Source organism: Paracoccus rhizosphaerae, from assembly GCF_026162645.1.
GTDB lineage: Bacteria > Pseudomonadota > Alphaproteobacteria > Rhodobacterales > Rhodobacteraceae > Paracoccus > Paracoccus rhizosphaerae.
Genome location: NZ_JAOTBE010000010.1, coordinates 1 through 80946 on the forward strand (window position 1 = coordinate 1; position 80946 = coordinate 80946).

At 66.4% G+C, this 80946-nt stretch carries 75 protein-coding genes, 3 pseudogenes and 1 riboswitch; of the genes and pseudogenes, 38 read left to right on the forward strand and 40 right to left on the reverse strand.

Features of this window, described 5'->3' with window-relative positions:
* The first annotated feature begins 297 nt into the window (after window positions 1-297).
* From OC184_RS05835 to OC184_RS05875, 8 genes are all read left to right on the forward strand, one after another.
* Complete coding sequence (locus OC184_RS05835) at window positions 298-1476, forward strand: glycosyltransferase family 4 protein (RefSeq protein ID WP_322630182.1); 1179 nt, start codon at window positions 298-300, stop codon at window positions 1474-1476.
* A 121-nt stretch (window positions 1477-1597) separates the two neighbouring features.
* On the forward strand, window positions 1598-3634 hold the full coding sequence (locus tag OC184_RS05845) for a Hint domain-containing protein (RefSeq protein ID WP_322630183.1): 2037 nt from the start codon (window positions 1598-1600) through the stop codon (window positions 3632-3634).
* A 206-nt stretch (window positions 3635-3840) separates the two neighbouring features.
* Window positions 3841-4401: a dTDP-4-dehydrorhamnose 3,5-epimerase gene (rfbC, locus tag OC184_RS05850; protein ID WP_265506244.1), complete on the forward strand. Its 561-nt coding sequence runs from the start codon at window positions 3841-3843 to the stop codon at window positions 4399-4401.
* Entirely contained in the window at window positions 4398-5435 is a 1038-nt protein-coding gene (rfbB, locus tag OC184_RS05855; protein WP_265506245.1) for a dTDP-glucose 4,6-dehydratase, read from the forward strand. Before rfbC ends, rfbB begins: the two co-directional genes overlap by 4 nt.
* The gene (gene rfbD, locus OC184_RS05860) at window positions 5432-6286 is read left to right on the forward strand and encodes a dTDP-4-dehydrorhamnose reductase (protein WP_265506246.1); all 855 of its coding nucleotides are present in this window, start codon (window positions 5432-5434) and stop codon (window positions 6284-6286) included. Before rfbB ends, rfbD begins: the two co-directional genes overlap by 4 nt.
* On the forward strand, window positions 6283-7155 hold the full coding sequence (gene rfbA, locus OC184_RS05865; RefSeq protein ID WP_265506247.1) for a glucose-1-phosphate thymidylyltransferase RfbA: 873 nt from the start codon (window positions 6283-6285) through the stop codon (window positions 7153-7155). Before rfbD ends, rfbA begins: the two co-directional genes overlap by 4 nt.
* A 191-nt stretch (window positions 7156-7346) precedes the next feature.
* Window positions 7347-8975 (forward strand): glycosyltransferase, encoded by a 1629-nt coding sequence (locus OC184_RS05870; RefSeq protein WP_265506248.1) that lies wholly within the window; start codon window positions 7347-7349, stop codon window positions 8973-8975.
* A gap of 4 nt (window positions 8976-8979) precedes the next feature.
* On the forward strand, window positions 8980-9879 hold the full coding sequence (locus tag OC184_RS05875) for a glycosyltransferase family 2 protein (RefSeq protein ID WP_265506249.1): 900 nt from the start codon (window positions 8980-8982) through the stop codon (window positions 9877-9879).
* A 233-nt stretch (window positions 9880-10112) separates the two neighbouring features.
* On the opposite strand, the gene OC184_RS05880 is transcribed toward OC184_RS05875, so the two are convergent.
* From OC184_RS05880 to OC184_RS05905, 7 genes are all read right to left on the reverse strand, one after another.
* Window positions 10113-11081, reverse strand: coding sequence for a hypothetical protein (locus tag OC184_RS05880; protein WP_265506250.1), 969 nt, complete (start codon window positions 11079-11081; stop codon window positions 10113-10115).
* 19 nt (window positions 11082-11100) lie between these two features.
* On the reverse strand, window positions 11101-11907 hold the full coding sequence (locus OC184_RS05885) for a sulfotransferase family protein (protein ID WP_265506313.1): 807 nt from the start codon (window positions 11905-11907) through the stop codon (window positions 11101-11103).
* Between the two features lie 106 nt (window positions 11908-12013).
* Complete coding sequence (gene glf / locus OC184_RS05890; protein WP_322630184.1) at window positions 12014-13159, reverse strand: UDP-galactopyranose mutase; 1146 nt, start codon at window positions 13157-13159, stop codon at window positions 12014-12016.
* Between the two features lie 408 nt (window positions 13160-13567).
* Window positions 13568-13849: a M10 family metallopeptidase C-terminal domain-containing protein gene (locus OC184_RS20450; protein ID WP_407674394.1), complete on the reverse strand. Its 282-nt coding sequence runs from the start codon at window positions 13847-13849 to the stop codon at window positions 13568-13570.
* Window positions 13819-14412, reverse strand: coding sequence for a Calx-beta domain-containing protein (locus OC184_RS05895; protein WP_378979848.1), 594 nt, complete (start codon window positions 14410-14412; stop codon window positions 13819-13821). Before OC184_RS05895 ends, OC184_RS20450 begins: the two co-directional genes overlap by 31 nt.
* 238 nt (window positions 14413-14650) lie before the next feature.
* Window positions 14651-14779, reverse strand: a complete 129-nt coding sequence (locus OC184_RS05900) for a hypothetical protein (protein WP_265506251.1) — start codon at window positions 14777-14779, stop codon at window positions 14651-14653.
* A gap of 302 nt (window positions 14780-15081) precedes the next feature.
* Complete coding sequence (locus tag OC184_RS05905) at window positions 15082-15336, reverse strand: glutathione S-transferase family protein (protein WP_265506252.1); 255 nt, start codon at window positions 15334-15336, stop codon at window positions 15082-15084.
* A gap of 18 nt (window positions 15337-15354) precedes the next feature.
* Here OC184_RS05905 and OC184_RS05910 point away from each other — a divergent pair.
* Window positions 15355-16705: pseudogene (locus OC184_RS05910) on the forward strand (ISNCY family transposase).
* A gap of 70 nt (window positions 16706-16775) precedes the next feature.
* Here OC184_RS05910 and OC184_RS05915 read toward each other — a convergent pair.
* Window positions 16776-17279, reverse strand: coding sequence for a glutathione S-transferase family protein (locus OC184_RS05915; protein WP_265506253.1), 504 nt, complete (start codon window positions 17277-17279; stop codon window positions 16776-16778).
* A gap of 192 nt (window positions 17280-17471) precedes the next feature.
* On the opposite strand from OC184_RS05915, the gene OC184_RS05920 reads away from it, so the two are divergent.
* The 3 genes from OC184_RS05920 to OC184_RS05930 are packed head-to-tail and all read left to right on the forward strand — an operon-like array spanning window position 17472 to window position 20562.
* On the forward strand, window positions 17472-17900 hold the full coding sequence (locus OC184_RS05920; protein WP_265506254.1) for a MarR family winged helix-turn-helix transcriptional regulator: 429 nt from the start codon (window positions 17472-17474) through the stop codon (window positions 17898-17900).
* Window positions 17897-19501, forward strand: coding sequence for an efflux MFS transporter permease (locus OC184_RS05925; protein ID WP_265506255.1), 1605 nt, complete (start codon window positions 17897-17899; stop codon window positions 19499-19501). Before OC184_RS05920 ends, OC184_RS05925 begins: the two co-directional genes overlap by 4 nt.
* Window positions 19498-20562, forward strand: coding sequence for an HlyD family secretion protein (locus tag OC184_RS05930; protein WP_265506256.1), 1065 nt, complete (start codon window positions 19498-19500; stop codon window positions 20560-20562). Before OC184_RS05925 ends, OC184_RS05930 begins: the two co-directional genes overlap by 4 nt.
* Here the strand turns inward: OC184_RS05930 and OC184_RS05935 are convergent.
* Entirely contained in the window at window positions 20535-21266 is a 732-nt protein-coding gene (locus OC184_RS05935) for a hypothetical protein (RefSeq protein ID WP_265506257.1), read from the reverse strand. The two genes, OC184_RS05930 and OC184_RS05935, sit on opposite strands and share 28 nt — an antisense overlap.
* Window positions 21267-21285: 19 nt before the next feature.
* Complete coding sequence (locus tag OC184_RS05940; protein ID WP_265506258.1) at window positions 21286-21510, reverse strand: small membrane protein YohP; 225 nt, start codon at window positions 21508-21510, stop codon at window positions 21286-21288.
* 214 nt (window positions 21511-21724) lie between these two features.
* On the opposite strand from OC184_RS05940, the gene OC184_RS05945 reads away from it, so the two are divergent.
* Entirely contained in the window at window positions 21725-23170 is a 1446-nt protein-coding gene (locus tag OC184_RS05945) for a cytochrome ubiquinol oxidase subunit I (RefSeq protein ID WP_265506259.1), read from the forward strand.
* A 2-nt stretch (window positions 23171-23172) separates the two neighbouring features.
* The gene (gene cydB / locus OC184_RS05950; RefSeq protein ID WP_322630186.1) at window positions 23173-24204 is read left to right on the forward strand and encodes a cytochrome d ubiquinol oxidase subunit II; all 1032 of its coding nucleotides are present in this window, start codon (window positions 23173-23175) and stop codon (window positions 24202-24204) included.
* Here cydB and OC184_RS05955 read toward each other — a convergent pair.
* From OC184_RS05955 to OC184_RS05980, 6 genes are all read right to left on the reverse strand, one after another.
* On the reverse strand, window positions 24198-24674 hold the full coding sequence (locus OC184_RS05955; protein WP_265506260.1) for a DUF1850 domain-containing protein: 477 nt from the start codon (window positions 24672-24674) through the stop codon (window positions 24198-24200). The two genes, cydB and OC184_RS05955, sit on opposite strands and share 7 nt — an antisense overlap.
* Window positions 24674-26797: a TRAP transporter permease gene (locus OC184_RS05960; RefSeq protein ID WP_265506261.1), complete on the reverse strand. Its 2124-nt coding sequence runs from the start codon at window positions 26795-26797 to the stop codon at window positions 24674-24676. The genes OC184_RS05955 and OC184_RS05960 overlap by 1 nt, the downstream gene beginning before the upstream one ends.
* 52 nt (window positions 26798-26849) lie before the next feature.
* On the reverse strand, window positions 26850-27806 hold the full coding sequence (locus OC184_RS05965; RefSeq protein WP_265506262.1) for a TAXI family TRAP transporter solute-binding subunit: 957 nt from the start codon (window positions 27804-27806) through the stop codon (window positions 26850-26852).
* Between the two features lie 71 nt (window positions 27807-27877).
* Window positions 27878-28567: a thiamine ABC transporter ATP-binding protein gene (locus OC184_RS05970; RefSeq protein ID WP_265506263.1), complete on the reverse strand. Its 690-nt coding sequence runs from the start codon at window positions 28565-28567 to the stop codon at window positions 27878-27880.
* Window positions 28568-30211: an ABC transporter permease family protein gene (locus tag OC184_RS05975; protein WP_265506264.1), complete on the reverse strand. Its 1644-nt coding sequence runs from the start codon at window positions 30209-30211 to the stop codon at window positions 28568-28570.
* Window positions 30187-31164 carry a thiamine ABC transporter substrate-binding protein gene (locus OC184_RS05980; protein WP_265506265.1) on the reverse strand — a complete coding sequence of 326 codons (978 nt, stop codon included), beginning with the start codon at window positions 31162-31164 and terminating at the stop codon, window positions 30187-30189. Before OC184_RS05980 ends, OC184_RS05975 begins: the two co-directional genes overlap by 25 nt.
* A gap of 30 nt (window positions 31165-31194) precedes the next feature.
* Window positions 31195-31293: riboswitch (TPP riboswitch) on the reverse strand.
* 64 nt (window positions 31294-31357) lie between these two features.
* Between OC184_RS05980 and mutS the strand changes: the two genes are divergently transcribed.
* Both mutS and aroC read left to right on the forward strand, forming a co-directional pair.
* Entirely contained in the window at window positions 31358-33982 is a 2625-nt protein-coding gene (gene mutS, locus OC184_RS05985; protein ID WP_265506266.1) for a DNA mismatch repair protein MutS, read from the forward strand.
* Complete coding sequence (gene aroC / locus OC184_RS05990; RefSeq protein WP_265506267.1) at window positions 33979-35079, forward strand: chorismate synthase; 1101 nt, start codon at window positions 33979-33981, stop codon at window positions 35077-35079. The genes mutS and aroC overlap by 4 nt, the downstream gene beginning before the upstream one ends.
* On the opposite strand, the gene OC184_RS05995 is transcribed toward aroC, so the two are convergent.
* From OC184_RS05995 to OC184_RS06030, 8 genes and pseudogenes are all read right to left on the reverse strand, one after another.
* Window positions 35067-35945 carry a ribokinase gene (locus OC184_RS05995; protein WP_265506268.1) on the reverse strand — a complete coding sequence of 293 codons (879 nt, stop codon included), beginning with the start codon at window positions 35943-35945 and terminating at the stop codon, window positions 35067-35069. The two genes, aroC and OC184_RS05995, sit on opposite strands and share 13 nt — an antisense overlap.
* A 110-nt stretch (window positions 35946-36055) precedes the next feature.
* Window positions 36056-36778 (reverse strand): annotated as a pseudogene (locus OC184_RS06000) (cytochrome c1); the annotation flags it as partial.
* Between the two features lie 641 nt (window positions 36779-37419).
* Window positions 37420-38742: a cytochrome b gene (petB, locus tag OC184_RS06005; protein WP_265506269.1), complete on the reverse strand. Its 1323-nt coding sequence runs from the start codon at window positions 38740-38742 to the stop codon at window positions 37420-37422.
* A 10-nt stretch (window positions 38743-38752) separates the two neighbouring features.
* Window positions 38753-39316 carry a ubiquinol-cytochrome c reductase iron-sulfur subunit gene (petA, locus tag OC184_RS06010; RefSeq protein ID WP_265506270.1) on the reverse strand — a complete coding sequence of 188 codons (564 nt, stop codon included), beginning with the start codon at window positions 39314-39316 and terminating at the stop codon, window positions 38753-38755.
* 202 nt (window positions 39317-39518) lie between these two features.
* Entirely contained in the window at window positions 39519-40289 is a 771-nt protein-coding gene (gene radC, locus OC184_RS06015) for a RadC family protein (protein WP_265506271.1), read from the reverse strand.
* A gap of 43 nt (window positions 40290-40332) precedes the next feature.
* Window positions 40333-41502, reverse strand: coding sequence for a molecular chaperone DnaJ (gene dnaJ / locus OC184_RS06020; protein WP_265506272.1), 1170 nt, complete (start codon window positions 41500-41502; stop codon window positions 40333-40335).
* Between the two features lie 82 nt (window positions 41503-41584).
* Window positions 41585-43501, reverse strand: coding sequence for a molecular chaperone DnaK (dnaK, locus tag OC184_RS06025; protein ID WP_265506273.1), 1917 nt, complete (start codon window positions 43499-43501; stop codon window positions 41585-41587).
* A 207-nt stretch (window positions 43502-43708) separates the two neighbouring features.
* The gene (locus OC184_RS06030; protein ID WP_265506274.1) at window positions 43709-44530 is read right to left on the reverse strand and encodes an ABC transporter permease; all 822 of its coding nucleotides are present in this window, start codon (window positions 44528-44530) and stop codon (window positions 43709-43711) included.
* Window positions 44531-44688: 158 nt separating this feature from the next.
* On the opposite strand from OC184_RS06030, the gene cysQ reads away from it, so the two are divergent.
* The 8 genes from cysQ (at window position 44689) to OC184_RS06070 (ending at window position 53555) form a co-directional block, all read left to right on the forward strand.
* Window positions 44689-45486, forward strand: coding sequence for a 3'(2'),5'-bisphosphate nucleotidase CysQ (gene cysQ, locus OC184_RS06035; RefSeq protein WP_265506275.1), 798 nt, complete (start codon window positions 44689-44691; stop codon window positions 45484-45486).
* Window positions 45486-46286, forward strand: coding sequence for a 3-deoxy-manno-octulosonate cytidylyltransferase (locus OC184_RS06040; RefSeq protein ID WP_265506276.1), 801 nt, complete (start codon window positions 45486-45488; stop codon window positions 46284-46286). The genes cysQ and OC184_RS06040 overlap by 1 nt, the downstream gene beginning before the upstream one ends.
* Before the next feature lie 174 nt (window positions 46287-46460).
* Window positions 46461-47357 carry a UTP--glucose-1-phosphate uridylyltransferase gene (locus OC184_RS06045; protein ID WP_265506277.1) on the forward strand — a complete coding sequence of 299 codons (897 nt, stop codon included), beginning with the start codon at window positions 46461-46463 and terminating at the stop codon, window positions 47355-47357.
* A 3-nt stretch (window positions 47358-47360) separates the two neighbouring features.
* The gene (galE, locus tag OC184_RS06050; RefSeq protein ID WP_265506278.1) at window positions 47361-48347 is read left to right on the forward strand and encodes a UDP-glucose 4-epimerase GalE; all 987 of its coding nucleotides are present in this window, start codon (window positions 47361-47363) and stop codon (window positions 48345-48347) included.
* Complete coding sequence (locus OC184_RS06055; protein WP_265506279.1) at window positions 48344-49378, forward strand: glycosyltransferase family 2 protein; 1035 nt, start codon at window positions 48344-48346, stop codon at window positions 49376-49378. Before galE ends, OC184_RS06055 begins: the two co-directional genes overlap by 4 nt.
* An 84-nt stretch (window positions 49379-49462) precedes the next feature.
* On the forward strand, window positions 49463-50491 hold the full coding sequence (locus OC184_RS06060; RefSeq protein WP_378926382.1) for a glycosyltransferase family 2 protein: 1029 nt from the start codon (window positions 49463-49465) through the stop codon (window positions 50489-50491).
* Window positions 50488-52173 carry a DUF5927 domain-containing protein gene (locus tag OC184_RS06065; RefSeq protein WP_265506280.1) on the forward strand — a complete coding sequence of 562 codons (1686 nt, stop codon included), beginning with the start codon at window positions 50488-50490 and terminating at the stop codon, window positions 52171-52173. The genes OC184_RS06060 and OC184_RS06065 overlap by 4 nt, the downstream gene beginning before the upstream one ends.
* On the forward strand, window positions 52170-53555 hold the full coding sequence (locus OC184_RS06070; RefSeq protein ID WP_265506281.1) for a hypothetical protein: 1386 nt from the start codon (window positions 52170-52172) through the stop codon (window positions 53553-53555). Before OC184_RS06065 ends, OC184_RS06070 begins: the two co-directional genes overlap by 4 nt.
* 32 nt (window positions 53556-53587) lie before the next feature.
* On the opposite strand, the gene OC184_RS06075 is transcribed toward OC184_RS06070, so the two are convergent.
* Window positions 53588-54976 (reverse strand): phosphohexomutase domain-containing protein, encoded by a 1389-nt coding sequence (locus OC184_RS06075; protein ID WP_265506282.1) that lies wholly within the window; start codon window positions 54974-54976, stop codon window positions 53588-53590.
* 133 nt (window positions 54977-55109) lie between these two features.
* Between OC184_RS06075 and OC184_RS06080 the strand changes: the two genes are divergently transcribed.
* The 6 genes from OC184_RS06080 (at window position 55110) to OC184_RS06105 (ending at window position 59322) form a co-directional block, all read left to right on the forward strand.
* Complete coding sequence (locus tag OC184_RS06080) at window positions 55110-55511, forward strand: ketosteroid isomerase-related protein (RefSeq protein WP_265506283.1); 402 nt, start codon at window positions 55110-55112, stop codon at window positions 55509-55511.
* The gene (locus tag OC184_RS06085; protein ID WP_265506284.1) at window positions 55508-56092 is read left to right on the forward strand and encodes a GNAT family N-acetyltransferase; all 585 of its coding nucleotides are present in this window, start codon (window positions 55508-55510) and stop codon (window positions 56090-56092) included. The genes OC184_RS06080 and OC184_RS06085 overlap by 4 nt, the downstream gene beginning before the upstream one ends.
* Entirely contained in the window at window positions 56089-56937 is an 849-nt protein-coding gene (locus OC184_RS06090) for a carbon-nitrogen hydrolase family protein (RefSeq protein WP_265506285.1), read from the forward strand. The genes OC184_RS06085 and OC184_RS06090 overlap by 4 nt, the downstream gene beginning before the upstream one ends.
* A 78-nt stretch (window positions 56938-57015) precedes the next feature.
* Window positions 57016-57438 carry an alternative ribosome rescue aminoacyl-tRNA hydrolase ArfB gene (arfB, locus tag OC184_RS06095; RefSeq protein ID WP_265506286.1) on the forward strand — a complete coding sequence of 141 codons (423 nt, stop codon included), beginning with the start codon at window positions 57016-57018 and terminating at the stop codon, window positions 57436-57438.
* 2 nt (window positions 57439-57440) lie between these two features.
* A complete protein-coding gene (locus tag OC184_RS06100) occupies window positions 57441-57893 on the forward strand; it encodes an NUDIX hydrolase (protein WP_265506287.1) in 453 nt (150 codons plus the stop codon).
* Window positions 57877-59322 carry an inorganic phosphate transporter gene (locus OC184_RS06105; RefSeq protein ID WP_265506288.1) on the forward strand — a complete coding sequence of 482 codons (1446 nt, stop codon included), beginning with the start codon at window positions 57877-57879 and terminating at the stop codon, window positions 59320-59322. Before OC184_RS06100 ends, OC184_RS06105 begins: the two co-directional genes overlap by 17 nt.
* Window positions 59323-59325: 3 nt before the next feature.
* Here the strand turns inward: OC184_RS06105 and pncB are convergent, their stop codons facing one another.
* Both pncB and pncA read right to left on the reverse strand, forming a co-directional pair.
* Window positions 59326-60618, reverse strand: a complete 1293-nt coding sequence (gene pncB / locus OC184_RS06110; RefSeq protein ID WP_265506289.1) for a nicotinate phosphoribosyltransferase — start codon at window positions 60616-60618, stop codon at window positions 59326-59328.
* Window positions 60619-60683: 65 nt separating this feature from the next.
* Window positions 60684-61280, reverse strand: coding sequence for a bifunctional nicotinamidase/pyrazinamidase (gene pncA / locus OC184_RS06115; RefSeq protein ID WP_265506290.1), 597 nt, complete (start codon window positions 61278-61280; stop codon window positions 60684-60686).
* Between pncA and OC184_RS06120 the strand changes: the two genes are divergently transcribed.
* Together OC184_RS06120 and trhO are read left to right on the forward strand one after the other, a co-directional pair.
* Window positions 61279-61422, forward strand: a complete 144-nt coding sequence (locus OC184_RS06120; protein WP_265506291.1) for a hypothetical protein — start codon at window positions 61279-61281, stop codon at window positions 61420-61422. The two genes, pncA and OC184_RS06120, sit on opposite strands and share 2 nt — an antisense overlap.
* Window positions 61423-61460: 38 nt before the next feature.
* On the forward strand, window positions 61461-62336 hold the full coding sequence (gene trhO / locus OC184_RS06125; protein WP_265506292.1) for an oxygen-dependent tRNA uridine(34) hydroxylase TrhO: 876 nt from the start codon (window positions 61461-61463) through the stop codon (window positions 62334-62336).
* Window positions 62337-62362: 26 nt separating this feature from the next.
* Here trhO and OC184_RS06130 read toward each other — a convergent pair whose 3' ends face one another.
* From OC184_RS06130 to OC184_RS06155, 6 genes are all read right to left on the reverse strand, one after another.
* Window positions 62363-64633, reverse strand: coding sequence for an NADP-dependent malic enzyme (locus tag OC184_RS06130; RefSeq protein WP_265506293.1), 2271 nt, complete (start codon window positions 64631-64633; stop codon window positions 62363-62365).
* Between the two features lie 96 nt (window positions 64634-64729).
* Window positions 64730-65455: a proteasome-type protease gene (locus OC184_RS06135; protein WP_265506294.1), complete on the reverse strand. Its 726-nt coding sequence runs from the start codon at window positions 65453-65455 to the stop codon at window positions 64730-64732.
* A gap of 238 nt (window positions 65456-65693) precedes the next feature.
* Window positions 65694-66500 (reverse strand): transglutaminase family protein, encoded by an 807-nt coding sequence (locus tag OC184_RS06140; protein ID WP_265506295.1) that lies wholly within the window; start codon window positions 66498-66500, stop codon window positions 65694-65696.
* Between the two features lie 2 nt (window positions 66501-66502).
* Window positions 66503-67459 carry an alpha-E domain-containing protein gene (locus OC184_RS06145; protein WP_265506296.1) on the reverse strand — a complete coding sequence of 319 codons (957 nt, stop codon included), beginning with the start codon at window positions 67457-67459 and terminating at the stop codon, window positions 66503-66505.
* Window positions 67460-67473: 14 nt separating this feature from the next.
* Window positions 67474-68883: a circularly permuted type 2 ATP-grasp protein gene (locus tag OC184_RS06150; protein WP_265506297.1), complete on the reverse strand. Its 1410-nt coding sequence runs from the start codon at window positions 68881-68883 to the stop codon at window positions 67474-67476.
* Between the two features lie 173 nt (window positions 68884-69056).
* Window positions 69057-70232, reverse strand: a complete 1176-nt coding sequence (locus OC184_RS06155; protein ID WP_265506298.1) for an acetyl-CoA C-acyltransferase — start codon at window positions 70230-70232, stop codon at window positions 69057-69059.
* Window positions 70233-70322: 90 nt separating this feature from the next.
* Here OC184_RS06155 and OC184_RS06160 point away from each other — a divergent pair, with 90 nt between their 5' ends.
* Window positions 70323-70655: an STAS domain-containing protein gene (locus OC184_RS06160; RefSeq protein ID WP_265506299.1), complete on the forward strand. Its 333-nt coding sequence runs from the start codon at window positions 70323-70325 to the stop codon at window positions 70653-70655.
* A complete protein-coding gene (locus OC184_RS06165) occupies window positions 70652-71158 on the forward strand; it encodes an ATP-binding protein (protein WP_265506300.1) in 507 nt (168 codons plus the stop codon). The genes OC184_RS06160 and OC184_RS06165 overlap by 4 nt, the downstream gene beginning before the upstream one ends.
* A 7-nt stretch (window positions 71159-71165) precedes the next feature.
* Here the strand turns inward: OC184_RS06165 and hspQ are convergent, their stop codons facing one another.
* The 5 genes from hspQ to OC184_RS06190 all read right to left on the reverse strand — a co-directional run bounded on the left by hspQ (window position 71166) and on the right by OC184_RS06190 (window position 75685).
* On the reverse strand, window positions 71166-71507 hold the full coding sequence (gene hspQ, locus OC184_RS06170; protein WP_265506301.1) for a heat shock protein HspQ: 342 nt from the start codon (window positions 71505-71507) through the stop codon (window positions 71166-71168).
* Window positions 71508-71582: 75 nt separating this feature from the next.
* Window positions 71583-72038 (reverse strand): CreA family protein, encoded by a 456-nt coding sequence (locus tag OC184_RS06175; protein WP_265506302.1) that lies wholly within the window; start codon window positions 72036-72038, stop codon window positions 71583-71585.
* A 3-nt stretch (window positions 72039-72041) separates the two neighbouring features.
* A complete protein-coding gene (locus OC184_RS06180) occupies window positions 72042-72764 on the reverse strand; it encodes a metallophosphoesterase (RefSeq protein WP_265506303.1) in 723 nt (240 codons plus the stop codon).
* A 71-nt stretch (window positions 72765-72835) separates the two neighbouring features.
* A complete protein-coding gene (serA, locus tag OC184_RS06185) occupies window positions 72836-74425 on the reverse strand; it encodes a phosphoglycerate dehydrogenase (protein ID WP_265506304.1) in 1590 nt (529 codons plus the stop codon).
* A 114-nt stretch (window positions 74426-74539) separates the two neighbouring features.
* The gene (locus tag OC184_RS06190; protein WP_265506305.1) at window positions 74540-75685 is read right to left on the reverse strand and encodes a phosphoserine transaminase; all 1146 of its coding nucleotides are present in this window, start codon (window positions 75683-75685) and stop codon (window positions 74540-74542) included.
* A 131-nt stretch (window positions 75686-75816) separates the two neighbouring features.
* On the opposite strand from OC184_RS06190, the gene serB reads away from it, so the two are divergent.
* Together serB and OC184_RS06200 are read left to right on the forward strand one after the other, a co-directional pair.
* Window positions 75817-76695, forward strand: a complete 879-nt coding sequence (gene serB, locus OC184_RS06195; protein ID WP_265506306.1) for a phosphoserine phosphatase SerB — start codon at window positions 75817-75819, stop codon at window positions 76693-76695.
* Between the two features lie 116 nt (window positions 76696-76811).
* Entirely contained in the window at window positions 76812-77570 is a 759-nt protein-coding gene (locus OC184_RS06200; RefSeq protein WP_265506307.1) for a TSUP family transporter, read from the forward strand.
* 132 nt (window positions 77571-77702) lie between these two features.
* On the opposite strand, the gene OC184_RS06205 is transcribed toward OC184_RS06200, so the two are convergent.
* Entirely contained in the window at window positions 77703-78689 is a 987-nt protein-coding gene (locus tag OC184_RS06205; protein ID WP_265506308.1) for an asparaginase, read from the reverse strand.
* Window positions 78690-78842: 153 nt separating this feature from the next.
* On the opposite strand from OC184_RS06205, the gene OC184_RS06210 reads away from it, so the two are divergent.
* Together OC184_RS06210 and rlmN are read left to right on the forward strand one after the other, a co-directional pair.
* The gene (locus OC184_RS06210) at window positions 78843-79364 is read left to right on the forward strand and encodes an invasion associated locus B family protein (RefSeq protein WP_265506309.1); all 522 of its coding nucleotides are present in this window, start codon (window positions 78843-78845) and stop codon (window positions 79362-79364) included.
* Window positions 79365-79487: 123 nt separating this feature from the next.
* Entirely contained in the window at window positions 79488-80657 is a 1170-nt protein-coding gene (rlmN, locus tag OC184_RS06215) for a 23S rRNA (adenine(2503)-C(2))-methyltransferase RlmN (protein ID WP_265506310.1), read from the forward strand.
* On the opposite strand, the pseudogene OC184_RS06220 reads toward rlmN, so the two are convergent.
* Window positions 80654-80946, reverse strand: a pseudogene (locus OC184_RS06220) (hypothetical protein); the annotation flags it as partial. The gene rlmN and the pseudogene OC184_RS06220 overlap by 4 nt on opposite strands.

Consider the following 80946-nt stretch of genomic DNA (forward strand, 5'->3'; position numbering starts at 1 on the left):
AGATCTGGAGCAGACACTCTTGCGACATGTCCGCCTCTACAACGGTCAGCTCCCGCAATCAGTGCTGAAGGGGCAAACGCCCATCGACGCGCTCAGGGACTGGCAGAAACAAAGACCGGAGCTCTTCAAGAAGCGGCCCTGCAATCACGTAGGATGTGACACCGAGAGCATCCCCTGACCCTGTTCCGCTCCCGGGTTCTTGCCATCGCCGAAGCCGCCAACCCGTAATAGGTCTCGGTCCCGCTGGTCGGCTGGTCGCTGGCGACTGCCCTCCAGCGCCAGACCGACGTCCATATTGTGACCCAATGGCGCAACAGGGATGCCTTCCTGCGGGCCGGCCTGCGCGAGGGCACGGATTTCATCGCCATCGACAGCGAGGCCGTGGCCGCGCCGATGTACCGCCTGGCCGAGGTGCTGCGGATGGGCCAGGGCAAGGGCTGGACGATGGTCACGGCCATCGCGGCCCTGAGCTATCCCTATTTCGAGCGTCTGGTCTGGAAGAGGTTCGGCGACGCCATCCGCCGCGGCGACTATGACATCGTCCACCGGATTACGCCGCTGTCGCCGACAACCGCATCGCCCATCGCCGCCAAGGTCGCAGCGGCCGGCGTGCCATTCGTATTGGGACCGCTGAACGGCGGTGTCCCCTGGCCCCGCGGCTTCGATGCCGAACGCCGACGGGAACGCGAGTGGCTGTCCTATGTCCGCGGGATCTATCGGCTGAACCCGACGCACCGGCACATGATGGCGGCGGCGTCGCTGATCATCGCCGGATCGCGCCACACCGCCAGTGAGATCCCCGAAAGGTTTCAGGGCAAGGTCGCCTGGCTGCCCGAGAACGCCATCGACCCGGCGCGATTCAACCTGGTGGCGGCGCAGCAGCTTGCATTGCCGTTGAGGGCACGCTTCGTCGGCCGCCTGGTCCCTTACAAGGGGCCGCAGATGCTGCTGGACGCCATGGCCGCGTTTCTGCGCGACGGTCGGATGGTCCTGGACGTCGTGGGCGACGGACCGCTGGAGGCCGACCTGCGCGAACAGGCCGACCGTCTGGGGATCGCCCATGCCGTCACCTTCCACGGCCAGCTGCCGCACGACGCCGTCCAAACGGTTCTGGCACGGGCGAACCTGCTGACCTTCCCATCGATTCGCGAATTTGGGGGCGGTGTTGTCCTCGAGGCGATGGCCCTGGGTGTCGTGCCCGTCGTCGAGGACTATGCCGGCCCGGGGGAACTGGTGTCTGATGAGACCGGCTTTCTGGTCCCCGTCGGGCCGCGGGACCGGATCGTCGCGTCACTGCAGGCCTGCCTGCAGCAAATCCTAGCGGATCCGGCGGTGCTGCCCGCCAAGGCGCGCGCGGCGCGCAGGATCGCCCTGCAGGACTTTACCTGGGACGCCAAGGCCGCTCGGATCCTGTCCATGTATCGCGATATCGCAGGTCCTGGGGGGCAGTCGTGCGGAATGCGGGCCACCCTGTAGAAAAGGATAACTCTCCAGCGCCAGAATTCTGGACTAGTGGTTTGTCTAGACATCTGCAGGTCTGGCCGGGTCCGGCGGCATGCAGTGCGGTTTTGTAACGAGCGCATTTTTGGAGACGGCCATGCCTGAAGAACTTCAGGGTACTTCCGCTGCGGATACGATCGTCGGCGGAGCTGGCGCCGACAGCATCAGCGGCGGCGCGGGCGACGACCTGATTAGCGGCCTCGACGGCAACGACACCATCGACGGCGGCGACGGCAGCGATACGGTCGATGGCGGCGAAGGCGCGGACAGGCTGATCTGGAATGGCTCGGCTGCGGGTGGCGACAACGACACCTATATCGGTGGCGACGGCCATACGCCGGTCTTCGAAGGGCCCTATGTCATCGGTGTGACCGGGTCCGAGAACTATACGTTCGACACCTACAACCACAATGGCGGCGACAGGCTTGCCCTGAACATGGACAACGGCGTCGGACTGACGCTGACCTACGATTCGACCGAGGCGGGGTCGGCCGTCGATGCGAACGGCAACCAGATCCGGTTCGAGGGGATCGAGAGGGTCCATTTGGGCGATGGCGACAACCTGGTCGACGCCTCGGACGCGGCGATCATCTATCAGGACGGCCCGGATCACTTCGTGGGCATGCGTCTCTACTCCGGCGCCGGTTCCGACACGATCACCGGAAGCTCGGGTACGGATTACATCCACAGCGGCGGCGGCGACGACACGATTTACGCCGGTGAGGGCAACGACGTCATCGAGACCGGCGGCGGCGACGACGTCGCCTATGGCGAGGGCGGCAACGACGGTTACCGCTGGGGCGACGGCCACAGCGATGCCGCGATCGGCAACGACCTCTATGACGGCGGCGAGGGGCACAACACCCTCAACGCCTGGCAGTCCGCGCCGGCAGAGCCGGGCCAGAACGGACCCGGCGTGCATGTGGTGCTGGACAGTTCGGCCTCGGGCGACGTCGATGCCCTCGGCGGCGTGTCGGGCCACCTGCGCTTCCTGAACATGCAAAACTTGCGCACCGGCGGCGGCGACGACATCATCGACGGCTCGGCCGCTGGCGTAGACGGCTATCGCGTCTTCGCCTACTTCGGCAACGACCTGATAATCGGCAGCAGCGGAAACGATACGCTGGAAGGCGGCTGGGGCAGCGACACCATCAACGGCGGCGCCGGCAACGACGCCATCTCGATGACGGGCGACATGTTTGCCGCCGTCAGCCGCCCCGACGCGCAGAAGGACACGCTGGTCCTGCAGGACGGCTTCGGCCAGGACACCGTTCGCGGCTTTGCCTTCGGAGATGAGCTGGACGCCGACGGAAATCCGGCGCCTGCCGACGTGTTGGACATCAGTCAACTGCACGACGCCGACGGGAACCCCATCGACCTGAACGACGTGATCGTGCGGGGCGACGTTGACCAGTTCGGAAATTCCTATGCCGTCATCTCGTTCCCGAACGGCGAGGAACTGTGGATGCATGGCGTCGACCCAGAGACGCTGACCCGCACCCGGCTGAAGGGCATGGGCATCCCCTGCTTCTGCACCGGCACCCTGATCCGCACCCCGCGGGGTGACGTCGCGGTCGAGGATCTGCGTGTCGGCGATCTGGTAATGACCGCCGATCATGGCGCACGTCCGATTCGCTGGATCGGCAGCCGGACTTTGGACGGCATTGATCTGGCGATGGCCCCCAAGCTGCGGCCGATCCGCATCGCCGCCAATGCCTTGGGTGCGAACCTGCCCGAGCGTGACCTGATGGTATCGCCGCAGCATCGCATCCTAGTCCGTTCAGCCATCGCGCAGCGCATGTTTGGCGCAGACGAGATCCTTGTGGCCGCCCGGCAGCTGATCGGCCTCGACGGCGTGGAGCAGATCGATGTTCAGAGCGTCTCGTACTTCCACCTTCTGTTCGACGGCCACCAGATCGTGACCGCGAACGGAGCGGAGACCGAATCGCTCTATACCGGGCCCGAGGCGCTGAAGTCGCTTGGCGATGCAGCCGCAGAGGAGATCTTCGCGCTGTTCCCCAAGTTGCGCGACCGGCCCGCCGACCCCGCCCGGCCGCTGGCCGCCGGCGCAAAGGCGCGGCAGATGGTCCAGCGCCACCGGCGGAACGGCAAGACCCTGGTTGGCGCGGCCTGACCGGACACCGCGACCGGTTTGACCGCTGCTGCCGGCTGGCCGCGGCGGCCTCATGGCGAAGGTGCGGCGCCGCACATTGGGCCTGCTCTGCCATAGGCCATCTGACGCAGGTGTGACACTTCGCGCGCGGTCGCGGGCACTGCGCGCATTCCATGTTGCATCATGGTCCACGCGCTCACATACAGAATGAAAATGGCGGGTTGAACATGCAGATCGAACAGACGCCCATTGCGGGAGTTCTCCTAATGACGCCTGCCCGCCACGGTGATGCGCGGGGGTTCTTTTCCGAAAGCTGGAACCGCAGGACGCTGCGCCAGGCCGGAGTGGATCTGCCAGAATTCGTGCAGGACAACCATTCGTTGTCGCGCCAGGCGGGCACGGTTCGCGGGCTGCATTACCAGGCCCCGCCGCATGCCCAGGGCAAGCTGGTGCGCTGCGGGCGGGGGCGGCTGTTCGATGTGGCGGTTGACGCACGTGAAGGCAGCCCGACCTATGGCCAATGGTTCGGCGCCGAACTCAGCTTCGAGAACGGCCGACAGTTGTGGATCCCGGCAGGCTTCCTGCACGGCTTCGTCACCCGAGAGCCGGATAGCGAGATCGTCTACAAATGCACCGCCCATTACGACCGCGAGGCGGATGGCGCCGTGGCCTGGGACAGCCTTGGCATCGACTGGGACGTCAGCGATCCGGTCCTCTCCGACAAGGATCGCGCCGCGCCTGCCTTTGCCGACTGGCAGTCCCCCTTCACCTCCGAGGCCAGCGCATGAAGATCCTGATCACCGGCGGCGCGGGCTTCATCGGGTCGGCCGTCGTGCGGCTGGCCATCGCGCGTGGGCACCAGGTCGTGAACCTGGACGCGCTGACCTATGCCGCCAACCTGGCCAACGTGGCCGAGGCCGCGCAGTCCGATCGCTATGTTTTCGAACATGCCGATATCCGCGACCGAGCGGCGCTGGACCGCATCCTGGCGCGGCACCGCCCCGACTGGATCATGCACCTGGCCGCAGAAAGCCACGTGGACCGGTCCATAGACGGGCCGGATGCCTTCATCCAGACCAATGTCATTGGCACCTTCAACATGCTGGAGGCCGTGCGCGCCTATTGGAGCAGCGAAGGCCGGCCGGACAGCTTCCGGTTCCACCACATCTCGACCGACGAGGTGTTCGGGTCACTGGGGGACACCGGCCAGTTCACGGAAACGACGCCCTATGACCCGCGAAGCCCCTATTCGGCCAGCAAGGCGGGTTCGGACCACCTGGTCAGGGCCTGGGCCGAGACCTATGGCCTGCCGGTGGTACTGACGAACTGTTCCAACAACTACGGCCCCTATCACTTCCCCGAAAAGCTGGTGCCGGTGGTGATCCTGAAGGCGCTGGCGGGCGAGCCGATCCCCGTCTATGGCGACGGCGGCAATGTCCGCGACTGGCTGTTCGTCGAGGACCATGCCGACGCACTGCTGCTGGTGGTGGAAAAGGGCCAGCCTAGCCGCAGCTACAACATCGGCGGCGAGAACGAGGCCAGAAACATCGACCTCGTGCGCACCATCTGCGCCCATATGGACGAGCTGCACCCGCAGGGCGCGCCCCATGCCGACCTGATCACCTTCGTCACGGACCGTCCGGGCCATGACCGCCGCTATGCCATCGACCCGTCGCGCATCCGCGACGAACTGGGCTGGCGCCCTTCGGTCACGGTGGAACAGGGGCTGCGCCGCACGGTCGAATGGTATCTGGCCAATCGCGACTGGTGGCAGCCGCTGCTGTCGCGCGAGGGCGTGGGAAAGCGTCTGGGGGCAGCGTGACGGATCTTCTGGTCTTTGGCCGCACCGGCCAATTGGCGCGCGAACTGGCCGCGCTGGCGCCCGACGCCACCTTCCTCGGCCGCGATGCCGCCGATCTGACCGATCCTGCCGCCTGCGCCGACGCCATCCGCCGCGCCGCGCCGGGGGCGGTCATCAACGCCGCCGCCTATACCGCCGTAGACCGGGCCGAAAGCGACGCTGACACTGCACGGCTGGTCAATGCCAACAGCCCCGCCGCCATGGCGCGCGCCTGCGCCGAACTGGGCATCCTCTTCCTGCATGTCTCGACCGACTACGTCTTCGACGGCGCTGGCGATGCGCCGCGGTCTGAGGATGCGCCGACCGGCCCCTTGGGCGTCTATGGCGCCACCAAGCTGGCGGGAGAGCAGGCCATTGCCGCCGCCGGTGGGCAATGGGCGGTGCTGCGGACCTCTTGGGTGTTCTCGGCCTACGGGTCGAACTTCGTCAAGACGATGCTGCGCCTGGGGGCCGAGCGCGACCGCCTGACCGTCGTGGCCGACCAGATCGGAGGCCCGACCTTCGCCGCCGACATCGCCGCCGCCGCGCTGACGATGATCGGCCGGATGCGGGACGGCGCCACGGGAGACGTTTATCACTTTGCTGGCTGGCCGGACGTATCCTGGGCAGGTTTCGCATGCGAGATCGTTGCACAGGCGGGGCTGTCGGCCGAGGTCGCCGAAATCCCGACTGCGGATTACCCGACGCCCGCACCGCGCCCGCTGAATTCGCGGCTGGACTGCACCCGCATCGCCCGCGACTTCGGCATCATGCGCCCCGACTGGCGCGCGGGCCTGGGTCGGGTTCTGACGCAACTGAAGGACAAGGCATGACACAGCGCAAGGGCATCATCCTGGCCGGCGGATCGGGCACCCGGCTTTATCCGATCACCATGGGCGTCTCGAAGCAGCTGCTGCCACTTTATGACAAGCCGATGATCTTCTACCCGATCACCGTCCTGATGCTGGCCGGCATCCGAGAGATCGCGATCATCACCACTCCCGAGGATCAGGCCCAGTTCCAGCGCCTTCTGGGCGACGGCAGTCAGTGGGGGGTCAGCTTCACCTTTATCGTGCAGCCGGCCCCCGACGGGCTGGCACAGGCCTATATCCTGGCCGAGGATTTCCTAGACGGCGCCCCGTCTGCGATGGTCCTGGGCGACAACATCTTCTTCGGCCATGGCCTGCCGGAACTGCTGGCGGCCGCCGATGCGCGGCAGACCGGCGGCACGGTCTTCGGCTATCGCGTGGCCGATCCCGAACGCTATGGCGTGGTCGATTTCGACGCCGACATGCGCGCCCGCGCGATCATCGAAAAGCCTAAGGTGCCGCCGTCGGACTATGCCGTCACCGGACTCTATTTCCTGGACGGCACCGCGCCAGCGCGCGCGCGGACCGTCCAGCCCTCCGAGCGCGGAGAGCTGGAGATCACCACGCTGCTGGAAACCTATCTGCACGAGGGCCACCTGACGGTCGAACGCATGGGCCGCGGCTTCGCCTGGCTGGACACTGGCACCCATGCCAGCCTGCTGGATGCCGGCAACTTCGTGCGCACCTTGGAAAACCGCCAGGGCCTGCAGACCGGCTGCCCCGAAGAGATCGCCTTCAACGCGGGCTGGATCGACAAGGACCAGCTGAGGGCGCATGCCGCCAGGTTCGCGAAAAATGCCTACGGCGCCTATCTGCTCAGGCTGCTGGATTAGGTTCCGGAAACGCTGCCGGGGATTGGAGCCCGGCGCGCAGCCTGCTAAAGGGGCCGTGCCATTCCCGCTTTCGTGACAGGCTGAGGCGAGTGGATCATTGAAACAGTCGTCGGAGCATACACTGCCGACGGTTTGGGAGATGTGTTGGCGACCGGAACGGCCGCGGACCAGAAGCACGGACCAAGACGCCTATGTCCTTTCTTGCCTCAACAAAGCCCGTCGATTCGGCGACGGCAGCCTATCTGACCGACCAGATCGACCAAGCCCGTGCGATCTATGAAACCCTGTTTCCCACACAGCACCTGCGCTTCACCTTCAGCGCCGGGCATGATCCGGTGTGGTCGCATCCCGCGGTCTATGAAGGTCCCCATGTTCCGCGCCCCTCCGACCTGGGGCCGGATTACCTGGGCAGCGTCGAGCGGCCCGGCACCAGCCCATCGGCCCCCGAGGTGACCGTCCAACTGTCGATCCCGCGCCAGCCGAACCCGGCAGAGCTGAAGCACACCGAGGCACCCTGGCACCCCATGCGCAAGCTGTCACGGCTGTTCCGCGCCAGCCCTCTCATCTATGAACATGTGCGCTACCGGGCCGAGATGATGCGCAAGCGGCAGGCCGACCAGCGCGACGACAAGAACGCGATGCCGCTGAACCCCGGCTCGCCGCTGATCTCTTCGGCCAGCGCGCCTGACAGCGACCGCCGCCCGGCGATCCTGGTGGGCATGCACTGGCTCGAAGTCGGCGGGGCCGAGAAACTGGGCTTCGACACGGTCCGTTGGGCGCTGCAGGCGGGGCTGCGGGTCTTCGTCGTGGCCTCGGTTCCGTCCCTGCAGCGGTTGGCCGACCGTCTGCCGGACCATCCCGACGTCACCTTCATCCGCCTGGACCGCTATCTGCCCCACCACCTCTGGCCGCGCTATGTCGAGAAGCTGGCCCTGGCCGAAAACATCCGCCTGGTCCACATTCATCACTGTGTGCCGCTTTACGAAAGCCTGCCTCTGCTGCGCGTGCGCCTGCCCTGGATCGGCACGATCGACAGCACGCATATCATCGAATACGCCAATGGCGGCTATCCCCGCACCTCGGGCGTCTGGTCAAGCTATCTGGACGTGCAGCATGTCATCAGTCAGGAACTGGTGAACTATTTCTGCGGTACCTTCCGCATCTCGGCAGACAAGGTGCTGCTGGGCCGGATGCTGGACCGCGACACGGGAGCCGATGCCACGCCGGACCTGCGCCTGAAACTGGGGCAGAAGACGCTGCATGTGACCTTCATCGGCCGGCTTCATTATCAGAAACGCCCCGTCGTTGTGGTCGAGACGCTGCGCGCCCTGCAGGCCTGGGCCACGAAGAACGACGTGGCCTTCAGCGCGACGATGGTCGGCGACGGCGCGTTCGAGGCTGCGGTGACGCGGCTTCTGCGCCGCTATGGGCTGGGGTCCGCGGTGACGCGCTTGCCGGGGAACACCGACGTGCCAGCGCTTCTGCAGCGGTCGGACCTGCTGCTCTTGCCCTCGAACAACGAGGGGTTGGCGCTGGTCTGCTACGAGGCGATCACCCACGGCTGCATCCCGATCTCGACCAGGGTGGGCGCGCAGTCCGAACTGCTGCCCGACGACTTGCTGGTGCCGCTGGCGCCCCATGCCTCGGTCAAGGCGACGGTGGCCGTGGTGGACCGAATGTGGCGGGACGGGGGCTTTCTCGAGCGGCAGAAGACCCTGCTGGCCCGGGCTTGGGCCAGGCTTGCGGCCGATCCGACGGCCGAGGAGGCGCTGATGCCCATCTATTGCAAGGCCGCCGGCACAACCCCGAAGAAAGACTGATCGCATGAGCGCATTGAACCAGACCGCAGCGGTCATCGTGACCTTCAACCGCTCGGCCAAGCTGATGAAGGTGCTGGACGCGCTGGCGCAGCAGACGATGCGCCCCGACGTCATCCTGGTGGTCGACAACGCCTCGACCGACGACACCGCCACCCTGGTCGAGGCGCGGGCCAGGCAGGACGGCACGATCCGCCACCTGCGGCTGCCCAAAAACGTCGGCGGGGCAGGGGGCTTTCACGCCGGGATGAAGGCAGCCTACCAGATGGGCGCGCATTACCTGTGGGTGTCCGACGACGATGCCTATCCCCAGCCCGACGCGATCGAAAAGCTGCACGACGCCCTGGTCGGCTTTGAATCCAGCACCGGCTGGCGCCCCAGCTTCGCCTGTTCGCGCGTCGAATGGATCGACGGTTCCCTGTGCGAGATGAACTGCCCGCGGCCGGTCTGGGACTGGGCGCGGTTCGTCAGGCCGCAGACGGCCTGGGCGCTGGTGGACAGCTGTTCCTTCGTGTCCGCGATGATCCCGCGTTGGGCGGTCAGGGAACACGGCCTGCCGATCGCGGACTATTTCATCTGGTTCGACGATGCCGAATACACCCGCCGCATCGCGCGCAGCTATCCGGGCATCTTCGTGCCGGAAAGCGTCGTCATCCACGACACGCCCGACAACCGCGGCGTGAACTTCGGCCTGATCGACGAAAAGAGCCTGTGGAAGTTCAAGTACGGCGCGCGCAACGAGACCTCGTTCCGCCGCCGCGAGGCGGGGCTGATCAGCGTACTGGCCTATACCTACGGCGTGCGCCAGCAGATGAAGAGCGCCGAGGTCCCCTCGTCCCTGCGCCGCCAGATCTATGGCGCGATCATGAAGGGCCTGAAGTTCCGCCCGGTAATCGAACGCGTTTGAACTTTAGGGGCCAAAGCCTCGGCGATTTTGGGTCGGTCAGGCGGTTCGCCAGAACGGCCTAGACGCGAGCCTGATCGAACGCTTCGCCGAGGCACTCGGACAGGGGCCTCGGCGCCTGAGGATCGCACTAAAATTGCTCGTGGGACAGCATCACCGAATGTCGGGAGACGAGCTGAGTCGCACCCAAGGCACCGGCGTCCACTCGTCTCTGTGCCGCCCGATCTATGATGCGTTCATGAAGGGTTTGAAGTCTCGGACACCAAACCCCGGCCGCGCGATTGTGGTGATTTTTTCAATGATGAAAGCCGCTTGATCGCCAAGGAAAGGCGGTCATCCAACTCCTGAAGTTCGATCTCCGGTAGGTTCAAAGACGCGAGCTTGCGGATGCATGGGAGGAAGCTAAGGTGACCCCGGTACTCAGCGTGATCGACAAGGGTGAAATAGTAAAGGGAACTTCTTCGTCTCATGCGCACTAGACGCCTGAAGCGTCCTGCCTCCATCTTCCCAGATATCATCCCCCGAGTAATTTCCTTGAAAAACCCGATCTGGTTTATAACGGGCGTACCGCCGTGCCCACAGCCGGGTATAGGAAGTTTGTAAATATGCTCAGCGTCGGGAAGACGAGCAACATGCCACCTGTCAAGGTGAAGAAGGTTGTCATAGATGATATAGGCCTTACCCGCGGCCGCTACATTTGCCGCGGCATCGCTGTATGGCAGGCGCCAGCTATAGCGGCGACTACTGGGAAATCGATTGTCCGATAGAGCAATTTTTGGATCTAAGGTGCTTTGTGGGCTGAAGGCAATGACAATGCAGCCTGGCACAAGAGAAGCAAATGTCATTGCAGCGAAACCACCCATCGACCCGCCGGTGAGAACGACACGGTCGAATGAGCGAAAGAAGCCACATTTCGCCCATTCCTCCAAGGTCCTGATCAGCTTTCGATTTCGATACCAATCAGTCTCTCGTGCAATGACCCCTAGAAGAGAATGTTTCTCACGAAGGTAGAAAGATTCGCCCCAGCTTTTGCGGTCGACATAAGCCTCCTTGTCAACGCGGGCTGCGTTGTCGAACGAAACGATCAAAGTCGATCCGCCGGGCCGGTATTGCAACCGATGCGACGGTAGATCGTGAACAAATTCCTCGTCTTTCGCAGGTAGGGGTACCGGTGTGCGGAAGAATATGTTCATGATGCGCTTCATCCCATGGCTCTCTTCAAGCTCAAACTGGAAGATCTAGATCATAGTGGAAGTGCTTGAAGTCTCCTGCATACACCTTCCTGACAATATCCGCAGTCTTGTCAGTATAGTATTGCGCGACCTTCTCGTTTGACCCGGTGGCGTGCGTTTTGCCGGCGCCAAAGCTCAAATTAGAAAGTCCTAGTCGACGCGAAATGTCCTTCGCTTCATCATCCAGTGTCTCAAGTTTTGCGAAAAATGTATATGGGATGATGTCGGCGCAGATATGCGCATACTGCGGACGCCAATGCTGATCAAAATCAACAGGACGGCGGAACTGCGCCAGCGCTTGGCAATATTCCTCGAAACTAACGGACGAAGCCTCGACGGCATCACGCTGAACGCCCCGAATCTTGGCTACTTGATGTGCAATGTTATCAAACATCGGCTCATTGCGCTGAACTTTGTCCAAATACCCCGAGAGAATCCGCGTGAACGGATTGCGAACTATAGCCCATTTGACGACCGACGGATCTCGAATGAACTCGTTGAACTTTGTGCGCCCGAGTTGGAATGGCTTGATCAGCATATGCTGGTGGAATGGGGCGTGTGGGTTATGATTAGTGTTCAAGAAGCTCTCCGGCATAGGAACGTCCAAGACTTCCTGCCGCCAGAGTTCTTTTTTGGCGGACGAGCATCCAGATTTGGCGACTTCGCAAAAGAAGTACTTGTTCTTCAGTGAAATCGAGAAATGGTAGTTCATCTGCTGAGGGCCGAGCCGCTGTGTGCAGTTCTGATAATAGAACATTGTCTGCTTCTCCGAATCGTCGGTATTGGCCTTCTTGATCACTTTGCGCAACAGCGATCGTGTATTCCTGTGGATGGAGCGTCGCATGAGGTTGCGCAACCTGCTTGATCAAGAGGGTTCGTTGGACAAGATCATGTCATAGGGGAATTTATACAGGCGAAACAGCAAATGCCGCCATGGCCTTGCCGCCGCTTTCGTGGGACAGGAAGGTCTGTGCCGTGTCCAGCGCCTCGCGGATGGTGACGTCCATGTCCAGATAGCGATAGGTGCCCAGCCGGCCCACGAAGGTCACGCCGGGGGTGGCGCGGGCCAGGTCCACGTATTGCTCCAGCAGCGCCTTTTCCTCGACCAGGCGGATCGGGTAATAGGGCGTGTCGCCCGGCTCGGCCTCGCGAGAGAATTCGCGGTAGCAGACCGTCCCCTCGTGGCTTTCCCAGGGGCTGAAGTGCTTGTGCTCGGTGATGCGGGTATAGGGGACGTCGCGGTCTCCATAGTTCATCACCGCGCAACCCTGATAGTCGCCCCGGCCGTCGAAGCGTTCGAAGTCCAGCGTCCGATACCCCAGCCGACCCAGGCGATAGTCGAAATACCCGTCCAGCGGTCCCGACCAGAAGACGTGGTCCGCCTCGGCCGCCATGTCGGGATGGTATGCGGTGTCCAGCTGGACCGTGATGCGGGGGTGGTCCAGGATCGCCGCGATCATCGCGGTATAGCCGTCGCGCGGCATCCCCTGAAAGCGGTGGAAGAAGTAGTTGTCGTCATAGTTGAACCGCACCGGCAGCCGCTTGAGGATCGAGGCCGGAAGCTCGGTCGGCGAACAGCCCCACTGCTTCTCGGTATAGCCCTTGAAGAACGCCTGATAGAGTTCGGGGCCGACGAAGCGCAGGGCCTGCTCCTCGAAGGTCTGGGGGTCGTCGATGCTGGTGTCGGCCTTGTCCTCGATAAAGTCGCGGGCCTCGTCCGGGCGCAGGGTGGTGCCGAAGAACTGGTTGATCGTCAACAGGTTGATCGGCAGCGAATAGACCCGGCCCTGCGCGGTCGTCTTGACGCGATTCTGGAAGGGCAGGAATTCGGCGAAGCGGTTGACGTAGTTCCACACGCCCGCGTCGTCGGTGTGGAAGATGTGTGGGCCATAGACATGCATCATGACGCCAGTGTCGCCGTCCCGCGTGGTGTGGCAGTTGCCGGCGATGTGCGGGCGGCTGTCGATGATGCGGCAGTCGTGCCCCGCCTCGGCCAGTTCGCGGCCGATGACCGCGCCAGAAAGGCCTGCGCCCACCAGAAGTATCTTCATCGTCCCGATCCTGCTCTGCCCGTGCAAGGCGCTTTTGGTTGGGCAGGCTATACAAACAGAATGCGGTCGCTCCAACCGGGTTTTTGTCCGGCGGGCAGGGGTGCAGGCGGACGCTGGCCGATTTGCCGGCGTTGCGGTCCGCCGCCGTGGGATCGCTGCCGGGCCCGCAGCCGCCCCGCCAAAGTGCGACGGTCGGAGGGTCGGGTCCGCATTGGTGTCAGAGGAAGAAGTCCTGTTCCAGCAGCACCATCCGCCCGGCCAGTTGGATGGCGAAATCGGCCGTTCTGTCGCCGTCTGGGTCGCCCAGCAGGATCGTGGCAGCGCCCGACGGGATCGCCGGCAGGTCGCCTGCGTCGCCTGTGAAGCCGCGGCTGCCGATGAAATCGAAGCGCTGGTTTCCGCCGGCGGTCAGGTCCGCGTCGATGCCCGAAAAAGGTCGAGATTGTCGCCCTGTCCCCGCCTGAAGTCCGTCACCACGTCCCGCTGGCCGAAGGGAACCCGCGAATTGGACAGGAACGAGAAGACGAACGTGTCGGCCCCCTCGCCTTCGGTCAGCGTGCTCGATCCGAGGTTGCCGATCAGGCGGTCTGCGCCGCAGTCGCCGAACAGCCGGTCGTTGCCCGCCCCGCCCTGCAGGACATCGGCCCCGGCTGCGCCGTTCAGGAGGCTGCCGGCCGCGTTCCCGACGATGCGGTTCGATTGACCGTTCTGTGCCCGCCGGCCCCGCGTTGCCTGCCAGGATCAGCGTCCACAGGATTGGCCAACGTTTGGGACACGGTGGACCTGACCGTGTCGAAGCCGCCGCCAGCCGTTTCGATGATGCGGTCAAAGCGGTTGTCGACGAAATAGAGGTCATTGCCAAATCGGTGGCTGGACGCGACAGGCGCAGGGTGAGGGTGATCGTGTCTCTTTCCTCGGCGCGGCCGCCTTCGATCTAGACTACCGGCAGGGTTGCCATCGTCATCGGCGATGGTGGCCATTCTGGTCGCGACCGTCATGCCATGGGCGCTGGCCACCGAGAGATAGAAGTTCACGGCCGTTTCCGGCAGGGCGCTGTTAATCAGGTCGACGGGGACGGCGACGGTGGCCTGCGTCTGGTCCGCCGCAAAGGTCACGATGCCGCTTCGGCCGGCAAAGTCAGACCCCGCCTGTGCCGCGCCGCCGATGGCCTGGAAGCTGAAGCTGCGCACCTCATTGAAGGGCTGGGACAGGGTGACGGTGAACTGGGCCTGGCCGCCGGCCTCTTCCAGCACGACCGGATTGCTGACCAACATCGCGCGGTTGTTGCCCGGCCTGTCGTCGTCCAGGACCCAGATGGTCGTCGCAAGGTTGTGCAGGTTCTGTTCAAACACGGCGCCCACGGGATCGGTTGAACAAAACCTCCAGATGTTCGTCCAGTTCGTCCTCGCGACCACTCCGGGCATTGAACTGGATCGTCTTCGTGGTCTCGCCAGCCAGTAACGTCACCTGCCCCGACATTGGCGAATTGCTCTAGGCCACCAGGCCGTCATAGATGAAGCCGTCTTCGGACCGCGCAAGATAGCCCACCGTCACGGCATCGGCCGGAGGTTCTAAGAGGCGCAGGGTGAAGGTGAAATAAATTCGTTCGGCGCAGCGCATCTATGATCCGCTGTCGATCGAATCGATGTAGAGAAGTGGAAGTTGAATAGGCATCTTTTAGTCGTTCCCGTCTTGGGCGATGAACTCGTGACGCGGAACACGCTATACGCCAATTCGATCCTCGCGGCTACGTAAATCACAGGACAGTCGTCGAGCTGGTGAAGCGGGCGCAGGCCATGCCGGCGCGGCGCAACGCCGTCGGGTGCGCCCAGGCAGCTTCGGTCTTCAAGCTACCAATTTCCTGGCCTTCGTGGTCGCCTATGGCGAAGATCAGGTGAGGACCGGTGGCGGTGGACGGGCGGTCAGCGGGCGCGTGCGTCGCGCTCGGCCATGCGGACGGTCGCGGGGCGCTCGCGGCAGCGGTGGACCCAGTCTCGGAGCGCTTGGTCGTCGGGCAGCAGGTCGGGAAGCCAGATGAACGGGCTGCTGCACAGAAGATCCGCCGCGGAATATCGATTGTTCATAAGGAACGTGTAGAAGCAAAGTAGAATTGTCGCGAACTGGCAAAGTTGATTTGTCGCCTCTGCCCTGAAGACTGACGCTGCATTGAGCAGCATGGCATGAGGGCTTTCGACATGGGACTTATCCTAATGAGCGAACACGAGCTTCAACGGATCGAGGTGCTATCTCCAGGTGCTGGATGGCAGCCTGCGCACGGCCACGGCGGCGCAAGTGCTGGGTCTGAGTCAGCATCAGGTGCAGCGTTTGATCCGCGAGCGCCATAAGCTGCGCGGCCGACTGTCCAACAACCGCATCAGCGATCTGAAGCGTGATTATGTCCTGTCGCTGATCCGGCAGGATTATCCGGATTTCGGCCCGACGCTAGCGGCCGAGAAGCTGACCGAACGGCACGGCATCCGGGTCTCCTCGGAGACACTGCGCAAGTGGATGATCGCGGACGGGATCTGGCAAAGCCGGGCGCAGCGCCGCCGCGTGCATCAGCCCCGTTTTCGGCGGGAAGCTCTGGGCGAGCTGATCCAGATTGACGGCTCCGAGCATCGCTGGTTTGAGGACCGCGTCCCTGCCTGCACGCTGTTGGTGTTCATCGACGATGCCACCGGGGCGCTCATGCATCTGCGGTTCGTGCGCTCAGAGTCGACCGAAAGCTACTTTGCGGCTCTGACAGATTATCTGCACGAGCACGGTCTGCCGGTGGCCTTCTATTCCGACAAGCACAGCGTTTTTCGCGTCAACAAGACAGAGGCCCGCAGCGGGCACGGAATAACACAGTTTGGCCGCGCTTTGAGCGAGCTGAACATCGAGATTCTCTGCGCGAACAGCTCGCAGGCCAAGGGCCGGGTGGAACGGGCCAACCGAACGCTGCAGGACCGGCTGGTCAAGGAATTGCGCCTGGCCGGGATCAGCGACATGCAGGCGGGCAACGCTTTCCTGCCCGGCTTCATCAAGCGGCACAATCTGCGCTTTGCCCATTCCCCTGCCCGGCCCGACAATCTCCATCGGCCACTCAATCTGCCTGCGTCACGCTTGTCCGATATTCTTTGCGTTCGCGACCAGCGACAAGTCGGCGCGAGCCTCGTGGTGCATTACGAGCGCCGGAAGTTCATCCTCGATGACAGCGCGCATGCGCGCAGCGCGATCGGGCGCTATGTGAAGACCTATGCTTATCCGGATCGCCCTTTCGAGATCCGCTGGAAAGGCGTTCTGCTGCCCTATCGCATTTTCGACCCCAGCCAGCGGCGCGTGACTCATACTGCGATCACCGAGAACAAGCGCCTCGGCGACGTGCTGGCTTTTATCAAGACGCAGCAGGACGCCGATCCTCCGCAGGTTGGGCCGGTTGGCAAACAGCGCACCCGCTATACCCCAACCGGCAGACCTAACCGGGGCAAAAAGGGCTGGGTCGAGCGCCGTGCCGAACGGCGCGCGGCGGAGACGCAAGCCTTAGCACCGCCGCCAGCAGAGTAACGGCTTCAGGGCCCAGAGCCGCCGACCCCGCCCCTACGGCCTTTTGTGGAGAAAGCGGGCCGGGGCCGGCTCAGCGCTCATCCGCACCGGCAGCGACATTTCTAAATGGCAGAGCAAGCGACGTTTTAACTTGGTGACAACAGAACGGGTGGTCCTGCAGCGCCTCGGACAGCCGGTCCGTCACCGCCGAAAAGCTGCCCAGGCGGCCCTGCAGGGCCGGGTGGTCTAGCTGCGCCCAGTGCAGCAGGATCACGGGCTCCATCACGCCTTGGTAATAGAACAGCCAGGACAGATAGTCGCCCCGGCCGGGTTCGCCGGGCAGGGGTGCCATCCGGGCCTTCGGAAACATGTCGGTCAGATAGACGGTGGTGGCGCCGCGCTCTCGGATGCTGTCTTCGCCGTCGATCAGGAAGGGGACCTTCTTTTCGGGGTGCGGGTTGCGCGCGTCCGGGCCGCCGGAACCGTCCTGCCAGCAAATCGTCACTTCGACGATATCCACATCAGCGTCCAGTTCGTCGATCGGGGCGACCATCAACGACGAGCGGGAGTCCGGGGAATGAAACAACGTGGGCATGTTGTGGCATGGCGACATCATAGCAGATTTTTGCATGACAGGGGCGATAACAGACCGGTGACTTGCGCTGGACGGGAATCTTCCTGACGCTTGCCGGCCACGCGCCCTTTGCATGGCGCCTATGCATCCGGGCGATCTTGATCGCTGCGGCTAGGTTAATTAGCTTGCTAAAGAATTTGAATGGGTGGTCCGATGGCGGGGCATGATGAGTTTCTGGACGTGCTGCTGCACCTGATGCGCGATCTGCGGCGCAGCTATGACAGGCAGGCGCAGGCCGTCGGCCTGACGCTGTCGCGGGCGCGGGCGCTGACGATGCTGGCCCGCCACGAGGGCGCCACCCAGGCCGAGCTTGCCGCACTGCTGGACATCGAGCCGCCGACGCTGAAGCGCCAGATCGATGCCCTTGTGGCCGACGGCTTCGTCGAACGCCGCCCGCTAGAGGGCGACGCCCGCAAGTCGGCGCTGTTCCTGACCGCGCGCGGCCACGACAACGCCATCGTGGAATTCACGCACCGACTGCGGCGCGAGCTGCTGGAGGATATTTCGGACGGCGACCTGCAGGCCGCCGCCGCAGTGCTGGACCGGCTGGCGCGGAACGTCAGCCGGTTGGACCGGACATGAGCGCGCCAGCCGCCCCGGCCCCGCTGCCGCCGCTTCCCCCGTTGCAGGCGGCCGCCTACATGCTGGCGGCGGCGGTCATCGGGATGTCGCAGGGCCTGCAGCAGGGGCTCGTCTCGACCAACCTGCCGCAGATCGCAGGGGATCTGAGCGTCACGACCACCTCGGCCGCCTGGCTTCTGGCAGCCTACACCATCCCGCGCGCCGCGCTGCCCGTCATGCTGATCAAGATCCGCACGCAGTTCGGGCTGCGCCGCTTTGCTGAACTGGGGATCGTCGTCTATGCGCTGGTGGCCTTTGCATCGATCTGGGCCAAGGATTTCCGTTCGGCCCTGGTCCTGCAGGGGCTGTCGGGGATGGCCGCCGCGCCGCTGTCGACGCTGGCGTTCCTCTACATGCTTGAGCCGCTGTCGCCGCAGTGGAAGATGCGGCTGGGGCTGCCGATGACGATGGTGGTCCTAATGTCCGGGCCGTCTGTCGCGCGTGTCGCCGCGCCGGCGCTGCTGGGCGACGGGGGGCTGATCTGGGTCCACCTGACCGGGCTGGGGATGGCGCTGGTGTCGCTGATGCTGGTCTTCTGGTTGCCGCTGCGCCCGATCCCGCGGCAGAAGGTGATCCAGGCGACGGACTTCGTCAGCTTCCTGCTGATCGCCTTCGGCTTCGGCGGCATGATCATCGCCTTCATCATGGGGCCGATCTACAACTGGACGGATGCCGCCTGGATCGGCTGGTTGCTGGCGGCCTCGGCCGGGGCGCTGACGCTGGCCGTCATGGTCGAGCTGAACCGGACCGCCCCGCTGTTGGACATCCGCTGGCTGGCCAGCCCGGCGATCCTGCACCTGACCGCGACACTGTTCCTGTTCCGGCTGATCCTGTCGGAACAGGCGGCGGGCGCGCCGCGCATGTTCCAGGTGCTGGGCGTCGCCCCGCAGCAGATGACGGGCCTCTTCGCGGTCATCGCCCTGGCCAGCCTGCTGGGCGGGCTAGCCTGCGTGGCCTGGATCAAGCCGGCACGCGTCCCGGCCTTTCACCTAGCCGCGCTGCTGCTGATCGCTGTGGGTGCGCTGATGGATGCAGGGTCCAGCATCGACACCCGGCCCGAGCAGCTGATCGTCAGCCAGGCGCTGATCGGTTTCGCGGGCATGCTGTTCATGCCCCCCGCCATGATGGCCGGGCTGATGGCGGCGCTAGCCAAGGGGCCGCAATATCTGCTGTCCTTCGTCATCGTCTTCATCTCGACCCAGAGCATCGGCGCCGTCCTGGGGTCAGCGCTCTTTACGACCTTCACCACCCACCGCGAGGCGCTGCACCTGCAGATCCTGACCGAGCAGCTGACCCCGACCGACCCGATGACGGTCCAGGCGCTGGCTGCCCGCGCGGCGGCGACGGCCGCCCAGCTTCCCGACGCCGCCCTGCGCCGCGCCGAGGCCGCGTCGCAGCTGATTGGCCGGGCGACGGCGCAGGCCTGGGTCGATGCCTATGGCGACGCCTATGCACTGACCGCGATTGCGGCGCTGATCGCCGCCGCCGCGCTGCTGCTGCACCTGCTGCGCAACTTCCTGGCCCGACCGGCCCCCACCACCAAGCTTGAGACAACGCCATGAGGAAAGAAAACCTGCTGCCGACCGCCATCGCGCTCGTCCTTGGCCTGGCCGGCGTCCTGCTATTGCTGTTCGCCTGGCACCTGCCACCCTTCGCTCCGGCCGCGCCGGTGACCGAGAACGCCTACCTGCGCGGCAAGGTGACCCAGATTGCGCCTCAGGTGTCGGGATATGTGTCCGCGGTCGAGGTGCAGGACTTCCAGGTCGTGCACGAGGGCGACGTCATTGCTCGGATCGACGACCGCATCCCCCGGCAGAAGCTGGCGCAGGCCGAGGCGCAGCTGCAGGCCGCCCTCGCTGCGCTGGAGGTGGCCCAGCAGGGCGTCCTGTCGGCCGAGGCCGTGGCGCGGGCCGACCAGGCGGCGCTTGATGCGGCCGCCTCGGCGTTCGAGACCGCTCAGTCCGAGGCTGCACGGTCCGGCCAGCTGCTGGACCGGGGCGTCACCTCGCAATCGGCGACCGACCAGGCGCGGCTTGCGCTGCAGCAGGCCGAGGCCGCACAGACCCAGGCCGGCGCCCAGCTGGACGTCCAGCAAGAGGCCATCCGGTCGGCCCGCGTGGCGCTGGATGCCCGCCGCGCCGACATTGCCAGCGCCGAGGCCGCGGTCGAGCTGGCGCGCATCGACCTCGACAACACCCTGATCCATGCGCCGGGCGACGGCCAGCTGGGGCAGGTCTCGGTGCATGTCGGCCAATACGTCACTCCGGGCACAGCGCTTGTGTCGCATCTCGGTACCGGCCTGTGGGTGATCGCCAACTTCCGCGAGACCAACGTGACGGGCCTGCAGATGGGCGAGCCTGTGACCTTTACCGTGGACGCGCTGCAGGACCGCGGCTTCGACGGCCATGTCGAGGCGTTCTCTCCGGCGACGGCGTCCGAGTTCAGCCTGCTGGCCGGTGCCAATACCAGCGGCAACTTCACCAAGATCGCGCAGCGCCTGCCGGTGCGGATCTCGATCGACGAGGATCAGGAAGGAACGGACCAGCTGCGGCCCGGCATGTCCGTCGTCGTCAGGGCCGCAGGCTTGGACGTGGCTCAGGCGGCCAGCAGCAGCACCCCATAGGCCGCCGCCGCGCCGACGAAGGGCCAGAGGCGGCTTTCCCGCTCTTCCGGCAGCTCTTCCTTGAGGACGTTGAGAACGACACCGCCCGCGATGAAGGCGAACAGCATCGCGACCCAGGTTTCGGGTACGTCCAAGACCCGGCCCAGCACCCATCCGGCCAGCACCGCCCCGGCGATGATCCAGCGCGCGATGCGGTCATAGCGGATCTGGTGATCCTGACGCAGGCCGAAGTCGTTGGTGACGAAATGCAGCGCCATCGCGATGCCATAGATGGTCAGGGACTGCAGCCCCGGCTCTTCCCGATGCAGCAGAAGATAACCGATGATGAGGTTATAGACCGCGAACGAGCCGATATGCAGCCAGAATGCCCCGGCTTGGGGCATCCCGCCCCGTCCCGCGGCCGCCATCTGCTTGCGGGACACCCGGATGGCCCGTTCCAGCCCATAGAAGACCACAAGCCCCGCCAGCGAAAGCGAATAGACCAATGCCTCGGCCGTGGCGTCGGTGGTGTTCAGCGCCTCTGCGAAGGTTTGCTGGTGGGTCGCAAGCTCTGGCAGGACATGAAGGAAGATATAGGCGACGGCCACGCCTCCGGCGGCTGACAGCCAGCGGCTGCGCGGTGCCTGGTCCAGGAACCGCATCCAGCCGATGCCCAGGTGCACCAGTGCGAACAGGCAGGCGAACAGAAGACTTGCAGGGATCATCTGGCCGTCAAGTGACGCTTTAGAAGATCAGCGCCAGCAGGCCGATGACGACCAGCAGGCCGATGATGAAGATGATTCCGACGGCGCCACCAAGAAATTTCAGCATCGAATGCTCCTTTGATCCAGCTTCCAGCCCAACACCCGGCTGGCATGACGGTTCCGGCTGCAAAGTCGCACCGGCCGATCCGGCAGCCTTCTGCTGCACTGCGGCGATAGCGCGCAGCGCTGCAGCCTGACGCGGCATCTGGCCTGCAAGACGCCCGCAACCGCTGCATGGGACAGGGGAAAATCGCAGACGTGTCGCCGCCCTGCGACGACGCGGCGCTTGTCTTCGGGGGATGCTGCTGCCTAACTTGTGGCCACGAGGGAGATGTCCGGGTCGTCGCGCCGTCAGGTTGCGGCGGCTCTGCCAGAACCGGCCGCGACCGACAGGCGCGGCCTGCCGTGAAAGGTCCGAGATGTTCGATACCGCCGATGCCGTCCTGCTGGCCCGCATCCAGTTCGCCTTCACCGTCAGCTTCCACTTCCTGTTCCCGGCCTTCACGATCGGGCTTGCCAGCTTTCTGGCCGTGCTGAACGGGCTGTGGTTGTGGACGAAGGACAGCAAGTACCTGGACCTGTTCCGCTATTGGGTGAAGATATTCGCCCTGGCCTTCGCCATGGGCGTCGTGTCCGGCATCGTCATGTCCTATCAGTTCGGCACCAACTGGTCGGTCTTTTCGGACCGGGCGGGGCCGGTGATCGGCGCGCCCATGGCCTATGAGGTGCTCTCGGCCTTCTTCCTCGAGGCCGGGTTCCTGGGCATCATGCTGTTCGGCCGCGACCGCGTGGGGCCGGCGCTGCACATGGTCGCCTGCGTGGCGGTGGCGCTCGGCACCGCCTTCTCGGCCTTCTGGATCCTCAGCGTGAACAGCTGGATGCACACGCCTGCCGGGTTCGAGATCGACGCCGAGACGGGCCAGTTCCTGCCCACCGATTTCTGGCAGGTCATCTTCAACCCATCCTTCCCGTACCGGCTGATGCACACGGTGACCGCGGCCTATCTGACCACGGCCTTCATCGTCGGCGGTGTCGCGGCCCTGCACCTGCTGCGGCACCGCCACCGCCGCGACCGGGTCAGCCCGGCCACGCGGACGATGTTCTCGATGGCCATGTGGATGGCCACGATCTTCGCCCCGGTGCAGATCTTCCTGGGCGACCTGCACGGGCTGAACACGCTGGAGCATCAGCCCGCCAAGGTCATGGCGATGGAGGGGCATTTCGAAAGCCACCCGGACGGCGCGCCGCTTTACCTGTTCGGGCTGCCGAACCAGGACGAACAGCGGCTGGATTACGCCGTGGGCATCCCCAAGCTGTCGTCGCTGATCCTCAAGCACGACCTGAACGCGCCGCTGGCCGGTCTGGACACCATCCCGCGCGAGGATCAGCCCCCCGTCGCCGTCGTCTTCTGGTCGTTCCGCATCATGGTGGCCCTGGGCTTTGCGATGCTGGGCATCGGGGCCTGGTCGCTCTGGGCGCGGGTGCGGGGGCGGCTGGATGACAGCCCGATGCTGCACCGCGCGGCGCTGGTCATGGCGCCTTCCGGGCTGATCGCCGTCCTGGCCGGCTGGATCACGACCGAGGTCGGCCGCCAGCCCTTCACCGTCTATGGCTTCCTGCGCACGGCCGACAGCGCCGCGCCGCTGGATGCGGCGGCGGTGGGCAGCAGCCTTGTCGCCTTCATCATCGTTTATTTCGCCGTCTTCGGCGCGGGCACCTACTATATCCTGCGGCTGATGAACCGCGCGCCGTCCAGCGCCGAACCCCGGCTGAAGGACGTGACCGACAGCCCGATCCGCACGGCCGGCATCACTCCCGCCCCGCAGCAGGCCGCTCGTCACCGCAACGCCCATCCCGGAGAATGACCATGCCCCTCACCGAAGGCATCTCCTTCGACCTGACCGTGATCTGGGCCTTCCTGATCGCCTTTGCCGTGCTGGTCTATGTGATCCTGGACGGATTCGACCTGGGACTGGGCATGCTGTTCGCGGCCGAGCCCGAGACCGAGGACCGCGACGTCATGATGAACTCGGTCGCGCCGGTCTGGGACGGGAACGAAACCTGGCTGGTCCTGGGCGGTGGGGGCCTGTTCGCGGCCTTTCCGCTTGCCTATTCGCTGATCCTGCCCGCGCTTTATGCGCCGATCATCGCTATGCTGCTGGCGCTGATCTTCCGCGGCGTCGCGTTCGAGTTCCGCTGGCGCACGACCCGCTGGCGCCCTGTCTGGGACCTGGCCTTCATCGGCGGGTCAGCCTTGGCGGCGCTGTCGCAGGGGATCGCGCTTGGCGGCCTGCTGCAGGGCATCGTCATCGACGAGGTCCGGCGCGCTTATTCGGGCGGATGGTGGGACTGGCTGACGCCCTTCACGCTGCTGGTCGGTGTGGCCGTGATGGTCGGCTACATGCTGCTGGGGGCGACTTGGCTGGTGATGAAGACCAGCGGGCCTCTGCAGGACCGGATGCGGACGCGGGCTTGGATTCTGGGATTAGCGACCGTGGGCTTCATCGGCGCGGTCAGCCTGTGGACGCCTTTCCTGCAGGACGGCTATTACAGCCGCTGGTTCGGCGGAATCCGGATCGTGCTGGCGGCAGGCGTCGCAGCGGCGGTGCTGGCCCTGGCCTTCGGGATGTTCCGTACTCTGCGCGTCAAGCACCACGACTACTGGCCGTTCATCTTCGCGTTGGGGATGTTCGTGCTGTCCTTTGTGGGGCTGGGGATCTCCATGTTCCCCTATATCGTGCCCACACAGATCACCATCTGGGAAGCCGCCGCCCCCGAGGCCAGCCAGATCTTCATGCTGATCGGCGCGGCCGTGCTGATCCCGATCATCCTGATCTATACGGCTTATTCCTATTGGGTGTTCCGGGGGAAAGTCGATCCGTCAGAGGGTTATCACTGATGCGGCAGCGGCTGGCCAGGCTGGGCTGGTTCGTGGGCATCTGGCTGGCCAGTGTCGCCGTCATCGGCACGGTGGCCTGGCTGATCCGGCTGTGGATCGTCTGACCCGCCGTCGCAGCCGGCGGCGGCCCACAGGCGCAACGGGCCGCGATCTTCCGGCAGATCGTGGCAGGTGCCGTCGGCACAAAGCCGCCAGGCCCCTCCGGTCGCCCCGGACGCGCCCAGCAGCACCTGGTGCTGTGGCGGCACCTGTGGGGTGAACCACCAGGCGCCGTCGCGGAAGGTGGCGTCGGGCGGCGGCTCCATCCCCGCGCCGGACCCTTTCAGGCGAGCCTCGACCGGGGCGAGGCCATCTGGGCCCACCTGCCAGCGTTCCCACCACCGGACCCGCTCGACCGAGTGGGTCCAGTCCAGCGTGAAGCCCGTGGCCGCCAGCGACAGGACCGTCGCCCCCGCCGCCACGCAGAGCATCAGGCCGCCGCCCCCGCGCGCCTTGTGCGCAGCCCGTGCAGCACCAGGAACACCGCCGCCAGGGCAAAGCCTGCCTCGTCCGTCCAAGGCATGGCCAGGATCAGCGACACACCCGCCGCGAAGGCCAGCGCGCGCTCGACCAGCGTCGTGCGGTCCCAAAGGTATCCCACGACCGCAACGCCCCACAGCCCGATGCCCAGGATCGTCTTTGACAGGATGAAGGCGACCTCGACCGGATAGCCCCAGGCCTCGGCGATGGGCCCGCCGTCCTGCAGCATCAGCGAGGGTGTGTAGACGGCCATGAAGGGGATGATGAACCCTGCCGCCGCCAGCCGGATCGCCTGCATCGAGATCTTCAGCCCCGAAGTCTTGGCGATCGGACCCGCCGCGAAGCAGGCCAGCGCCACTGGCGGCGTCAGGTCGGCCATGATCCCGAAGTAGAAGACGAACATGTGGCTGACCAGCAGCGGCACGCCCAGTTCAAGCAGCGCGGGCCCGGCCAGCGACGAGGTGATGATATAGTTCGGGATCGTCGGGATGCCCATGCCCAGCACCAGGCAGGTCAGCATGGTCAGGACCAGCGACAGGAACAGGTTGTTCTCTCCGATCGCGATGATCGCGCCGATGAAGGTGGATGCGATGCCGGTCAGGGTCAGCGTGCCGATGACGATGCCGACGATGGCGCAGGCCATGCCGACGGGCAGGGCGTTCCGCGCGCCCTGCGCCAGGGCGTCGCGGACGATGCCGATGGTGGGCCGCGCACCCCTGAAGGCGGCGCAGGCCAGGACAAGCGCGGCGATGACGATGACCAAAAGGTTGATGCCGTATTTCAGGAACGACGCGCAGAGGAGGCCGAGTGCCACCCAGAACACGACGCGGAAGGCATAGGGGCCGATCATCGCCGCCAGCGGCGCGCCGAGGATCAGCACCGTGACCAGCGCCAGCCCCATCGTGCCCGCGAAGATCGGGGTGTAGCCCGCGAACAGCAGATAGACCAGCGCCGCCAGCGGCAGGACCAGCGGCCACTGCGCCTTGACCGCTGACCAGGGGTTCGGAAGGCTTGCCCGCGGCAGGCCCTTCAGATCGTCGCGCCCGGCCTGCAGCCAGACCATCCAGAAGACGACGCCGAAGTAAAGAAGCGCCGGGATGATCGCGGCCTTGACCACGGCGGCATAGGGGACGTTCAGCGTCTCGGCCATGATGAAGGCGACGGCGCCCATCACCGGCGGCATGATCTGCCCGCCCATGGATGCCGTGGCCTCGACACCGCCGGCGAAGGCCGCGCGAAAGCCCGACTTCTTCATCATCGGGATGGTGAACTGGCCCGACGCGACCACGTTTGCCACGCCCGAGCCCGAGATCGTCCCCATCAGCGCCGACGACAGCACCGCGACCTGCGCGGGTCCGCCTCTGACGCCCCCGACCATGCCAAGCGCGAAATCGTTGAACAGGTTCAGCATCCCCGCCCGTTCCAGGAAGGCCGCGAAGACCACGAAGATGAAGATATAGGCGCTGCTGACATAGATCGGGCTGCCATAGATGCCCTCGGTTCCGAAGGCGAAATGCTCGACGATCTGCTCGAAGCCGTATCCGCGGTGGACGAAGGGCGGCGGCAGGTGCTGGCCCCAGAAGCAGTAGGCCAGGAAGATCCCCGCGATCACCGCCAGCGGCCAGCCCATCAGGCGGCGCGCGCCCTCGAAGACCAGGACGACCAGAATGGTGCCCATGACCAGGTCGGTTTGCGTCAGGAACCCGGTGCGACGGATCAGGTCCTCATATTCGATCCAGTTGTAGATGCCGGTCGAAAAGCCCAGGATGCCCAGCACCCAGAAGAAGACCTGCCCGCCGCGGGTCCGCGCGACCAGATTGCCGACCAGGCCGAAGCCCAGAAGCAGCAGGAACCCCACATGCATGGCCCGCACCACCTGGCTGGGCAGGGTGCCATAGCCCGCCGCCCAAAGCTGGAACAGCGAAAAGGCGACGGCCAGCCAGAAGGCGACGCGGCCCATCGGGCCCGCGCCGAAGCCGGGGGGCAGGCCCTCGCTGACCTCGGCCTCGGCGTTCGGGTCGAGGCGGTTCTGGTCGTGCGGGACGGACCCGCCGGTCTGGGGGGATGCGGACATGGGGGCTCCTGCCGGTCAGGGGCCCGCGCCGCCGGGGGCGCGGGCCGGGTGCTTATTGCAGAAGGCCGGCTTCGCGGTAGTACCGCTCGGCCCCCGGATGCAGCGGGATGGACAGGCCGTCCAGCGCGGTTTCCGGCGTGATCGCCTCGGCCGCGGCATGGGCCGAGCGCATGCGGTCCAGGTTCTCGAACAGCAGCTTGGTCATCTGATAGGCAGTCTCTTCGGACACGCCCTCGTGGGTGATCAGCATGTTGCCGACGGCTGCGGTTGGGACGTCCTGGTCCTGCCCGTCATAGGTCCCGGCGGGGATGACGGCGGGCGCGAAGGGCGCGCCGATAGCGGTCACGACGTCCTCGGGGATGGCGACGATGTCGATGTCATGCGTCGTCGACAGGTCCTTGATGAAGGCCACGCCCAGGCCCGACGACTGCAGCGTCGCCTGCAGCTGGCGGTTCTTGATCAGCTCTCCCGATTCCGCGAATGGCAGGTATTCGACCTTGCCCAGGTCATCGTAGCTCATGCCCGCGGCCTCGAAGATCGCCCGCGCGTTCAGTTCGGTTCCCGAGGCGGGGGCGCCCACGGACAGCGTCTTGCCCTTCAGATCATCCAGCGTCGTCACCCCGGCCGAGGCGTCGGCGACGATCTGGATATAGTTCGGATAGATCGCGGCGATGGCGCGCAGTTCCTCGAGCGGGCGTGGGAAGCCGGCCTCCTCGTTGCCCTCCCACGCCATCTGGACGCTGTCGCCCAGGGCGAAGGCGATTTCCCCACGGCCCTGCGCCAGCAGGTTCAGGTTCTCGACCGAGGCCTTGGTCGCCTGCACCTGCGTACGGGCGCCTTCGATCCCGTCGGCATAGATCTCGGACAGCGCGACCCCCAAGGGGTAATAGACACCCGAGGTGCCGCCCGTCAGCACGTTGATGAATTCCTGCGCCTGCGCCTGAGGGGTGGCCAGCAGCGCGCTGCCCAGAACGGCCGCCGGAACGGCGGCTGCGATGCGGTGGAACATGCGGTATCCTCCCATGATGTCCTGGCGGCAGACTAGCAACAAATCGCGGCTTGGGAACCTTGTGCGTGGGGTCAGCCCAGATAGGCGCGCAGCCCCGGCGGCGGGTCGTCCAGCAGTGGCCCGGTGGGGCAGGGGGCATGGGCGCGGCCGTCCTCGACCAGCACCGTCAGGGGGGCGAAGGCGCGGGCATCGGCGGGGTCATGGGTGACCATCAGGACCGTCGCGCCGGTCTCGTCCACGATTCGGGACAGCAGCGCCAGCATCTCGGACTTGAGCGCGGGGCCAAGCGCCGCGAAGGGTTCGTCCAGCAGCAGCAGCGGTCGGGCGCGCAGCAGCACGCGGGCCAGCGCGACGCGGCCCTGCTGCCCGCCCGACAGCGCGCCGGGGCGACGATCGGCGGTGCCGCCAAGGCCGACCTCCTCCAGCACCTGCGTCACGCGGTCCTTTTGCGCCCGGTCCAAACGCAGGTCGGGCCGCAGCCCCATGCCGACATTCTGCGCCACGGTCAGGTGCGGGAACAGGTTGTGGTGCTGGAATAGCGTCGAGACCGGCCGGCGCCCGGGTGCCATTCCGGTGATATCCTGGCCGTCCCAGACCAACCGCCCCCGTTCCGGCGACAGGAACCCGCCCACCAGCGCGAGCAGCGTGGACTTGCCCGACCCCGACGCGCCGATGACCGCGTGGCGGCCCTGCGGCAGGGCGAAATCAGCCGCCAGCGTGAAGCCGCCCTGCCGCAGCAGGATGTCGCGAAACTCAAGCATTCACCGGCCCCCGCGGTCGAAGATCCAGAACAGTGCGAAGCTGAGCGTCATCAGCAGGACCGCCGCCGCCGAGGCATCCGCCATACGATAGCTGTTCATCAGCTGATAGAGCTTCAGCGGCAGCGTCGGCTGGTCGCTGGCGAACAGCGTGATCACGCCCAGGTCGCCCATCGCCAGCGCCGCCGCCAAGCCGCCCGCGAACCCCAGGGGGCGAGCCAGCCGCGGCAGCACCAGAAGGCGCAGCCGCGCAAGGCCCCTCAGGTCGAGCGATGCCGCAAGCTGTCCGTAATCGGCCTGCAGCGCCTGAGCCGCGGGGATCAGCGCGCGCAGCCCGAAGGGCAGCGCCATGGCGGCATTGACCGCCACCGTCACCGGCAGGGCCATCTGCTGCGGCGTCGCCATATCGCGCAGCAGGATGAACAGCCCCGTCCCCAGCACCAGCGGAGAGGCGACCAGCGGCAGCATGCCCGCAGCCTCGACCCATCGGCCCGCACCTCGGGCGATGGCCAGCGCCAGCGCCAGGCACGCCGCCACCGCCAGCGTGGCCGAGGTGACCGCCATAATCACCGACCGCAAGGCGGCGGTCCAGACCTCGCCGGGCAGCACGACCAGGCGCGGAAGCCCCGCCGCCGTCACCGACAGCAGCGGCGTCAGCAGGAAGGCGGCCGCCGCGGCAATGGCCAGCGCGTCGCCGCCTTTTCGCCAGCCGCCGGGCGCAGGGGGCAGGGCGGGACCGTCCATGCCGGCGCCAAAGCCCGCGGGCACCGCGATCCAGCGTGCCAGCAGCAGCGCCCCGACGCAGAGCGCGATCTGCACCAGACCCAAGGTTGCCGCCCGACCGAGGTCGAAATCGAAGCGGAACGCCTGATAGATCGCCAACTCCACCGTCGTCGCACCGGGACCGCCGCCCAGGGCCAGCGCCACGGTGAAGCTGGTCAGGCAGACCAGGAACACCGCCAGCCAGACACCCGGCAGGACGCTGCGCAGCATCGGACGCTCGAGGTGGCGGGCGATGTCGCGGGGCGCGAAGTCCAGGCTGGCCGCCAGGCGGAAGCGTTCGGCCGGGATGGCTTGCCAGCCCTGCAGGATCAGGCGCACCGACAGGGGCAAGTTGAAGAACACATGCGCCAGGATGACGCCTTGCCAGCCATAGACCGACATCTCAGGCAGGCCGAGGCCGCGCAGGCTGTCGTTGACGAAGCCGTTGCGGCCGAAGATGGCGATCAGTCCCATGATCGCCACGATCACCGGCAGGATGAAGGGCGCACCCAGCAGCGTGACCAGAAGACCGCGGCCGGGAAAGCGCCGCCGCGCCAGCGCCCGTGCCACCGGCACCGCCAGCAGGGCCGACAGCGTCGCCGACAGCGCCGCCTGCCACAGGGTGAAGCGCAGGGCGCGCCAGTCCCATTCGGTCAGTGCCGACAGTCCGCCCACCGCCCAGGCCACCGCCGCCAGCGTCCCCAGGATCGCCGCCGCCAACAGCGCAGCGACCAGATGGCCGGGCAGGACAACGAAGCGGCGCCGGGGACCGCGTAGCGCATCGGTATCGGCCGGCGAAGCGGCCGATGGAACATCGTGCCGGAGTGATGCCGCATTCGCGGACTGTGGTCGGTCCACCGTCACCCCGCGAAGGCGCGCAGCCATTCGTCCAGCGCGGGCTGGCGCAGGGCTTCGGCCTCGTCTTCGGAGTAGAACAGCGTCTTGTCAGGGCGGGGCAGGTCGCGCATGACCTGCGGCCAATCCTCGACCGGCAGCTTGGCGGGCAGAGACCAGTTGGCCAGCGGGATCGTCTTCTGGAACTCAGGCGTCAGGATCCAGTCCATGAACTGCTGCGCCAGTTCCGGCTGATCGGTCGAGGCGACCTGCGCGGCCAGTTCCGCCATGAAGTAATGGCCCTCGGGGAAGATCGCGGCCTTCTTCGTCGTGTCGTCCTCGGCCGCGATGTGATAGGCGGGCGAGGTCGTGTAGGACAGCACCATGTCAGCCTCGCCCTCGGTGAACAGGCCATAGCTTTCCGACCAGCCGCGCGTCACCGTCAGCACCTTGGGCGCAAGCTTCGCCCAAGCCTCGGGCGCGTCGTCGCCATAGACCTGCTTGACCCACAACAGCAGCGCCAGACCCGAGATCGAGCTGCGCGGGTCCTGGATCACGATCTTCAGGTCGTCGGGCGCCTCCAGCAGCTCGTCGAAGCTGGCGGGCGGGCTCTCCAGCCGCGTCTCGTCATAGACGAAGGCGGTTTCGCCCCAGTTATAGGGCAGGAAGATGTCGTCGCTCCACGCGACCGGCAGCGACATGCCGGTCGTGTCCTGCCCGTGCGGCGCAAACAGACCCGATGCGCGGGCGCGGGCGGTCATGTCGGTGTTCAGGCCGAAGACGATGTCGGCCTCGGTGCCCTCTCCCTCCATCAGGATGCGGGGCAGGATGTCGCCGGTCACGAATTGCAGGTCGCAGTCGCAGATGGCTTCGAAGCCCTTTTCGATCCTGGGACCTGGCCCCCATTCGCTGGCCACATAGTCGCTGGCATAGACGGTCAGGACACGGTCCTGCGCCAGGGCGGGTGACGCCAGCAGCAGGGCGGGGATCAGGACGATTTTCATGCGGCCTCCTTTCGTTCAGGGTTCGAAAGAAAGGACAAGCCGCACCTTCCCTCCGCCGGTGACAAGCCGGATCAGGTTCAACGGGTCCGCGATTGCGTCTCAGCCGGTCAGGCACCCCGAGGTGCCCCTGAATGTAGTGGTTTCGCAGCCGCGCGCAAGCCGCTAGAACCACGGCCGACACAGGGGACAGGACATGACCGACCAGCCCACACCGATGATGGCGCAGTATCTGGCGATCCGGGACGCAAATCCAGGCGCGCTGCTGTTCTATCGCATGGGCGACTTCTACGAGATGTTCTTCGACGACGCCGTCCAGGCCGCAGCTGCGCTGGACATCGCGCTGACGAAACGCGGCACGCATGAAGGCCAGCCGATCCCGATGTGCGGCGTGCCGGTCCATGCGGCCGAAAGCTATCTTCTGACGTTGATCCGCAAGGGGTTCCGCGTGGCCATCGCCGAACAGATGGAGGACCCGGCCGAGGCGAAGAAGCGCGGGTCCAAGTCTGTCGTGGCCCGCGACGTCGTGCGGCTGGTCACGCCCGGCACGCTGACCGAGGAGTCGCTGCTGGAGGCGCGGCGCCACAACTATCTGGCGGCCTTCGCGCAGATCCGGGACGACGGCGCGCTAGCCTGGGTCGACATCTCGACCGGGGCGTTCCAGGTGATGGAGTGCCCCTTGCCGCGGCTGGCCCCCGAACTGGCGCGGCTGGCGCCGAGAGAGGTGCTGACCTGCGTGGCGGGGCTGGACGATCTGATTGCGGATGCCGGCGCCGCACTGACCGACCTGCACACGGGCGCCTTCGACAGCGGCGCCGGGGCGCGGCGGCTGTGCGCGCTCTATGGGGTCGAGACGCTGGACGGTTTCGGCAGCTTCACGCGGGCGGAACTGGCCGCGATGGGGGCCATCGTCGACTATCTGGAGATGACGCAGAAGGGCAAGCTGCCGCTGCTGCGCCCGCCGGTGCGCGAGCGCATGGGCGGCACGATGCAGATCGACGCCGCCACCCGCCGCAACCTGGAACTGACGCAGGCGCTGTCGGGCGGGCGGGACGGCTCGCTTCTGGCGGCGATCGACCGCACGGTGACGGCGCCCGGCGCGCGCCTGCTGGAACGGCGCATCAGCGCACCGTCGCGCGACCTGGGGCTGATCCACGCGCGGCAGGATGCGGTCGCGGCGCTGGTGGACGATCCACGGCTGATGTCCGACTTGCGTGCGGCGTTGTCGCGCGTGCCCGACATGGACCGCGCGCTGTCGCGGCTGGCGCTGGACCGGGGCGGGCCGCGCGATCTGGCCGCGATCCGGGCGGGACTGACCCAAGGGGCGGCCATTGCCGAGAGGCTGCCGCGTGACGCGCCGGAAGTCCTGCGCGTGGCGGCGGCCGATCTGCTGGGCCATGACGACCTGATCGATCTTCTGGACGACGCGCTGGTGGCCGAGCCGCCCTTGCTGGCCCGCGACGGCGGCTTCGTGGCCGAGGGGCATGACGACGATCTGGACCAGACCCGCCGCCTGCGCGACGAAGGGCGTGGCGTCATTGCCGGGATGCAGGCAGAATACGCGGCGCTGGCAGGCATTGGTAGCCTGAAGATCAAGCACAACAACGTGCTGGGGTATTTCATCGAAACCACCGCCACCCATGCCGAACGCATGCTGGCGATGCCCGACCGCTTCATCCACCGTCAGACCACCGCGAACCAGATCCGCTTCACCACGGTCGAACTGTCCGAGCTGGAGACCCGCATCCTCAACGCCCGTGACCGCGCGCTCGAGATCGAGCGCGGCGTCTTTGACCGGCTGCGCACCGCCATTCTGGACCGCGCCCCGCAGATCGGTCAGGCGGCGCGGGCGCTGGCCGAGATCGACCTGGCTGCCGCTTTCGCCGACATCGCATCGGGCGAAGGCTGGGTGCGCCCCCGCGTCGACGACAGCCGCGCCTTCGTGATCGAAGGCGGGCGGCATCCGGTCGTCGAACATGCCCTGAAGCGCAAGGCCGACAGCTTCGTCGCCAACGACTGCCACCTCACGGATGGTGAGACGCCGGCCATCTGGCTGCTGACCGGCCCGAACATGGCGGGCAAATCGACCTTCCTGCGCCAGAACGCGCTGATTGCGGTGCTGGCGCAGGCCGGGGCCTTCGTGCCCGCGCGCGCCGCCCATGTCGGGCTGGTCAGCCAGCTGTTTTCCCGCGTCGGTGCGGCGGACGACCTGGCGCGGGGACGTTCAACCTTCATGGTCGAGATGGTGGAAACCGCCGCCATCCTGAACCAGGCAGACGACCGGGCGCTGGTGATCCTGGACGAGATCGGGCGCGGGACATCCACCTGGGACGGGTTGTCGATCGCCTGGGCGGTGATGGAGCATCTGCACGCCGCGAACCGCTGCCGCGCCCTGTTCGCGACGCACTATCACGAGATGACGGCCCTGACCGCCAAGCTGGACGGGGTCGAGAACGCCACCGTCGCCGTTCGCGAATGGGAGGGCGAAGTGATTTTCCTTCACGAGGTCAGGAAGGGTGCCGCCGACCGCAGCTATGGCGTGCAGGTCGCGCGGCTGGCGGGGCTGCCGACCGCGGTCGTGGACCGTGCGCGGGCGGTGCTGGATGCGCTGGAATCGGGCGAACGTCAGGGTGGCGCGCGTCCCGCCGCGCTGATCGACGACCTGCCGTTGTTCCGCGCCGTGCCGCCGGCGCCCGCGCCCGCCAAGGCGTCGGCTCTGGACGCGCGGCTGAAGGCAGTGCATCCCGATACGCTCAGTCCGCGCGAGGCGCTGGAGCTGGTCTATGAACTTAAAAGCCTGTCCGAGGAGACGCGTCCATGAGCTTCAACACTTTCGGCCGCGTGTTCCGCTTCACCACCTGGGGTGAAAGCCACGGGCCGGCCCTTGGCGCGACCGTCGACGGCGTGCCCCCCGGCGTGCCGCTGGACGAAGGCTTCATCCAAGCCTTCCTGGACCGTCGCCGCCCCGGCACCAGCAAGCACACCACGCAGCGGCGCGAACCCGACCAGGTGCGCATCCTGTCGGGCGTCTTCGAGGGCGTGACAACCGGCACCCCGATCCAGCTGATGATCGAAAACACCGACCAGCGGTCCAAGGACTATGGCGACATCGCCACCAGCTTTCGTCCCGGCCATGCGGACATCACCTATCACCTGAAATATGGTGTCCGCGATTACCGTGGCGGCGGGCGGTCCAGTGCGCGCGAAACGGCGGCACGGGTCGCGGCGGGCGCGGTCGCGCAGGCGGTGCTGGGCGCGCTGGTGCCGGATCTGCGGATCATCGGCTACATGGTGCAGATGGGGGCGATGCGGCTGGACCGATCGCGCCTGGACCTGTCGGCCGTGGACGGCAATCCGTTCTTCCTGCCCGATACCGGGGCCGTGCAGGCGTGGTCGGATTATCTGGACGGCATCCGCAAGGACCAGAACAGCGTTGGCGCGGCACTTGAGGTGCTGGTCCAGGGCTGCCCGCCGGGACTTGGTGCGCCGGTCTATGCCAAGCTGGACACCGATTTGGCCGCTGCGATGATGTCGATCAACGCCGTCAAGGCGGTCGAGATCGGCGAGGGCATGGCCTCGGCCGGACTGACGGGCGTGGACAACGCCGACGAGATCCGCATGGGACCCGACGGCCCCGAGTTCCTGTCGAACCACGCGGGCGGCATCCTAGGCGGGATATCGACCGGTCAGGACATCGTCGTGCGCTTCGCGATCAAGCCGACCAGCTCGATCACCACGCCGCGCCGGTCGATCAATGCCCGCGGGGAAGAGATCGACGTCATCACCAAGGGCCGCCACGACCCCTGCGTCGGCATCCGCGCGGTGCCCGTGGCCGAGGCGATGGCCGCCTGCGTGATCCTGGACCACCTGCTCATGGACCGGGCGCAAACCGGCGGAGTGCGCGGTCAGATCGGCTGATCCGCCAGAAACGCCTCGACCTCGGCCCGCAAGGGGATGGCATCGGCCGCGCCAGGCCGCGTCACCTGCAGCGCCGCCGCCGCCGCCGCCAGCCGCAGGGCGGCTGCCACATCCTGGCCTTCGTCCAGCGCCGCCGCAAAATAACCCGCAAAAGTGTCGCCCGCGCCGGTGGTGTCGACTGGCCGGACCTTGAATGAGGGCTGCCGAAAGGTCTGCGCGGTGCGCAGGTCACGATATTCCGCACCCTCGGACCCCTTGGTGATCAGCAGGCCCTGCACCGGCAGATCGCCGGGGATGCCCGCAAACAGCTGCTCAGCCTCGCCGGCGTTCATCGCAAGGATCGAGACATGCGGCAGGGTCGCCCTCACGGCCTCCAGATCGAAAGGGGCGGCGGAATAAACCACCCGAGCGCCCCGCGCCTGCGCAGCCTGGGCGGCGGCAACCTGGCTGTTCGTCTCGTTCTGGATCAGCAGCGTGTCGTCAGGACCGATTTCCTGCAGCGTGGCGATCAACGCGGTCTCATCGATCGCGCGATTGGCGCCGGGGTGGATGACGATGGCGTTTTCGGCGCCCGAATCGACTAGGATGATCGCGTGACCGGTCGCCTGGTCGTCCATCCGGGCGATGTGGACGGTCACGGCACCGGCCTCGGCCAGCCGCTCGACCACCCAGCTGTCACTTGCCCCCACAGCCCCCAGATGCAGCGTTCGGGCCCCGGCGCGCGCGGCCGCGATGGTCTGGTTCGCGCCCTTGCCGCCCAGACCCATCGAGAAATCCTGTGCCGCCAGCGTCTCTCCGGGCCGGGGCAGGTTCTGCAGCCGATAGACATGGTCGATGTTGATCGAGCCCAGATTCCAGATAGCCATCGCCGCCCCCGTTCAAGTCACGCCATGTGACCGGTCGTCCCTGCGGTTGTCCAGATACGAAAAACGCGCCCCTTCCAGGGCGCGTTCCGGTAGGTCCGATGGTGCGCGCGTCAGTGCTTGCGCTTGACCTTGTGGCGTGCCCAGAGCCGCTTGTTGGTCAGATAGAGCAGCACCGCCAGCGCCAGAAGGAACAGGACCGAGACAAGGCCCACGGACTTGCGGTCCATCAGCTTGGGTTCGGCCGTCCACATCAGGAAGGCGGCCACGTCTGTTGCCATCTGGTCGACGGTCGCCGGGGTGCCGTCCTCGAACGTCACCAGGTCGTCGGACAGCGGGGGCGGCATGCTGATCCAGCCGCCCGGAAAGGCGCTGTTGCCGTAAAGCAGCGTACCGGCCTGTTCTTGGGTTTCGCCGGTATAGCCGGTCAGGATGGCGTGGATGTATTCCGGGCCGCCCATGCCGTTGACCAGCTGGCTGATGCCGGTGCCATAGGGGCCGTGGAAGCCCGCGCGCGCCTTGGCCATCAGCGACAGGTCCGGGCCCATGCCCGCGCCCGCCACTTCGGGGAAGTTGTCCGTCAGAACGCGCGCGCGTTCCTCTCCGATCGAATCGTCGAAAATCGGCAGCAGGTTGGTGGCATAGGCGCGGACCTGATCCTCGGGCAGGGCGGGGCCGCCCTCGTCCGCCAGGGTGCGGATCGGGACGAACTTCATGCCGTGGCAGGCCGAGCAGACCTCGGTATAGACCTGAAGGCCGCGCTGCAGCTGGAACTGGTCGAAGCTGCCGAACGGGCCTTCGAAGCTGAAGGCGATGTCCTCGATATGGCCGGCGCCGTGATCGCCGCTGCTGCCATGCTCTTCCTCGTTGTGCTCCTCGGCGGCTTCCTCGCCCAGAACCTCGGTGGCCTGCTCCTCGACGGGCTCGGTGCCGGTGGTCGTGGGAACGGGAACCGACGTCTCGTTGCCTTCCGGCAGGGCGACGGCGTCCACACCGCCCTGATCGGCGGTCGGCTGCATGCCGGCGGGATTCTGCGGCAGGTTGCCGGCCTCGGGCTGCGGTTCCTGCGCGTCGGAATGCGCAGGGGCCAGCTCGCCCGGTGCCTCGGTCGGCGCGGTCGGTTCGACGGCCTCGGCTTCGGCTTCGGCGACCGGAGCCTCCTCGGCCGGTGCTTCCGCAGCCGGTACTTCCTCGGCCAGCGTGTCGGCAGAAGGCGCCCCGGCGCCGTCGGCTGCCGGCTCGGCCTCGAGGGCTTCGGCTTCAGGAGCTTCGACTTCGGGCGCTGCCTCGGCCGCCGGAGCGGTCTCCTCGGTCGCGAAGGGTTCGACTGTCGGTCCTGTCGCGGTGGGCGCGGCCTGCTCTGCCTGCGGGGCAGCCGGAGCCGCCTCCTGTGCCAGAGCAAAGCCGGTGGCAGAGAGCGTCAGGGCCGCAACGGCCGTGAGCGTCTTGGTTCTCAGGGTCATCTCTACGGCTCTCCTTACTCGGCCATGCGCGTCGGCGCGTCGTAATGCGCCAGGTGGTCTTCCTCGATCGTCGCCGGCATCGCCTCGGGCTTCTCGATGACACCCAGGATCGGCAGGATGACCAGGAAGTAGGCGAACCAGTAGGCCGCGGCGACCAGCGCGATGTAGGGATAGATCCCCTCGGTCGGCATGGCGCCCACCCAGGTCAGGATGACGAAGTCGGCGGCCAGCAGCCAGAACCACCACTTGAACATCGGGCGATAGCGGCCCGAGCGCACCCGCGAGGTGTCGAGCCACGGCACCAGCGCCATCACGATGATCGCGCCAAACATCGCCAGCACGCCGAAGAACTTGGCGTCGATGATGCCGAAGGAGAGCCAGTTGACCAGCTGCACCAGCCAGACTTCGCTGTCGAAGGCGCGCAGGATGGCGTAGAAGGGCAGGAAGTACCATTCGGGCACAATATGCGCGGGCGTCGCCAGCGCGTTCGCCTGGATGTAGTTGTCGGGGTGGCCCAGATAGTTCGGCATGAAGCCCACGACCGCGAAGAACACGACCAGGATCACCGCCAGGGCGAACAGGTCCTTCATCACGAAATAGGGCCAGAAGGGCAGGGTGTCCCTTTCCGCCTCGGCCTTGCTGGTGCGGCGCACCTCGACCCCGGTGGGGTTGTTGTTGCCGGTCGAGTGGAATGCCCAGACGTGGACGATCACCAGGCCCGCGATGATGAAGGGCAGCAGGTAGTGCAGCGAGAAGAAGCGGTTCAGCGTTGCGTTTCCGACGGCAGGTCCGCCAAGCAGCCAGGTCTGGATCGTCTCACCCACGCCTGGAATCGCGCCGAAGAGGCCGGTGATCACGGTGGCGCCCCAGAAGGACATCTGACCCCAGGGCAGCACGTATCCCATGAAGGCGGTCGCCATCATCAGGATATAGATCAGCATGCCGATGATCCAGGTGACCTCGCGCGGCGCCTTGTAGCTGCCGTAGTAGAGGTTGCGGAAGATGTGCAGATACACCGCCACGAAGAACAGCGATGCGCCGTTCGCGTGCAGGTAGCGCAGCATATAGCCGCCATTGACGTTGCGCATGATGTGTTCGACGCTGGCGAAGGCCATGTCAACATGCGGCGTGTAGTGCATCACCAGAACGATGCCGGTGATGATCTGCAGCGCCAGGCAGAAGACCAGCACGATGCCCCAGATCCACATCCAGTTGAGGTTCTTGGGGGTGGGGATCATCAGAGTGTCGTACAGGATGCCGACGACCGGCAGGCGCCGGTGCAGCCAACGCTCGAAGCCCGACTTGGGCTCGTAATGGTCATGGGGAATTCCGGCCATGATGCCCTCCTCAGCCCAGCTGGATGGTGGTTTCGTTCAGGAACGACGCCACGGGAATGTGCATGTTCTGGGGCGCGGGGCCCCGGCGGATGCGGCCGGCCGTGTCGTAGTGGCTGCCGTGGCAAGGGCAGAACCATCCGCCGAAATCGCCCGCGCCGTCGCCGATCGGGACGCAGCCCAAGTGCGTGCAGACGCCGATCTGGACCAGCCATTCGCCGGCCTCGTCCATGGTGCGGTTTTCGTCGGTGGCGGGCTGAATGCCCTGCAGGTTGGGGTTCTGTGCGGTGGGGTCGGTCAGCTCGCTGACATCGACCGCGCGCCCGGCCTCGATTTCCTCGGGCGTGCGGCGGCGGATGAACACGGGCTTGCCCAGGAACAGCACGGTGATCTGCGTGCCCGGCGTGACACCGCTGACATCGACCTGGATCGAGGCCAGCGCCTGCACGTCGGCCGAGGGGTTCATCTGATTCACAAGCGTCCAGGCGGCGGCACCGGCGGCCACCGTGCCTGCGCCCGCCGTGGCATAGTAGAGGAAATCCCTCCGGGTGCCTACGTGGTCATCTGCGTGGGACACGGGTCATACTCCAATTCAGGCCGATGGTCAGGCCGATACGACATTCCGGGCCGCGTCCGAACGCAGCCTTCGCGGGGGCGGTTCTAGCGGTCAATTCCCTGTCAGTCCAGATGATAACCCTGCACCTGCACGTGCAAATCGACGCATCTGTCCGATTTGCGCAACGTCCTGCGGCGGGACGCCGCAGCCGGCGATCCGGGCGTCAGAGAAGGCCTTCCGAGCGGAAGCTGAGTTCGCGCGACTTGCCGATGATCAGGTGGTCGTGGATGGTGATTCCCATGCTGTCGGCGGCCTGCGCGATCCGCGCCGTCATGGTGATGTCGCTGTCCGACGGGGTCGGGTCGCCTGACGGATGGTTGTGCACCAGGATCAACGCAGAAGCGTTCAGTTCAAGCGCGCGGCGGATGATCTCTCGGGGATAGACAGGGACGTGGTCGACCGTGCCGCGGGCCTGCTCCTCGTCGGCGACGAGCACGTTCTTGCGGTCCAGATAGAGGACGCGGAACTGCTCGATCTCCCGGTGGGCCATGGCGGTGTGGCAATAGTCCAGCAGCGATTCCCAGCTGGAGAGGACCGGGCGGTGCATGATGCGCGCCCGCGCCATGCGCTGCGCCGCCGCTTCGACGACCTTCAGTTCGGTCACGACCGCGGGGCCCACCCCCTCGACCGCCTGCAGCCGGGCCGGCGGGGCCGTCAGCACGCGGTTGAAGTCGCCGAACGTCTCGATCAGGCGTCGGGCCAGTGGCTTGACTTCCTGCCGCGGAATGGCCCTGAACAGGACCAGCTCCAGCAGTTCGTAATCGGGCATGGCGGTCGCGCCGCCCTGCATGAATCTGTCGCGCAGGCGCGCCCGATGGTCCGCCAGGTAGGACGGTGCGGATTTGCCCGCCCGCAGCGGCGCGACGGCCACGTCATCGGGGGCGGGCGTGAACAGGGGCAGCGGCATTTCGCCAAAGGCGCGATTCGGGTCCATGCAGGCAACATGGGCCCGAAGTCGTAAAGGAAGCGTTAACCGATTAACGCGTCATGCCGTCCCAGAAGCTCTTGACCTTGTCAAAGAAGCTGTCGGATTGGGGGCTGTTGTCGGCCTTCTCGGCCTCGAACTCTCGCAGCAGCTCGCGCTGGCGGGCAGTCAAGTTCACCGGAGTCTCGACCGTCAGCTCGATCAGCATGTCGCCGAAATCGCCCCCGGCCCCAGGTCCATGGCGCAGGGGCGGCATGCCCTTGCCGCGAAGGCGCATCTGGCGCCCGGTCTGGCTGCCGGCCGGAACCTTGACGCGGGCGCGGCCGCCGTCGATGGTCGGCACCTCGACTTCTCCGCCAAGGGCGGCGGTCGCCATGCTGACCGGCACCTGGCAGGCCAGCATCTTGCCGTCGCGCAGGAAGATCGCGTGGTCCGCGATCTCGATGAAGATATAGAGATCGCCCGCAGGACCGCCGCGCAACCCGGCCTCGCCCTCGCCGGCCAGGCGAATGCGGGTGCCGGTCTCAACCCCGGCGGGGATGTTGACCTGAAGCGCGCGGTCGCGTTCGACGCGGCCGGCCCCGTGGCAGGCCTTGCAGGGGTTCTTGACGATCTGGCCTGCGCCGCCGCAGGTCGGGCAGGTGCGTTCGACCGTGAAGAAGCCCTGCTGGGCGCGGACCTTGCCCATCCCGGCGCAGGTCGGGCAGGCGGCAGGCTCGGTCGCGCCTTCCGCACCGGTGCCGTCGCATTCGCCGCAGGCGACCGAGCCGCGCACGGTGATCGGCTTCTGCACGCCGATATAGGCATCTTCCAGTGTGACGCGCAGGTTATAGCGCAGGTCCTGGCCGCGCTGGGCACGCGCCCGGCCCCCGCCACCACCGCCGCGGCGGCCCATCATGTCGCCGAAGAGGTCCTCGAACACGTCAGCGAAGGCTGCGCCGAAGTCGCCGGGATGGCCGCCGGGGCCGCCGCGCCCGCCGCCGAAGCCGCCGCCGCCCTCGAAGGCAGCATGGCCGAAGCGGTCATAGGCGGCCTTCTTCTGGTCGTCCTTCAGGCAGTCATAGGCCTCGTTGACTTCCTTGAAGCGCGTCTCGGCGGTCGCGTCGTCCTTGTTGCGATCCGGATGCAGCTCTTTCGCCTTGCTGCGATAGGCCTTCTTGATCTCGTCGGTCGAGGCACCGCGTGTGACCCCGAGCACTTCGTAATAGCAACGCTTGCCCATGTGTCGTTCCATTCAGCTGCCCCAAAAAACAGGCCGGCCCGCACGAACGGCAGGCCGGCCCTTTCAGGGGGTGCGGCCCCGATCAGCCGCGCTTCTTGTCTTCGCCCAGATCCTCGAAGTCGGCGTCGACGATGTCGTCGTCCACGTCGCGGGGCTGATCGCCCCCGTCCTGGCCGCCTTCGTCACCGCCCTGCTGGGCCTTGTAGATCGCCTCGCCAAGGCGCATCGACGCGTCCATCACGTTCTGGATGCCCGAGCGGATCTTGCCCGCATCGTCAGCCTTCAGCGATTCCTCCAGCGCGCCGACGGCCAGTTCGATCGCCTCGACGGTCGAGCTGTCGACCTTGTCGCCATGCTCGTCCAGCGACTTCTTGGTCGAATGGATCAGGCTTTCGGCCTGGTTCCGGGCCTCGACCAGCTCGCGGCGGCTCTTGTCGGCGTCGGCATTGGCCTCGGCATCCTTCACCATCCGCTCGATATCCTCGTCGGACAGGCCGCCCGACGCCTGGATGGTGATGTTCTGTTCCTTGCCGGTGCCCTTGTCCTTGGCGCTGACCGACACGATGCCGTTGGCGTCGATGTCGAAGGTCACCTCGATCTGCGGCATGCCGCGTGGCGCGGGCGGGATGTCCTCCAGGTTGAACTGGCCGAGCATCTTGTTGTCCGCAGCCATCTCACGCTCGCCCTGGAAGACGCGGATGGTCACCGCGTTCTGATTGTCCTCGGCGGTCGAGAAGATCTGGCTCTTCTTGGTCGGGATCGTGGTGTTGCGGTCGATCAGGCGGGTGAAGACACCGCCCAGGGTCTCGATGCCCAGGGACAGCGGCGTCACGTCCAGCAGAACGACGTCCTTGACGTCACCCTGCAGCACGCCGGCCTGGATGGCGGCACCAAGCGCCACGACCTCGTCGGGGTTCACGCCCTTGTGTGGTTCCTTGCCGAAGAAGTCGGTCACTTCCTGCACGACCTTGGGCATGCGGGTCATGCCGCCGACCAGGACGACCTCGTCGATGTCGCCCTTCGAGCAGCCGGCATCCTTCAGCGCGTCCTGGACTGGCTTCATGGTGCGCTTGATCAGGTCGGCGACCAGGCTTTCCAGCTTGGCGCGGGTCAGCTTGATGACCATGTGCAGCGGCGTGCCCGAGTTCTTGTCCATCGAGATGAACGGCTGGTTGATCTCGGTCTGGCTGCTGCTCGACAGCTCGATCTTGGCCTTTTCAGCGGCTTCCTTCAGACGCTGCAGGGCCATCTTGTCCTTGGACAAGTCGACGCCATGCTCTTTCTTGAACTCGTCAGCCAGGTAATTAACGATCCGCATGTCGAAGTCTTCGCCACCCAGGAAGGTGTCGCCGTTCGTGGATTTCACCTCGAAGAGGCCGTCGTCGATTTCCAAGATGGTGATGTCGAAGGTGCCGCCGCCGAGGTCATAGACCGCGATCGTCTTGGTTTCCTTCTTGTCCAGGCCATAGGCCAGCGCAGCCGCGGTCGGCTCGTTGATGATGCGCAGGACTTCAAGACCGGCGATCTTGCCCGCGTCCTTGGTCGCCTGGCGCTGAGCGTCGTTGAAATAGGCCGGAACGGTGATCACGGCCTGGGTCACGGTCTCGCCCAGGTAGGATTCGGCGGTTTCCTTCATCTTCTGCAGGATCATCGCGCTGACCTGCGCCGGAGAGTACTTCTCGCCCTTCACCTCGACCCAAGCATCGCCATTGCCGCCGTCGACGATGTTGTAGGGGACCAGCTTGCGGTCCTTCTCGACGGCCTCGTCTCCCATGCGGCGGCCGATCAGGCGCTTGACGGCAAAGACGGTGTTGGTGGGGTTGGTCACGGCCTGGCGCTTGGCGGGCTGGCCGACCAGGCGTTCACCATCCGTGAAGCCGACGATCGAGGGCGTCGTGCGCGCACCCTCGCTGTTCTCGATGACCTTGGGCTGGCTGCCGTCCATGATCGCGACGCAGCTGTTCGTGGTGCCGAGGTCGATGCCGATGACTTTGGACATGTTCATATAACCTTTCTTGCGGCGATTTGCGGGGCCTCGGGTCCGTTATGGCCCCCGCGGCCCGATCCCTTCTGCTCGAATTGGATCCGGAACCTCCGGACCGCTTCGGGGGTGTATATAGGGATGCAATTCAGGCCCGCAAGTCGCCTGCGAGCGCAAAAAGCACGCATTTGCGGCTGTTTCACGCGGATGGCCGCTTGGCCGGCGTCACTGCACGGCGCTCCAGCTGACGGACTCGTACTTGCGGGTGGTGAAGTTGATCAGAAGCGCCACCATGAAGCAGGCCAGCGTCACCCACAGCGGATAGAGGAGCCAGGTCTTGTGCGGCGAATAGTTGATGAACAGGAACCCGCGTTCCTGGTCGATCAGGTGGAACAGCGGATTCCAGATGAACCAGGGCAGGATGAAGTTCGGCAGCGTGTTGGCCACGAACATCTTGCCGGACGCGAACATGTTCACGCGCTGATAGAAGGTCGCCAGGCCTCGCGAGGCCGCCGGCGACCAGGGCTTGATCCCCAGGAAGACCATGCCCACGGTTATGCCGCTGAACCACGACAGCAGCAGCAGCGCCATCGCGCCGACGGGGTCGTAGATGGTGATGGGTTGGAAGGCCAGGTGATAGATCGACAGGATCACAAGGCAACTGATCAGCTGGCGATAGAGCATGGCGCAGGCCGCGCCGGCGATCAGGACGGCCGCGTTCAGAGGCTCGTGCTTGACGACGCCAGAGGCCAGCGAATGGCTGCCCGCCACCGCCGTCGCCGTCTGGACATGCGTCATGTAGATGAAGATGCCCGACATGATGTACAGCATGAAGTCGCCCCGGATGGGCGAGTTCCTGATGCCGATCAGCGTATAGAGCGCCAGCAGGATGATGATAAACACCGCGCTTTGCAGGATGATCGCCAGCAGGCCGAACAGTGCGCTGCGATGAGAGAATCGCAGGTTGTAGACCGTCTGGTGATAGATCAGCGCCAGGGTCGTCCCGGCCGCCTGGACCATGTTCGAGTTTCGACGCTGCGTGAACATGATGCGATGCCTTGACGCTGGGGATGCAAGGCTGCCGCAGGTGGTGGCCCGCGCACAGCCCGGCGCTTGCCGACGGACCTTCTGCGGATCATAAGAGGCCAGGCACCCTCGCACAATCCGCCAGCGGGCCGCGTCCGATGGCAGGGAAAGGAAAGTGAATGCAATTCGACCGTTTGACCATCGAAATGCGGCGGCTGGCCCTGCAGGCGGGCGAGCGGATCATGGAGATCTATGGCGCAGACGATTTCGAAACCCGGACCAAGGCCGACGATTCGCCGGTCACCGCCGCCGATGAGGCTGCCGACGCGCTGATCTCGGCCGGGCTACGAGAGGCCTTTCCCGACATTCCCCTGGTGACCGAGGAGCAGGCCGACACGCACGGCCAGACCCTGCGCACCTTCCTGATCGTCGATCCGCTGGACGGCACCAGGGAATTCGTGCAGCGGCGCGGCGACTTCACCGTGAATATCGCCTATGTCGAGGACGGCGTGCCGGTCCGCGGCGTGGTCTACGCGCCCGCGAAGAACCGCCTGTTCTACACGACCGCCGACGGCCGCTCGGTCGAGGAGAACGCGCCCTTCGGCGACACGCCCGGCCAGACCAGCCCGATCGGCGTGAACCCGATGCCTGACAATCGCGGGCTGATGGTGGTGGCGTCGAAGTCGCATCGTGACGCGGCGACCGATGCCTATATCGACCGGTACGGCGTGCGCGACATGACCAGCGCGGGAAGTTCGCTGAAGTTTTGCCTGGTCGCGACCGGGGAGGCGGACCTCTATCCGCGTCTGGGACGCACGATGGAGTGGGATACCGCCGCGGGCGACGCCGTCCTGCGCGGCGCCGGCGGCGAGGTGGTGCGCTTCGACGACCACAGCCCGCTGGAATACGGCAAGGCCGGCTTCGAGAACCCGTTCTTCATCGCCTATGCACCCGGCGTCCTGCTGGTGAAGGACTGATGTCCGTCGTCATTGTCATTCCCGCCCGCTTCGCCTCCACCCGCTATCCCGGCAAGCCGCTGGTCGAGTTGCGTGGCGCGGACGGCGAGGTCCGCAGCCTGATTCGGCGCAGCTGGGACGCTGCGATGTCGGTCCGGGGGATCGACCGCGTGATCGTCGCCACCGACGACGATGCCATCCGCGACCATGCCCAGGCTTTCGGCGGCGAGGTGGCGATGACCAGCACCGAATGCCGCAATGGCACCGAGCGCTGCGCCGAGGCGGTGGCGAATCTGGGCATCACCCCCGAGATCGTCGTCAACCTGCAGGGCGATGCGCCGCTGACGCCTGCCTGGTTCGTCGAGGATCTGGTCGCGGGCCTGCGCGCTGACCCGCAGGCCGAGGTCGCGACGCCGGTGCTGCGCTGTTCCGGTCGGATGCGCGAGGACCTGATCGCCGACCGCCGCGCCGGCCGGGTGGGCGGAACAACGGCGGTCTTCGGCCGCGACGGCCGGGCGCTCTATTTCTCGAAGGAGGTCATCCCCTTCGTGCCGGCACAGGTCGCGCCCGACGCGCCCAGCCCGGTCTTTCACCATGTAGGCGTCTATGCCTATCGCCCGGATGCCCTGGCCGCCTATCCGGCATGGCCGGAAGGCACGTTGGAAAGGCTGGAAGGACTGGAGCAGCTGCGTTTCCTGGAACATGGCCGCTACGTCCTCTGCGTCGAAGTCGAGGCGAGGGGCCGACAATTCTGGGAACTAAACAACCCTGAAGATGTTCCGCGGCTTGAGCGGATGATGTCCGAGATGAACCTTCGGTGACATCGTCCGCGGCAGGGGAAGATTCTCGTGGATTATTTGCACGATATAATCAACTGTCCGCTTGGCGGCATTCTGCCGAGAAGGTAACCTGCACATTGTAGTTCGTGCTGTTGCATGTAGGCATCGGCGGCAATCCGGGCGGTCACGTCCGTCAAAGCATCAGAGGTATTCGTCATGGGTCGCAAGGTCACAAAAGCCATTTTTCCGGTAGCAGGCCTCGGCACGCGCTTTCTGCCCGCCACCAAGAGCATCCCGAAGGAAATCCTGTCGCTGGTCGACAAGCCGCTGATCCAGTACGCCATCGATGAGGCGCGCGCCGCCGGCATCAAGGAATTCATCTTCGTCACCTCGCGCGGCAAGGGCGCGCTGGAAGACTATTTCGACCACGCGCACGAGCTGGAATCGAACCTGAAGAAGGCCGGCAAGGACAAGCTGCTGGACACGCTGCGCCAGACCAACATGGATTCGGGCGCCATCGCCTATATCCGCCAGCACAAGGCGCTGGGCCTCGGCCATGCCGTCTGGTGTGCCCGCCGCCTGCTGTCGGATGACGAGCCCTTCGCCGTCGTTCTGACCGATGACGTCATCCAGGGCGAACCCCCCTGCCTGCAGCAGATGATCGAGGCCTATGGCGAGACCGGCGGCAGCATGGTCGCCACGATGGAGGTCCCCTCCGAGAAGGTCTCGGCCTATGGCGTCCTGGACGTGGCCGAGGACATGGGCGCGATCGTCCGCGCCAAGGGCATGGTCGAAAAGCCGCAGAACGGCACCCAGCCGTCGAACCTGGCGGTAATCGGCCGCTATATCCTGGCGCCAACCGTGATGAAGAACCTCAACAAGCTGAAGCAGGGCGCCGGCGGCGAGATCCAGCTGACCGACGCCATTGCCGAGGAGATCGAGGCCGGGCGCGACGTCTTCGGCCTGCGCTTCCGCGGCCAGCGCTTCGACTGCGGGTCGAAGGCGGGCTTCCTGCAGGCCACCGTCGCCTTCGGGTTGGAGCGTGACGAGCTGAAGGACGAATTCGCCGAATACCTCCACCAGGTCATGGCGATGCGCAAGGCTGCCGAATAATCCATGACGGACAAGGTACTGGTGACTGGCGGTGCGGGCTATATCGGCTCGCACGCCTGCAAGGCGCTGGCGAAGGCGGGCTTCGTGCCCGTCACGCTGGACAATTTCTCGACCGGCTGGCGCGACGCCGTCAAGTTCGGCCCCGTGGTCGAGGCCGACCTGATGGACCGCGCGGCGCTGGACGCGGCCTTCGCGGAACATCGGCCGGTCGCGGTCCTGCATTTTGCGGCCCTCTCGCAGGTTGGAGAGGCGATGGCCGAGCCGGGAAAATACTGGCGCAACAACGTCGCTGGATCACTGAACCTGATCGAGGCGACCATCGCCTCGGGCTGCCGGCACTTCGTCTTCAGCTCGACCTGCGCGACCTATGGCGACCGTGACGGAGAGGTGCTGGACGAGGATACGCCGCAGGCGCCGCTGAACGCATATGGTGCCAGCAAGCGCGCGATCGAGGACATGCTGGTCGATTTCGAGGCGTCTCACGGGCTGCGCTACGTGATCTTCCGCTATTTCAACGTCGCGGGTGCCGATCCCGACGGCGAGGTCGGAGAGTTCCACCGACCCGAGACGCATCTGATCCCGCTGATCCTGGATGCGGTGGACGGCAAGCGCGACGCGCTGACCATCAACGGCACCGACTATCCGACGCCGGACGGGACCTGCATCCGCGACTATGTCCATGTGATGGACCTGGTCGATGCGCATGTGAAGGGCCTGGAATGGCTGCGCGCCGACAAGGACAGCCGCGTCTTTTGCCTGGGCACCGGCGACGGATTCTCGGTCCGGGAGGTCGTTGACGCCACGCGGCATGTCACCAACCGGCAGGTGCCGATGGTTGACGGCCCGCGCCGCGGCGGCGATGCCGTCAAGCTGGTCTGCGGCAGCCAGCGCGCCAAGGACGAACTGGGCTGGACGCCCGACCGGTCCACGATGAAGCAGATGATCGGCGATGCCTGGCGGTGGCACCAGGGCGGTGATTATCGCCAGTGACGCCGGCTGATGCCTGGCAGGCCTATCGGCTGCGCTGGCATCGCAGAAAGCTGACCTGGCGCTCCGTCCGCGCCGGTCGGCACCTGCAGCCGGTCGCCGACCGGTCCCGGGCCATCCGCAAGGGCGACATCCTTGTTGTGGTGGTCCTGCGCAACGAGATCGCGCATCTGCCGGGCTTTCTGGACCATTACCGCCGCCTGGGCGTGACCCATGTGCTGGCTGTGGACAACGGCAGCACCGACGGATCGGCCGAGCTTCTGGCCGACCAGCCCGACGTGTCGCTGTGGCATTGCGGCGGCAGCTATCGTGCCTCGCGCTTCGGGCTGGACTGGGCGGGCGCCCTGCTGCGGCGACACGGGTGCGGCCACTGGTGTCTGACGGTCGATGCGGACGAGCTTCTGGTCTATCCGTTCCACGACACACGCCCCCTGCCGGACCTGGTGGCCCATCTGGAGAGGATCGGCCAGCCAGGGCTGGGGGCGCTGATGCTGGACATGGTCCCCTCGGGGCCGCTTGGCACCGCCGACGCCCCGCCGGGATCGGCGCTGACCGACCGGCTGCCGTGGTTCGACGCCGGTCCCTATCGGGCGCGGCGTCAGCTGCCGCGCCAGAACCTGTGGGTGCAGGGCGGGGTCCGTGACCGGGTGTTCTTCGCCGACGCCCCCCGGCGGGCGCCCACGCTGAACAAGCTGCCGCTGATGAGATGGCGCAGGGGGCAGGTCTATCTGAACTCGACCCACTCGATGCTGCCGCCGCGCCTGAACCGGATCTGGGACGGTCCGGGGGACCCGCGCCTGTCGGGCGTCCTGCTGCACGGGAAGTTCCTGCCCGACATCGTCGACAAGTCGCGCGAGGAGCTGCAGCGCCGCCAGCACTTCGCCGACCCGTCGGCCTATTCCGGCTATTATCGCGCCGTGGCGGCCGGTCCGGTGCTGCGTGACGGTCGATCGGTCAGGTACGAGGGCTGGAGGCAGCTGGTCGCCTTGGGCCTGATGGGCACAGGTGCTTGGCGGGATCAGGACACGCGCTGATTGCACTTGCCAAGCCAACGCGCCCGGCACATTGGTTGAAGTCATGACGATCCTTGTCCGGAACACTCGCCCCAGGCGGTCCAGTTGAGACACCGCCTGCGGAGCATCATCCCCGATCGGCTGCGCCGCCGCAGCCAGCGGCAATATCTGATCGCGCGCGCCTTCAACCGGCGCGGCGCCTTGCGCGCGATCGCCGACCGGACAGCGCAGATCCGCACGCCCGACATCCTGGCCTTCGTGACCCTGCGCAACGAACGCGTGCGCCTGCCGCGTTTTCTGGACCATCACCGCAGGCTGGGCATCGACCACTTCCTGATCGTGGACAACGACAGCGACGACGGCAGCGGCGACTATCTGGCGCAGCAGCCGGATGTCTCGTTGTGGTGGACGGGGGCCAGCTACAAGCGCTCGCGCTTCGGGATGGACTGGATCAACCGCCTGCTGTGGAAATACGGCTGCGACCACTGGTGCCTGACCGTCGATCCCGACGAGTTCCTGATCTATCCCCATTGCGATACGCGGCCGCTGCCGGCGCTGACCGACTGGCTGGATGCGTCGGGGCGGCGCAGCTTTCCGGCGATGCTGCTGGACATGTATCCCCGCGGGAACATCGAGGATCAGCCCTATGCCGAAGGCGACGACCCATTCGCGATCGCAAGCTGGTTCGACCCGGCGAACTATACGATCCGCAAGAACGACTTCTTCGGCAACCTGTGGATCCAGGGCGGTCCCCGGACGCGCACCTTCTTTGCAAGTGACCCGTTGTCGGGGCCGGCGCTGAACAAGATCCCGCTGGTCAAGTGGGACCGGCGCTATGCTTATGTCAGCTCGACCCACATGCTGCTGCCGCGCCACCTGAACCTCGTCTATGACGAGGACGGCGGCGAACGCGCGTCGGGCTGCCTGCTGCATGCCAAGTTCCTGTCCACCTTCGCCGACAAGTCGGCCGAGGAGCTGGACCGCCGGCAGCACTACGCCAACAGCAAGGAATATCAGGCCTATCACGCCGGCCTGCGCCGCGGCACGAACCTGTGGTGCAGCGAATCGCGTCAATACCGGGACTGGCGTCAGCTCGAGGATCTGGGCCTGATCTCTCGGGGACATTGGGCATGATCGGCAGGGTGCGGCTTGGCGTGGTCATCCTCTGCCATGCGCAGCTGGACGTCGCCGCGCGCATGGCGCGGATCTGGGCCAACGGCGGCGCGCGCGTGGCCATCCATGTGGACGCCAAGGTGTCCGGGCACGGGATGATGGCGCTGGAGGCCGACCTGGCCGACCTGCCGGACATCGTCTATTCGCCCCGGCATGGCTGCGACTGGGGCCGCTTCAGCCTGGTGCGCGCCACGCAGGATGCGGCGCAGGCACTGCTGGACCGCTATCCCGAGGTGACGCATGTCTACCTGGCCTCTGGGGCCTGCCTGCCGCTGCGGCCGATCCGTGACCTGACGGCCTTCCTGGCGCAGGACCCGGACTGCGACCATATCGAAAGCGTCAACGCCCACGACGTCGGATGGACCGTCGGCGGCCTGAACGAGGAACGGTTCTCGCTCTATTTCCCGGTGGACTGGCGCAGGCGGCGCTGGCTGTTCGACCGGCTGGTCGACTGGCAGCGCAGGCTGGGCGTGCACCGCCAGCTGCCCAAGGGGCTGGTGCCGCATCTGGGGGCGCAATGGTGGTGCCTGACCGCGACGACCCTGCGCGCCATCCTGCAGGACCCGCGCCGGGACGAATTTGACCGCTTCTTCCGGTTCAGCTGGATCCCCGACGAAAGCTATTTCCAGACGCTCGTCCGCCGCCACGCGACCCGGATCGAGAGCCACTCGCTGACGCTGGCCAAGTTCGACCACGACGGCCGGCCCTATCAGCTTTACGACGACCATGCGATGATGCTGGAGGAATCGCGTTGCTTCGTCGCCCGCAAGGTCTGGCCCAAGGCTGAACGGCTGCTGAACACCTTTCCGGTGCCGCCCCGCGCCGAACCCGACCTTGGACCGCCGCAGCCCCAGCGGATCGAGCGGCTGATCAACCGCACCGTGCGCCGCCGACTGCTGGGGCGTCCCGGCCTCTACATGCAGAGCCGCTTTCCGCGCAAGGATGCCGAGAACGGCAAGACCTCGGCGCCCTACGCGGTCTTCCAGGGCTTCTCGGACGTTTTCCCAGACTTCGAGACCTGGCTGGGCGGCATCGTCGACGCCGATGTCCACGGCCACCTGCTGGGACCCGAGGTGGTCGAGTTCGCGGGACGCCCGGAGGTCGGGCCTGGTGCCATCTCGACCAGCACGCTGGTGCGCGACCACGATCCGCAGGGCTTCCTGACGGCGCTGATCCGGATCACGCCGCGCATGCAGGTGTTCCAGTTCAGCCCGCGTGACAACCAGGCGCTGAACTGGTTCATGGCGACAGATCCGAACGCCCACATCCACGTCATCACGGGCGCCTGGATGCTGCCGCTGCTGGATTGCGACATGCCCTTCGACGACATCCGCCGCGTCACCGCCCTTCTCCAACGGGCCGAGCTTCAGCATCTCGAGGTTCTGAACTCGGTCTGGGTCAAGGCGCGGGTGCAGGTCCACGAACTGACCGACTTCCTGGCGCGGCCCCAGGGATTGCTGCTGCAGGCGCTTCAGGGCCTGCCCGTGCAGGGGCACCACGATGCGCTGCCGCGCATGCGCAACCTGGACGGTCTGACCGACCTTCTGCGCCGTTTGCGCAATTCCGGCCTGCGCCCGCGCCTGTCCGAGGATGGGCTGCCGCTTCCCGAAATCACCCTCTCCGAAAGGACCGCCGCCGAATGACCGAACCGTTCCGCCGCTTCGTGATCTTCGCCGAGATGCGCACCGGATCGAACCTGCTCGAGGCGACGCTGAACGCATTGAAGGGCATCACCTGCTTCGGCGAGGCGTTCAACCCCTACATGATGGGCTGGCCCGACAAGGACGAGCTGCAGGGCATCACCCGCACTGAGCGTGAGGCCGACCCGACGCGCCTGCTGGGAAAGCTGTTTGACAAGCCGGACCACCTTCCCGGGTTCCGCTATTTCCATGATCACGATCCACGCGTGCTGGACGCCATCCTGAACGATCGTGGATGTGCCAAGATCGTCCTGACGCGCAATCCGCTGGACAGCTATGTCTCAACGTGCCTCGCGCGTCAGACGAACCAGTGGAAGCTGAACGAGACCGAAACGCCGATCCCCGCCGCCATCACCTATGACGGCCCCGAGTTCAGGGACATGCTGGCCACGGTTGGACGGTTCCAGCAGCAGGTGATGCACCGGTTGCAGGTCACCGGGCAGTCGGCCTTCTGGCTTGGATACGAGGATCTGCGTGACGCTGACGTGATGACGGGACTTGTCCACTGGCTGGGCCGCACTGACATCGCCCGCGTCGAACCGGCGACCGACCAGGTGCCGCAGAACCCGCGCGAACTGGCCCAGAAGGTCGCCAACTTCGACCAGATGCAGCAGGACCTGCACCGCCTGGACCCATTCATGCTGCACCGCATCCCGAATTTCGAGCCGCGCCGCGGCCCGTCGGTGCCCAGCTTCCGCGCGGTCGAGGCGGGGCGCGGGCTGCTGCACATGCCCATCCCCGGCGGTCCCGACCTGGCAAGCTGGATGGCCGGCCTGGGCGAAACGCGGGGCGATTTCACGCAGACCACCCTTCGCCAGTGGAAGCGCCAGCACCCCGGCCATCGCAGCTTTGCGGTGCTGCGCCACCCGCTGCATCGCGCCTGGACCGCGTTCCGCCACCTGCTGCAGCGCGCACGGCCCGAACTGCGCCAGTTGCTGCGCGACGTCCATCGCGTAGCCCTGCCCGCCGACCCGGCCCTGGCCGACCTGCCGCAGTCGCGCCAGCTGGAGCTGTTTGCCCAGTTCCTGGCCTTCCTGCGCCGCAACCTGAACGGACAGACGACGTTGCCAACGCCCGCCGGATGGGCCAGCCAGTCCGAGGTGGTCGCGGGGTTCGCTCGCTTCTCGACGCCTGACATGCTGATCCGCGAGGATCGGCTGGCCGCCGACATGACGGCGCTGGCCGGTGCGGCGGGAATCGCCAATGCAGGCCAACCGCCGTCGCAGGACATCCCGTCGTTTCTGCTGGAAAAGCCGCTGGTCGAGGCTGCGCGGGCCGCCTATCTGCGCGATTACGTGGCCTTCGGCTTTGCTGATCCGGCCTGAGCGGGCCGCGCCCGAAGGCGCGGCCCAAGGCATCAGCCCTTCAAGATGGCCGCCAGTTCGGCCTTCTTCTCGGCCACCAGGGCCGCGTCGCCGTCGGATTCGACGTTCAGGCGCACGACCGGCTCGGTGTTCGACTTGCGCAGGTTGAAGCGCCACTTGCCGAAGTTCAGCGACACGCCATCCAGATCGTCACGGCTTTCGGCCTTGTCCTCGTAGGTCTCGATCAGCCGGGCGATGGCCGCATCGGGATCGTCGATCGTATAGTTCGTCTCGCCCGACGAGGGATAGAGCCGCATCCGCTCCTCCAACAGCTCGGCCAGCGTCTGGCCCTTGCGCGAGAGCAGCTCGATCATCAAGAGCCAGGGGATCATTCCACTGTCGCAGAAATAGAAGTCGCGGAAATAGTGGTGCGCCGACATCTCCCCGCCATAGATCGCGCCCACGTCGCGCATCTTGCGCTTGATGAAGGCATGGCCGGTCTTGCTGACTACGGCCTCGCCGCCGGCCTCCTCGATCATGGCGCGGGTGTTCATGATGACGCGGGGATCATGCACGATCTTCTCGCCCGGGGACTTTTCCAGAAATGCCGCGCCCAGAAGGCCGACGATGTATTCGCCGGGAATGAAGCGGCCGTTTTCGTCGAAGAAGAAGCAGCGGTCGAAATCGCCATCCCATGCCACGCCCAGATCGGCCTTTTCGGCGATCATGCGCTCGACCGTGGGGGGCTGGTTCTCGTCCAGCAGCGGGTTCGGAATGCCGTTCGGGAAGCTGCTGTCGACGTCGTGGTGCATGCGCACGAAGGTCAGCGGCGCACCGCGGCGTTCCAGTTCGGCCGCGATGGCGTCGAAGGTCGGGCCGGCGGTGCCGTTGCCGGCGTTGACCACGATCTTCATCGCACGCAGGGCCTTTACGTCCACGAAGTCGGCCATCCGCGAGGCATATTCCGCACGGGCGTGGCTGAAGTCGGTGACGCTGCCCTTGGCCGCTGGCGCAAATTCGCCGCTGGTCGCAAGTTCCACGATGGGCGGCAGTTCGGTCGCCGGATCCAGCGGTGCCGATCCGCGACCCACGATCTTCATGCCGTTGTAGTTGATCGGGTTGTGCGACGCCGTGACCTCGATCCCGCCGTCGGTGTCCTGGTTCCCGGTGTGGAAATACACCTCCTCGGTGCCGGCCAGGCCCAGGTCCAGCACGTCGGCGCCGCCGTCGGTCAGCCCCTCGATCAACGCCTTGGCCAGCTCGGGCGAAGATTCGCGGCTGTCGCGGCCCACGACGACGCGCTTGGCCGCACGGGCCTGGGCAAAGGCGCGGCCGATGCGATAGGCGACGTCGGGGTCCAGGTTCTTGCCCAGTTCGCCCCTCACATCATAGGCCTTGAAGCAGGTGATGTCGCGCCTGCCAAGCTGATCCTGTCCGGTCATTCGGTTCTCTCCGATACTGATATGTCCAAGCGCTAACAGGTTCGGCCCCGGATTCAAGCGCGTGCAACCTTGGGCGTAGGTGACGCGGGACCCAAATCGCGCTATCCGTCGCGCGAACCGCAAGGAGATACCGATGGACACCAAGGCCTTGATCGCCGCTTACTACGAAGCCTTCAACGCCGGCGATACCGCGCGGATGCTGGAATTCCTGCACCCCGAGGTCGAGCATCACGTGAACGAAGGCAAGGTCCGCAAGGGACGAGACCTGTTTGCCCAGTTCAACAGGCACATGACCGAAAGCTACAAGGAAGAACTGACGGACATCGTCGTCTTCGCCAACGACGCCGGCGACCGCGCGGCTGCCGAGTTCGTCGTGAACGGCACCTATCTGAAGACCGACGAGGGCCTGCCAGAGGCCCGGGGCCAGACATACATCCTGCCGGCGGGGGCCTTCTTCACCATCCGCGACGGGCTAATCGCCCGCGTCACGACCTACTACAACCTCGCGGACTGGACCGCGCAGGTCAGCGCATGAGCGTCACGACCCGCGTCCTGATCGGAGACGATCTAGCGGCGGCGCTGGACGATGTTGCGCGCCTGCGCATCACGGTCTTCCGGGATTGGCCCTATCTCTACGACGGCGACCGCGACTATGAGCGCGACTACCTTCGCGCCTATCAGTCGCCTGGTGCGGTCGTCGTCGTGGCCGAGGATGCGGAGCGGATCGTCGGCGCCTCGACCGGGGCGCCGATGGCGGACCACGCGGCCGACTTTGGCGCCGCCTTCGCCGGCCGGCCCGAGCCGCTGTCCGACATCTTCTACTGCGCCGAATCGGTGCTGCTGCCCGAATACCGGGGCCACGGGCTGGGCCACGCCTTCTTCGATGCCCGAGAAGCCCATGCCCGCAGTCTTGGCGCCCGCTATGCAGCCTTCTGCAGCGTGGTCCGCCCTGCTGACCATCCGGCGCGGCCTGCCGATTACCGCCCGCTGGATGGGTTCTGGCGCAAGCGCGGGTACGCGCCGCTGCCGGGCGTCGTCGCGCATTACTCGTGGCGTGACTTGGGCGCCGACGCCGAAACCGACAAGCCCCTGCAGTTCTGGATGAGGTCGCTGTGAAGATCGCCTCTGCTGCCTATCCGATCGACTGGTTCGACGATTTCGACGCCTATCGGGCCAAGCTGACCCACTGGGTGGAAACGGCACAGGCCGATCTGCTGGTCTTCCCCGAATATGCGTCGATGGAGCTGGCGTCGCTTGGCGGTCGCGATGTCGCCGGCGACCTGGAAGCGAGCCTGCACGAGGTCGCCCGCCACGCCCCGGCGGTCGAGGCGCTGCACCAGCAGCTGGCCGCGCGGCACGGGTGCCACATCCTCGCCGCATCGGGACCCGCTTTCGAAGGGCCGCGTCCGGTGAACCGCGCGGTTCTTTATGGCCCCGACGGTCGTATCGGGCATCAGGACAAGCAGATCATGACCCGGTTCGAGCGCGAGGAGTGGGACGTCGTCGGCAAGCCCGGATTGCGGGTCTTCGACACCGCGATGGGGCGCATCGGCATTCTGATCTGTTATGACAGCGAATTCCCGCTGCTGGGCCGCGCCTTGGCCGAGGCCGGGGCCGAACTGCTGCTGGTGCCCAGCTGCACCGACACGGTCGCGGGATTCCACCGCGTGCGGATCGGGGCGATGGCCCGCGCGCTGGAAAGCCAGTGCGTCGTCGTGCAGGCGCCCACGGTCGGAAACTGCGACTGGATGCCGGCATTGGACGAAAACCGAGGACGCGCCTCGATCTACGGCCCCCCGGACGGGTTCTGGCCCGAAACCGGCATCATCGCCGAGGGCGGAATGGACGCGCCCGGTTGGGTCCGGGCCGAGATCGACCTCGCCCGCGTCCGCGACAGCCGCCGCGCCGGGGCGGTGCTGCCCTTCGCACACTGGCCCGAGCAGAAGCTCTGCCTTTCCTGAGGCCAGCCGGCGCTTATTAAGGCTAAATTAACCGGTTTGCACTTTAACCGGTCACGAACCTCGCCCTATCCTCTGGATATGTTGCACGTGACCGAAGCCATCGTCATCCAGGAATGGGAGCTTTCCGAACAGTTCACCCGGTCGCAGGGGCCGGGCGGGCAGAATGTCAACAAGGTCGAGACTGCGGTCGAACTGCGGTTCGAGGCCGCGCGGTCACCGAACCTGCCCGACCCCGTCAAGCGCCGCCTGCAGCGCCTGGCCGGACGGCGCTGGACCCTGGACGGGGCCATCGTGCTTCTGGTCCAAGACACGCGCAGCCAGGCCCGCAACCGCGACCTGGCACGAGAGCGATTGGTGGAACTCATCCGCCGCGCATTGGTTGCACCCAAGAGGAGGATCGCGACACGGCCCACCCTCGGCAGCCAGAAACGGCGGCTGAAGGCCAAGGCTGTGCGTGGCGAAGTGAAGACGCTTCGGGGCAGGGTGGACGACAACGAATGAACATGTGGCGCAGGTCACTGCAGATGATGCTGGGGCGCCGGCCGATGGCGATGCAGGTGGGTGCGATCTGCCGCAACCGGGCCACGGGGCAGGTCATGCTGATCACCAGCCGCGATACCGGCCGGTGGGTGATCCCCAAGGGTTGGCCCATGAAGGGCCGCAGCCTGGCTGGTGCCGCCGCGCAGGAAGCCTGGGAAGAGGCCGGCGTGCGGGGCAAGATCGAGCCAGGCGAAATCGGCAGATTCGACTATGACAAGGTCCAGGATGAGGGATACTCGGTCCCGATCGAGGTGCGTGTCTTCACCCTCGACGTCCAGGAAGAAGCCGACGATTTTCCCGAACGCGCCCGGCGGAAGCGGCGGTGGTTCGACCCCGCCGACGCCGCGAGGCTGGTGGCCGAACCCGGGCTGAAACGGATCCTGACCAACCTGCGCAATCATGCCGCACAAGACTGACGGCGCGGGCTTTCACACGCTGCACAAGGACCTCGACCGTCTCAGCCACGCCGAGATCGCGCAGATGCACGCCTTCCGGCCGGTGTGGCGGCTGGGGCTGACGGTTCTGGGCGTTGTCGGTGCGCTGATGCTGGTGCTGGCGCTGTCAGGTGCATCGCCGGGGCTTCTGGCGGTCGGGTCGGGCCTAGTCGTGGCGGCCTGGCTGGGCATGGCGATCGGGGCGAACGATGTCGCGAACTCTCTGGGCCCGGCGGTCGGCGCGGGGGCGATCCGCCTGGTGCCGGGGCTGGCCTTGGTGGCCGTGGCGGGAATTGCCGGCGCGGTGCTGGCAGGCGACGCCGTGTCGGAACGACTGGCCGGCGGCATTGTCAGGCTGGCGCCGCTGGCCGGCGGGACGCGGGCGTCGATGGCGATGCTGGCGGCGCTTGTGGGAGCGGCGTCCTGGATCACGCTCGCGACCGGGATCGGGCTTCCGGTCAGCACCTCGCATTCCATTGTCGGCGGAATCACTGGCGCCGGGGCGGTGACGCTGGGGATCGGCGGCGTGGACTGGGCGATGGTGGCGATGATCGCGTCGGTCTGGGTGGCGACGCCGGTGCTGGCGGGGGGCATCGCAGCCGGAGTCCTGGTGCTGCTGCGAACTCGGGTCGTCGAGGCGGCAGATCGTGGCGCGGCGGCCCTGCGCTGGCTTCCGCCGATGGTGGCGCTGATGTGCGGCCTTTTCGTGGCCTATGTCGTCCTTCTGCTGGCCGGGACGACGTCCTTCATCGCGCTGGAGATTGCGGCAGCGGCCGCCGCGGCAGTGGCGGGGTTCATGGTAACCCGGCGGCGCGTGCTGCGCGAACTGGCCGAGCATCCGCGTAAGCCCAGCATCAAGCGACTGCTGCGTCCGGCCCTGCTGGCGGGGGTCGTCATGCTGGGCTTCGCCCATGGAGCGAACGATGTCGGCAACATTGCCGGCCCCCTGTCGGTGATCCTGCAGGGGCGCATTGCCACCTCGGCCGGGCTGGTGCCGGCGCTGGTGCTGGCGGCGGGCGGGCTGGCGATCGCCACCGGTACGCTGTTCTTCGGGCGGCGGCTGGTGAACATGGTCGGCAGCGGCATCACCAAGCTGAACACGGGGCGCGCCTTCTGCGTGACGCTGGCGACGGCGGTCACGGTCCTGGGGGCCTCGCACCTGGGGCTGCCGGTATCCACGACCCATGTGGCGGTCGGCGGCGTCTTCGGCGTGGGGTTTGCGCGCGAATGGCTGGACCGCCGCCGCAACCGCCAGGCGCAGGACATGCCGGCCGAGGAAACGCAGCGCCGCGTGCTGGTCCGCCGCAGTCACGTGATGACGATCACGCTTGCCTGGCTGGTGACGCTGCCGATCACGGCGACGCTCGGCGCGCTGACCTGCGCGCTGGTCCTGTGGTCCACGGGGGTGTGACCGTCAGACCGTGACCGGCTGCGACGCCTGCTGCCCGATGCCGAAGACCCGCTTGTAGCGCTCGATCTGGTCGGCGGGGCCGGTGGCCTTGGAGGGGTTGTCGGACAGCTTGACCGTCGGGCGGCCGTCTGCCGCCACCGCCTTGCAGACCAGGCTGAAGGGCGCCAGCGCATTGTCCGGTACAAGGCCGCGGAAGTCGTTCGTCAGAAGCGTGCCCCAACCGAAGCTGACCTTGACGCGGCCGTGGAACTGCCGGTGCAGCGCCACGATGCGGTCGACGTCAAGCCCGTCCGAGAAGATGATCAACTTTTGCCGCGGGTCCTCGCCGCGCGACTGCCACCAGCGGATCGCGGTCTCGGCGCCCGTGGCGGGGTCGCCGCTGTCGATGCGGATGCCGGTCCAGCCTGCCAGCCAGTTGGGGGCGCCCGCCAGAAAGCCTTCGGTGCCGTAGGTGTCGGGAAGGATGATGCGCAGGTTGCCCTCATGCTCGTCATGCCAGTCGGCCAGCACGTCATAGGGCGCGCGGCGCAGCGTGGTGTCATCCTCGGCCAGGGCGGCATGGACCATGGGAAGCTCGTGTGCGTTGGTGCCGATCGCCTCGATGTCGCGGCGCTGCGCGATCAGGCAGTTCGAGGTGCCCGTGAAGCGGTTTCCCAAGCCCTCGATCATCGCCTGCACGGCCCAGTCCTGCCACAGGAAGCTGTGGCGGCGCCGGGTGCCGAAATCGGCAATGCGCAGGTCCGGCAGCTCTCGCAGGGTCTCGATCTTTTCCCACAGGCGGGTCATCGCGCGGGCATAGAGGACCTGCAGCTCGAACCGGCCCATGTCCTTCAGAACGGCGCGGGACCGCAGCTCCATCAGGATCGCCAAGGCCGGTATCTCCCACAGCATGACCTCGGGCCAGGGCCCTTCGAAGGTCAGCTCGAACTGGCCGTCCCGGCGGTTCAGGTGATAGGCGGGCAGGCGCAGCCCTTCCAGGAACTCCATGAAGTCGGGGCGGAACATCTGGCGCTTGCCATAGAAGGTGTTGCCCCGCAGCCAGGTGCTTTCGCCGCGCGTCAGCGACAGGCCGCGGACATGGTCCAGCTGTTCGCGCAGCTCGCCCTCGTCGATCAGCTCGGCCAGGCGGATCTGCTTGCTGCGGTTGATGAGGCTGAAGGTGACGCTGGTATCGGGCCGGTTGCGGAAAACCGACTGGCACATCAGCAGCTTGTAGAAGTCGTTGTCGATCAGCGACCTGACGATCGGGTCGATCTTCCACTTGTGGTTATAGACGCGCGTGGCGATGTCGGCCATGTCGGCGGAACCCCGTGATGTTTCGTTCTTGGTGCCCGGAATGGGCGGATCGTGCAAGGCCGCCCTCAGGCCGTCGTCACGCCGGCCTCGGACATCGACTGGCGGGCGGCGGTCAGGCTGCCGTTCAGGTCGATGGCGCGGCAGGCGCTTTCGACCACATGCGCGCGAAATCCCAGGCGGGCGGCGTCCATCGCGCTCCAAGCAACGCAGAAATCCAGCGCGAGGCCTGCGAAGGTCAGGTCGGTGATGCCGCGGTCGCGGAGATATCCGGCGAGTCCGGTGGGGGTCCGGTGATCGTTCTCAAAAAACGCCGAATAGCTGTCGATGCCGGCGCGAAAGCCCTTGCGAAGGACCAAGTCGGCGCGCGAAACATCCAGCCCCGGATGGAGTGCCGCGCCGTTGCTGCCGATCACGCAGTGGCGCGGCCACAGGACCTGCGGGCCATAGGGCATCTGCACGATCGAAAACGCCTCGGTGCCGGGGTGGTTGTCGGCAAAGCTGGAATGGTCGGCCGGATGCCAGTCCTGGGTCAGGATCACCGCGTCGAAGCGGTCCATCATCCTGTTGATCGGGTCGACGATCGCGTGGCCGTCCGCGACAGGCAGGGCGCCGCCAGGGCAGAAGTCGTTCTGCATGTCGATGACGATCAGGGCGTGGCTCATGACGATCTCCAGATGTAAGGGACCCAGTGAAGCGCCGCTGCCGCCGGAACGCAACCCGGCCGCCGCCTGCCTGCGAACTTCGCCGTGCGACGCGCTCAAGCAGAACCGCGCGACGTCCCGCATCAGCAAGCCGCCATTCTGATCTTGCACCGCCGCGCATCGCCGCGCTAGGGCAGCGCCATGCTGACCGTTGCCGCACTCTATCACTTCGCCCGCCTACCCGATCCGGCCGCCCGGCAGGCGCCGCTGCTGGACTTATGCCGGCAGGGCGGGCTGTGTGGCACGCTTCTTTTGGCGCCCGAGGGGATCAACGGCACCATCGCGGGGCCGCGCGACGCGGTCTTGGCGGTGCTGGACCACATCCGTGCGTGGCCGGGCTTCGGCAGCCTTGCCTGGAAGGAAAGCGCCGCCCTGACGCCGCCCTTCGGCCGCATGAAGGTTCGCCTGAAGGCCGAGATCGTGACGATGGGGCAACCCGACGTCGATCCCGCGGCTGCGGTCGGCCGCTATGTCGCGCCGTCGGACTGGAACGCGTTGATCTCGGCGCCAGACGTCGCTGTCATCGACACGCGCAACGACTATGAAGTGCAGATCGGCACGTTCAGGGACGCGATCGACCCCGGCACCAAGAGCTTTCGCGAGTTTCCCGCATGGTGGGCCGACAACGCCCACCGCTTCGAAGGCAAGCGCATTGCCATGTTCTGCACCGGCGGCATCCGCTGCGAAAAGTCGACGAACTTCCTGATGTCGCAAGGCGTCGACGAGGTCTATCACCTGCAGGGCGGCATTCTGAGATACCTCGAGGAGGTGCCCGAAAGCGACAGCGCGTGGCAGGGCGAATGCTTCGTCTTCGACCAGCGCGTCAGCCTGACCCACGGCCTGGCGCAGGGGCGCCACGGCATGTGCCACGCCTGTCGTCGCCCGCTGGCCCCCGAGGATCGCGACCGCCCGGAATACGAGGAGGGCGTCTGCTGCCACCGCTGCGCCGGGGAATATACCGACGCCGACCGCGCCCGCTTCCGCGAGCGCCAGCGGCAGTTCGACCGCGACGCCTGAGCATTCCGGTCGGCGGGCGGCGCCTCTCAGCCCTGCAAGCCGCCCGCGGCGATGGCCGCCATGTTCAGGATGTCGTTTACGGTCGAGTTGGTCGAGCAGATCTGGATCGGCCGCGCGACACCCGTCAGGATCGGCCCGATGACCGTCGCGCCCGCCATCTCCTGCAGCAGCTTGACCGAGATCGAGGCCGAATGCCGCGCCGGCACGACCAGCACGTTGGCGGGGGCGGTCAGGCGGCTGAACGGATAGCGCGCGGCGGATTCGGGGTTCAGGGCGACGTCAACGGTCATCTCGCCCTCGTATTCGAAGTCGACGCCGCGGATGTCGAGGACCTTCGCGGCCTCAGCCATCTTGATCGCGCGTTCGCTGACCGGATAGCCGAAGTTCGAAAACGACAGGAAGGCCACCCGCGGATCAAGGCCAAGGCCCCGCGCCACGGCAGCGCCGCGCGTGGCGATGTCGGCCAGATCCTCGGCCTCGGGCCATTCATGGACCAGTGTGTCGCCGATCAGCACGATCCGGCCGCGGTGCAGCACGGCGGTGATGCCCACCGCCCCGTCCTGCGGGCGCACGTCAAAAACCCGGCCGATCTGCGCCAGAACCGGCGCGTTCTTGCGGGTGGCCCCGGTGACCAGCCCGTCGCCATGCCCATGCGCCAACATCAGTGCGGCGAAGATGTGGCGGTCGCGGTTCGCAAGCTTGGTCGCGTCTTCCCGGTCGACGCCCTTCCGCTGCAGCCGCTGATAGAGGAAGTCGTGATAGGCCTCCATGTGGCGGCTGTTGGCGGCGTTGACCACGGTGATCTCGCGGAACGCATCGCCCATGCCCAGGGCCTGAAGCTCGGCCTTGACCTCGGCCTCGCGGCCGACGACCAGGGCCTGGCCCATGCCGCCGCGTTGCCAGGCGACGGCGGCGCGCAGAACGCGTGGATCGTCGCCCTCGGCAAAGATCATCCGGGCCTGCTTCTGGCGCGCGCGGGCATGGATGCCCTGCAGGATCGCCGCCGTCGGGTCCATGCGGGCCTGAAGCGACTGGACATAGCCGTCCATGTCGATGATCGGCCGGCGGGCGACGCCCGTGTCCATGCCCGCACGCGCGACGGCGGGCGGCACGACATGGATCAGCCGCGGGTCGAAGGGCGTCGGGATGATGTAGTCGCGTCCGAACTGCAGCTTGCGGCCATAGGCGATGGCGACCTCGTCGGGGACATCCTCGCGCGCCAGGCGGGCCAGAGCCTCGGCGCAGGCGATCTTCATCTCGTCGTTGATGGCGCGGGCGTGGATGTCCAGCGCGCCGCGGAATAGGTAGGGGAACCCCAGGACGTTGTTCACCTGGTTCGGATAGTCGCTGCGCCCGGTCGCCACGATGGCATCGGGGCGGACGGCATGGGCATCCTCTGGGCTGATTTCGGGATCAGGATTTGCCATCGCGAAGATCACCGGGTTGTCGGCCATGGATGCCACCATGTCCTGCGTCACCGCCCCCTTGGCGCTGACGCCCAGGAACACGTCGGCGCCCTTCATCGCGTCCTGCAGGCTGCGGGCGTCGGTCATCACCGCATGGGCCGACTTCCACTGGTTCATCCCCTCGGTCCGGCCCTGGTAGATGACGCCCTTGGTGTCGCACATGATGCAGTTTTCCTGCCGCGCACCCATCGACTTCAGCAGCTCCAGACAGGCGATGCCGGCCGCGCCCGCGCCGTTCAGCACGATGCGCACGTCCGCGATCCGCTTGCCAGACAGCTCCAGCGCGTTCAGAAGCCCCGCGGCGCAGATGACGGCGGTGCCGTGCTGGTCGTCATGGAAGACCGGGATGTCCATGATCTCTTTCAGGCGCTGCTCGATGATGAAGCATTCGGGCGCCTTGATGTCTTCCAGGTTGATGCCCCCGAAGGTGGGGCCCATCAGCTTGACAGCGTTGATGAATTCGTCCGCGTCCTCGGTGTCCAGCTCCAGGTCGATGGCGTTCACGTCGGCGAAGCGCTTGAACAGCACCGCCTTGCCCTCCATCACCGGCTTCGAGGCCAGAGCCCCCAGGTTCCCCATCCCGAGGATGGCCGTGCCGTTCGAGATGACGGCCACCATGTTGCCCTTGGTGGTATAGTCATAGGCGGTCTCGGGGCGGTCGGCGATGGCCTGAACCGGCACCGCAACGCCCGGCGAATAGGCCAGGGACAGGTCGCGCTGCGTGGTCATCGGGGTCGATGCGACGATGTCGTATTTTCCCGGTCGCGGCTCCATGTGATAGGCCAGCGCCTCCTCGGGGGTGATGCGGGTGCGGCTGGTCTTGTCGGTCATGATGTCCTCGGGCAGGCTGTGCCCGATCTGCTTAACGCGGCGGCAGGGACGGTTCAACGAGGTTGAGGCGCCGGAAGGGCGTCCGCCCCGAACGCGTCAGAGAGAGATGTTGACGAAGCTGTCGCGCAGGGCGGCGGACCAGGCGGCGCTCATCTGCGCGAAATCGGGGTCGCCATCCTGGATGCGGCGGCGAATGGTGACGGCGCAGGCGCCGCGCTCGATCACGGCCAGATCCAGCGGCATGCCGACCGACAGGTTCGACCGCAGGGTCGAATCCATCGACAGCAGCACCGCCTTCTGCGCATCCGCCAGGTTCGTCTGCGGGGTGACGACGCGGTCAAGGATCGGCTTGCCGTACTTGTGTTCGCCGATCTGCAGGAAGGGCGTGTCGTCGGTCGCCTCGATGAAGTTGCCCTCGGGATAGATCAGGAACATTCGCATGTCGCCGCCCTGCCGCTGCCCCGCGACGATCATGCTGGCCGAGGCCTGCTGTTTCAGGTCGCGGCATTGTTCTGCGATGTCGCGGCGCGTCCGGGACAGCGTGTCGCCGATGATCGTCGCCACCCGCAGCATCGTCGGCGCCCTGAGGATCGAAGTCGACTCGTCAGCCATCTCGTCCTCGATCGCCTCTTCCAGCCGGGCGATGGTCGTCTGCGTCACCGACAGCGACCCGGCCGTCATGATCGTGATGATCCGTTCACCCGGATTTTCGAAGAAGAACATCTTGCGATAGCAAGAGATGTTGTCGAGGCCCGCGTTGGTGCGCGTATCGGACAGCAGCACCAGCCCGGCGTCCAGTTTCAATCCGACGCAATAGGTCATCGGCGGTCTTTCCAAGCATAAGTCCAGCAGGCACAGTAGGCCCGCAGGAACGGTGCCGCAATGCGAAAGCTGTCACGGGTCTGTCAGGGGCCTTGGTCGGGGCGCCTTTATGGAGCGACACGGCAGGCGGCGCAAATTGCCCCACCGACCCACGATGGGGTGCAATTGCAGCGTGGGACGCTAGCATGGCGCTTTGTCGTGAGGGCCCGGCAGGACGTTCGGACGCCTGACCTGCGGCCTACTGCGCCATCTCTTCGACCTGGACGCGGACGTCCAGCTCCTCGGCCCCGGTGCCAAGCGCCACGCCCCTGATCGGGGCCGCGTCGGCGGCGTCGGTGCCAGAGCCGAGCCTGACATAGCGTTCGTCGGGGCAGCATCGGTTGGCGGCGTCGAAGCCCACCCAGCCCAGCTGGCCGACATGGATCTCGGCCCAGGCATGGGCGGCGTCATGCGCCTTGCCGTCAATCGTGGAATGCAGATAGCCCGAGACATAGCGCGCCGGCAGCCCCCTTGCGCGGGCCAGCGAGATCAGCGCATGGGCATGGTCCTGGCAGACCCCCTCGCCCAGGGCCAAGGCTTCGGCGGCGGTGGTCCCTGACCGGGTGACGCCGGGGCGGAAGGCGATGCGGTCGCCGACCAGGTGCGACAGCTTGTGCGCCAGGTCCAGCGGGTCGGCGCCGTCAGCCTGGCGGGCAAGGTCCTGCAGCGCATCGTCGGCCTTCGTGGCATCGCTGTCGCGCAGATAGACCATCGGGTGGATCGTCTCTCGGTGGCCGCGCAGGACACCTGCGGTGTCGCGCGTGTCGATGCGGCCGGCGATGCGGACGGTGACCTCCTCGGCGGGGCCGCGGACGGTCCAACCCTCGATCCAGTCGCCGGCGCCGTCGCGGAAGCCGGGGCCGCGGATGCCGCCCGACACCTCGATCAGCCATTCATGGGTCTTCTGCCCTTCGAAGGCGGAGGGGGTCAGCCGCAGGCTCTGCACCAGGTTCCGGATGGGGCGGGCATAGCGATAGACGGTCTCGTGGGAAATCCGCAGCTTCATCGTCATACCCCTCCCAGAAGGTAATCCTGGTGAACCAGGTTCGACACTTCGGCCAGTTCACGGATGAACCAGCTGAGGAACTCGTGCAGGCCCTCATCGAAGATCATGTCGATGTCGCGGCCCTGCAGCGCGGCCAGCACCTCGCGCCCCTTGTCGCGCGCGGTCGTCGGCACCCCCTCGCCATAGCGCCGCGCCAGCCCCTCGAGTTGCCAGACGGATTCATAAAGCGAGGTGATCAGCGACCTCGGGCTTTCGCCGTTCAGGATCAGGAAATCAGCGACCTTTTCGGCCGTGATGTCGCCACCATAGGCCCAGTGATAGGATCGGTGCGCCGACAGCGCGCGCAGGATCACCTGCCACTGATAGGTGTCGAGGCCAGATCCCGCGAACTCGATCCTGGGCAGCAGGACGAAATACTTGACGTCCAGAAGCCGCGCGGTCGCGTCGGCCCGTTCAAGACCGTAACCCAGATTCATGAAGTGCCAGCCGTCGTTGCGCAGCTGCGTCGCGTTGATGGCGCCGCGCACGGTCGAGGTGTGGCCGGTGGTGAAATCGGTCAGGAGACCCGTGTCGAGGCTTGCGCGCGGCTGGCGCTCGATCTTGCGCAGGTCCTGATAGGCCATGTTCAGCGCATCCCAGACCTGGCTGGTCAGCGCGGTCCTGACGATGCGCCCGGCCTCGCGCGCCTTTTCAAGGCAGCAGGCCACCGATGAGGGATTGTCGCGGTCGAAGAAGATGAACTCCTCGATCTTTTCTTGGGTAACGGTGCCATGCTTCTCGGCGAACAGCCGCGCCGTCCCAGAAGCCTGCAGAAGCGAGTTCCATTCGTTCTGGTATCCCGCCTCGGTGTTCGGCAGCAGGGTGATGCGCTGGCCCACGTCCAGCAGGCGGGCGGCGGTTTCGGCGCGTTCCAAGTGGCGGCCCATCCAGAACAGGTTCGAGGCGGTGCGGCTGAGCATCGTGTTCCTTCCCCTCATTCCGACAGGACCCAGGTGTCCTTGACGCCCCCGCCCTGCGACGAGTTCACGACCAGCGATCCCTCGCGCAGCGCCACGCGGGTCAGGCCGCCCGGAACCAGCTCGATCCGGTCGCCGCAGAGGCAATAGGGCCGCAGGTCCACGTGGCGGGGCGCGATGCCTTCCTCGACGAAGGTGGGGCAGGTGGACAGGGCCAGCGTCGGCTGCGCGATATAGTTCGACGGATCGGCTTGGATCTTGGCGCGGAACGCCTCGATCTCGTCGGCGGTAGATTTCGGGCCGACCAGCATGCCATAGCCGCCGGACCCGTGGACCTCCTTCACGACCAGTTGGGGCAGGTGGTCCATCACGTACCGGTAATCGTCGTCCTTCCACAGCGTCCAGGTCTGGACGTTGTTCAGGATCGGCTCCTCGCCCAGGTAGAACCGCACCATCTCGGGGACGAAGGTATAGACCGCCTTGTCGTCGGCCACCCCCGCGCCGGGGGCCGAGCAGATCGACACCCCGCCCGAGCGATAGACATCCATCAGCCCCGGCACGCCCAGCATCGAATCGGGGCGGAAGCACAGCGGGTCCAGGAACGGGTCGTCGATCCGGCGATAGATCACGTCCACGCGGCGCGGCCCGGTCGTGGTGCGCATGTAAACGAACTCTCCATCGACGAACAGGTCCTGCCCCTCGACCAGTTCGACCCCCATCAGATTCGCAAGGAAGCTGTGTTCGTAATAGGCGCTGTTGAAATGGCCCGGCGTCAGGATCACGCAGGTGGGCCGGTCGCGGCACTTGGCGGGGGCCACCGATTCCAGCGTCCGGCGCAGAAGTTCGGGATACTGGTCGACCGGCTCGATCCGGTTGCCGCGGAACAGCTGCGGGAACATCCGCATCATGATCTCGCGGTTCTCCAGCATGTAGCTGACGCCCGAAGGCGTGCGGCAGTTGTCCTCCAGCACATAGAATTCGTCCTTGCCGGTGCGGACCAGGTCGATGCCGATGATATGGGAATAGACCCCGCGCGGCGGTACCACGCCCACCACGGCCTTTTCATAAGCGTCGTTCTGGTAGACCAGGCGGGCCGGGATGCGGCCGGCGCGGATGATCTCTCCGCGGCCATAGACGTCGCGCAGGAAGGCGTTCAGGGCGCGGGCGCGCTGCTTGATGCCGCGTTCCAGCTTGCGCCATTCGGCCTGCTCGAAGACGCGGGGCATCATGTCGAAGGGGATCAGCCGGTCTGGGTCGCCCCCCTCGCCATAGACGGCGAAGGTGATTCCGATGCGCCGGAACAGCGCCTCGGCTTCGGCCTGCTTCATCTGGCGAAAGTCGTCAGGCATCGTCTCGACCCAGTCGCGCAACCGGGCATAGGGATCCCTGACGCGATCGCCTTCGTACATCTCGTTATATGAACTCATGACCCCCCCATCTCCGCGTCCTTTCGCGGGTCTGCGTTGATCCAATGATCCGCACCCCGGACGTCGGAGTCCACAGTGGAACCGGAAAATCTGCCCGAGGGTTCCGCAAAGGCCAGGTTCGCCTGCCGCCGGAATGGGCAATCCGTCGGCAGGCTGCGTGTTCGCCGTGCAGGTCAGGCCAACTCGACCGCCAGCGCAGTGCCTTCGCCGCCGCCGATGCAGATGGCGGCCACCCCGCGGCGCAGGCCACGCGCCTGCAGGGCATGGATCAGCGTCACGATGATGCGGGCGCCGGATGCCCCGATCGGATGGCCAAGCGCGCAGGCGCCGCCGTTGACGTTCACGCGGTCACGGGGCACCCCGGTGCGGGCCATGAAGGCCATGGGAACGACGGCAAAGGCCTCGTTCACCTCCCACAGGTCGACATCCTTCTTGGTCCAGCCGATGCGGTCCAGCAGCTTTTCGACGGCGGGCACGGGGGCGGTCGGGAATTGCCCCGGCGCCTGCGCGTGGCTGGCATAGCCGACGATCCGGGCAATAGCGTCCTGCGGATGCGCCGACAGCACCAGCGCCGCCGCCCCGTCCGAGATGGACGAACTGTTGGCCGCCGTCACCGTGCCGTCCTTGCGGAAGGCGGGCTTCAGGTGCGGGATCTTGTCGGGCCGCGCCTGTCCGGGCTGTTCGTCCGTGTCCACCACCCTGTCCCCGCCGCGCACGGATACGGTCACCGGCGCGATCTCGGCCGCGAAGGCGCCCGAGGCGATGGCCTCCTGCGCGCGCGTCAGGCTGGCCAACGCATAGTCGTCCTGAGCCTGGCGCGAGAAGGCGAACTCGGACGCGCAATCCTCGGCGAAGGTGCCCATCAGGCGGCCCTTGTCATAGGCGTCCTCGAGCCCGTCCAGGAACATGTGGTCCAGCGCCTGCGCATGACCCAGTCGCGCGCCCGCCCGCATCCGGGGCAGCAGGTAGGGGGCGTTCGACATGCTCTCCATCCCGCCGGCGACGACCAGGTCGGCATGGCCCGCCAGGATCATGTCGCCTGCCATCATGGCCGCCTGCATGCCGGATCCGCACATCTTGTTCAGCGTCGTCGCCGGCAGCGATTGCGGCAGGCCTGCGGCGAACCCGGCCTGGCGCGCAGGGGCCTGCCCCTGGCCCGCCGGCAGCACGCAGCCCATCAGCAGCGCTTCTGGCGCTTCTGGCGCTTCTGGCGCGATCCCCGCCCGCGACAGGGCTGCGGCAATGGCCGTCCCGCCCAGCTCTGCCGCGGTGGCGCCCGACAGCGCCCCCTGCAGCCCGCCCATGGGCGTACGCGCGGCGCCGCGCACGAAGATCTGTCGATTTGTCATGGTTTCCTCCGGCTCTCCCGACCATCACGCTTACCGGATGGTAACCTTTCCCGTCTAGTCAGGCTGCACCAGCGCCGAAAGGACCCGATCATGCAGTTCATCGTCGAAGACGTCGTCACCCATCTGGCCGTCAAGGTGACCGAGCCGCGGATCGACGCGGCCATCGCGACGCCCTTCAAGGACAAGCTGCGCGAGATCGTCGTCAAAAGCCGCAAACCCATCCATCTGGACATGGCCAGCGTGGACTTCATGGACAGCTCGGGCCTGGGCGCGATGATCGCCGTGCGTAAAAGCCTGCCGCAGAACCTGGGGATGGTGCTCTGCGCGCTGACGCCGAACGTGGAGCGCGTCTTCCGCTTGACGCGCATGGACAGCGTCTTCGACATCCGCCCCCTCACCGCTCAGAAGGAGCATCGTGAATGACACCCATCGAACGGTCGGAGCCCAAGCGCAGCACCCGCGCGTCGGCGCAGGTCCAGCCGATGTTCCACCGCGTCCTCAGCGCCCAGCCCGAAACCGTGCGCGACACGCTGCAGGACGTCCGCCGTCGCTTTCAGGGCGAGGTCAGCGACGACACGCTCGGCCGGCTGGAGCTGGTGCTGGCCGAGGTGATGAACAACGTCGCCGAACACGCGCCCGCCGGAGCGGGCGCCCCGGACGACAGCGTCCGCCTGCCGGTGATCCATCTGTGCATCGTGCGCCACACCAACGGCTTGGCCTGTGCTCTGACCGATGACGGCGTGTCGCTGCCCGACGAATGCATCCTGCCGCGCAGCCTGCCCGCGCTGGTGATGGACGACCTGCCCGAAGGCGGTTTCGGCTGGTTCCTGATCCAGGACCTGACGCAGGCGCTGTGCTATTACCGTGAAAGCCAGCGCAACTATCTGGCCTTCAGCATCCCATTTGCACAGTCCGGCGCCGCGTGAGCGACTGTCAGTTGACCGGCGCCGCCAGGAAATAGCGGCCGTCCTCGAAGGCACCGAACATGTCGCCGACTTCCGGATGGTCCAGCGGCTCGCCCGAACTGTCCAGTTCCAGATTCTGCTCCGAGACATAGGCGACATAGAAGGTTGCCTCGGTTTCGGCCAGAAGGTGATAGAAGGGCTGGTCCTTCTCGGGTCGCGAATCTTCGGGGATGGATTCGTACCACTCCTCGGTATTGGCGAATTCGGGATCGACGTCGAAGATCACGCCGCGGAAGGGGCGGTTGCGGTGCCGGACGACTTGGCCTAGGCAATATTTCGCAATGCGGCTTTGCACCTGGTAAGGCTGCATCGGGCGGCTTCCGTCATCCTGATTCACAGCCGGCCTTCTAGCGCGGCGGCCCTGGGCTGTCTACAGGCTGCCCCTTCAGGGGGCGCGGTCCTCGGGCAGAAGCGGCACCGTCGCCAGGGACATCTTGGCCGAGCCTTCGGTGACCTGCGCGCCATGCGCCAGATAGATCAGCACACGATTTTGGTCGTCATAGATGCGCCGCACCTCAAGCGACTTGAAGATCAGGGACCTGCTCTGGCTGAAGACTTGGTCGCCGTCCTCTCCGGGCGTCAGGCCGGAAGCGTCGATGGGGCCGGTGCGCGTGCATTCGATGGCGCTGTTCGAGGGGTCCTCGAACCAGTTCCCCTGGCTCAGTCGGTCCAGGACCGAGCGGCTGAAATAGGCCAGGTGGCAGGTGACGCCGGGAACCTCGGGGTCTTGGATCGCCTCGACGATGACGTCGTTTCCGACCCAGTCGACCCCGACCCGCGCGACCTCCTCGGCCTGGGCCGCAGTGGTCAGCATCATCGCGGCGGCAAGAACGGTGCGCATCGCTTATTCCTTCTCCAGGGGGGCGCGGCCCTTGTCGGTCAGCAGATGGACAGCGCCCTTCTCGATGACGACCGCGCTCAGCGGCCGACCATAGGCGGCGCCGCCGTCCAGGTTCAGTCGGTTGGGATAGAGGGTCGGCCGCTCCAGCGCGGTGTGGCCGTGGACGACCAGCGGGCCGAAGTCCGCATTGCTTTCCAGAAAAGGCTTGCGGATCCAGACCAGGTCGTCCTCGGCCTGATCGCGCAGGTCGATGCCGGGCCTAATGCCAGCATGGACGACAAGGGCAAGCGGGTGCAGGAACCAGAGGGGCAAGGAAGCCAGGAATCGGGCATGGGCGGGCGGAACGGACTGCCGCGTGGCCTCCAGCAGCGCATCTCTGGGTTGGTCGGGGTCGACGCCATAGGACCGCAATGTCGCCGCCGCCCCCAGCCCCGGATGGTCCACCCAATGCTGCCCCGAGGACACGCCGGGGTCGATCCAGTCGGGCCGGTCGATGAAGGCGGGCAGGAAGCGATCATGATTGCCGCGGGTGACGATCCAGGGACGGCCAGCGTTCCGGCCGCGCAGCAGGTGTTCGACCACGCCGCGGGAATCGGGGCCACGGTCGATCAGGTCGCCGACATGGGCGATCGTCGCGTCCGGCCCGCCGTCGTCGAAGATCCGCTGGTGCGCGGCCTTCAGAAGGTCCAGCTGCCCGTGAATATCGCCGATCGCATAGAGTCGCATCCGTCACCTGACCATCGCGCGCGGCAGGAAAGGTCCGCACGCCCCATGGCTAGGGGCGTGCGGCGGCAAGGTCAAACCTCGAATTGCAGCCGGCGGGCCTGCAAGAACTTGCCTGTGTTCTGAAGCGCGGCCAGCGCCTCGTCGCCGATCGGCTCGTCCAGGTACAGGATGGCGATGGCATCTGCCCCGTTCGCGGAGCGTCCCAGCGTGAAGTTCGCGATGTTCACGCCCAAGTTGCCAAGGGTCATCCCCAGGGCGCCGATCACACCCGGCACGTCCTTGTTGCGGGTATAGAGCATGTGGCTGCCGACTTCGGCATCGACGTTGATGCCGCGGATCTGGATGAAGCGCGGCTTGCCATCGCTGAAGACCGTGCCGGCGATGGACCGTTCGCGGGTCGCGGTAACGCAGGTCAGCTTGATGTAGCCCTCGTAGACGCCGGCCTTGTCCTGGCGGGTCGTCGACACCTGCACGCCGCGCTCCTTGGCCATGACCGGGGCCGAGACCATGTTCACGTCCGGGTTCGTGGCCTTCATCACGCCCGCGATGACAGCGGCGTTGAGCGCGTTCAGGTTCATCTCGGACACCACGCCGTCGTAGAGGACGTTGATCGCCTTGATCGGCTCGTCGGTCATCTGGCCCACGAAGGCGCCCAGATGCGCGGCCAGCTTGATCCAGGGGCCCATGACGGCGGCCTCCTCGGCGGTGACCGACGGCATGTTCAGTGCGTTCTGCACCGCGCCCGTCAGCAGGTAATCCGACATCTGCTCGGCGACCTGCAGGGCCACGTTCTCCTGAGCTTCGGTCGTGGATGCGCCCAGGTGCGGCGTCACGACGACGTTCGGCAGGTTGAAGAGCGGGCTGTCCGTCGCCGGTTCGACCGCGAAGACGTCGAAGGCGGCGCCGGCCACGCGGCCATCCTTCAGCGCTTCGGCCAGCGCGTCCTCATCGACCAGACCTCCGCGCGCGCAGTTGATGATCCGCACGCCCTTCTTCAGCTTGGCAATGGCGTCGCGCGACAGGATGTTGCGGGTCTTTTCGGTCAGCGGCACATGGAAGGTGATGAAGTCGGCCTTCCCCAGCAGCTCATCCAACTCGACCTTAGTCACGCCCAGTTCCTTGGCGCGCTCCTCGGACAGGAAGGGGTCATAGGCCAGCACCTTCATGTGCAGCCCCAAAGCCCGGTCGATCACGATCGAGCCGATATTGCCCGCCCCGATCACCCCAAGGGTCTTGTTGAACAGCTCGACCCCCATGAAGCGGTTCTTCTCCCACTTGCCGGCATGGGTGCTGGCGCTGGCCTCGGGCAACTGCCGGGCGACCGCGAACATCATCGCAATGGCGTGTTCGGCCGTAGTGACACTGTTGCCGAAGGGCGTGTTCATCACGATGACGCCCTTCTTGCTGGCGGCCGGAATGTCCACGTTGTCGACGCCGATCCCGGCGCGGCCGATGACCTTCAGATTCGTGGCCTCGGCCAGCAGCTTCTCGGTCACCTTTGTCGCGGACCGGATCGCCAGCCCGTCATACTGCCCGATCACCTCGGCCAGCTTCTCCTTGTCCTTGCCCAGATCGGGCATGTAATCGACCTCGACCCCGCGGTCGCGGAAGATCTGAACGGCGGTTTCGGACAGCTTGTCCGAGACGAGAACCTTCGGCATGTCATTCATCCTTGTGTGGGAACGCCCGGGCATGGCCACGCTGGCATCCGGCTTCTTCTTTGGGAAAATACCCTGCGGGGGGTCCGGGGGGCGCAAAGCCCCCCGGCGGTCAGGTCACTGCGCGGCCAGTTCGACGCGATAGGCCCACTCAATCCATGGCATAAGCGCCGCCACATCGGCCGTCTCGACCGTCGAGCCGCACCAGATACGCAGTCCCGCCGGCGCGTCGCGATAGGCGCCCGCATCCAGCGCGACGCCTTCCTTCTCCAGCCGTTTCGCAACGGCCTTGGCAAAGGCGGCGCCGTCCTTGATCGCCGGATCTGTGAACTTCAGGCACACGCTGGTGGTCGAGGCCGTCGCCGGGTCCTCGGCCAGATCCGCGATCCAGTCCTTGTCGGCAATGAACTCCCGCACCGCGCCCGCATTGGCATCGGCGCGCGCGATCAGCGCCGGCAGGCCGCCCAGGGATTGCGCCCATTTCAGCGCGACCAGGTAATCCTCGACCGCCAGCATCGAGGGCGTGTTGATCGTCTCGCCCTTGAAGATGCCCTCGATCAGCTTGCCGCCCTTGGTCATGCGGAAGATTTTCGGCAGCGGCCAGGCGGGTGTGTAGTTTTCCAGACGCTCGACGGCACGCGGGGACAGGATCAGAACGCCATGCGCGCCTTCGCCGCCCAAAACCTTCTGCCAGCTGAAGGTCACCACATCCAGCTTGTTCCAGGGCAGGTCCATCGCAAAGGCCGCGCTGGTCGCGTCGCAGATGGTCAGGCCGTCGCGATCCGCGGGGATCGCGTCGCCGTTCGGCACGCGCACACCGCTGGTGGTGCCGTTCCAGGTGAAAACGACGTCGCGCGCGAAATCGACCTCGGCCAGATCGACGATCTTGCCGTAGTCGGCCTTGCGGACGGTCGCGTCCAGCTTCAGCTGCTTGACCGCGTCCGTGACCCAGCCTTCGCCAAAGCTCTCCCAGGCCAGCATCTCGACCGGGCGCTGTCCCAGCAGGGACCACATCGCCATCTCGACCGCGCCCGTGTCCGAGCCGGGAACGATGCCGATGCGGTAATCCGCGGGCACGCGCAGAACCTCACGCGTCAGCTCGATCGCCTCGGCCAGCTTGGCCTTGCCGACGGCGGCGCGATGCGAACGGCCAAGCGGCGCGTCCGACAGCATGTCCAGATTGTAATGGGGAATCTTGGCGCAAGGGCCAGAGGAAAAGCGCGGATTTGCCGGCCGCGCAGCCGGGATCGCATGATCGGTCATGTGACTAGCCTTCCAGCTAAAAGCCCCTCGTTGGGGAGGGGTGTCCCACTGACCGACGTAAGGCCACGCCTGCTCTGGCGCAAGAAAAATCTTTGGCCTACATCCCGAGGCAGCCGAAAAGGATGCGCCCCATGTTCACCGTCTCGCTGATCGCCTCGCCCCATGCCGCCAATCTCGACAGCGAACTGCCTGGCGGACTGTCGGCGCAGTGGCAGGGCGGGTCGCCGCGCATCCTGGCCCCCGGCATCGCGGCCGAGTTCGACATCCCCCAGGCACCCGCCGACGCAGACCGCGTCTGGTTCGACCTTCAGGTCATCGGCATCGACCTGGCGATCCAGCCGGCCGAGGGGCGGCGCAAGCGCATCCTGATCGCCGACATGGATTCGACCATGATCGACCAGGAATGCATTGACGAACTGGCGGATTTCGCAGGCGTGGGCGAACGCGTCGCCGACATCACAGCCCGTGCCATGAACGGCGATCTGAACTTCCACGAGGCGCTTGTCGAACGCGTTGGCCTGCTGGCAGGCCTGGACGAAGGCGTCATACCTACTGTCCTGCAGGACCGCATCACCCTAGCATCGGGCGGCGCGACGCTGGTTGCCACGATGCGCGCGCACGGCGCCTATGCCGCACTGGTCTCGGGCGGCTTCACTGCATTCACCGAGGCGGTCGCCGGCCGGCTGGGCTTCGACGAACACCGCGCCAACGCGCTGCTGATCGAGGCGGGCGTCCTGACCGGCCATGTCGCCCTTCCCGTCCTGGGCCGAGAGGCCAAGGTCGAGGCCTTGCAGCAGATCGCGGCCCGCCTCGGCACGACGCCGCAGAACGCGATCGCCGTGGGCGACGGCGCGAACGACCTCGACATGATCGGCCTCGCCGGCACGGGCGTCGCGCTGCACGCCAAGCCCGCTGTCGCCGCGCAGGCCCAGATCCGGATCAACCACGGCGACCTGACAGCGCTTCTCTACCTGCAAGGCTATTCTGCCCGGGACTTCGTCACCGTCTGACCGCCATCGCTGCAGGCGGCAGCCGCCCGCCTCCTGCAGCGGTCCGCAAATATCCCACGGGGGCGCGGGGGTGTGAAACCCCCGCAGCGACGGTGCCCTCCGACAGTATGGCCAGCATGTTCGATCTGACTCTCGACCTGATCCCCCTGCTGATGGCGGCAGCCTTCGCCGCAGGCTTCGTCGATGCCATCGCCGGCGGCGGCGGCCTGATCACCCTGCCGGTGCTGATGCTGGCGGGCGTCCCGCCCGCGCAGGCCCTGGCCACCAACAAGGTCCAGGGCGTCTTCGGTGCCGGCACTGCCGCACTCAGCTACGCCGCGCGGGGCCTCGTGGATCTGCGCAGACAGTGGAGGTCGGCTCTCATTGCCGGGGCGGCGGGGGCCGCCGGTGCGACACTCGTCAGTGCGATCCCGACGGACGGGCTGCGGCTGATCCTTCCAGTGATCCTGATCGGAATCGCCCTGTTCTTCGCGCTGAAGCCGGGGCTGAACGACCTCGACCGCACGCGACGGCTCTCGGCCGCGGTCTTCGCGATGACCGTGGTTCCCTTCATCGGCTTCTATGATGGGCTGATCGGGCCGGGGGCGGGCGCGTTCTACATGATCGGCTTCGTGACCCTGGCGGGGTACGGCGTGCTGAAGGCCACCGCGCACACCAAGCTTCTGAACTTCGCGTCGAACCTGGGCGGGCTGGGCGCCTTCGCGCTGGTCGGTCAGCCGCTGTGGCTTCTGGGCATCGCCATGGGCGTGGCCCAGATCGCCGGCGCCACGCTTGGCGCAAGGCTCGCCTCGCGGATCGGGGCCAGGCTGATCAAGCCGCTGCTGGTCGTGACCTCGACCGTCCTGGCGCTGCGGCTGATCTGGCAGATGGTCTGACATGGTTGCCGGCGCCCGCTCTGCCAAGGGGCGCCGGCCGGTCATGCTTGGGGCGCAGGCGCGGGGGTGGTCCTGCAGGGTGATGGAACCACAACATTGCGTCGTATTCGTGACGATTCGCGCCTGACCGGCTCAGCTTGGAAAGCCCGGCGATGTCCTCAGGCTGCCGGTGACCATCCCCCGCCAGTTCCGGATCGGCCCGTTCAGATAGGCCTGCGCTACCGGATCGCCAGCCTCCAGCACACCCAGGTGGATCAGGATCGCAGTGATGGCGGCCTCGCTGGCGCGGGTGGCACCGTCGGTGATCTTCAGCGCGACGCCCAGGCCCTGCTGGGGCAGGATGGCCACGAAGACGGCCTCGGCCCCGGTCTTGACCGCCACCGCGCCGCCCATTGCGCGCATCAGCGCCGTGCAGGATCGACCCTCGCCCGCGACCAGTTCGGGATGCGCGCGCATCGCGTCCACCAGCCGCTGCATCGCCTGGCCGCGCCGGTCCTGCCCTGGGTTGGCGAACCGCGCCATCGCCCGCGCCAGCCCCTCGAGCGAGCAGGCCCAGTTCGGGGCCGAGCATCCGTCGATGCCGAAGCCGGGGCTGGTCTCCTCTGTCACCTCCTCGAAGGCCGCCTTGACGGCCTGCTGGACGCGGTGATCGGGCGCCACGTATTCGGCGCCCCCCTTCAGGTGCCGGTTAAGCGTCAGAAAGCCGGCGTGCTTGCCCGAGCAGTTGTTGTGCAGCTGGCAGGGGCTTTCGTCCGAACATGTCAGGCGCTTGTTCTCGGCCGGGTCGCGGGGCATGTGGCTGCCGCAGCGAAGGTCGCTTTCGGCCATCCCCAGCCCCTGCAGCCAGCCGCCCACACCTTGCACGTGAAGCGCCGCGCCGGAATGGCTGGCGCAGGCCAATGCCAGCTGGCGGTCCGTCAAGCCGGCGGCGTCGGCCGCGCCGCTTTCGATCAGCGGCAGAGCCTGGATCATCTTGCACGAGGACCGCGGATAGATGACCTGTGACGGCTTCCCCCACGCCTCGACGACTCCATGTGCGTCGCAGATGATCGCGTGGCCCCGGTGCAGGCTTTCCCGCATGTCCCCCCGCCACAGTTCGATCATCTCGGCTGAACGCATGGAAAATTCTCCCTGACAATTGCGCGATTTTGCTCGCATGACCTTTTGCGGGCAGCGAATTTCGCTATTCTGGCGGCAGATGGTTGAAAAGACCACAGCAATCGGGGAACAACGCCGGGCAAAGCGGCGAAATGAATGGCAGGAGGCCAGAGCATGAATACCACTACGCTGCGCGGCATAGGCGCCAGCCTGGTCCTGATCGCCGGGCTGGGCACGGCGGTCGCGCAAGAGACCAGCAATGTCGTGGCGACCGAGGGTGACTGGACCGTCTTTGCGGCCGACAGCCCGCGGGAATGCTGGGCGGTGTCCCCGCCCAAGTCGACGATCAACACCCGCGACGGCCAGCCGACCGAGGTGGCGCGCGGCGACATCCGCCTGTATGTCGCCTATCGCCCCGGCCAGAACGGCGAAGTGTCGTTCACCGGCGGCTATCCCTTCGCGCCTGACAGCACGGTCGAGGTCGATGTCGGCGGCCGCAAGTTCAACCTGTTCACCGAGGGCGAGAGCGCCTGGACCGGCAGCCCGTCCGAGGATGAATCGCTGATCGGCGCGCTTCGGGCCGGATCCTCGGCCGTGGTGACCGGGCGTTCGTCGCGCGGCACGACGACGAAGGACACGTTCAGCCTGTCGGGCATCACCGCCGCGACCAACACCGCCAAGGAACGCTGCCAGTAACGGCACCGACGGACACCGCCGGCCGGCTGTCCGGCGGATATTTCGACGCCAGGGACGTGGCCGGTTGAAAAGCCGGCCCGTTTCGCTTATTTGCGGGTCTTCGCTTACATTGCCGGTGACGACATGAACGCCCCGATCACGCAGGACGTGCTGACCATTCCCCGCAAGCTGCCCCAAGGCGGCCTGACGAACATCGTCGGGCTGACGAGGGAGCAGCTGCGCGACGCCCTGATCGCGGCCGGCACGCCCGAGAAGCAGGCCAAGATGCGGGTTGGCCAGGTCTGGCAGTGGATCTATCACTGGGGCGTGCGCGATTTCGCGCAGATGACCAATCTGGCCAAGGATTATCGCGCCCTGCTGGCCGACCGGTTCGAGATCGTCCTACCAGAGATCGTGACCCGGCAGGTCAGCAGCGACGGCACCCGCAAGTACCTGCTGAAGATTGCCGGCGGCCACGAGGTCGAGGCGGTCTATATTCCCGAGGAGGGCCGCGGGACGCTCTGCGTTAGCAGCCAGGTCGGCTGCACGCTGACCTGTTCGTTCTGCCATACCGGCACGCAGAAGCTGGTGCGCAACCTGACCGCCGGAGAGATCGTGGGCCAGCTGCTGGTCGCGCGCGACGATCTTGGCGAATGGCCGGTCCAGGGCGCGCCCAAGGACGAAACCCGCCTGATCAGCAACATCGTCCTGATGGGCATGGGCGAGCCTCTCTACAACTTCGAGAACGTCCGCGACGCCATGAAGGTCGTGATGGACGGCGAGGGGCTCTCACTGTCGCGCCGCCGCATCACGCTGTCCACCAGCGGCGTCGTGCCCGAGATCGCCCGCACCGCCGAGGAGATCGGCTGCCTTTTGGCCGTCAGCTTCCACGCGACGACGGACGAGACACGCGACAAGCTGGTGCCGATCAACAAGCGCTGGAACATCGAGACCCTACTGGAGGCGCTGCGCGACTATCCCCGGCTGTCCAACAGCGAGCGGATCACCTTCGAATACGTGATGCTGGACGGCGTGAACGACAGCGACGACGACGCGCGCAGGCTGGTGCAGCTGATCCGCGGCATCCCGGCCAAGATCAACCTGATTCCGTTCAACGAATGGCCCGGCGCACCCTACAAGCGGTCCAGCAACAACCGCATCCGCGCATTCGCCGACATCATCTACAAGGCCGGCTATGCCAGCCCGATCCGCACGCCCAGGGGCGAGGATATCATGGCCGCCTGCGGTCAGTTGAAGTCGGCCACCGAACGCGGCCGCAAATCGCGTGCGCAGATCGCGGCCGAGGCAGGCTAGATGTTCAGTCCCGGCATCTGGTGGATCGGGTTTAGGATGAATCTGTCGGGCTCGGATGTCCAGATCTTGCAGATGAATTCGTAAGGCGTGAGGGCCAGCCATGGTCCGCCATCGGTCCGAGGACCATGGCTGGCGAGGGTCTTGAGGCGGCGGGCGAAGTTATAGGCTGGCATGAAGTCCGCGAGATGGGTGCGGAGCTGATCGTGGCTATCGTAGTGGAAGCGTTTGACCGTGGCCTTGATCGTGCGGTTCATCCGCTCGACCTGCCCGTTTGTCGGGAAAACAGGCC

Bases quoted from the DNA above. Each gene is read 5' to 3' on its own strand.
- glf (WP_322630184.1), bottom strand. From the start codon at position 13,159: ATGAAGATACTTCTGGTGGGCGCAGGCCTTTCTGGCGCGGTCATCGGC.
- OC184_RS05920 (WP_265506254.1), top strand. From the start codon at position 17,472: ATGGCGGGGCATGATGAGTTTCTGGACGTGCTGCTGCACCTGATGCGC.
- OC184_RS05925 (WP_265506255.1), top strand. From the start codon at position 17,897: ATGAGCGCGCCAGCCGCCCCGGCCCCGCTGCCGCCGCTTCCCCCGTTG.
- dnaK (WP_265506273.1), bottom strand. From the start codon at position 43,501: ATGTCCAAAGTCATCGGCATCGACCTCGGCACCACGAACAGCTGCGTC.
- OC184_RS05880 (WP_265506250.1), bottom strand. From the start codon at position 11,081: ATGAAGCGCATCATGAACATATTCTTCCGCACACCGGTACCCCTACCT.
- OC184_RS05905 (WP_265506252.1), bottom strand. From the start codon at position 15,336: ATGCTGCTCAATGCAGCGTCAGTCTTCAGGGCAGAGGCGACAAATCAA.
- rlmN (WP_265506310.1), top strand. From the start codon at position 79,488: ATGAACGCCCCGATCACGCAGGACGTGCTGACCATTCCCCGCAAGCTG.
- OC184_RS06150 (WP_265506297.1), bottom strand. From the start codon at position 68,883: ATGAGTTCATATAACGAGATGTACGAAGGCGATCGCGTCAGGGATCCC.
- cysQ (WP_265506275.1), top strand. From the start codon at position 44,689: ATGCAATTCGACCGTTTGACCATCGAAATGCGGCGGCTGGCCCTGCAG.
- serB (WP_265506306.1), top strand. From the start codon at position 75,817: ATGTTCACCGTCTCGCTGATCGCCTCGCCCCATGCCGCCAATCTCGAC.
- trhO (WP_265506292.1), top strand. From the start codon at position 61,461: ATGCTGACCGTTGCCGCACTCTATCACTTCGCCCGCCTACCCGATCCG.
- hspQ (WP_265506301.1), bottom strand. From the start codon at position 71,507: ATGCAGCCTTACCAGGTGCAAAGCCGCATTGCGAAATATTGCCTAGGC.
- rfbA (WP_265506247.1), top strand. From the start codon at position 6,283: ATGACACAGCGCAAGGGCATCATCCTGGCCGGCGGATCGGGCACCCGG.
- OC184_RS05900 (WP_265506251.1), bottom strand. From the start codon at position 14,779: ATGCGCTGCGCCGAACGAATTTATTTCACCTTCACCCTGCGCCTCTTA.
- OC184_RS06155 (WP_265506298.1), bottom strand. From the start codon at position 70,232: ATGACAAATCGACAGATCTTCGTGCGCGGCGCCGCGCGTACGCCCATG.
- OC184_RS05915 (WP_265506253.1), bottom strand. From the start codon at position 17,279: ATGCCCACGTTGTTTCATTCCCCGGACTCCCGCTCGTCGTTGATGGTC.
- pncA (WP_265506290.1), bottom strand. From the start codon at position 61,280: ATGAGCCACGCCCTGATCGTCATCGACATGCAGAACGACTTCTGCCCT.
- OC184_RS06210 (WP_265506309.1), top strand. From the start codon at position 78,843: ATGAATACCACTACGCTGCGCGGCATAGGCGCCAGCCTGGTCCTGATC.
- arfB (WP_265506286.1), top strand. From the start codon at position 57,016: ATGTTGCACGTGACCGAAGCCATCGTCATCCAGGAATGGGAGCTTTCC.
- OC184_RS06130 (WP_265506293.1), bottom strand. From the start codon at position 64,633: ATGACCGACAAGACCAGCCGCACCCGCATCACCCCCGAGGAGGCGCTG.
- OC184_RS06200 (WP_265506307.1), top strand. From the start codon at position 76,812: ATGTTCGATCTGACTCTCGACCTGATCCCCCTGCTGATGGCGGCAGCC.
- rfbB (WP_265506245.1), top strand. From the start codon at position 4,398: ATGAAGATCCTGATCACCGGCGGCGCGGGCTTCATCGGGTCGGCCGTC.
- petB (WP_265506269.1), bottom strand. From the start codon at position 38,742: ATGGCCGGAATTCCCCATGACCATTACGAGCCCAAGTCGGGCTTCGAG.
- OC184_RS06160 (WP_265506299.1), top strand. From the start codon at position 70,323: ATGCAGTTCATCGTCGAAGACGTCGTCACCCATCTGGCCGTCAAGGTG.
- OC184_RS05930 (WP_265506256.1), top strand. From the start codon at position 19,498: ATGAGGAAAGAAAACCTGCTGCCGACCGCCATCGCGCTCGTCCTTGGC.
- OC184_RS05965 (WP_265506262.1), bottom strand. From the start codon at position 27,806: ATGTTCCACCGCATCGCAGCCGCCGTTCCGGCGGCCGTTCTGGGCAGC.
- OC184_RS06045 (WP_265506277.1), top strand. From the start codon at position 46,461: ATGGGTCGCAAGGTCACAAAAGCCATTTTTCCGGTAGCAGGCCTCGGC.
- radC (WP_265506271.1), bottom strand. From the start codon at position 40,289: ATGGACCCGAATCGCGCCTTTGGCGAAATGCCGCTGCCCCTGTTCACG.
- OC184_RS05955 (WP_265506260.1), bottom strand. From the start codon at position 24,674: ATGCTCTGCGTGGCGGCGGGGGCGACGGTCCTGTCGCTGGCGGCCACG.
- dnaJ (WP_265506272.1), bottom strand. From the start codon at position 41,502: ATGGGCAAGCGTTGCTATTACGAAGTGCTCGGGGTCACACGCGGTGCC.
- OC184_RS05940 (WP_265506258.1), bottom strand. From the start codon at position 21,510: ATGCCGCGTCAGGCTGCAGCGCTGCGCGCTATCGCCGCAGTGCAGCAG.
- OC184_RS06075 (WP_265506282.1), bottom strand. From the start codon at position 54,976: ATGACCGGACAGGATCAGCTTGGCAGGCGCGACATCACCTGCTTCAAG.
- pncB (WP_265506289.1), bottom strand. From the start codon at position 60,618: ATGGCCGACATCGCCACGCGCGTCTATAACCACAAGTGGAAGATCGAC.
- OC184_RS06140 (WP_265506295.1), bottom strand. From the start codon at position 66,500: ATGAAGCTGCGGATTTCCCACGAGACCGTCTATCGCTATGCCCGCCCC.
- OC184_RS05870 (WP_265506248.1), top strand. From the start codon at position 7,347: ATGTCCTTTCTTGCCTCAACAAAGCCCGTCGATTCGGCGACGGCAGCC.
- mutS (WP_265506266.1), top strand. From the start codon at position 31,358: ATGACCGACCAGCCCACACCGATGATGGCGCAGTATCTGGCGATCCGG.
- OC184_RS05960 (WP_265506261.1), bottom strand. From the start codon at position 26,797: ATGTCCGCATCCCCCCAGACCGGCGGGTCCGTCCCGCACGACCAGAAC.
- OC184_RS05845 (WP_322630183.1), top strand. From the start codon at position 1,598: ATGCCTGAAGAACTTCAGGGTACTTCCGCTGCGGATACGATCGTCGGC.
- OC184_RS06085 (WP_265506284.1), top strand. From the start codon at position 55,508: ATGAGCGTCACGACCCGCGTCCTGATCGGAGACGATCTAGCGGCGGCG.
- OC184_RS06065 (WP_265506280.1), top strand. From the start codon at position 50,488: ATGATCGGCAGGGTGCGGCTTGGCGTGGTCATCCTCTGCCATGCGCAG.
- OC184_RS05995 (WP_265506268.1), bottom strand. From the start codon at position 35,945: ATGGCTATCTGGAATCTGGGCTCGATCAACATCGACCATGTCTATCGG.
- OC184_RS06165 (WP_265506300.1), top strand. From the start codon at position 70,652: ATGACACCCATCGAACGGTCGGAGCCCAAGCGCAGCACCCGCGCGTCG.
- OC184_RS05935 (WP_265506257.1), bottom strand. From the start codon at position 21,266: ATGATCCCTGCAAGTCTTCTGTTCGCCTGCCTGTTCGCACTGGTGCAC.
- OC184_RS05970 (WP_265506263.1), bottom strand. From the start codon at position 28,567: ATGCTTGAGTTTCGCGACATCCTGCTGCGGCAGGGCGGCTTCACGCTG.
- OC184_RS06070 (WP_265506281.1), top strand. From the start codon at position 52,170: ATGACCGAACCGTTCCGCCGCTTCGTGATCTTCGCCGAGATGCGCACC.
- OC184_RS06105 (WP_265506288.1), top strand. From the start codon at position 57,877: ATGCCGCACAAGACTGACGGCGCGGGCTTTCACACGCTGCACAAGGAC.
- OC184_RS06080 (WP_265506283.1), top strand. From the start codon at position 55,110: ATGGACACCAAGGCCTTGATCGCCGCTTACTACGAAGCCTTCAACGCC.
- OC184_RS06205 (WP_265506308.1), bottom strand. From the start codon at position 78,689: ATGCGTTCAGCCGAGATGATCGAACTGTGGCGGGGGGACATGCGGGAA.
- OC184_RS05945 (WP_265506259.1), top strand. From the start codon at position 21,725: ATGTTCGATACCGCCGATGCCGTCCTGCTGGCCCGCATCCAGTTCGCC.
- OC184_RS05875 (WP_265506249.1), top strand. From the start codon at position 8,980: ATGAGCGCATTGAACCAGACCGCAGCGGTCATCGTGACCTTCAACCGC.
- OC184_RS06030 (WP_265506274.1), bottom strand. From the start codon at position 44,530: ATGTTCACGCAGCGTCGAAACTCGAACATGGTCCAGGCGGCCGGGACG.
- OC184_RS05980 (WP_265506265.1), bottom strand. From the start codon at position 31,164: ATGAAAATCGTCCTGATCCCCGCCCTGCTGCTGGCGTCACCCGCCCTG.
- OC184_RS06100 (WP_265506287.1), top strand. From the start codon at position 57,441: ATGTGGCGCAGGTCACTGCAGATGATGCTGGGGCGCCGGCCGATGGCG.
- OC184_RS06175 (WP_265506302.1), bottom strand. From the start codon at position 72,038: ATGCGCACCGTTCTTGCCGCCGCGATGATGCTGACCACTGCGGCCCAG.
- aroC (WP_265506267.1), top strand. From the start codon at position 33,979: ATGAGCTTCAACACTTTCGGCCGCGTGTTCCGCTTCACCACCTGGGGT.
- OC184_RS05975 (WP_265506264.1), bottom strand. From the start codon at position 30,211: ATGGCTGCGCGCCTTCGCGGGGTGACGGTGGACCGACCACAGTCCGCG.
- OC184_RS06180 (WP_265506303.1), bottom strand. From the start codon at position 72,764: ATGCGACTCTATGCGATCGGCGATATTCACGGGCAGCTGGACCTTCTG.
- OC184_RS06120 (WP_265506291.1), top strand. From the start codon at position 61,279: ATGACGATCTCCAGATGTAAGGGACCCAGTGAAGCGCCGCTGCCGCCG.
- serA (WP_265506304.1), bottom strand. From the start codon at position 74,425: ATGCCGAAGGTTCTCGTCTCGGACAAGCTGTCCGAAACCGCCGTTCAG.
- OC184_RS06040 (WP_265506276.1), top strand. From the start codon at position 45,486: ATGTCCGTCGTCATTGTCATTCCCGCCCGCTTCGCCTCCACCCGCTAT.
- rfbC (WP_265506244.1), top strand. From the start codon at position 3,841: ATGCAGATCGAACAGACGCCCATTGCGGGAGTTCTCCTAATGACGCCT.
- OC184_RS06135 (WP_265506294.1), bottom strand. From the start codon at position 65,455: ATGACCTATTGCGTCGGATTGAAACTGGACGCCGGGCTGGTGCTGCTG.
- OC184_RS06190 (WP_265506305.1), bottom strand. From the start codon at position 75,685: ATGACCGATCATGCGATCCCGGCTGCGCGGCCGGCAAATCCGCGCTTT.
- cydB (WP_322630186.1), top strand. From the start codon at position 23,173: ATGCCCCTCACCGAAGGCATCTCCTTCGACCTGACCGTGATCTGGGCC.
- OC184_RS06145 (WP_265506296.1), bottom strand. From the start codon at position 67,459: ATGCTCAGCCGCACCGCCTCGAACCTGTTCTGGATGGGCCGCCACTTG.
- galE (WP_265506278.1), top strand. From the start codon at position 47,361: ATGACGGACAAGGTACTGGTGACTGGCGGTGCGGGCTATATCGGCTCG.